Consider the following 115343-nt stretch of genomic DNA (forward strand, 5'->3'; position numbering starts at 1 on the left):
TTTTTGCCATCAACTCGATGATCGCATCAAGCGCCTCTTTCTTACTCTTTGGTGCTCCGGTAAGAGAAATGCTTCTTACGTCCAGCAAATCTGTAATCCTCATTGTTGCTCCTCCTTTTTCAATCATTTTACGTGGAACCTTATTAAAAAATTTCCCTTTCAAATCTATTTGCTTTATTCAGGAAATTTTTAAATCACATTTTCTATAAAATCAGGCTCTGGCCATTCCTGTGACCTGTTCATACACCGTCTGTATCTCCTCTTTCGTGGCAAGATTCTCTGAGAATGCACTGGCGCTTCCCGCAGCCACTCCCATATGGAAAGCATATTCATAATCCTGCTTCTTAAGCCAACCTGCCATAAATCCAGCTACCATGGAATCACCGGCCCCCACACCATTCACCAATTTCCCCTTCGGTGCAGGTGCATCATAGACCTTTCCGTCTGCCGCGATCAAAACCGCGCCCTCACCGGCCATGGAAATCAACACATTCTGCGTGCCCATCTCCTGAAGCTTTCTCCCGTAAGGTACGACCTCCTCCCGGCTTCTCAATTCCACATCAAAGATCTCACCCAACTCGTGATTATTCGGTTTGATCAAAAATGGCCGATACGGAAGCACATTCATAAGCAGCTCCCTCGTGGCATCTACCACGATCTGTATTTTCTTTCCTTCGAGCCGTTCCATAATTTTCTGATAAGCATCATCTGGCATCGATGCCGGGATACTTCCCGACAGAAACAGCACATCTCCCTCCCCCAGCCTGTCAAGCTGAGCCATCAGCATCTGCACCTTCTCCTCACCGATCACCGGTCCCTGCCCGTTGATCTCCGTCCCGTCAATCGACTTAAGCTTTAAGTTAATTCTCGTAAATCCATCCTCAATCCGGATAAATCCACTCTGCACTCCCATCTCTTCCAGCCGCCTTACCACTTCATCCCCGGTAAATCCAGCCACAAATCCAAGTGCCGTACTCTCGATCCCAAGATTCATAAGAACCGTAGAAACATTGATCCCCTTCCCTCCGGGAAGCAAAAGCTCCGAATCCGTCCGATTCGTAAGCCCCAGCTTAAAATCATTCACGGACACAATATAATCCAGCGACGGATTAAACGTTACCGTATAAATCATATCCCTTCCTCCTTCATTCATCTTTTTGCTCGTCTTTGACTTTATACCCATATTATAATTCCAAATTCGTTCAAAGTCAATCAAACTAATTCACAAATATACACCCTATTTTTCGTAACATTTGCACAATTTTGAATTTATTTGATTGTTTTTGACCGTTTTCATTATTTCCATACTCACTCACACCCATACCGTTCTCACTCTTTCACAAATCCCTAACCACCACTTCCCTATAAAATATACTCCCCAATTTCCCAAACACCATACTATTTATTTCCAAAATCCCTCATTATCACCACCAACATTTTGCGCAATAAAAAAAGCCCACCCGGGCCTCATTCCACACTACCTATCCTTGTTTATTTGTTTGCTCCATCTGCTTTTCTACATAATCAATAAATTCATTCAATAAAGTATTATCTATTGCGCCTCCATCATTTAACATATCCTGTAATAACTCCTTCTCCACCCAGTTCAATTAATCCAATCTGAAGGTGGTTTTCTAACATCCGAAAACCCAGCTGTCCTCACTGGTAAAGTCACCATGCTCCGGATTATAATACCTTGCCCGCAGATACTGAACTGCATATTCGTGGAAGGACTAAATTACTATATACACCACAAAATTTCTTGGTGCTCCACCCACACAATTCTTAATCACATCAGCCTTCCAATAAGGTAAAATTGAAATGCAAAGATTAGAAAAAATAATTTCTTTTGCATGGTAATCTCTTTTTAAAAACTGGTCAACGTTTTTAAAAATCAGCATAATACAATCTTGTTCAATCCATTCAAGATCACACATCCAATCATTGTAACTATCAAATCCTTCCGAGAAGATTGGAAACTTTAACTCTTTCGACATGAATGATAAATAATCTTGTCGATTTGCTATCTGTGCACCATCAATTTCTACCTCAAAGATATCACCACTCTCATTCTTTAGTTTCCTAATATACTCTAATTCGCCCTCGGTAACAAATTCTATCTTATTCACTACTTATCTCCTCCTTTTATTTTCACAAAGCTTGGTAAATCTGTAGGATTTTTGCTTGCTCCATAGTGGCTATCCGTATAATAAATTGAACCATCCGAACCGACAATAAAACGTTCTGTATCTCTTCCCATACCAGGCAATTTATTATTCACATCAAATTCTTTATAGTTTATTTGTTGCCCATTAGCATCTATTTGTGGCAATTTCCCGTCTATATTATAATATTTTCTAGCCCCCTCCCATTAAAATACTTTGCGTATAAACTCTACCGCACGCATGTCAGCAAAAGCAGATGTATACAGTTTAAATGCCGAACGACATCTCATTTCTTTCGCTGTGGGATATCGCCAGCAAAGTTGGGTGATATTTGGTAATTATCCCCCCTTTGCAAGCGAATAAAATTAATATCCTTGCTCCTTGTAAATACCGTCTGAAAACTTCCTTATAAATCCTTTTGCTGGAAAATCAGGATAATTAACCTCCCAAAGACAGCCACATTTTAAACATCTATACCATTTAGTTGCAAACCACTCTTTAACTCTATCTCTCTCTTTCCACACATAATAAGGCTTTTGAGGAATTTCTTCTACAAATATTCCTTGCTTTATCTGTTGGGAAAAAAACTCTTTGACCTTCTCTAACTCCTTGATGGAAGTAATATTTATTTCTATTCTTTCATCACAATCGCAATCTAATTTACAAACCATAAAGCATCTACCTCCGGAATATATACTTGATTTCCACCACCCATTAACATTCCAGCTCCACCATTTATGACTTGTGGTGCAGCTGTACCTTCATAAATCGTCGTTCCCTTTGGCACTATTACTTCTGTTACTTGTGTGGCAGTATTTCCCCAATCTGGATTTAATGCCAAATCCATCTGTGATTGCATTCCTCCATTTTGTGGTGTTCTTGTCATATAGCGTCCAACCTCTGTCGCATCAGCAGCTCCGATAACAGCCATTGTTGCCCCAATCAAAATGGGAACAAGTATTGTGCCTCCACTCGCAACCACTGCAAAAACTATGGAAGTTCCTGCCGCTGCTACTGACAATCCACGCGCAACTTTGATATTTCCATCGCTAATTCTCTCTGTATCCGGAGTACACAGTTCCCGCTTGACAAGACGCTGTGTTCTTGCTTTGGACTGTGCAATGTAGTTTTGATATGCAGTGTATGTGCTCTGGTTATTTCTTCCATTGCTCTGCGGTCCGCCTGTTGATGGCCCTCCCGTAGTCGACATTCGTGAGTACATTCGTTTCGTTGTCTGATTTTTGGTCACTACATTCCTTACGATCCTCGCCGTATTGGTTTTAGGTGATGGCATCGGCACACGGTGCCCTGACGGGTCCGTATAGTTCACCGGATTGTTCATCGTATAGGCATAGCGGTTCCGGCTCAGCGGCAGATCCAGATAGCCCGCCCAGCTGTCCTCACTGGTGAAGTTCCCATTCTCCGGATCATAATACCTCGCCCGCAGATACTGCAGGCCCGTGTTCGTATTCGTGGATTCTCCATTGTAGCCATAGTAGCTGATTCCATCCGGCTCGCCAAAAGTGAGCGCTCCATATGGGTCATACCGATAGCTGTTCTTCATGGTGCCGCCGGAATCCGTAAGTCCTGCCACGTTTCCCTGGCCGTCATGCAGATAGTAGAACGCTCTGTCCGCCGTATCTTTGCCGAGTCTCTGCTCCCCGTAGGTGTACGCTGCTTTCATCTTTCCGTCCACCTTCAGTTCCATCAGGACTTCCGCATTCTCCCGGTTGACATCGTTCACATACTGGGTGATGGTATAGTTCCGTTCCTGCCTTTTTTTCGGAACAAGAGCTGCAAGCTGTTCTACCGGGCTGTCTCCTTTCCCGGTCTTTGCACTCTCCGGGATCAGAACGCTGCATTTTTGTTTCTTCCTCCCATCTTCCACGTAATCCATCTGGAACAGCTTGCTGCCTTTCCTATCATACTGGTAGGTCGTAGTTTTGCTCTTCTTCGCTTTGTAATCTGTATACTACACTAAGATTGAATGATGTCCTACAAAATTATGTGAAACCCTTCACTCTAACTATACTCTAAATACATAAATATGATCAATGGGTGCCCTTAATTCATCCCATTCCTCCCATTCATCTACATCCTCTAATTCAAAACAGATTCCCTTATCTACCTCCATTTCATAAGTATCATATACCTCTACATAATTTCCTACTAAACCTTTTACATCTTTTAATGTTGATCCCAGACCTATAACACCTTTATACTTTCCTTCAAAATCCCCCTCTACACCAATTTGATCTACTTTCCCATCGCTCGCAATCCAAAATCTTGCATTTTCAACTTTAATTATTGAACCCATTTCTAGAAATTCCTCCTGATAATCCTCACCAGCGGCTCTCAGAAGTTCTTCTTTGTCAATCCCAAGCCTAATATTGCCAATTCTAACACCTGGAATTATTGGACCATCTTGAATTTTCATCTACTGCACCTTCCTTATATTAATAAAACCATTTAAACTAGTTCCTTCATAAAAATCAATAATCTGACCTGTTGATTTATTGATTATTGCCTGTTTTCCTCCCGCTCTGATTATAACTTGCGTCTGACGCCCTTGATCCCCTCTATTAGAATTCCATATACCTTCAAATATTTCAGCAGTTCCCTTGTTTTCTTCAATAAACGCTCTCGCGCCTGCATCATATTCTTTTTTGCTTCCAAATCCCATACTTCTACCATGCTTGTTAAAATGCTTTCCCAGCTGATACATCCTTTGGTCAGATATCTTTAGCTGTTCTCCATACCCAAGTACCGTAGCTTCTTCATTTTTCCACTTTGCCTTTTCACTTATATTGGTTGTATTATTACCCTTACTGGGATTTATCATTTCGGCAAATAATACTATCCATGGTGCTGTCAGCATCAACGCGTATGCGGTCGTATTATACAGTCCTTCATCACCGCCAAATAAATATTCTTTCACCAAATTCAGTAAGTCATTACTTGGGTCTGTTAATCCATACCATATATCAAATCCGCCCTCTGTTATATCAGAAGCACCAATCAATGCCATAGAAGAGCCTACAAAAAACGGTAGTAGAGCACCACCACTTAAAACTACAGCAGCGGCAAGAGCCGTCCCTGCCATGCCTACTATTGCTCCCCGGCAAAATTGTGCCCCGCCACTCAAGCTCCGCTCCAGGTCAACTTTTTCTGTATCCGGAGTACAAAGTTCCCGCTTGACAAGACGCTGTGTTCTTGCTTTGGCCTGTGCAATGTAGTTTTGATATGAAGTGTATGTGCTCTGGTTATTTCTCCCATTGCTCTGCGGTCCGCCTGTTGATGGCCCTCCCGTAGTCGACATTCGTGAGTACATTCGTTTCGTTGTCTGATTTTTGGTCACTACATTCCTTACGATGCTCGCTGTATTGGTTTTCGCAGCCGACACCTTACTGGTTCTATTTGGCGCATTTCCTCCCGCAGTTGGCCCCCCATTTGTCGCCCGCCGCGTTGTCGTACTCCTGCTTCCTGCAGGTGATGGCGTCGGCACACGGTGCCCTGACGGGTCCGTATAATTCACCGGATTGTTCATCGTATAGGCATAGCGGTTCCGGCTCAGCGGCAGATCCAGATAGCCTGCCCAGCTGTCCTCACTGGTGAAGTTCCCATTCTCCGGATCATAATACCTTGCCCGCAGATACTGCAGGCCCGTGTTCGTATTCGTGGATTCTCCATTGTAGCCATAGTAGTTGATTCCATCCGGCTCTCCAAAGGTGAGCGCTTCATATGGGTTATACCATAGATGGTCTTGTTCTTCTTCGCCTTGTCATCTGTTCTGGAGATGAACTGGTTCGCGTCATTATACTTATACGTAACAGACTCTACGGTCCTGCACGTCTTAGTCTTGATTTTAAAATTTATTTCCGGCCAGTAACATCTATTTGCGACAATTTTCAAACTGATTATACATATACCCTCAGGTAAAATATGCTTGTAGCGAAATGTGTATTAATTCAAGGCAGGGTGGTTTTATGCCACCCTGTCCCTATCTGTCGTCCAGCAAAACCGGGCAAATCAATGAACAAAATATTTTACATCTGATAAATTTCTAATATTTCCTGTTTAGACCACTTATTATTCAAAATATTTTTAATTTCATCGGATAATTTAATAATTTCATCCCATGACTCTGAATTTCTAAAAGATATAATATTCCATTGAGCCGTCCCATCCAATCCCAATGTAAGAGTTCTAAGATGTTCACTATCCTTATAAATTTGCTCATCAATTAGACCGTGATTTAGCAAACGATCTAAACTAACAGATGCCAAAAAAGAAGTTACACCAACCACAAATTCTTCAAATATCCTAGATGCTATTAGCTCATCTGATAATAGTTTTGTACCTTCGCTGCACATTTCTAAAGTATCCAAATATAATTCAAATAATTTACCCACTGTAATTTTATCCATATCAATCACCTTTAAAATAAATAACAGTAGCTTTGTCACCTGGTAAAGGAACATAATCCTCTCCTACAATCTTTACTTTTCCTGTAGTACCTGTTGAAAACCCATAGTATGCTCCATCATGCCTTCCCCAAGAATGCTAGCTATTTCCTCTTGAGTAGATCCATATAGCCTTCCTGGATTTTGTAAAATATCATCAAAAGAGGGTGGTTTCCAAGTTACATTTCCCTTCCCATATTTATCATTAAAATACTCATACTATTCATTTCCGGTTTTTAGCTAAAATACTTTCTCTAAACGCCCGTGCTTGAAAAAGAAAAATTTCTGGATAAAGTAGCAAATTTTACAGAATCGAAGTGTGTGCAGGCTAAAGGCTGATATGCTGATACCACCCCGGCCAGAATACATCACCAGGCAAAGCCGGGCAATGTACCCCTAAACCTAATAATATAAAAGAGCTTTTATTTCATCTGCCAAATTTAAAATTTTTTCCCATTTTCTTTCCTTTCGAACCGAATAAACATTCCACAGCTCTGGGTAATGTGGCTGAATATCAATAAATAAATCTCTTAAAAGTTTGCATTTTTCCAAAATACTATCATCAATCCATCCTTCCTCCAAGAACATTTCCAAAAGTTCATCACTCAAATAAGTTCTCGCTAAAATATCGAATTCTTCAAAAATGTGTCTTTCTATTTCTTCATTTGTAGCATTCACAAGAAATTTTCCGCACTGTTTTAGCGTAAACAAAAAACTTTGGTATCTATCCTTTTTAACTTTTTTATATTTGTCCATTATCAATGATCCTCACTATAAATTATATATGCCTTATCACCGGGTAAAGGCACATATGTATTAGTGTCTACAACTTTAACTGTACCATATTTGCCTGATGAAAATCCATAATATGAACCTTCGTGTATGCCACCACCTCCATGATAAAATACCATATTATCTGGGTGAGCATCTTCTATAAATTTCCACCCACTTCCGTTACTGCCATATGTACTCTTAGTCCAACCAGATCCAAGTATATCGGCAACCTCATCTGCGGTATAGCCATTAAGGCTTGTGGGATGTCTTACAATTTCTTCAAAAGAATTTGCTTCCCATTTGACATTCTCTGCGCCATAAGTATCTTGAAAATACCTGTACCATTCATCTCCCCTAATCAAGGTTTTATGAGATGCCGCCTCAGAATTTCCCTCGAGCGTTCCTACCTGAGCCCTATCACTCAAATTACTAACCGGACCACTTCTATCCGGATTAAGACCATTTACATATGTCCCTGACCATAACGTTGTCGCCATTAATGCATTTATTGTCGCCTCATACCAATCATCATTTCCATTAAATGCATATTCTTTTACCAAATTTGACGATTCTTTGCTCGGATTTGTCCTTCCATACCATATATCAAGTCCACCCTCTGTCGCATCAGCAGCTCCGATAACAGCCATTGTTGCTCCAATCAAAATGGGAACAAGCATTGTGCCTCCACTCGCAACCACTGCAAAAACTATGGAAGTTCCTGCCGCTGCTACTGACAATCCACGTGCAACTTTGATATTTCCATCGCTAATTCTCTCTGTATCCGGAGTACACAGTTCCCGCTTGACAAGACGCTGTGTTCTTGCTTTGGACTGTGCAATGTAGTTTTGATATGAAGTGTATGTACTCTGGTTATTTCTTCCATTGCTCTGCGGTCCGCCTGTTGATGGCCCTCCCGTAATCGACATTCGTGAGTACATTCGTTTCGTTGTCTGATTTTTGGTCACTACATTCCTTACGATGCTCGCCGTATTGGTTTTAGGTGCTGAAACCTTGCCGCCCTTTGTACTGCCCGCCGGTTTTGTCATTCCTCCCGCAGTCGGCCCCCCGTTTGTTGCCTGCCGCGTTGTCGTTCTACTGCTTCCTGCAGCCGACGGCGTCGGCACGCGGTGCCCTGACGGGTCCGTATAATTCACCGGATTGTTCATCGTATAGGCATAGCGGTTCCGGCTCAGCGGCAGATCCAGATAGCCCGCCCAGCTGTCCTCACTGGTGAAGTTCCCATTCTCCGGATCATAATACCTTGCCCGCAGATACTGCAGGCCCGTGTTCGTATTCGTGGATTCTCCATTGTAGCCATAGTAGTTGATGCCATCCGGCTCTCCAAAGGTGAGCGCTCCATATGGGTCATACCGATAGCTGTTCTTCATGGTGCCATCAGAGGACGTAAGTCCTGCCACGCTTCCCTGTCCGTCGTACAGATAATAGAATGCTCCACCCGCCGTATCTTTGCCGAGTCTCTGCTCCCCGTAGGTGTACGCCGCTTTCGTCGTTCCGTCCACCTTAAGTTCCATCAGGACTTCCGCATTCTCCCGGTTGACATCGTTCACATACTGGGTGATGGTATAGTTCCGTTCCTGCCTTTTTTTCGGAACAAGAGCTGCAAGCTGTTCTGCCGGGCTGTTTCCTTTCTCGGTCTTTGCACTCTCCGGAATCAGCACACTTCCTTTTTGTGTCTCCTTGCTATCTTCCACGTAATCCATCTGGAACAGTTTGTTGCCATCGCCATCATAGAGAGCTGCCAGCAGGACCTCCTTTGAGGTGGACACGGCTTTCAGGCGGTTCTCCGCGGTATACTCATAGGTGATCGTGTTCTTCTTTCCGGAGCTTTCAGAAACCAGATTGCCGTCCTTATCATACTGATAGGTCGTAGTCCTGTTCTTCTTCGCCTTGTCATCTGTTCTGGAGATGAGCTGGTTAGCGTCATTATACTTATACGTAACGGACTCTACTGTCTTGCCCGCTGTAGTCTTGATATAGCGTGTCCGGTTCCCGTCGGCATCGTACTGGTACTCATAGGTCGTTGTACCTTTATTTTCCTCCTTCTCCGTACACTTTGTCAACTGCCAGTTCTCATCATAGGTATAACTTCGGGTCGTAGTCACTACCCGGATTTTTCCTTCTCCGTCCTTGTCATGCTTCCCATTGTGCTTGTTGCCGTGCGGATACTTGCTGTCATGCTTCCCGTCTTCGTGCTTCCTGTCATGCTTGTCATCATAGGTATAGCCTGCAAGAGATTCCGTCGTAGTTTCTCCGGTGATAAATCCCTGCTCATTGTAAGTATACTCGTAGGTGGAAATGACTTCATCACAGCCTTTGCAGTATGTCACCAGCTTTGTGATATGATCCATCGCATCATAGGCCACATCGGTCACCAGTTCGTTGGGGCGCAGAGTCTGTACCATGCGGTTCAATGCATCGTACCGGTACTCTGTGACGCTGCCCTGCCGGTCCGTCACTTTGATCAGGTTGTCATTCAGATCATACGCATAAAGGACTTTGCTTCCGTCAGGATAGCCGATCTCCTGCAGGTTCCCGCTTTCATCGTAGGCGTAAGTCACAGTCTGGCCGGCGCTGTCGGTTGCCTTTGTGATCCTGCCCAGCGCGTCATATTCGTAAGCTGCATCTCCAATCGCATCCTTCATGGATATCCGCTGTCCCATCGCATCATAGCCAGACAGAACATCCGCTTCCGTCTTCTTTCCTTTGGCATCCTCGTAGGATTTCTTCACCAGGCTGTTCAGTTCATCGTAATCATACGCCGTCTTTTTGCCGCCCGCAGAAATGTGGCTGACAAGCCTTCCTGCCTCGTCGTACCGCATGTTCTCCACACGGCCGGACGCATCCTTGCGCGATGTCAGATTGCCTTCCAGGTCGTAGGTGTATTTGGTCACCTTTCCAAGCGCACTGGTATAAGAGGTCAGCCAGTTCATGGAATCATACCCGTATGTCGTTTTTCCGCCCGCCGCATCCGTTACGCTCTTCAGATTATCATTGGCGTCATAAGTGAAATGCGTGTTAAGCCCGGTCTTGTCGGTAATCATCTTCACATTCCCGTGGGGATCATAGGCATATGCCGTGCTCTTTCCTGCTTTATCCGTTTCTTTTGTAACTCTTCCGTCCTTGTCGTACTGATAGCTTTCCTTCTGGCCAAACGGGTCTGTTATGCCGGACAGCCGATTGCTCTTATCGTATTCATAGGAGGTTACATAACCCATCGGGTCCGTTACACCTGTCAGATTATAATTACTGTCATAGCCAAAGCTGGTCTTTCTGCCGCCGGGAGCTGTCGCTTCCGTCAGATTGCCCACCGGATCATAGAGCAGCGTAGTTGCCTGCCCTAACGGGTCTTTCATCTCCGTCATGCGTCCCGCCACATCATAAGTATAGGTGCTGGTCTGTCCCAGTGCGTTCGTCTCGCTGGTAAGATTATCCCGGATATCGTAGGTGTAAGAGCTTGCTCCGCCCTTTGCATCCACGCTTCCGGTCAGGCGGTGAAGCTTATCGTAGGTAAACGTCGTCGTCTGCTTCAGGCTGTTTGATTACATCCAAAATATATTGAATGATATAAGCTTTCGCCACCTCCGAAGCTGAGACGCCTATTATGGACACAACCGCTATACTCAGCCACAATTTATTCTTTAAAACAATACTTCGCACCGTTTTTTTCATCTTTTTCCCGCCTTTACACCGATTATTCGTATTTGCTTCCCTGCATAGGCTTATCTAACCACATCGCATTCTTTCTGTAAATAGTTTTTCAGTAAGTGGCCAATATAGTCCGCCAAGCGGTAGAATTAAGGCATAATCATGCATGCCCCTAAGAATCCACTTTTTTGCTACATTTCCTTAATCACACAAAAAAGTTTATGACGTTTTACGAAAAAAAAATTCACATAAAACGTCATAAACTTTTTCATTAACAGATTCACTACCCATTTTGTTCTGAGGACAGGCAGTATTTAACTTTTACCCTTCCCCTCTCTGCGCATTGGCAAACTTCGTATACTGCGGAAGCCAGGTCAGCGTCACCGTCCCAATCGGACCGTTCCTCTGCTTGGCAATAATAATCTCCGCCTCATTTACATGCTCAGTATCTTTATTATAATAATCATCACGATAAATAAACATGACTACATCGGCATCCTGCTCAATTGCCCCGGACTCACGCAGGTCTGAAAGCATCGGCCGGTGATCCGGCCTTTGTTCTACCGCCCGGCTGAGCTGGGACAATGCAATCACCGGAACATGCAGTTCCCTCGCCAGTGCCTTAAGAGATCTCGATATCTCAGAAATCTCCTGCTGTCTGGACTCATTTCTTCCGCCTACACTACCGCTCATAAGCTGAAGGTAGTCGATAATGATGAGTTCCAGATTATATTCCATCTTATATTTCCTGCACTTCGATCTCATCTCGGAAACCGAAATACCCGGGACGTCATCAATGATCAGGTTTGACCGTCCGATCGTTCCCGCGCCTTCAATCAGCTTCTCCCAGTCAGAATCCTTCAGATTTCCCGTTCTGAGGAGCTGGGCGTCCACATAGGACTCCAGCGAGAACAAACGATTCACCAACTGCTCTTTTGACATCTCCAGACTGAAGATTGCCACCGTCCGATTCTGCTTGAACGCCACATGCTGTGCTATATTCAGGACAAACGCCGTTTTCCCCATGGAAGGGCGGGCCGCCACAAGAATCAGGTCTGATGGCTGAAGTCCTGACATCTTATAATCCAGATCAATGAACCCTGTGGGAATTCCCGTTACAGTCCCCTTACTCTTGGAGGCTTTCTCGATCTTCTCAAGCGCATTCAGCACTACCTGCTTGATCGGCACAAAATCCCCGCTTCCCCGGTTCTGCACTAATTCAAACACCTGCTTCTCCGCGCGTTCCACGATTGCCTCCACCGGTTCATTGGCCAGATAGCAGGCATTTGCCAATTCCTCATTCATCTTGATCATCTTACGCAGAGTCGCTTTTTCAGCCACGATCTCCGCATAATATTTTACATTTGCTGAAGTAGGAACTACCGTCAGCAAATCTCTCGCAAATTCCAGATCGCTGATTTCTTCCGGCACCGCCTTCTCACGCAGACGATTCTGCAACGTAATCAGATCCACCGGTTTTCCTTCGTTAAAAAGTTCTACCACCGAATCAAAGACAACGCCATACGCCGTTTGATAAAAATCGCCTCCGCAGATAATCTCGGAGGCGGTTGTAATCGCATCTTTATCCATCAGCATGGCGCCGACCACCGACTGCTCAGCTTCTATGCTGTGGGGCGGTACCCGTTTTATGAGTGCCTCATCCATCTAAATGCTCCTCCTAAGCCTCTCCTACATGAACCTTAAGTTCAGCCGTTACTTTTGTATGCAGCTTCACCGGAACCAGATGCATTCCCGGAGTCTTGATGGCCTCTTTGATCTGAATCTTCTTCTTATCCACATCATATCCCATCTGATCCTTCACTGCCTGAGCAATCTCCTTGGAAGAAACAGATCCGAAGGTCCTTCCGCCTTCTCCTGTCTTGATCTTAAGCTCAACCTTTCCCTGCTCCAGCTTCGCAGCCAGATCCTTTGCCGCATCCAGGCTCTCCTGTGCCACCTTCTCCTGGTTCTGCTTCTGTAACTTCAGATCATTCATATTCTTGCTATTCGCTTCCACTCCCAGCTTCTTCGGCAGAATAAAATTCCTTGCATATCCGTCGTTTACCGATACAATCTCACCTTTTTTACCTAAGCTCTTTACATCCTGCAATAAAATTACCTTCATCTAAATATCTCCCTTTTCTATCATAGTATCAATTGTTTCTTTCAAAATCGCCACGGCTCTGTTAATGTCCGTAAATTCAAACTGTGCTCCGGCCATATTGATATGTCCGCCACCACCCAGACGCTCCATGATGATCTGCACGTTCACCTCATCGATCGAACGCGCGCTGACATAAATCTTATTATTATATTCGGTCAGTGCAAAAGAGGCCTTGATTCCCTCAATACTCAGCAACTCATTGGCTGCCTGGGCTCCCACGATCGTAGGACTCTCAATTCCTAAATTCCCGCCCTTCGCAATCGCATAGACCTTCCGGTATACCTCGGAATTACTTACCAGGGTCGCCTTTGCGCGGTAAGATGCCGGATCGTCACGAAGGAGCTTACGGACATAAGTAATGTCCGCACCACATCTTCTAAGGTAAGCCGCTGCCTCAAAGGTACGCACACCCGTCCGCATGGTAAAGTTGTTCGTATCCACCATGATTCCGGCATAGAGACTGTTCGCCTCCATCACATTCAGTTTCAGATCCTCCACAATATACTGAAGCACTTCTGCGACCATCTCACACGCCGAAGAAGCATAAGGCTCAATATAGGAAAGTACCGCGTTCTCGATCACTTCATCGCTCTGCCTGTGGTGATCCAGAACGGCAATCGTCTTCGTCACCCGCAAAAGCCGCTCACACTCTGTCATCTTCGGCTTATTGGTATCCACTACCACGACCATACAGCTATCATCTGCAAGCTCTTCCGCCTCTCTGGAATTCACAAACAGGTCCTCCGGACATACGGCACTGTTCTTAAATGCCTCATACAGCGGACGAAGGCTGGGCGTCACTTCATTCAATACAATATTGACCTTCTTCTCTAACGCCGAGGCCGCACAATAAATACCGACCGCTGCTCCCATCGAATCTGCATCTGCCATCTTATGTCCCATGACAATGATCCGCTCTTTAGCCATGATAAACTCTCGGAGCGCTTCTGCCTTGACACGCGCTTTCACGCGGGTGTTCTTGGAAGTCTGCTCACGTTTTCCACCGTAATAAGTAATGCCTTTGCAATCCTTTATTACCGCCTGGTCGCCTCCCCGGGCAAGTGCAAGGTCAATCGCCACACGGGCATAGTTATAACCCGCGGTATAGGTATCCGAACTCAGTCCCAGACCAATACTGAGCGTTGCCGGTACCTGATTACCAATATTCACATTCTTTACTTCCTCAAGAAGTGAAAAACGATCCTCCTCCATCTTTCGGAACCCCACCTTCTTCACGGCGATAAAGTATTTATCCTTTTCCAGCTTTTTGGCGATTCCGGCAAGGTTGGCCACATACTGGTTAATCTTCCTGTCAATCAGCGCCACAAGAAGCGACTGGCGCACCTCCTCGACACTTTCCATGACTTCATCATAATTATCTATATAGACCAGTCCCGCCACAAGACGCTGGTCCTCATTCTCCCGTATATAGTGATTGAGCTGCGTCACGTCCTGCAAATGAACCGCAATAAAATACTCCCTCTCTTCGGGCAGCTTAAGGAGCTTCTCCGCCTCGCTGAATCCTTCCACGGAAACGCACTGTACCTCCGCCTGATAATCCTTGTCACGATAGCTAAGCTCCAGACTTACAGTTTGTCCTTCCTCCTTCGGGAACATGCTTCGGTTCAGTTCCGGCATATATCTGCTCAGATACGAATCCTTACGCATCTTCTCGCCCAGAATCTCCTGAAACTGGTCGTTCGTCCAGAGAATCTTCCCGTCTGCCATCAGAATCGCATACGGCACCGTCAACTCCTTGAGCAACGTATTCTGCACAATGCCATACTGGGCTGCAAATTCGACCATATCCGCCAGGATCAGAGACTTATTATAAAAATACAGACTCCCTACGATCACTGCATAAATCAGCACGAATACCGCCATGATCGCTCCGGCCCGCTTATCCGTCTTAAAGATCCAGACCGTCATCAACACCAAAAGTACCGTCATGATGGCGGGCCATTGCATATACAATCTCAGTTGGCCTTTTAGCTTTACTTCTTTCTTCATTTAACTAACCCTCATTGCTTATCGCAGTTACTTTTTACAGTATACCACTCTTTTTCCGTTTAGAAAAGTGAAAATGCTCATCGGCGAATTTTTCTCACCGACGAGCATTCTATTGTTCTGTTAATTTTTCGAATTATTCACAGTTCCACAAAGAATTCGCTACAATTCTGACTATTTAGTGTTATATCCATCCGGATTCTGGTTCTGCCATCTCCAGGAATCCTCGCACATCTCTGCGATTCCCCGCTCAGCTACCCATCCAAGCTCCTCTTTTGCCTTCTTCGCATCAGAATAACAGGTCGCAATATCGCCCGCTCTTCTCGGCTTGATTTCATACGGAAGCTCTTTTCCACATGCCTTCTCAAACGCATGTAATACATCAAGAACGGAATATCCTACCCCTGTGCCCAGATTGTAAACACATACACCAGCTTTTTCCTCTATCTTCTTCAATGCCTTTACATGGCCGATTGCCAGGTCTACTACATGAATGTAGTCGCGCACTCCGGTGCCGTCATGCGTATCATAGTCATTTCCAAATACACCAAGTGCTTCTCTCTTCCCGATTGCAACCTGTGCAATGTAAGGAACCAGATTGTTCGGAATTCCCTTCGGATCCTCTCCCATCAGTCCGCTCTTATGTGCGCCGATCGGGTTAAAGTAACGAAGGAGCACCACGTTCCACTCCGGATCTGCGGTATGCAGGTCTGTAAGAATCTGCTCCAGCATCCATTTGGTCCAGCCATAAGGATTGGTGCAGGTTCCCTTCGGGCACTCTTCCGTAATCGGAATGAACGCCGGATCTCCATAGACCGTTGCGGAAGAGCTGAAAATAATGTTCTTCACGCCATGATTGCGCATCGCGTCGCACAGCGTAATCGTTCCGGCAATATTGTTCTGGTAATACTCAAGCGGTTTTGCAACTGATTCCCCGACTGCCTTCAGTCCTGCAAAATGGATAACCGAATCGATACTCTCTTTCTCAAAAATCCGATTCAGCGCTTCGATATCCCGAATGTCCTCCTGGTAGAATGTAACCGTTTTTCCGGTAATCTTTTCTACTCTCTTAAGTGCTTCCTCAGAAGCATTACAGAGATTGTCAACTACAACCACGTCATACCCTGCATCTAAAAGTTCTACACATGTGTGACTGCCGATAAATCCGGCACCGCCTGTAACTAAAATTGCCATGATTATTTTCCTCCTTCAATAGCTGACTCTTTTTTACCTGTAATCATCATAACACACTTTTTCCAAATAGGGAAGACATAATTTACTAAATTTTTAAATTATTTTTACTAAATTATTTTCATGATTTAGTAAAACCATTTAACAAAAGACAGGTCAAATACCTGTCTTTTGCTGACTATCTTTCATTTCTTATTCCCAAAGCTTCTCCGGATACAGACCTTCTTCCTTCATACGCTTAATAGCCTCAACGACTACGGGTTTATCCTCTTTATAAGTCACGCCATACCATTTATCTGCACAGGGAAGCACTGCGACCGTTGCCCGTCCTTCGCCCAGCAGGGTACTGACTACTGCCGGAAGGTAATACTCGCATTTCATCGGATTTTCCGCAAGTCCCTTCTTCAGGAACGCCGGAAAGCCTGCCTGGATCTCCTCCAGAATACTGCGCGTAAAGCCCCACATATTCATAGATACCAGGGTATCCGCTGCTACCGGAACCCAAGTTGCGCCGTCATCCTCGGTATATGCGATGCCACCATCCCGCTTCTCAATTCTGGTCCGTTCATGAATGGCAACAAGTTCGCCCATCTCATTGGTATCACAAAGTCCCCTGGATACATAACCATGATCCGTAACCGTATTCTCCAGACGGTAACCTACCATAGTATACCGATACTTCTCATCGTCCTCGTGTGTGGAAAGGTAATCATAAATTTGCTTAAATGCATCTTTTCCATAATAGTCATCTGCATTGATTACAGCAAACGGTCCATCCACTTCCTCGATCGCACTTAAAACCGCATGTGCCGTTCCCCACGGTTTTACACGTCCTTCCGGCACCACACAGCCCTCCGGAACGTTATTTACGTCCTGGAACACATAAGCCACTTCCATCTGCTCTGCGACCCGGTTCCCGATTGCCTCCCGGAATGCCTCCTCATTTTCCTCTTTAATGATGAAAACTACTTTTTCAAATCCAGCCCGCTTTGCATCATAGATAGAAAAATCCATGATAATATGCCCTTGGGCATCTATCGGGTCAATCTGCTTCAATCCGCCATAACGGCTTCCCATACCTGCCGCCATGATTACTAAAACGGGTTTCGTCATAACATACCACCTCTTCCCACTATTGATCTGCTTTGCCTCTCGTTTCTGAAACACCAGCAGCCTTATTACTCTGCCTGAATACAGTATATAAGACACAACCACTTCCGTCAAGAAAAGAAAGACCAATTCTACGGGAACCTCTGTCCCGCAAAATCGGTCTTTGTCTCTTAATTAGTCCTGTACGTACGGCATTAAAGCAATATGTCTTGCTCTCTTGATCGCTACAGTAAGAGCTCTCTGATGCTTTGCACAGTTTCCTGTGATTCTTCTCGGAAGGATCTTTCCTCTCTCAGAAACATATTTCTTTAATTTTGCTACATCTTTATAATCGATCTCGTTGTTCTCTTTTCCACAGAACACGCAAACTTTTTTTCTTCTGCGTCCGCCTCTTCTCTTCATCGGAGAATCCGGTCTGTTTCCCTTTTCGAATGCCATGGTAACATCTCCTTTCACTGCGCTTAAGTCCACTAAGTGCTTTCAGTTTAGTTAAACGGTAACTCTTCGTCAATTCCATCCGGAATGTTCATAAATCCGTCACCTGCGTCTGCCATAGGTGCCGGAGCCGGGGCTGACTGATATGGCTGATTGCCATAACTCGGTCCTCCATAAGACAGTCCACCGCCTGCATTACTTGCATTCTTGCTCTCTGCGAACTCCTGCTCCTCCACTACGACCTCAGTCGTGTAAACCTTCACGCCGTCCCTGTTGGTATAGCTTCCAGTCTGGATTCTTCCGCTGATGGTCACGCGCATTCCCTGACGGAAATAGCGTTCTGTGAACTCCGCGCTCTTTCCAAACACAACGCAGTTGATAAAATCTGCGGTCTGTTCTCCGTCGCGCTTGAATCTGCGGTCTACTGCCAATGTATATCTTGCAATAGCGAGTGCGTTCTCGCCCTGTGAATATCTTACTTCAGGATCTCTTGTCAAACGTCCCATTAAAATCACTTTATTCATACGTTGCCTCTTTCTAAGCTTCCTGTTTCACGCATAAATATCTGATCACACCGTCCATGATACGAATTCTCTGCTCGATCTCGCCCGGTGCGGTTGTATCAGATTCGAAGTGTACGAAGTAGTAATAAGCCTCTTTCATCTTCTGAATCTCGTAAGCTAATCTCTTCTTACCCCACTCATCAACGTCAGTGATGTTACCGCCGAAACGTGTTACAAGTGCTTTCACCTTTTCGATAACCTCTGCTCTGGCGTCGTCTTCGAGTTTTGCGCTGACAACAACTGCTAATTCATACTTGCTCATGTCTTTGCACCTCCTTATGGTCTCTGGCCCCCGGTCCTGCCGGGAACAAGGAATAAATAGTATATCACAATTTGGTATCTTATCATAATTTCAAGACCAAATCAAGCCTTTTTACGGATTTCCCTGGTATTTTTTTCTACGAGGCGCCTTGGCACCATGACCTGGTGCGCGCAGCCCATGCATTTCAGACGGAAATCCGCACCGACCCGCAGAATCTCCCATTCCTGGCTGCCGCAGGGGTGAGGCTTTTTCATTTTAATAATATCTCCCACTTCGAATTTCGTATCCATTGCCATATCCCGGACTCCTCTTTCTCTTTCTTCTCTAATGCTACTGTCTGACCCCTGTCTTTACCGCATGGATGACCATACGATCATTATTATTCGACTTTGTACATGTGGAAAGCGTCACTACCTGCGAACTTAGGTCCAGCTCCACTCCGGTATCATAATCTCCCGATGCCTTCGTCGTGTCAAGAAACGACTGAAATGCCGCATCATCTGCAAACTGGTAGGTATAACCTTCCGAAGTATCCTTCACCACACCTGCCGCGTAAATATGATATTTGATTTCCGCTCCGTCCGGCGTGTAGATATAAAAACACGGATATTTCTCCCAGAATTCCTTGTCCAGGTAGTCCTCCAAATCATTGAACATGGTCCCGTTGTACATATAATGTCCGTAAATAATTGTATTCCTGTCATTAAAATCCGGGTGATTGTCCACATTTACGAAAATAGTCCCCACCGTATTATCATATCCCTTGAACGTCTTATGCAGATATTCTTCATTATCTTTGCCCTGCACGACCGGATAATTGATCACCGATGGCTCATCGAAGCGAATCCAGGCCACCACATCCGGGTTCAGCTCCCGAAGCGTATCGAAATCCACCCGGTATCTATCCTCCTCCGTATCAATGCTGACCGCTTTTTCTTCTATCTCATCATATTCATTTTCTCCCTTTTTGTAGCCGCTTTGTATCTGGACCAGTTGAAACGCCGAATAGCAAAATACGCAGACCGCAACAATAAGTATAATCGTACTGATAATTCCGCCAATGCTGGCCTTCTTCCGTCTGCCGCGGTGATACTTCTTTTTGTGCTTTCTTCTTGTCCTGTCGTCTACTCTATCATCCTCTAATCTTCTCTTTCTATCCATAGCTTTCCTCCGTAGCCTCCCGTTAAAAATCATTTTCCCTGTCCTGAAGTGTGTCCATTAGTCAGGCCAGGCGCCCAAGCTCTTCACCAGGTGTACCCGGCAACCCCAAATTGCCGGTTCACAACAACGCTAACAGCAGTATAACACACTTTTTAGAGTTTTTTAATAAGAAGTTTATTGAATCCGGGAATAAAAAGCGTAAAATAACAAGTAAGATTTAACAAAGGCAGTGTAGCATCTTTTAATCGGGCCGCTATACCGCGCAAAACAATATTTTTATTATAAGGTGAGAAATATGAGAGAAAAATTCATGCGTTTTATGTACGGACGATACGGTGTAGATTCTTTTGGCAAGTTTTTGCTGGCAGCCTGCCTTGTCTGCTATCTGCTGTCCCATTTCAAATGGCTCGGAATACTTTATCCGATTGCATTTGCACTTTTGATCTATTCTTATTTCCGAATGTTTTCACGCAACGTTTACAAACGCGCAGCGGAGAATCAGAAATATCTGGGCTATACCGCCAAGATACGAGGATTTTGGTACAAAGAAAAGAATCTGATGCAGCAGAGAAAAACGCATCACATTTATAAATGTCCAAACTGCAAACAGAAAATCCGTATTCCAAAAGGCAAAGGAAAGATTGAGATCCGGTGCCCCAAATGCCAGAATACTTTTATAAAGAGAAGTTAGCACAATATATCGCTGGTATTCATCGGTGTGACCTAAGGCCCATCGATACCTTAATCGAATCAGAGGCGTGATTAACCCCCGTCTCTCACACCACCTGAAAAAGAGCGGTCCGGGAAGTATTTGCTCCCGGACCTGTCTTTTTTTCTAATTATCCGCACTTTTCTTCCGATACAGGCAGGCAAATGCGATAAAGGAGGCTATGATCCACACTGCGATCACGCCTGCGGCGAATACCATTTTCCCCGTAGGTATCCCGCCCTCACTCAGCCCGTAATATAACCGGAGCATCGCTCCATACGGAGTAATGTTTGCCAAAAATCGCATCACTTTTCCCGCACCCGCAAGCATCGGCGGAAGCAGGAACAACAGCATGACCGGAAGCTGAAGCGCATTGCTGCTTGCCTGATCACGGCTCACGATTCCAATGACAGCGCTAAATACCACCGCACATATATTTCCCAGAAAACTGCACACTATATATACCGGAAGCGCTCCTATGGCAGAACCGGAGAGAAGGAAGATCAGCACATTGCCCAGCATGACGATCACGGTCGTCACCACCATCTTTGACAGGAAGAATTCCATCGCGCTCACGTTAGAGAGAATCAACGTCCTGAGCGTAAATTTCTCCTTTTCCTCCGCGATAGAGGTAGCCGGAATAATCAGGGCGCACATACTGGAATTGATCGTAAGTCCCAGAGACAATATAAAATCACTCAGTTCTCCCACCAGATTCGGAATGTGAATAAACTTATACAGCACTACAAAAAGAAGCGGTATCATACTGCATACGATAAGCGATGGATTTTTAAAGTAATCTATGAAATCCTTTCTACATAATGTGTATACTTTCCTCGTTGAAATACTCATTAGAATTCCCTCCCTGTCAGTTTTAAAAAGATTTCCTCCAAATTCGGTTCCTTAGAATGGATCGTCAGACACTGTCCCGTCTCCAGAAGCCGCCCGATCTCGCCTGCGCTATCCGGGCCTTTCTGAAACACCAGTTTTTCCCGTTCTTTGGTAAGAACCTCAATCGCATCTTCCGAATGTGCAAGTTTAAGCTCCTCCGGCGATCCCTGGGCGATCAGATGCCCCTGGTTCAGGATTCCGATGCGTCCGCAGAGTTTATCCGCCTCTTCCATGTTATGAGTCGTCAGGAAAATCGTGGTGCCCCCGGCATTTAACCCGAGCAGCATCTTGTGTACCTCCTGAATCGTCGCCGGATCCAGGCCGCTGGTCGGCTCATCTAAAAAGAGAAGCGCCGGACGGTGGAGAACTGCCTGTGCGAGCAGCGCTCTCTGTCTCATGCCTTTGGAACATTTCTTAATCAAGGTTTTTCGTTTCTCATATAAATGAACCATTTTCAGGATCTGTTCCACCACTTTGGGGTCTGTACCGCGAAGAGCCGCAAAAAATTTCAGATTATCTTCTATACTCATTCTTTCGTAAAGTCCGTTGGTATCCGACAAAATTCCTATCTGTTCATACTCTTTGCGCTCCACCTTATCTATATTCTTTCCAAAGATCCTGATCTTCCCGCTCTTTCGATGTAATTGTTTCGTGAGCAGCTTCATCGTAGTCGTTTTTCCTGCTCCGCTTGGTCCTAAAAAACCGTAAATTTCTCCTGCCATCACCTGAAAACTTAGGTGATCTATGGAAAATGCATCTCCAAAACTCAAACAAACATCTTCCAAATAAAGCATTTCTTTCATCTTGTCTCCTCCTTGCTCCTATGCTTTTCTTTGCAGCTGGTCCGCACCTTTAAGTGAAGCGAAAACACTTGCACTCTTGCGCTGATATGTTTTTTGGTGCCTCGCTGCTTTCTGCTGCCAGCATATCACACCTCGGAGAAAATTCAATAGAATCCGTCTATACAGAACCTTTCTGTGATAAACGGATTCTATTTTTCGATGAATGGAGCCCCAGGGAGGACAAATGGAGACCTTTTTACCAGTGGAACGTCTCCTTCATATCCTCAATTCTGCCTTTCGACAGGGGAATCTGACTGTGCTCCGCATTATTCAGGATCAAAACATAACTGTTCTTTGTCCATTTTTCAAACCGTTCCACCTTCTGGACATTTACCAGATAGGAACGATGGCATCGGAAGAACCCTGATTTCTTAAGTGTCTCCTCCAATTCATACATTGTCTGCTGGGTCTGGAACAGAGTCCCCCTGACAGACAGATACGTGCATTTGTTCAGGCTTTCTATGTAATCAATATCCTTCGGTTCAAACAGGAGGGTGCTGTTTCCGGATTTGGCGGGAATCTTTAGTATTTCCATTTCCTGTTCCCCGGTATCCTCCTCTTCCTCCTCATGCTCCACCTCATGAAAACGATCGTCTTCTATATAAAAGGCTGTTCCCGGCATCAAAAGCGCATGTCTGAGGGACGAGTTGGTCGTAATAAAGTGAACGCCCTCTTCACTGCTTTGCTCCACCCAGGTCAGTACCCGTTTCATATCCGGCTCACTTAAATTAAGAAGCGGTTCTTCCAGGAAACATACCCCGGCGCGCTGCATACTGACTCTGGCGATTCCCACCTTCACATAGTCTCCCGGCTTTAACGCATTCATCTTCCTGCCTTTGATCTCACCTAATCCGAACTGTTCCATCACGGATTCCACGGATTCCTTTGCATCTAAAATGTCATGAAAAAATCTCACATACTCCCGTACGCTCATACGATCATAGCCCTTGTCTTTCAAAGTCACAAACGCCACTGAACCGGGAGAGGACTTTTCTATCACATAATTTAAAAACTCTTCCGACTTTTCCCGGTTACATTCCACATGAATGCTTCCATGTTCCGAAAGACTTTTTATAAGCTCCGAAGCAGAGCTGTAAACCTTCGTACTCAAAACCTAAATTACCTCTTTCCATGCTGCTTCTTTAAAACCCGGGATTGCAAAATCCTCCCCTACCAGAATCGGGCGCTTTACCAGCATACCGTCGGTGGTAAGCAGCTCATACTGCTCCTCCTCCGTCATATTCGGCAGCTTGTCCTTAAGCGCCAGTTCTTTATATTTCATACCGCTGGTATTAAAAAAACGTTTCAGCGGAAGCCCGCTCTTCTTATGCCAGGATTTTAATTCATCAATCGTCGGATTTTGCTCCACGATATGCCGGGACGTAAAATCCACCTCGTTTTCAACAAGCCATTTCTTTGCCTTCTGACAGGTACTGCACTTTGGGTATTCTACAAATAACATTTCTTTGTCCTCCTCTATTTTCATCACATATTATCCCCGAAGAGAGGCTATGATCCGGTTGGGATTAAGCAGAAGATCCAGGCCGTCCTGCATGGACCGCACACAAATATCTGCTTCTTTAAATAATTTTCCGTACATTCCCTCTCTGTCCATAATTCCTATAGATAGAGCCGCCTCTTTCAGCATTCCTTCGTCGTTGCGTCCGTTTCCGATTGCCACGCACCTTCGGCCGCCGGTCGATTTTACCAGCTCTTTCTTATATTCTTTTGCATTTCCCGTGGGAAATGTCTGGAGCACCACCGGAAGGCCTGCGCACTGTTCCTTCGCGTTGCCGTTGGTATCCGCCGTCAGAACATAGATTTGAAACAATTCCCCCAGGGCGGCAAGGCGCTCTCTGACGCTTGTGGGAATGATTCCGTCCACAGCTATGGTTCCGTTAAAATCCAAAAATAGTGTGTCAACCTCCAGGGTTTTATATTCCGGTATCTTTAGTATCATAGATGTACCTCTCAAATTCTACTATTTGCTATGTGATCGACTCCATAAACAGATTTTTCACATTACCTTCATTATAATACATACTGCCCAAAAACGCATCTGTTTTTCCCGTCCGTAATCTCAACTCTTCCTATAACCAATATTTTACTGAAACATTTTCCCTTCCTTCGGGCACACTAACCATCATAAAATAACATTATAGAAAGGACTTCAAACCATGAAACACGCAAAATATATTCTTCTCCCCATACTTTTCCTGCTTCCCGGCTTTCTGCTGAATGGATGCAGCCGCGCAAACACCTACGCGCCTGTCGCAAATGCCGAAGAAGCCTTCGACTACACCAAGGCGCGGCAGACTCTTACCTCCCACGTATCCGACACCGTGTCGCGGGTTGAGAACACCATGCCGTCTGGGACGCCTGCGGAGCAGCAGTCGCAATTCTTCGCGCTGAAGCATGAGATTGAAACCGTGGAGAAAGAGCTGGAGGAATACGACCATCAGCTTGAAAATGGCTTTTTGAACAACTCCCTCTCTCTCAAAGACTATCAAATCTACAATGCCCGGCTGGATAACCTGGAGGATCTGCTGGACAGCGCCGAGGAGCGGCTTGACTTTTCCTTCGGAATGGAGCTATAAATCCCCTGCGCCGCGAATCAGTTTCTCCAGTTCCTTTGCCGCCAGGCTCAGGGGCCTTCCGGAGTCCTTGATCAGGCAGATATACCGGGAAGGTATCGTTTCTTTCAGCTCGACCTGGAACACTTCCCCCTCTTCAAGGGCTTCTTTCGCGAGGCTGTCCGGCAGAAATCCCAGCCCCAGATCATACCTCACCATCGGCAGGATCTGGTCTGCGGTGGCCGCCTCAATATCAGGGTGCAGAATCGCACCGTACTGGGAAAATATCTGACTGTAGAACTCATAAGTCTTCGTTTCCCGCCCCAGACAGACCAAAGGGTATTCTGTCAGCTCCTTTATCGATATCCGCCTCTTTGCAAGCTCTTCAAAATGTTTTCCCGCGATCAGGATCTCCCGAATCTTTTTTAGACGGACCTCCCGCAGGGTACGGGCCGCTCCGGTGGGCGAGGTGACGACCGCAAGTTCCACCAGACCGCTCTTTACCGCGGCTACGGCCTGCGGGGTGGAGTGATTATGGATCTGTATACGAATTCCCGGCCAAACAAGATGAAATTGTTGCAGCACTGGGAGAAGAAGGCCGTGAAGTGCCGTCTCACTGGCACTGATCGCTACATTTCCCTCTTCCAGATTCCGTTTCCCCGATAATTCGTATTCCCCCGCCTGCAGTTGCTCCTGCGCAATCTGCACATGGTCAAACAGCTTCTTTCCCTCCGGAGTCAGGGTGACCCCCCGATTGGAACGAATGAACAGGCGGCAGGCGAGTTCCCGCTCCAAATTGTTCATAGCCCGGGTAATATTGGGCTGGTTGCTCATGAGTATCTTCGCTGCGCGCGTAAAACTCTGATATTTTGCTACATAATAAAAAATTCTGTAATAATCGTAAGTAACTGCCATCGTCTTCTCCTGCTATGCCTTGCAACAAAAACGCCAGGAAACATTTCCGGCCTCCTGACGTTCTTATTTTTCATAACATTACCGGGTCATTTAGCTGCGCATTGCACCGTCAACGGACAGAAGCTCTCCCGTCACGTAGCTTGCCAGGTCACTTGCCAGATACAGGAATGCGTTGGCAATATCCTCCGGTTCTCCGATTCTCCTAAGCGGAATCGCACCAATCAGCGGTTTTATCATCTGCTCCGGAAGCGCTGCAACCATGTCAGTCTTTGTGATGCCCGGTGCCACCGCATTCACACGGATATTGCTGGGGCCCAGTTCTCTTGCCAGAGACCAGGTCAGTCCGTTGACCGCATATTTACTTGCCGGATATGCAACGCCGCTGGGCTGTCCGCTGATACTTACCATGGAGCTGGTATTCAAAATACAGCCGCCGCCCTGTTCTTTCATAATCTTTACGGTTGGTATGATCGTATACATAAGCGCATTCACATTCAGATCCATGACCTTCTCAAACTGCTCACCCGTATATTTGTCGATAGGCGTGCTGTCTGAAACTCCGGCATTATTTACCAGAATATCAATTCTTCCGTACTGTTCTTTCACTTTCTCGATCGCTGCTTCCACTGATGCCGCGTCTTTCAGGTTCGGATAATCGCCACTTACTTCCCAGTCAGCGTTTTCCGCTTTCAATGAAGCAAGTGCTTTCTCGACCGTCTCAGCCCTGGAGCCGAATAATACAACCTTAGCGCCATTTTCCAGATACTTTTTCACGATCGCGTATCCGATTCCTCTTGTACCGCCTGTAACTACCGCTACTTTTCCTTTTAACATAGCCTGTTCCTCCTTGTCCGTTTCATTTCTCGCTACTGTTCACTTCCAATGCCGTCATGAGTTCCTTCATTATTATATGACAGAACTGCTATATGCAGATAACTCCACATATCGAAAACGTTGTACTGTTTTTATTATAATATAAGTATGTCTGATATGTCAAAAAATTATATCTACTATTTCATATATATATTTTACATTGCCAAAAAATAAAAGTATAATACTTGAGGAAGTCAAATCATGAATTTGGAGGCATACATATGAATAAAGATCTGACCGTAGGAAAACCGGAGACTGTGCTCTGGAGATTCTGTCTGCCCTTGTTTGGCAGTATCATTTTCCAGCAGCTCTACAACATCGCCGACAGTCTGGTCGCCGGAAAATTTATCGGTGAAAATGCGTTGGCCGCAGTGGGAAACAGCTATGAAATCACTTTAATTTTCATCGCCTTTGCCTTTGGATGCAACATCGGTTGTTCCGTCATCGTATCCCAGCTCTTCGGCGCTAAAAACTATACTTCTATGAAAACCGCAGTTTACACCACCATCATCGCGAGTGCAATCCTCTGCGCAGCCCTGATGCTTAGCGGTATTCTCGGCTGCGATGTCCTGCTTCGGCTGATTCATACGCCGCAGGAAATTCTGGCCGATTCAGAATTGTACCTGGATATTTATGTATGGGGGCTTCCCTTCATGTTCTTCTATAATATAGCCACCGGCATTTTCTCGGCCCTCGGCGACTCACGGACCCCGTTTCTCTTTCTGGCGCTTTCCTCCACCTCCAATATCGCAGTGGATATCCTGTTCGTCACTGCATTTGGCATGGGCGTGGACGGCGTCGCATGGGCGACCTTTCTCTGCCAGGGAGTGAGCTGTATTCTGGCCCTTATCGTTGTACTTAAAAGGCTGAGAACCATAGAAACCCCTGCGAAACCAGCGCTTTTCTCATGGAGTATCCTGAGAAAGATTGCGGTCATTGCTATCCCCAGCATTCTTCAGCAGAGTTTCATTTCCATCGGAAATATCATAATCCAAAGCGTCATCAACAGCTTTGGTGCCAGCGTGATCGCCGGATATTCCGCCGCTGTCAAGCTGAATAACCTGGTTATTACTTCCTTCACTACCCTGGGAAATGGTATTTCCAATTACACCGCGCAGAATCTGGGAGCAAAGAAGCTGCCGCGTATCAAAGACGGCTTTCGGGCGGGACTTAAAATGGTCTGGACTCTTAGCGTACCGCTGGTGCTGCTGTACTTCCTGGCAGGCCGTTTCCTTCTGTACCTGTTCATGGATAACGGAAGTACCGCCGCGATCCGCACGGGAATTCAGTTCCTGCGTATCCTGTCCCCATTCTATTTCGTAGTTTCCGCCAAGCTGGTAGCCGACGGAATCCTCAGAGGCGCAGGACTTATGAAGCGGTTCATGTCCTCCACCTTTACCGACCTGATTCTCCGTGTCGTGCTGGCGGCAGGCCTTTCCCGAATCCTCGGCTCCGTGGGAATTTGGTGTGCATGGCCGATTGGCTGGACGATTGCGACCACAATGTCCATACTGTTCTACCATACCGGGCCGTGGAACCGGGCGGCAAATGGAGAAATGCAAGAGAACATGAATTTGAGTGATTAGCCCGTCCAAAAATGCACAATAACTGCATAATTATCGAATATGCAATTGTTCTACATTTTACACATAACCGCTTCTTTTATCGTGAACTATGAGACGACAAAACAAACCTAAAGGAGAGTATAGCAATGCTTCAATATAGAGAACTGTGTGCAGAGGAAATCTGCCGCGAATTATTCCATTATTTTATCCGCCGCCAGAACGTCACCAAATGCTGGCGCAAAGAAAATGACTGCTGGGTCATCAAAGACGACCCGTTCATTGACGATTGGACGGAAAATGATTATTATTTTCTAGTCAAATGTCTCAAAAACACTGTCACTTCCGGTGGATTCGTCTATGCTGCTTTTGACGACGGCCGTCTGAAAGGATTTACCTCTGTTGAGCCTTCTTTATTCGGCGGCTCGCAGTGTTACCTCGATTTGTCTAGTCTTCATGTATCAGAGGATATGCGGGGCAGGGGAATCGGTAAATCCCTGTTTCTGGCCGCGAAAGAATGGGCCGGACAGCACGGTGCCCGTAAGCTCTACATTTCCGGCCATTCCGCCGTTGAGACCCAGGCATTTTACAAGGCGATGGGCTGCGTCCCCGCAGAGGTCCATCATATGGAGCATGTGGAGAGGGAGCCTTATGACTGCCAGCTTGAATGTGAGCTTTAACAGATCCTGCGCTTAAAACAGGGCATAGGTATTTTATTCTGACACCGGGCGGCCGTCCAAAGACAGCCGCCCGGTTTTCTACGATAATATTTACTTGATTCTTTATTTCTCGTTTTTCTTTTTCTGCCAGTCTACTTTTGCAAATTCGTTCATAAAATCCACGAGAAAATCCGCAGTGGTTTCCAGCATTTCTTTGCCCCACTCTGTGGTTGCCTCCCTCGGATGGTCCGGGCCGATCCAGCCACTGTCCGTAATCCGTCTGATGCTGCGGGGAATGGTAATCGGCACTCCCCTGTAATCGCAGACCTGATAACCCTTAGCTTTGATATTCTCTGTAAGATCGTACAGAACCAGGTTTCCCCCTATCTCATTTTTATCGACCAGATCGGGATTAATGCCTAATATAGCTGCAGTTTCTTCTGCCCCGCCATGACCGCCTTTCCATTTCGGATCCAGCTCTCCTGCAATGAGCCACCAGTTAAGAATCGCCGTAAGACAGCCCTTTTTCTCGTACTCTGTTCCAACTCGCTGAATCGTGGAAACATTTCCTCCATGTCCGTTCAGCATCACAAATTTTCTGGCGCCATGCAAATACAGGTTTTCCACTACCTGCTTTAGAAATTCGTAATAGACATCCGGCGCGATACTGATGCTTCCCGGATAATCCGTCAAATCCTGACATATTCCATAAGGAATCGAGGGTGCAATCAATATATCGCTTTTTTCCTCGATAAGTTTCGCTAAATGCTCCGGAATCAATGCGTCCGTTCCCAGCGGCATATGTCTCCCATGACTTTCAATGCTTCCAAGAGGCAGAAGCACCATATCATTTTCCTGAAAATACGTTTCTGCCTGAGGCCATGTTATGTTTTCCAAACGCATATCTGCTCCTCCCATCCTGCCCTATTTCAACGCTTTTTCGATAAATAACCGCATCTCTGCAATCGTCTTCCAGTAGGCCTCGCCGCTTCCCCTGTCATGAGCGCCTTCCGCGAGAACACGGAGCAATATCGGATTACAGCTTCTGTTTTTTTCCTGCATAAGCGCAGCAAATTTCTTTCCATGATAAGGCGGCACATTATTATCGCACTCACCCGTCTGTATATAGGTAGCCGGATATTCTACTTCCCGCACATTATGATACGGAGAATAACTCAGCATATACTCAAACATCTCTTTACTCTCCAAGGGATTTCCATATTCCTGGATATATCTCGGTCCATTATCATCTCTCGTAAACCGGATCATATCCGTGTGTGGAACCGAATCAATGACACAGCCGAACAGATCCGGGCGCATGGTCACGAGCACAGACATCAGAAGTCCTCCATTGGAACAGCCGTCAATCCCTATCTTTTCCGGCTTCGTCCACCCATCCTGTATCAGTTGCTCGGTAACGCCGATAAAATCATCATAACAATTCCGCTTTTTCATCTGCATTCCGTCTTTGTGCCACTTAGCGCCAAATTCATTGCCGCCGCGAATATTCGCCAGCACATAGATTCCGCCTTGTTCCACCCAGTCGCCGATCACGATTCCCGTCACCATATCACGATACCAGGGCGTCATGGAGGCATTATAACCGCCATATGCATAGATAATCGTCGGATTGCTACCGTCTCTTGGCACGTCTTTTCGGTGTACAAAGAAGTAGGGGATCATTTCCTCGTCTCCTTTGGAGGGCGCCCATTTCTGCTCCACGACAAGATCTTCATACCGTTTTTCTTCCGTTTCAAACAACATCTCAAAATTCTCTCCGTCAAATTTTAAAATACTTGCAGGGCGGGTAAATGATTCAAATGTCATCGTCGCCTCCTTTTGTGAGCACGACAGAAGAGAGGCTGTTCCGATCGCGTCCGGAAGTGCAATCTTGGTTTCCCGATCTCCTTCTATCTTTATAAGCACAGACGCAACATTTCGCTTTGCAAGCAGGAAAATGCTGTCGCCCAGAACAAAACCGCCCTCCAGCATATCAGCAGTTCCTTCCCGCACTATGCGCGCCTCTGCAAGTGTATTCTCCTTGTCAACGGCAATCAGAGCTCCCATTTCAAACTGACTCTTTGATATAAAATAGTGTGTTCCCGCCTTGGTTCCGATATAATGAATCTCTTCTGCGTCGCTATTGATCACATGAATCTTGCCTGTATTTTCCTCGATTGCCACATATCTCCAGTTAGAGAAATCGTCCCAGAGCTCTACTATTATATGCTCTTTATCCTGAGCACAGTAAAGCATCGCAATCCCTGCCGTACCGCACTCCTCATAAACGGTCGTCTCTTTCCCATTTAAAATGTCATAGCAGACCACTTTCAGAGTTGTTAATTTCGTCTCTTCATCGTAGTATGCATGTCCTATGTAGAAATTCAAATGGTTCGCCGACCATACGCCTGACCATGCGGAATCTCTCTGCTCTATTACCTGCTTTGTAATTCTGTCCATAACGAGATAGGTGCCTTTATTATCACCATCCTTCATGGCCTGAATGGCAATGTATCTGTCATTGCACTCTGACAAAGCCGCGCCAAAAGGAGTTATATGCTCGATATCGTAGCGTTTGAGAATCGGCTCTTCGTTTTCCATATTCTTGTCGAGGTGCACAATAGCATGGAAGCCGCCCTTTGATGTGACGGCAATATACCCATCTTCACACCGTTCCAGAGAAGTGAACGTCCGCGCCGGTTCCGCCGCCTTTAATTCTCCTATTTTTTTCTCAAGCATTTTCTCATCGAACCATTCGTCGGTTCTCTGGTTCTCATCTGCTACCCACTTCAGTACTTCCGGGTCTTTGGCATTCTCCAGCCATCTGTAGTTGTCGACTAATTCATGTCCAAAAATTTCTTCTACAACCGGTCTTTTTTGTGTCTTCATGTTTCTTTCCTCCTTGCTTCTCCACCCCATTCCGGTCGGTGTTAAACGGATGCCACTTGCACCCAACACCCCGCGGAGCATTTTCGTTTTATAGAAAATACTTTCCTGGAAAATAATAAAATCCTGTTTACTCCACGCATCACCGACAGGTAATTATATCTTTTTTCAACATCTGCATCACAATGCCAAGTATTGTAAACGCATTTACACTTATAAAGTATAGGGTAAACGCATTTATGTGTCAAGTAAAGGGCATTGCTTTTATGTGAGAAACGTGTATAATCCCATCTTTGACAGTAAAAATCCGTAGATTGCTGTAAAATCAAGCTTTCTACGGATTTTTTTGTTGTTCAAAATGTAGCTATATATTATTACTTTTTCTTCTTTGAGGCTCGTATTATTTTCCTCATATTTACATCAGTTATGATTTGATAATCGGTACGGAATCCGGCTGTTTCGTGTAGTCTGTCCGTCAGATCCGTCCTTGTATAAACGGGTGTGTACCCCAGTTTCTCACCGGGGCGGGCCATCATCATGTTCTTTAAAGTATCTATGATTTCCTCACATGTATAGGCTTCTTTGAGTTCCTTTTCCAGAATCCTGTAGATAACAAGTGCTATAAAACAAGTGATGAAATGGGCACGGATATGGTCTTCTGTCTGAAGGTATACGGGGCGGGCCCTGAATTCCGTTTTCATGACCCGGAAACATTCTTCAATCTCCCAGCGCTTCTTGTTGATTCTTACGATCTCTTCTACACTCATATCATCCAGGTTCGTGCATACAGCATAGAAACCATCATAACGTTCTTCTTCCCGGATTGCATCTGTATTAAGATACACGATCTCTTCTGAGCAGACTTCTCCATCTTTGGTTGCTTTCTCTCTGGAGATAAATCTGTGCGGGTCATTCTGGTTCTTGGGACGCTGTTTATACTTCCCATCATTAATAAGCTGCTGTGCACGCTCGACCTGCCCGTTCCGGATCTTCCTCTGATAAGCTTTATATTTTGGAGAAAAAGAAACGACCAGATGTTGTTCTAATGGCTGGGCTCCTTTTTTGATCTTCCGTTGGGAGAGGTCCTCTTTGATCCAGCGATCCTTATAAAAAATGTTTTTATAATTCTTTGCTTCATCGATCTCGTTGAGATTAAAGGTTTCATCAGAACCTGGCAGGTGCCATCCGTCTGGATCAAGTGCAAAATCCTTGAGATAGTCAGGCAGCTGTTTTATGGATTGTATGGTAATAAAACTACGGAGCTGTACACCATTAATCTTTCTGTCATTGAACTTCCGGTTTGTCTTGGAAGAAAGCCCTGCATCTGTACAGACGATGATCTGGTCAAGTCCGTAATCGCGGAGTACTTTTTGCTCCAGTGGTTTCAAAGTGGGCTGTTCATTTTTGTTTCCGGGATAAATATCGAAGGCCAGCGGAATGCCGTCGTGATCCATGAACAGTCCCATACCAACGATAGGGAGGGGCTGGTGCTGTTTGGATTTTCCATAGCGGCGCAGATCATCTGCCTCTTCAATCTCAAAGAAGTAATTCGTACAGTCATAATAAAGGACATCTTTCCTGCGTTCGCAGACCTTCTGGCTGTTTTTATAAAGCTGTGCCTGTATAAGATCATTTTCTTCCGAAAGGACAGAAAGGGTCCTGTAGATGTCATGCAGTTCGAATGTGGGCTGCTCAATAAATTTCGTGGCCTGTCTGTTGGAGGACAGTTTTGAAGATGGATAAAGAATTCTTGTATAAATAAGCTTCGAAAGGACATCATTCAAATCATAAGCAAAAGAATGACGGGAGGAAATATCCCTGCATATTTTGTCCAGCCCCAAACTATAATAAATGTTCTGCAGGAAGAGATAACCGCAGTTAAAAAGCTTCTGTTCATTTTTCTTCAGGAGCTTTGAAGGAGAATAGCTGATAAGGATTTCTTTGTTCTCATCATACTCTTTGCGATTTAATTCATTGACATACTCCTGTGCCCATACATAGGGATCCTTACCACCGGCTTTTGCGGTGACTTCTGTCAGGTTGCCAAGTTTTTCAACTGTGACAGTGGTCACACGGCCATCTGGTTTTCGGATTGTTTTCTGTACATAAAAGGATGCAGAATTTTTCGATTTGCTTACTGTAAGTTTCATGGCAAACACCTCCTAATCCTTATTATACCACATATAGCTACAAATAGCCACAACAAAACGAATAAGATTTGACAAAAAAATACAGGCTTTATGGGGCCTGCAAGTACTTTTTCCATTATTTAACTGTCAAACTCCCGGCATTCTCCAGCCATCTGTAGTTGTCGACTAATTCATGTCCAAAAATTTCTTCTACAACCGGTCTTTTTTGTGTCTTCATGTTTCTTTCCTCCTTGCTTCTCCACCCCATTCCGGTCGGTGTTAAACGGATGCCACTTGCACCCAACACCCCGCGGAGCATTTTCGTTTTATAGAAAATACTTTCCTGGAAAATAATAAAATCCTGTTTACTCCACGCATCACCGACAGGTAATTATATCTTTTTTCAACATCTGCATCACAATGCCAAGTATTGTAAACGCATTTACACTTATAAAGTATAGGGTAAACGCATTTATGTGTCAAGTAAAGGGCATTGCTTTTATGTGAGAAACGTGTATAATTAAGAAAAACAGTTAACAGGAGGTATATCATGCAGCCAAAGACAGCCTTCACAAGATTATCCGAAGAGCGGAAGCAAGAATTAATTGAAAAAGCAAAAGATATTTATCTGTCCCAGCCATATGAGAAGATCACTGCGCGCATGCTTCTTTCCTCCATGGGAATTAATTCTGCAACCTTTTACCGATACTTTAATTCAAAGGATGACTTATTCTTATATATATACGATTTGTTATCAAAACAAGCAGATTCACAGACAGATTATGACAAAGTCTATACCGAACTGCTTCGTGTCAGCGACTATTTAAATGAGCGGGATGCCAGGTTTTTAAAACTGATTTATACAGTGCCGGAATCGGTCGTACACCGCATATATTTTGATAATAAAGAAAACCTGGAATTGTATAAAAAAATGGTCCAGGCTGAAAAAACGGCAGGACTTCTCCAGGAAGACGCCGATGTTGACCTTTTAGCCTGGATGAACATGACCGGGAAATATAATGCGCTGCTCTATTACAGAAGAACCCATGATTCATTTGACGAAAATGATATTCACAATTTTTTCAATTATATCAGCATGGACCTTTTAAAACATGGATATTTTAAGAAATAACTTTAAATATTACTTGTAGAATTCCAGGACTGCCTCCGCAAAACGTTCCGCCATTCCTTCTCCATACTGCGCAACACTCCGTGAGGGTCAATAGGTATTTTCTATTTCTCTTCACCAGAAACTTGTATCTGAGTCCCCAAGAGAGTAAAATCATATAAATAAGGAGGCGATTTCCATATGTGGTTCGTATTCGCATTATTATCTGCAATATTTGCAGCACTCACCTCAATACTGGCAAAGGTCGGTATTGACGGCGTAAATTCCAACCTTGCCACCGCGATCCGTACCGTGGTCGTGGTCGTTATGGCCTGGGGAATGGTATTTCTCACGCATACGCAGAGCGGGATATCTGCGATCAGCCGAAAAAGCTGGATCTTTCTGATTCTATCCGGCCTTGCGACCGGGGCGTCGTGGCTTTGCTATTACCGGGCACTACAGCTCGGCGAGGCGTCAAAGGTCGTTCCCATCGACAAGCTCAGCGTCGTGATTACCCTGATTCTTGCTTTTGTATTTCTGCATGAAGAATTTACCACAAAATCACTCATTGGCTGTATTTTAATAGGGGCCGGAACTTTGGTGATGGTTCTGTAGTCCTGCTTCCCCGGCAATTTAGCTCCCTGACCCATTTGACAACCATCTACATAGGAGGAAAATCATGTCAAAAACACGTAACATTTCCTGGAAATTTCTTATAAAAGTTTTGTTTCTACTCATATGTTTAGGGGTACTGCTGATATTTGGAATAAATTTCTATGTCAAAACCTCCGTCAAATCGTGTATTATTTCTTTAGAGGATGCCTCTTCCCTTATGGACCGGGACTGCATTTTAGTTCTCGGTGCTGGAGTACGTGACGACGGAAGTCCTTCGCCGATGCTGAAGGACCGCCTGGATACCGGAATAGATCTTTATCTTAATGAGAGCGCTCCCAAGCTGCTCATGAGCGGAGATCACGGGCACAAGGACTATAATGAGGTACAGACTATGAAAGATCTGGCTATGGAAGCAGGAATCCCTTCCGAAGATATCTTCATGGATCACGCCGGATTTTCCACCTATGACAGTTTGTACCGGGCGCGGGATGTATTTCAGGCAGAGAAGATTATTATTGTATCCCAGGAATACCATCTGTATAGGGCTCTGTATATCGCCCGCGCTCTGGGGCTTGACGCCTACGGGGTTCCTGCCGATACCCAAAGATACGCCGGACAGACTGTGCGTGACCTGCGAGAAATCGCGGCGAGAGATAAGGATTTTCTTACCTCCCTCTTTAAGCCGGCTCCCAAATATCTGGGTGAAGCCATTCCGGTGAGCGGGGACGGTAATCTGACGAACGACTAGAAAATAATGCCCCTTTTCCTGTTCCTACAATATAACCGAAAAGGGGCGTGCAACATTCTGCTTTTCCAATACGCAAGACTTTTAACCAGAGGAGTGAAACTTTATGAATTCCCCAAAGATACCTGCTTTTTCCAAGAGACTGCTTTGTAGCCTGCTCTTTCTTCTCGTAAGTTTTGGCTTGCTCTTTGCTGCGCAGCATTCTGCCTCATTTGCGAACTGGTATACGGAACATATCTACGTTCTTCTGGTAAACGTGATCGGCCGTTTTTTTGGTATCTTTCCTTTTTCTTTTGTGGAGATGGCACTTTATGGTGCGATCTTATTCTGGTGCGGATATTTCCTCTTAGTTCTCGTGCCTTGTAAAACGGCCGAATGGCCATGCGGGATGCCCTTGGGTATACCTTGTAAAACGGCCGAATGGCCATGCGGGATGCCCTTGGGTATACTTTCCGGAAAAACAATCCTGGTAAAACAAAAAGACGCCTTAAAAGGCGACCGTTCCAATCAAGCCTCAACCTCGCTTTTTGTGCGTTGGAAGAATTTCGGTCTGAATTTTCTTATATTTGCTTCTTCCCTGTTTCTTAGCTACACGTTATGCTGTGGGATCAACTATGGGCATGATTCCTTTTCCGAGTCGGCCGATTTTCAGATTTCTTCTTATTCTGCGGAAGAGCTGGCTTCCCTCTGCGACTATCTGACCGGGGAGGTGAACCGCCTGGCTCCGCAAATGAAACGGGATTCCGACGGCGTGGCCATAATCAAGGGAGAAAAACATTCCGAAATTCCTTCCAAAGCCCGGGAAGCCATGACAAATCTGGGAACCATTTTCCCGGAGATGGCGGGCTATTACCCTCTGCCGAAACCACTTATGTTTTCCTACATATTATCCATTCAAAATCTCACCGGAGTCTATTCTCCCTTTACGATAGAAGCCAATTACAACAGTGATATGACTGACTATAATCAACCTTTTACTGCCTGTCACGAACTTTCCCATCTCCGGGGATTTATGCAGGAAGAAGAGGCTAATTTTCTTGCTTTCCTGGCGTGTATCTATGCCGAGGACGCTTCTTTTCAGTACAGCGGCTACTTAAGCGGATGGCTATATGCCTCCAACCAGCTCTATCACGCAGATCCAGATGCATATGAGACAATCCGCGGCAAACTGGATCAAAACGCCCTGGCCGACCTGCGTGCCAACGATGCGTTCTGGAGCGATTATGACGGGCAGGTAGCCGAGGTAGCCGGTCAGGTAAACGACAACTATTTAAAAGCGAACGGACAAAGTGACGGAGTGGCGAGCTACGACCGGATGGTAGACCTTATGATGGCTTACTACACACAAGGTTTAGAAGAATAACTCCTCATCACTTCTATTGTTTGCTATTGTATAAATCTCATTTTATAAGTTCCCGTCTTTAAATTTATTTTCAATTATTTTTCTAACTACCGATTGCATTTTCTCAATAGTCCTTTTATAATGAATAAGGGAACCAGAATATTCGTTCTGGTTTCTTCTGCCGATACACCATTCTATTACAAAAGTTGTATCGGCGCTTTTCAGCTATTGAAATTTTTTACATTTTTCAAAAGAGGAGCTATTCATGAAAACATTATCATTTATCTTGCAATACATTAAGAAATACCGGTTCCGGTACGCCGCCGGAATCCTTACACTATTTGTCGTGGATTTCGCCAACATCTTCATTCCAAAGGTGACCGGCACCATTACCGATGGCTTAAAGGCCGGCACCATGAACTGGGAAGGAGTAAAGTTCTGCCTGCTTCAGATCTTTCTTCTCGGACTTACCCTTGCGCTCGGCCGTTTTCTTTGGAGGTTCTTCCTGTTTGGCGCCTCCCGCAATATCGAGCGTGATATCCGGGACGACATGTTCGCGCACCTGGAGACGATGGATGTAGAGTATTTCAACGAGCACAAGACCGGCGATCTGATGACTCGTTTTACCAGCGACTTAAACGCCGTCCGTATGGCGATCGGCCCCGCGATCATCTGCGTGTTCGATGCCTGCGTCATGACGGTCATGGTCATTTTCCAGATGATACACTATGTCAATCTTAAGCTGACCCTTATCGTCCTGATTCCTATGGTCCTGATTTGCATCGGCGATTTCTTCTACGGGAAACTGATCCATGCCCGTTACATGGACCGCCAGAATGCGTTGTCAGACCTGACGGATTTCATACAGGAAAGTTTTTCCGGCGTGCGCGTCATCAAAGCCTTTGTTCAGGAGCGCGCGCAGTTCCGTGCATTTGCGCGGGCCAACAAGAACACCATGGACAAGAACCTGCGTGTTGTGAAGATGTTTGCCATAATGGAACCGCTTTTGGAGCTGGTCATCGGGCTTTCCTTTCTCGCCACCCTGCTTTATGGCGGGTATCTGGCGTTGACCGGAGAGATTACCCTTGGACGGTTCGTGGCGTTTAATCAGTACATCAACATGCTGGTGTGGCCTATGATCGCCTGCGGCGACGCGGTAAATCTGTTTTCCCAGGGCTCCGCTTCTATCCGCCGTCTGCGCCAGGTATTTGAGGACCAGCCGGAGGTTACTGATACCGCACATGCACAAGATGTAAATGCACTCACAGGTGAGATTACATTTTCCCATCTGACCTTTACGCACAAGGGGCATACTGAGCCCACACTCAAGGATATTAACTTACATGTACCCGCCGGGACGACACTGGCGGTGATCGGGCGCACCGGAAACGGCAAATCCACCCTGGTCAACCTCCTGCTTCGCCTTTACAACACGAAACCGGGCATGATTCTCCTGGACGGCCGGGACATAGGTGAGATCTCTCTGAAAGCTCTGAGGGAAAATATTGCCTACGTGCCCCAGGATAATTTCCTGTTCTCGGACACCTTAAAGTCCAATATTGCATTCGGCGCCGGGGACGAAGACATCGATGCCGTCGTAAATGCGGCCGCTCTGGCCTGTATCCATGACAATATTGTGGCGTTCCCGGACGGCTATGAGACCATCGTCGGGGAGCGGGGCGTTACCCTTTCGGGCGGGCAGAAGCAGCGCAGTTCCATCGCCCGGGCGCTTATGAAGGACTCGCCGATTCTGATTCTGGACGACGCTTTATCGGCGGTGGATACGGATACGGAGGAGCATATTCTGCGTAATCTGAAAAAGAACCGCCAGGGCAAGACCACGATCCTGATCGCCCACAGAATCTCCACGATCCAGAATGCAGACATCATTCTGGTGCTGGAAGACGGCGAAGCCAGGGAGATTGGAAATCATGCCGAACTTATGAAAATCAATGGTATTTATAAAGAAATGTTTGAGAAACAGCAGTTAGAGAGCCAGGAAGGAGGCAAGATGCAATGAAACGCTTAATGACATACTTAAAGCCTCACAAGTGGGTCATGACCGCAGCGACCATTCTGGTGCTGTTCATCATCGCCGTCTCCTTATACCGGCCGATCATCATCGGAAATGCAATCGATAACTATATCAACGTAAGCGAAACCACCTATTCCGTTTCCTATCGGTTCAACGGTCTTATAAAGGCCGCCGGGGTGTACCTTCTTATGCTGATCTTAGAATTTGTACTAAATTATCTGGACACCTGGATGCTGCAGAAAATGGGCCAGCAGATCATTTACCGCATGCGTGAGGAAGCATTTGCCCACATTCACAGTCTGTCCCTGAATTTCTTCAACACGACTCCGGTGGGGAAACTGGTGACCCGTGTCTCCAATGATACGGAGGCTGTGAACGAGCTGTTCTCGTCGATTCTGGTGAAGCTGTTCAAGAATGTGGTGAAGATTATCGGCTACGCCGTAGTCATGCTTTCCATCGACCCGAAAATGGCAGGTGTTTCCTTCCTGCTGCTTCCGCTTGTCACGGCTCTCACCTTCTTTTTCCGGTTCCTTTCAAGGAAAGCCTATCAGATTACCCGGACCCGGATCACGGAGCTTAATACCTTCCTCTCCGAGCACATTTCCGGCATGCGATTGATTCAGATTTTCGCCCGGGAGGAGATGAAATATCAGGAATTCGCCGAAAAATCCCGCCTGCTGTTTCGGGCGAACTGGCGCGAAGTCATGACTTTTGCCATCTTCCGTCCTTCCATCTACATGGTATCTATCATCGCCATGATCATCGTGATCGGAACCGGAAGCCACGCCGTACTGGAGGGCACCTTATCACTGGGCACCCTGTTTATCTTCATCACCTATATCAGTTCCTTCTTCGAACCGATTCAGGAGCTTGCAGAGCAGTTCGGAACCCTTCAGTCTTCTCTTGCTTCCGCCGAGAAGCTGTTCAGTATCATGGACGTGCAGCCTGAGATTGTAAATGCCGCTCACCCCGTTGATGTCAATATCCGGGGGCGGATCGAATTCAAACATGTATGGTTTGCTTACGAAAAGGACGATTACATATTAAAAGATGTGAGCTTTACGATTGAGCCTGGACAAAAGGTTGCTTTTGTCGGAGCGACCGGGGCAGGCAAGACCTCGATCTTGAACCTGATCGGCCGTTACTTCGATATTCAAAAAGGCGAGATCCTGATCGACGGCGTGAATATCCGCGATATTGACACCGACGTACTGCGCAGCGCCATCGGACAGGTTCAGCAGGATGTCTTTATTTTCACCGGAGATATCAAGGCAAATATCTCCCTGAACAATGACTCCCTTTCATTGGAAGAGATTCAGGAGGCCGCCCGTATTGTAAATGCGGACACCTTCATTCAGAAGCTGCCGGGCAAATACGACGAACCCGTGACGGAACGGGGCAGCACCCTCTCCGCCGGTCAGAGACAGCTCCTCTCTTTTGCCAGAACCCTGGCATACCGCCCGACGATTCTGGTGCTCGACGAGGCGACTGCCAATATTGACACGGAGACCGAGACCCTGATCACCGAGGCTCTGGAGCGCCTGATGGAAGGCCGGACGACTATTATGGTCGCTCACCGGCTCTCCACGATTCAACATGCAGATAAGATCATCGTGATGGACCACGGGCAGATTCAGGAATCCGGAACACATCAGGAACTGCTCTTGCGGGATGGAATTTATAAGAAGCTTTATGATTTGCAGTTGGTAGATCAATAAAATACCCCATAGCAAGCTACGGAGTATTTTACCCTCGCGGCAGTCGTTTGGCTCGTTGCCCGCGGGAATAAATGATGAAATGTGCGCCTTGTGGCGCACACATACGAAAACGCCCTAACCATGGGCGTTTTCTTGTTTGCAAAAAAGCCGTGTCCTCGTCAGTCCCCAATCAGCACTTCTTTTCCCCGAAATGCAAAACCATACTTTCGAATCCGTTCATCTGGAATTCCCCTCTCTTTCAGAACGCTGTCATATTTTTTCTTTTTGATCTGCTCTAGGGCTTCCTGCACCGTATCTTCGAGCGTAGTCTCCCTCCGCGGATTGAAAACTTTAAACTCCAGAATCACTGCATCTAAGCCTTCTTTTTTGGGCTCCAGTACCACATCATATCTTCCAAACCCGCTCTCCCTGTTTGACCAAATGGCATACTGATCTGTCATATCCACCATCAGTCCCAGTACAAATCCATGGTAAAAACGCTCCGGTTCCTGCTTTTGGGACGGGCGTTTCCCGGTATCAAAATAGCTGAACGTATTTTCCGCCACCCGGTTCATATATTCATTCATTGCATCGAGATCGCCTTGAAGAAGTGCCTGTATAAAATCGTTATAATCCGACTGGGTGGCTCCAAACCACCCACGCACCATGTTCCGGAACATCAGCCTCACTTCATAATTAGTAAATTCCAACTCATAAACCGGATTTTCTGCCGGCTGTTCTCCATAAGGCAGCTCTACATTCTTTACTTTTAAATAACCACAGGCCAGCAGAAGGCTCCAGAGGGCATTCTCATCCTGATTCAACTGACTATATACAATCTGCTCATCCAACTGTGTTTTTAAAGTCCCGCCGACAAGCAACGCTTCAAAAGACAGTTTTATATTTCTACTGCCCTCCCGAATCAGTTTTCCGACCAGGCTATTACTGCTCGTATTGGCCCAATAGGTCCCCAATCTGCCTTTGTCCAGGTAATTAATAATAGACCACGGATTATAGATATCCGGCTTTTCACCAAATATAAATCCGTCATACCATTCCTTTACTTCCTCTTTTTTCTCCGAAAATCCATATGCCTTTAGCGCTGAAAACACCTCGTCCTCAGTAAATCCAAAACAGTCTTCGTATTTTCGTGAGGTTGTAGTAACCACTTCCAGATTGTTTAAATCAGAAAAAATCGACTCCTTGCTGACTCTGGTAATTCCGGTCATAACCGCGCGTTCCAAATACTGATTTCCTTTAAAGGTCGCATTGAAAAAATTTCGCATAAAGGAAGAAAGTTCCTCCCAAAATCCATTTACATACGCTTCCTGTATCGGGGTATCATATTCATCCAGAAGAATCAGCACTTTTTTTCCATAATATCTGCTCAGATAGTTTGACAGCTGCTGTATGGACAGCGTTGCCGCATAATCCTCCATCTCCGGTCCTATTTTATGAAATTCCTGCTTTTCACTTTCACTCAGCAAATCTCCGTCCAGCAGAAAATGGTACCTGCGGTATAACAGCTGAATGATTTTACAGATTTTCTTCCTCGTCTCCGGAAATGTCGTTTCTTTTATATCGGCAAAGCTCAAAAAAATCACCGGATACGTTCCCTGCAGGCTGCGATATTCCTCTTTCTGCCAAATAGATAAACCCTCAAATAGGTCATCCCGTCCCTGATACGTGACGGAAAAGAACTGCTCCAGCATCCGCATCGTCAAAGTCTTTCCAAAACGTCTCGGGCGTGTGATTAGCGTCACATCATCCTGCGATTCCCACCATTCCTGTATAAACTTCGTTTTATCAACGTAAAAGACATCCCGCTCTCTGATTTTCGCAAAATCCTGCAAACCAATTCCTACTGTTTTCGCCACTTCTATTCACCAGCCCTTCGTTTCCCGCCTGTATTTACATCAAACACTACACCAATTATAGCAGAAAGTCTATGGATTGGGAGTCCTTTCATCAAAGCTTCTTCACAAACTCCAGCAATTCTCTCATACTTCCGGAATATTCTGTCTCTATCGGAAGGTTCTTCTTATTCTCCAAGGTGTCCGTCAGCAGATACGTCTTTACCCCAAGCTGCCGGATCGCCAGATCCTCCTCCACGTCATTTCCCACCATCAGGCATTCTTCCGGCTTCAAGCCGAACTGCTCCATTATACTGCTGAAATAGGCTGGATTCGGTTTGCAAAAACGGTTGTCCTCATAGGTCGTGATAATCCGAAAATCCTCCGCATCAAGTCCCGCCCAGCGAATCCGGTTCATCGTACAGCAGCGCGGAAATACCGGATTGGTTGCCAGATACACCTGGATTCCCTTCGCCTTTGCCGTCTTTACTACCTCATTTGCCAAGGGCGTAGGCTTCGTAACCGCAATCGTTTTGTTAAATTCACCCTCGTAAAACTCAAGCGAAATCTCCTCCGCCTCTTCCCTCGACATGGGAATGACCTCGTCCATAAAGTTCCAGAACGCATCCTGGTTCGTCCTGCTGCCATCATTTCCGACCATCGCCGCATATCCCTTCCACACTGCTCCGATAAAGGCCTTCGGGTCCACTTTTACCCCGTGGGAAATATAATGCTTTGCCAAAAGCGGCAGATAGAACTCTACATATTCGTCCTGCACCATCGGTAGTAATGTTCCATCAAGATCAAATAATATATGTTTTATCATCGTTTTCCTATGCACTCCATTCTTCCTGTTACACTTAACTACTCGTTATATCGGCATTTGCTGATTCAATTTCTATATCAACTTTTTCTCCAACACATTTTATCCTAAACCAGGTTAATCTCAATTTTATATCATTTTCTCCATTTTTCCAACTGTTTTTCTTTGATTTCATCTGTTTTGAAAAATGAAATTTTAAATTTAGTTTCATCTCACCCGTTTTTCATTTTCTATCTTATCCTCTCGTGACAGTAGATATGCTTGCCAAGACATGCTATAATCTTTTTATACTCAAATGACAACTATATTTATGGAGGTAGCAGTTGCTGCTAAGCAGAAAGAATTGAAAATAAATTGACGTCTAATGGAGATTTGGAGGTGTTTATGAAGAACAGAAAAAATCTACTGGTACATTTAGTATCCCTTTTAATCTTATGTGTTGGGTACGTTTTGACCAGATATATTTTCTTTGGCATTCACGGAATGAAGCAATGGCCACTTGTTCTATTTATATGCGGTGTGGTTGTGATTGTGATATCGTTTATTTGCCAGGCAAATCTAGTCCCTGTTTTTACGGCAGTTACGTATATCATTGGATTTATTGCAGGTGTGATTTTCCAGACAGATGGTATAGATGCTGGTGGCGGCAAAACAAATAATCTTTGGATTATCTGGACAGTTGTATTTGCTTGTTCTGTTATATCTGCCAGTATCAATGAGCTGATTGCTGCATGGAAGAAGCAATCTTCTACTACATAAGAAATAAAAATCCCGTTTTCATAAACTGGAAAAATCGGGAGTTGAAGAAAGGGAAAGGAGAAACTATATGTTCAGATATGTTCATACCAATATTATTGCTAAAGACTATCGGAAGCTGATTGCTTTTTATAAGGAGGTATTCCATTGTAAAAGTATAGGCGAAACAAGAGATTTGCGTGGGGAATGGCTTGACAGACTAACTGGCATTCCTAATGCACATATAGTCGGCGAACATCTTTGCCTGCCGGGATATCAGGAAGACCACCCTACACTTGAAATCTTCTCTTATGACACAATGGGAAATACCGACAGCGGTGTAAATAAGTGTGGAATAGCACATCTCGCATTTGAAGTAGATGACGTAGAAAAAACTTTACAACTCTTACTTCAAAATGGCGGTAGTCAAATCGGAGAAATTGTAAAGACAACATATGAGGATGGAAGAAAAGCCGTCTTTGTATATGCGACAGACTGTGAAGGAAATATTGTTGAGTTACAAAGCTGGTCATAGGTTATAAACAACCAAATTTGAAAGAGAGGGAATGATGAGTAAATTCAAAAAACTATTATTTTCAGAAAATGGAATGAAAATCGTAAATGTAATGTTTTTCTTGTCTTTACTGATTCGTAATGTAGGATTTATCTTTATTGCGTACATCCTCTGGATTATCTACCTGATATTTTGCATTAGGAATGCCTCCTCCCAATCAGGTAAGCTTATTTACAAAGCATTCCTTGGATTTGCTGTAATAATGGTTTTACTTAATATCTATTTTATGTTGAAAGCATAATGTAATTCCCGTTTATTGGATAAAGGAATCAAAAGTTAGCGAGGTAGACGAAAAATGGAAATCAGAACTTTCCGTAGTGATGATATATCAGGTGTTTGCAATTTAATAAATTCAGAGCTGGGATATGAGGTTTCTTGCGAAGATTTAAAAACGAGAATTTTACAAATACAAGAAGATAAGAATTACATGATTTTTACTGCTGTTGGCAATAAAGAAATAATCGGATTTATTGGATTGCAAATGTGTCTTACATTTGAAATCACAGGAAAAATTATGCGTGTTATTGCGTTAGCGGTGGCCCATGATTTTCAGGGCCAGGGAATAGGCAGTGCCTTGCTTCAAGAAGCGGAGAAGTACGCCAATAAAAATGATATTTCAACTATTTTAGTGAACAGCGGACTTAAAAGGGCACAAGCGCATCAATTTTACGAGAAACGATCTTTTTACAAAAAAGGATATAGCTTCTGTAAACGGCTAAAATGATAACTTCCGGTTTATCCGGCTGGAAAACAAAATTGGATTGGAGATAAAGAGTGATGAAATTAAAAAATATATTGATTGTTGTGAAAGATATAGAAAAATCAAAACAGTTTTACCATGATCTGTTTGGCCTTGAGATGGTACTTGATAATGACGGTAATATGATTTTAACGGAAGGCCTTGTTCTCCAGGATCAGAAAATCTGGGCAAAATTTCTTGAAAAAGATATTATTTCAGAGAGCAATTCCTGCGAACTGTATTTTGAAGAACATGATATAGAAGCGTTTGTTCAAAAGCTTGAAAAGCTATATCCTTCAATCAAATACGTCAACCGGCTTATGATGCATAGCTGGGGGCAGAAAGTCGTTCGTTTTTACGATCTGGATGGGAATTTGATTGAAGTGGGTACGCCAATGTAATGCGAGGATTCCCCTATTTCACGAGCATATATTGGACGCAGTAATCAAGCAGGGCTATGACAGTCCTGACAGCTTCACCAGAGCCCTTGTCGGTATATCGAAAAATAGTTTTCTATAAAAAGTGTGTAAAGGGGCTTTTTCACAGCCCCTTCTATCCCTCGCTAAGTGATTCATAATAAGAATAATCAACAAGCCCACTTATTTCATCCAATGCCCCTGACTCCAATTCTTTAACCATTAAGCATTCCGGATGCGGCAATTTAATAGCCTGGCCGGCTTCAATTCCATATTTGTAGCTCGCCTGAAAACCGCGGGGATTATAATTGCGGGGATTGCCCTCCACAAGGATTGCTTTATATCCCATACCTTTTGCTCTTTCAAACCCATATTCCAATAATTCTTTCGAAATATGCTGCCTTTGTAATTCCGTTTTTACAGCGACAGGCGTTAGCATCAACAATTCATTCTCATATTTCCCTTCGATATGAAATCGTGAAAACATTGCATATCCAATGACTTCATCATGCTCATCAACCATAATGAGTTCTAATTCGGGAAGGTAGTATTTCTTTGACCGTATTTCTTCAACTAATTGCCGTACCACCCTGCCTTCTTCAGGATTTTTATATTTTGCAAAAACGTCTTCCACTAATTCAAGAGATGGCAGAAGATATTTATTTTCCATAGACTTTATAATTCTTTCCATTATTTTCTAACCTCCCAAAAGCCACTTGTTATGTGCGTATTTTAAATGTCTTCGGCGCAAAGTGGTAGACCAGGATACTTGCCACGATGCAGTAAAGCACACAGAACAAAATAGTCATAATCTTTATCCCAGGATTCCTGTACAAAAACAGCTGTACTCCAATAACAAGTAAAACACAAACACAAGCAATCTTCCCGGTCGAGTTCCAAAGAATCTTTCGATAGCGTTTGACGAAAAGCTCATAGAGATATTCAAAGCCTATCCGACTGCAACAGCACCGAATGGAATGCACGCGAGGGAAACCGCCATTGATACTATTTCCGGGAAAATGTGATATATGTGTAATTATATTATACTGGAGGATTTCAAGATGAACAAGTATATTTATAATCACCTCAGCATATTAAGAGAGCTTCTATCAGTATGGTAGAAAATTGGAAGATTTTCATTACCGCCCATCATATTCTATATTATCCGGCATTACCTCAACAATCTATCCTTCACTATTTACATTTGTTTCGGGTACATGCAAATATCTTTTTAAGCTTATAGCTGAGATGACCGATAAGACAATTATGATTCCGCTAAAGACAGCTGCTATAGTTATAACAATAAAACCCAATACTTTCCATTTTGCGTTATTCATTTATACTTCCTCCTTCTAATATTCGTTTGCTTCTAATTATTTTTTTTACCACTTTATTCATATTAGTAACCACTACGTCACCAGTAATTCTTATTTTCTTATTTGCATCAAGCAAATTATTCTGCTCTATTTTGCGATAAATCGTTTCAAGATCATCTATTCCATTCGAAAAAATTTCAGAGAAGACTCGTCTTGTTCGGCTATACCCTTCATTTACCATATATTTAATTGCATTGTGATTAACATTAATTGAATTAGATATTATCTTGTCATCAGGAAACGTAAGTTTAATAATCCTGGTATCAGCAGAATCATCTTCAAATATATAATTAAAATCATCAAAATAAATACAAATAACATAATCCAAATTGTTTCTAATTACTGGAAATACAGGAATATTATCAACAACTGCACCATCATAAAGAGTTTTCCCGCCTATACTAATTCCTTTATTGTAAAAGGGCATTGCAACACTTGCGCGTAAATATGGATCTATTTCCATAGGTGCAATGTCCTTAAAGTTATAATAATTCAATTCTCTATTGGTCAAATCTAATAAAGGAACATAAAAATTATTAACGATAACCTCCGTCGAAATAATAGTGGTAATTGTATCTTGCAGAAAAGAACTCTTTAATATAGATGTAATAAAACGTTTTTCGCCTTTGAGATTTACGGATTCCCATATTTTTTTTGCTTCTGTCAGCTTATTAGTAAGATATGCATATGTATTGAGAACACCTATAGATGCCGCACTTACATACTCAAAATCTGACGGTCTAAAAAATTCATCTATGGCGGTAAGGGCACCCACCTGATACGCGCCTTTTCCCATACCCCCTGATAAAACTAATCCTATGTGCTTCATTTTCTTCTCCATTATTTTAGTTTAGAAGAATTCAAAGCTGAATATGATGAGTAGCGTAGTCTCCTCCAGCTTTTCTAATTATTTTTACGATATTCATATTCTCGTAAAGTCCAATTCTTATTCTCCCCTGGATTAATTTGTAGTGATTTCAAAAGCTTTCCCACATCCACATCCCCATTTTCCTTTCTGCATTTATTAACTGTCTCACCATTTGTGAAATATTCACTTGCTTCTCCTGCATTTGAGGGACGCAATTGATAAAATTTCTCTCCGCTTTTCAATTTTCGCGGATTAGACCATGCATCCGGATTAGTATTTGTCCCCCTGACTTCTTGGTTGGTTAAAGGGTGTTTCCAATATTCTTCTTCTTGTTCCTTCTTGTTATCCATTACTCTAGCTAATCCTCGTTCATCCATCGTATTTTTATCAAGTTGTTCCAGTTCAGCCTTTTCGGATTTTGAAAGAGGTGAATAATTCACAGATATTGTCGGCTTGACTTTCTGTTCTTCACTTTTACTTTCACTTTTATTTTCAGGCAGATACGGCGAGCCAAAATACTGCAAGTTCGTTTCCCCTGTTTTATTTAAAGAACCGTTTTTTAGTATCAAATTTCCATTAGCGTTCGGTTTCTGATGAGCCTCATGAATAAAATATTGTTTTCCACCACCAGTTCCATATCGGGGATTTTCAATGGCCGTTCCTGTTTGAACTAAGTCCCCTTGCCTTTCAGGCTGTCTACTTAAATCTCTATTATTTAAACGCCCCTTTTCTATAGAATTCTTTCCTCTATTGGAGTCCCCTCCTTCCTTTAATTCAGACGAATTATATTCCAACGTCCTTGATTTATTTATATGTTCAAGTTTCTTACGGTCATTTTCCGTTACAGAGGGTATCGTTTCTACTTTATTTCTTGGCTGTACTTCAAAACTATCAACACCGTCAAAATTGTTCAATTTGCCCATTATTATTCACGCTCTGCCACATGCCCACGCTCTAATTGACGCTGACCTTTTGCCGTGTCCCCTTCCGTAGACGTATTGCTTGGACGTTCTAGTTTCTGTCGATCTTTTGCTGCCCGAGACTGTTCATTAAGACTTTTCTTTTGGTCTTCCGGTGATTTATCCTGAAATCTATCCAGTTTCCCCTTAGCTTCAGAGGTTTCTTTTTCGGGGACCTGTAATATTTGATTTCTAGGTTTTATATCCGGTCTTTCCGCCTCACGTCCCTCTCTATTCCTGTTACCAAACCAACTCATACTTAATTCCCTCCTCAGTTTCTTCCTGTTTTAATTAACTCATTCACATAGACAGCCAGAACAGTAACGTCAAAATACTCCCGACAGTACAAACAATGTATCTTGTTTTATGATCTGGTTCCGGATCACACGCTATTCCATAAATTCCTACTATGCCAGATACTGGCAATAAAAATGGCATAATAATACCAAGCACCCAACACCATAATGCAATTCTTCCAACCGCACCTTGCTTTACCTTAGAAACCACCTCAATATTGCAGACAGCTCCAAGCCTTGTATTAGAATCATAGCAACGAACATTCCCTTTTCCCTCATAGCTTGATGATGCAATGACCTGACACCTGCGGCCATCTTTCGAAGGGTTAATTGATGCTATTGTTTTATTGTCTAATTCCCAATTCAAGTTCTCAGCAGGCGCCTCTGGAGGTGTGACCTCACAATCAATAATCACGGTTTCTCCTGATTTAATCCGAACTGATTGCTGCGTAAACCTAAGTCCCTGTAATGCAGGTTTAACCTCTATCCTAAGTGTAGCATGAGTTAAATATCCAGATACTGTTATCGTTGCCTGCCCATCACCAATTGCATAAATATTGCCATCTTCATCCACCCGGATTACATTTGGATTAGAATTATTCCAAATAAGTCGATTAGCATCTTCCGCATTAAGCGGCGTTATGATTACATCTATCTTATTTCTTTCATTTCGTTTTAAATATTCAAAATGCGGAATCAATCTGATTTCCTCAACATAATGGTGTCTGATTACTGAAACCTGCTTCTGTGCTACGACCTCCCCCTTCTGGTCTACAATAAGAATACTTGCTATTCCGCTTTCATTTGCCATGAGAATATTTTTGTCACATGAAAGGATCGCCGGATTCTCACTTTTTATCACAAAAAAATCCGATGGAAAGCTTACAAATTCTATTTTTGCTGATTCGCCCTGATCCAATGTTGTGGGAAAATCACCGATATAATATTCTGGTTTACCATTCTTTATTGATTCCAGTTCAACTTTCTGAAGCGGTGATAACGGTACATACCTCAATGCTGTCATATATTCAATAATTGACGGACGAACAACATATTCCAACTCGATATACTCCCAGAAATCATCGAAATCCTTTTCCGGGATAAACAAAACGGTTCGCCCCGCCAAATTCTGAGCGCGTATTGTCCCGGCAACAATAACCGGAATTCTAATCGTTGCTGGAATTTCTTTTGCAACATTAAAAATACCAATATCTGCAATTGGATTATCCACGCAAATGAATGCGTCACTTTGCGGAACAATAATATTAGAAAGATTATAAACCAACATAGTTGATGGCTTATCTTTAACGATTTTATTCTCATTACTAATAATTGAAAGTCGATTCAACAATGTTTCTTTTGGTATTAAAGACTCAATATCATTAAAGCGAATTTCTTTACAAAAATCTGATTTTTCAGAACCAGCCATTAGTAATTTGTATTGGAAAACAGTTCCATAAAAATCAATGTCGTAATCATCAAACACCTCGTTATCAAGTCCTGAAATTATCTTATTAACCGATTCTAAGAACGGACGATTCAACGTGGTTGATAATTCGCTATATGGGCTTGCGCTTTCTCCATTTATTATCACTTCAGCTTTACTGGAAAGATATGAATAGCGAATAACAACGTGATTCATTCTGCCTAACCTCCTATTTAATTTGTGTATAAATCTGGCGATATAGAATGCTATAACTGATGGCGTGCTGTTCAAATTTCTTCGAATGCAATATATATTGCCGCACTATTTCACGATACTCTTCTCCTATAGAGACATATTGCAATAATGCACTATCGATATAACTATTCCATTCCGAAAGAGATTTTTTTGTGTAACGCTCGATAAGGTTCCCTTCAGAATCTGTTTGATATTCGAGGTATTTTTCAGCCTTCCTAAAAGCATCATTGCAGCCGATTAAACGAAGCATAGTTCTACCGAACAATATACTGTCGTATCCCTTCGCCATAATTCTGTTAAATTGGACGAGCATTCTAACCATTTCTGTCTTTTTGGAAGGAGGAATGTCAAACTCCTCAACCTTACAAATAACCTTACTTATATCTTGCTCTTCTGTTATTTCAAACTGGTTAATGAGCTCACAAAGAATCATACTCCTAAACTCTTTGAGTTTTCCAAAAGTAATAGGCTGCTCATACCCTTCATAAGGGTGCTTTGCTTCATTTATTTTTGAGAGTACCGGCTCCGCCCAGTTGTTTTGCATAACAACTGCCACACCTGTTTCCAACTTGGCCAGTTCATCAATTTGCGCTTCGGATAACGAGACAGAATGTCCCGCAATTCTACAGTCTTCTTCTTCCGGTAATCTCATGATTATTTTTGTATTTGTATTTTTAATAGCTGCAATATCAACTGAAGTTGGCGACTGATCCACAATAACAAATCCTTCCCCATAGGTTCTCATTTCTGCAATACTATTCACAATCATCTCTACAGATTTTGTAACCACATTATTTCCTGCAGTATTTTGTACATTCTTTGAATTTTTTAATATGTTATGAGCCTCTTCTAATATTGTCAGATGCTTAAGGATGGAATTACCTCTATCTGCATTAGCCAAACGATATTCTGTCAGTTTCAAAACTAAAACACCCATAATTAAAGATTTTGTTTCAGATGAACCTATTCTGCTCAAATCGACTATGGTACTTTTATCAAATAAAGTTTTATTGTCTACTTCAAATTCATCGCAGAATATCTGACCGTATATACCATTGGTCATAGAATTAACTCGGGTTACAAGTGCACCAATATAATCACCTTTTGTATCAGCCGAGTATTCGGAGCTATTAATTATTCTGGGTAGTTCCTGAAGAACATCTATAAATGTTGGAAATACCGGTTCAGCTTCTCCGATAAAAACAGAATTAAGCAAATCCCAACCTTTATTCACATAAGCTTCTTCTATAGCTTCTTTTAAAATTGCAGGCATTGCAGCATACATTTCCCAACAACCATTGAATATCTCCACAATTCGGTCCAGATGTTCCAAAATATGAATACCTTTACAAAACGAAAATGGATTTAATTTCAGCATCTGATCAATTTGTGGGTTTGTACTAAATAAATTTATATTTTTAATTTTACGGAATTCATTCCGATACTCTCCTTTTGCTGGCTCAATGACTAAAAACGGAACATTATACGGCTCTTTGTTTATCTCTTCAATCAATTTGTAAATTGTATTAGATTTACCACTACCAGTTGATCCTGTAACAAAGCAATGAGATGTTAAACTGTCGATATTTAATGAAACAGGAGCAGCTTCTTTTTGACCCATATGGAAAATATGTCCCACTTCTATTTCCCGCTGTTTATGTAGGGAATTGGCAAACACATTTCTTCCAAATTCAGCCATTTCTGTCACCATAATTCCGTTAACTGATTTTCTTGGCAAGTTCATAAGTAATGCTAATTCTTTTCCATTGATATAGCTGGAAGGTGATAAATTCCGGACATGATTTTCACCGGTTGAAGCATCATAAAAAGGTATTAAGAACTCTGGATGTTCACAGTAACATAATGACTCTTGTATAATAGCGGTTTCATTATCCATACAATCGAACAAAGTAAAATTGGGCTTTTCAATCCCCGTTTCTTCACCCAACAGCAACGACCGATATGTACTTGCCGCAATAGCGGCCGTTTTTTTCTTTTTTGAAATAAAATAAGATGCTACTTCCCAAACGCCATAAGAGCTTCCCAACTTTAACCTTTTTATGTGTCTGTCAATCTTTTCCAGAAGATTTTCTATGCTCTTATCCCTAAATTCAATGGTTAAATTATCTGTCGTCCCACTGGTTTTAGACGTTGATTTCTGTCTGGCAGAAGAATCTGTTCGTGTATTTGTATCACTCTTTGTACTTGCTTCGTTTGTTCCGGTTGACCAGCCTTCATTGGTTCCGTTTGATACGCCAAAATTCAACAGCATGTGCATGCCCATATTAAAACCTGAATTTTTCCCATGCGTATGGCCATCTGAACGCCCTGTTGCCTTTGAAATACCCTTAGAAATCGAATCGGAAATGCTTTCCGTAATACCTTCTGTTAAAGTGCTGCCTTCATTATGTCCATGAGAACTGGTTTTTTTAGAAAAAGGAAACAAAGCTGAATACAATTCTTCAAATCCATTCAATCGAATTTCCATTTCCCTGTCCTGAATAGGAGAAGCTATTATTTCGCAAATATATTCACTCCCCCGCATCGTATCAATAAATTTTTCTAACCCCTGAATATAATCACCTTGTTTTGATGTTCTTTCGGAAGGAAGAATATTAACATAAGCTATATTCTTTGTAGTAGGCGTTGCTTCTTCATCACAAAACAATCCGGATAATTCAGATGATTTTACAGCACTAATTCTGCTTCCCGGAAAATTTCCAAGGAAAGAATCATGCAATACCTCACTTGCTGTTGCAGCATTACTGATTTGTGAAGAACGAATACCCAAATACAAATCTGCGGACTCCACATTGCCCTTTAATATCAAGAGAATATTTTTGCAAAAAGGCATTACTGAATGAAACACACTAACCAATTTTTCATTAATGTCTTCATCTTTGTCGTATATAATTTTATTAATGTGGTATAATCTTGTTAAGTTATGTTTTTTGAATCGGTCAGCCAAAGGATATACTGTATATTCCTTAAGACTTTCCAAATAGTTTTTATCAATAAATTGGTTTGCCACTTCAATTTGCGAGAGCATTTGAGACTCTGTTACCATGTTTACACCTACTTATAATAAAATAACGCACGGTAAAAGCCCCTTTCTCGAAAAAGAAAAGCAAAGCTTTTACCGTTCGTCGATTCAGAACATTAATCAATTTGATAACTATATCCTAAGCACAGCCTATTTCAACTTGCGTCCCTGAGCATCTCCTAAGCTGTTGCAAAGAATACGAACAAAATCGACTAAATCCCAAATAGCAACAAAAGCAATAAGACCCAAACCAACTATAATACCTGCTGTAAACCAACCAAGTATCGTACAAACAAGCATCACTGCTCCAGATCCAGCTCTTCCAAGGTAAAACCTATGTATCCCGAACATGCCAAGGAAGAAACTTAATAAAGCAGCCGCAGCCTTACTTTTGTCTGACATTGTAGATTGAGTTACTACCTCACCGGCAGCCCCACTGTTGCTAAATTCGTCACTCATGATTAAAATCCTCCATTTCTCAATTATTGGTGAAATAGAAGTCCGTGGCATGTTTTCGTAAAGTATCTTACTTTATGATATATTGTTATTAAATCCCAGAAGCGTGAGATTTTCTATAATATTTGACGACATTATTTGACGGCTAATAAATCCGAAAGACGATTCATATTTTGCCTTTTTAGTTCCATGGTCGGATGAATATAGCGATTCATAGTGATATTTACATTTGCATGTCCTAATATTTCGCTCAGGCTTTTAATATCAAATCCAACCTCTACACAACGGGTTGCAAAACTATGGCGCAAACAATGGAAATTCGCGTCATTGATAGAGCATTTTTTAATGGTTTTCTTAAAATGATTTTGCATAGACCTTGGTTCAACAAATTTGTCAGGTATACCAGTTAACACATAAGCTCTGGAATCCGCCTGTATATGGATTAGTATATCAATCAACTCGTCTGGAATCGGTATCGTTCTATGTGAACATTTACTTTTTGGGGAAGATAGTATTATCTTTGTTTTTTTATCGCTATCAATTTCAGATGACTTGATTCTTTGCAGTGTATTATGGATAGTAAGAACTTTTTCTGAGATAGAAATGTCCTCCCATCTCAAAGCACATAATTCGCCAATCCTAATTCCTGTATACAGACATATCAAAATACCGATATCCTTCAAATTATTAGAGTGGATTATATTCATCGTCAAAAGCTGCTGTTCCTTTCTGGAGAGGACCCGCATTTCTTTCATATTCTGTTTAATTGTAATAAAGTTTCCGGTATATACGGAAGAATACCTCCGATATACGGAAAATCGCAAAATACTTTTTACTAAACTAAGAATATCTGTTACTGTTTTAGGGGATAATCCTTGTTTACCCTTTCCTCCCTCTGCAAGCAACATACGACTCAAATTTTCTAAGTGCTTATCATTTATTAATGAAATATCATAATTCCCGATTACGTTATATATATAATTGTTTAATAAATAAGTATATCTCATATATGTGGATTCCTTTATATTTACATATTTGTATTTCAGCCATTCTTGTGAAACCTTTTTAAAAGTTAACATGGAATAACTCGAATTTGTATTGTATATACCGTATTTTGTAGTATTAGCACGAATATCATTTAGTTTGAGTTTTAAGTCCCTGTAACTTCGCGCATACACATAACCATAGCTGGCCTTTCCGGTAGAATCATGGCATTTTATATATCTGCCTTCCCATCGTCCATCCTTTCTCTTGTAAATATTTTCACCTTTTCTTGACATATAAACAATTTCCTGACATAAATAAACAGATAATTCTCTTTGAGAACAAATATTTATATCTTTTCCTTTCTTCCTGATAATTCGAAATCAGGACTTCTACAGTAATATATTTGAAAGAATTAAATATGGCGCTTCCGCAATGACGATAATTTTGACGGATAATGAAAAAAATCATAATGGATTTATCCCATTTTTCACACTCAAAATGTAAATATTTGCAGGTTTCTGTAAAATCTAGTCACACTCGCCATTCAAATCATGAAGGATTATATTGACAAAATGACATAAAAAATCTATAATATCTAATACGATGGTGCTGATAGTTGCCTGTGGTTGCAACATAAAGTAAGATACTTTACGAAAAATGAGACCTACTTCCCAATTAGGAAGTGGGTCTTTTTTCAGCCTGCATATACCCGTATACGGGTATATATGATAAAATATTTTTTCCGAAAAGTCAACCCGTGTACGGGTATACACAGTATTATTCCTTGATAACATAATACTAACCCGAATACGGGTAATATTGATAATGGGGAATACTTAACATGGAGTACTCAGATTTATACGTATTGCGAATAAAAACTCTTTGCAACCAACGAGGTATGAGCATTAATAAATTAGCTACGATGAGCGGAGTAAAACAATCTACTCTCGACAATATTGTTAGAGGGTTAACTCATAATCCAAAAGCCAAAACTCTTCACAAAATTGCTATAGCATTTAACATGACCTTAGCGGAATTTCTTGATTATCCTGAATTAAACGAGTATTGTTTTGAAGATGATAACGATGAATAAAGGGAGTATAAAATAAAGCGTGTCAGTTATCGATTCAGTAAATCTAACTGCACACTTTATTTTACACTCCCACGATTTCTCGTTTTGATATTATGTTAGGCTACTATCCACCTCTATTCAAGCCTCACTCTGATAAACTGGATTTATCACCTTACTTCGGTGTTCCAACCTCAATTAAATTTCTACCCAGATTGTAAAAACGAACTATGCGGACAAATCCCCTGCTCTTCTGTAGCGCGTAGATATATTTAGAAATCTTCTTATTAATCCAGGATATTTGAATAACCCAATTGTTCAGAAAAACTTAGATGCAATTGTAAACAAGAAACTCGGAGAATTATTTATTGAAGCCGAGTATATTGCTGAATTGGGGAGCAAATTAATGTTTTTTCGGTACGGAGTAGCATTAACTAGAGAGACTTCCGGAAAATATGTAATATCCTATGAGGAATTATCTTCCAAAAAAGCAACTTCTAAAAATGATTCTATGGAGACTATTTTTAAAGTAGTCAACGGAGAAATTATCTCTATCAAAGGAAGCAAAAATGATGAGCTTCTCAATATGGCCCTGAAAAAGACGATAAATTTGTTGTCAACTACTTCTATGTGCGCTTTGTTTTACGAAAAAAGCTTTACCGATGTAATAAATAATAAAAAGAAGCCGCTAAATAATTTTTTTGTTAGTTTAATCGTACTTTTGGTTTTGGGCTTGAAATTACATGTTTATTTAGATGAATCGGATGACCACAGAGATTACTTTATTCATAATTCGTTTGGTTATTTGGAATATTTAGAAAATAACAATTCTAACATTGACAAACTATTGGAGCATTTTCTTGAAATGGACAGTGATCTGATCAATATCATATCTGTTTCCAGAAATTTGTTCGGGAGAGGGGGATGATTAATGGGCCTCCAGTTAATGAAAGTTTCAGGGGAAAGCCGAAATCCTATAATCTCGGCTCTCCCCTTTCTCAAACACACCAATATCTTATCCAACCAGTTCCAGTATAAGCGCCGCATACACCTTGCATGCTGTAATAATATCCGCCGTATTTACAGTCTCATTATAATTATGGATTCCTTCCGTATTGGATGGTCCGTACTGAATCGTGGCAATCCCGGCCTCCCGGAAATATCTGGTGTCGCTGCTCGCCCACTGATAAGCCGTGATCAGATCGATTCCCAGCAATTCCCTGATACAATCTCCGGTCACTTGCACAATCGGGTCCTTCACAGATACATAATTGCCGCCCCTGGGATTATCGTAGGTGGCATATACCCCTTCTATTCCGGATTCTTTTATAATCTCGTCGACCTTACGTATAATCTCCTCATGGTCTACTCCAATAGGAACACGTACATCCAATTCTGCCATAGCCGTATCGGCAACCACATTTCGCTTTACGCCGCCCTGAATCGTGCCGATATTCACCGTCACGTGATCCATGATGGTCTCTACCCCTTCTTTTTTCTGTACCCTCTTGCATTTTTGGCGGGATACCTCCATCACCTCTGCGATCTCGCCCTCATAGGTTCCGTGGATTTCCCGAAGACGATACATCTGCGGGAGAATGCGTACCAGCTTGTCAATGGCATTTTCCCCCACGTAAGGGCTGAGGCTTCCGTGAGCAGTCGTACCTGTGGCATACAGATTCATGCCCATGGTTCCCTTCTGTCCTACCTCTATATTATCCATTCCCGTAGGCTCCGCAACGATTCCCCAATCGCCCTTCACGTATCCGTTTTCACACAGCCATTTCGTTCCATATTCCCCGCCGGTCTCCTCATCCGGGACCACCGTAAGGAGAACGTCGCCATTTAACGTAACTCCGGCTTTTGCCAGCATTGCCACAGCAAACATAGAAGCTCCCAGACCACACTTCATATCGGAGGTTCCACGCCCAAGCATCACGCCATCCCTGACTTCTCCGGAAAATGGTGGGAACGCCCATTTTTTCTCATCTCCTGCCGGAACTACGTCACAATGTCCGTTAAACACCACCGTCTTTCCTCCCGCCGTACCGTAGCGCGCCAGAATATTCGGTCGATCTTCCCGTGCTCCCACAATCTCATAGGAGATTCCTGCATTTTCCAAATAATTTCTGATATACCGCACGATTGCATCCACATTGCCCGGTGGATTGATAGAAGGAATCTGTATCATATCGCTGCACAATTTCAGCAATTCCTCTTTATGCTCATCAATCATATCCCATATTTCCTGTCTCGTCATTTTCCTGACCTCCTTTTTATAATAAAAGAACAGAGCGGGTTCTTCAGTTACCCTCCAAACACGCTCTGTAGGTTATCCCTCTACTGAATTTCTCCCTTCAAATACCGCACGCAGGCCACCTTGTGCCCCTCCCCGATATCCTGAAGTTCCATGGACGCCGCCCGGCACTCTTCCGTACAATACGGACAGCGATTCCCAAACGGGCAGCCCGGAGGCATATTTAAGGGGCTTGGAATCTCTCCCGAAAGTTCTACTTCTTCCTTGGTCTCAAAGGGGCTGACCGGCGGAATTGCCGAGAACAAAGCCCTGGTATAAGGATGGGCCGGATTTTTATAAATCTCCTCCGCCTCTCCCATCTCCATAATCTTTCCAAGATACATGATAATAATTCTGTCGCTGATATATTTTACAACGCTCAAATCATGTGAAATAAAAATGTAAGTAAGTCCCAGTGTATCCTTCAGTTCCTTCAGAAGATTCAGCACCTGAGCCTGCACGGAAACGTCAAGCGCGGATACCGGTTCGTCGCATACCAGAAGTTTTACGTTCATAGCCAGCGCTCTGGCAATATTGATACGCTGACGCTGTCCGCCGGAAAACTCATGAGGATAACGGATTGCATGATAGTAATCAAGCCCTACCAGCTTCAGAAGCTCCTGCACACGTTTCTTCCTCTCCTCCGGAGTTCCGATATTATGAATGATCATCGGCTCCTCGATCAGATCTCCCGTGGTCATTCGCGGGTCGAGAGAAGAATACGGGTCCTGGAAGACCATGTTGATTTCCTGTCTGAGCGCGTTCATTTCCTTTCTTTCCAGGCCCATCAGAGATTTGCCGTTATATACTACATCTCCCGAAGTGGGCTCGATAAGCCGCAGAATGCTCTTTCCCAACGTGGATTTTCCGCAGCCTGACTCGCCGATAATTCCGATAGTCTCCCCTCTATGAACCTCGAAAGACACATCATTTACAGCCTTCAGATACGCCGGTTTCCCGAAGAGCTGCGAACTTTTCACCTTGAATGTTTTGTTCAGGTGATCTACCTTTAAGATAACATCTTTATCATTCATCGTCGTTACCTCCCATCTGTTCCAGTTCTTCTTTCGTGAAATGACAGGCTACAAAATGCCCCGGCTCCACTTCTTTCATTTCAGGACACTGATTCCTGCAAATCTCCTGACAGTATTTGCAGCGATTATGGAAGTTGCAGCTTCCTCCCGTCAGTTTCAGATCCGGCGGCGTACCTGGTATGGATGCCAGCGGCACGTTCGGATCATCCGTTACCTTCGGCATGGATTTTAGAAGTCCCCACGTATACGGGTGCCTCGCGTCAGAATAAAGCGTCTTTACATCTGCATATTCCACAGTCTTTCCGGCATACATGACCATGACGGAATCACACATTTTCCATACGACTCCCAGGTTATGCGTTACCAGAATGATGGACGCGTTCGTCTCTTTTTGCAGATCCTTCATCAGTCCAAGCACCTGGGCCTGTACCGTCACGTCAAGCGCGGTGGTCGGCTCGTCTGCTATGATCAGCTTCGGATTGCAGGCAATGGCCATGGCGATGATGACCCTCTGGCGCATACCTCCCGAAAATTCGTGCGGGTAGGATTTCAGCCGTTTTTCCGGCTCGGGGATTCCTACCATTTTCAGTGCTTTTATTGCATATTTCTTCGCTTCCTCTTTGGAAAGCTTCTGATGTGCATTAATAACCTCCATGATCTGGGAACCGATCGTAAATACCGGGTCCAGTGCAGTCATGGGATCCTGAAAAATCATGGAAATATCATTTCCGCGGATTTTCAGCATATCCTTCTGTTTTAACCTGGCAATATCCTTGCCCTCAAATAAGATTTTTCCTCCGACAATGTTGCCGTTTTTCGGAAGCAGACGCATGATAGAGGAAGAAGTCACACTCTTACCGGAACCGGACTCTCCTACAATTCCCAGTGTCTCGCCGTACTCTAGCGAAAAGGTAACACCATCCACCGCTTTTGCCACTCCGCTTGCGGTATTAAAATAGGTCTTCAGATCTTCCACCTGTAATAATAAATCGTTCATAGTGTCTCTCCTTTCTGCTACTTCTTCATTTTCGGATCCAGGACATCACGGATACCGTCACCGAGAAGGTTGAATCCCAAAACGGTGATCAGGATGGCAATTCCGGAGAATGTAGCGATGTGGCTGGCTGTTCTCATACATTCCTGACCTTCTTTCAGAATAGAACCCCAGGAAACCTGTGGCGGGGTAATTCCCATCCCCAGGAAGCTAAGGGAGGCTTCTGTCAGAATCGCACCGGCTACATTCAGTGTCGCATAAACAATAAGAGAAGAGACAACATTGGGCAGAAGATGGCGGAATATGATTCTTCCATTTGTCGCCCCAAGTGCCTTCACAGCTTTGATATATTCCTCATTCTTTACTACAAGGACCTGGCCTCTGGTCATTCGGGCATATCCCGGCACACTGGCAATACCGATAGAAAGGATTACATTCTTCATACCTGCGCCCAAAGCCGTCATGAGCATCAGAGCCAGCAGAACAAACGGGAACGCCGACATACCGTCCATAATACGCATAAGAACGGCGTCCACCTTTCCCCCCGCATAGCCGGATACCAGACCGATCAGGATTCCGACCACGGCTCCTACCAGCATACCGCCCACTGCTACCAAGAGGGATACGCGGCCTCCGTAGATCAGACGCGACAGCATGTCACGGCCTATACTGTCCGCCCCGAGAATAAATCCCGGAGTTCCCGGTTTCGCATTCACATGCAGGAAATCCATAGCCGCCGGGTCCGCTTTAACGAAGAAAGGCCCGAATATAGAGAGCAGGGTTACAAATAGCACCATGGCAAGGCCAATCATGGCGGATTTATTCCGTCTTAATTTACGCCATGCACTGTTCGCTTTTCTTTCTTTTAACAGCATTTCCTGCTGACTGGCTTCACTTAATCCCTTTGCTGACATTAGCCCGCCCTCCTCTCTGATTCGTAACTTACTTTCGGATTGATGTATAGATATGCAATATCTACAATCAGGTTAACGCCTACATACAGAACTGCCATAAATAATACAGCGCCCTGTATCAGCTCAAAATCATTATTATTGATTGCTTCTACGATCAGCCTTCCTATTCCGGGCCACGAGAAGATCGTCTCGATCATAATCGCGCCGGTCATCAGAGATGCAATACGCATGCCAAGAACTGTAACGATCGGCGGAAGCGCATTTTTAAATCCGTGTTTCATAATCACTACACTCTCGCGAATACCTTTTGCCCGTACCGCTTTCATATAATCCTGATTCACAACTTCCAGCATACTGGATCGGCTGATTCTGGCAAAATTTGCCATACTTCCAAACGACAGGCAGAGCGCCGGAAGGAACAAATGTGATACCACCGCTCCAAATCCGTCTGCCAGGGTCGCCATTCCCATTGTCGGGAACCAGCCCAGATTTACACTGAACACCAGAACCAGCATAAGTCCAAGCCAGAAGGTCGGCATGGACACCCCGACCAGCGCAGTGATCATAGCGACGTAATCAAAAATGGAATACTGTTTGACCGCCGATAGGATTCCCACTGGTACTCCGATAAGGAGGGCAATCACAAGACTGGTCATCGCAAGCTGCAATGTGTTGGGCAGTTTTTCCAGTATCAGCCCCGCAACCGGGCGATGATACCGGTAAGAGGTCCCCAGATCCCCCGTCAGGAGTCCTCCAATATAATGAACATACTGCACCGGAAGCGGATCATGAAGCCCCATCTCCTCTTCCATCTTCTCAATGTCCTCCGCGCTGGCCTGCGGTCCCAGGATAGATACCGCAGGGTTACCCGGCAGAACACGGGTGATCACGAAGGTAATACTCATAGTAATCAACAGTACTGGAATCAACTGAAAGATACGCTTTAAAATCATCTTTAACATACTGTTGTTCTCCTTTCCTCTCTAAAACTCCCAGACCATTGCGAAATCCCAAAATTTCGCGGAATTTTAATCTTTCGCAATGGCCTGATTTGAAAAGCAAAGGGGCCCGCCTGCGCAAGCTCCTTTGCTTCTTTACACTCTGTCAACTATTATTTTGCAAGCCATGTATTATTTGTCACGCCGTCTGCAACTTCAATCGTTTTGTCCGGACGCACCGGGAAATCCATAACCTTGCTGCTCATACCTACGTTTACGTTAGCTACTGAATAGTCAATCTGTGCATACTGCTCTGTGATGAGCTTCAATGCCTGCTTGTAGAGTTCTGCTCTTTCATTCTGGTCGGAAACTGCAACTGCCTCGTCAAGAAGTTCATTTACTTCCGGAATGTTGAACTGCTGACCATTTCCTAATGTTCCGAGAGATTCCTCGTGGAACATCTTGTTCAGATAGAAGTACGGATCCGGATACCATGTCCAGCTCATAGAGATTACATCTGCATTTCCAGAAGCACCGATCTCACTGAAGGTTCCCCACGCTGCCTGATGAATGTTAACTGTTACGCCTATCTGTGCACAGAACTGCTGGAAAATCTCGCCGATCTTTTTGGAAGTAGCGGAATCACCTGTGTAGTATTCCAGCTCAAATCCGTCTGCATAGCCAGCCTCTGCCAATAATTTCTTCGCTTTTTCCACATCGTACTTCGGCACAATGTCGATCAGGCTCTCGTCATAGCCCCATGAGTTCGGCGGCAATGCAAGGTATCCAACCTGACCCTCGCCATACTGATAAAGTGCGGAAACCATAGCTTCACGATCTACTGCAGTCTGAAGTGCTTCACGTACCTTGATATCTGCTGTCGGGCCATTTGCCATATTGAAGTAGATGTAATTTACGCCCATGCCGGCTTCCTGAATCATCTTCAGATTAGAATCTGCTTTGATTTCTTCGATTCCTTCACCTGTAAGGTCGTATGCGATATCAACTTCGCCGTTCTTAAGAGCATTTACTCTCTGGTTTACTTCCGTAATATATACGAAATTCAGACCGTCGAGGTAAATATCCCCGCCCCAGAACTTGTCAAACTTCACAAGGTCAACGCCCTGGTCTGTCTTCCATCCGTTTTCAGCCATCATGAACGGGCCGGTTCCAACAAGGTGAGCGCCGAATTCATCGCCCCATCCTTCTACCTCTTCCTTCGGAACAATGACATTACCACTGTTCGTCAGAGCAGCAAGGAAGGATGCGTTCGGGGACTCCAGTACACATTTTACATGAGTATCATCAATTACCTCACAGTGATCCAGCATGGTAAGTCTCGCAAGAGCGGATTCGTTATGAGAACGCTCCAGAGAATATTTAACATCTTCTGCCGTCATCTTACGGCCTTCCTGATATTTACCTGGCTGGAAATACACATCATCGCGAAGGGTAAATGTATACTCATCACCTGCTTCATTTGCAGTCCATTCCGTTGCAAGGCTGGGCTCAAAATCTGTTACGGCATTGTCATACACGATCAACGTATCTGCAATGTTTTCAATGATCTGGCCTTCATATACACCGGTGTACATAATCGGGTCAATGTTGCTTGCGATAGATGCAAGCGCGATCGTAAGAGTTCCTCCGAATTTGTCTTCATCGCTGACATTGGAAGTATCCACTTCTTCCTGCTTCTCGGGTTCCTTCTTCGTCTCTTCCTTTTCCTTGCCGCCGCATCCTGCAACCAGGCCAACTACCATGCTAAGTGCGAGCGCCACAGCAAAAAGTCTTCTCTTCATAATAGGTTCCTCCCTTTCTTAAATATAAAATATAGAAAATCTATATTTAGCGTAAATTATTCGCCGAGGGTCTGAAAGCGTGTCATCTCTCCATACCTGGACAAGATTCTGCTAAATTCATCCTCGTCATAGAAACGGCACATTCCTCGTCCGTATGCTTTTGCTGTCTCCAGCACGAACCTTGCCGCCTCTTCCAGATCGACCACATGACTGCTTCCCGTCGCACATCCGGCCACCGGAGCTTCCGTGGTGATCGCCACTCCTACCACCGGCGCCTTTGTAGCGGTTGCCGGCTGAAGGATACTGTTCAAATGGAACAGTTCATTGCCATATGGCGTGATATCCTGAACGGACAGAGCAAACACGTAAGGCATTCTGCCTGTCGTGGATTGCATAATATCTAAAAGTTCCTCGCTGACCTTCAAAATATAGCCTTCTTTAACAGTGGGTGAAATGGCAAATCCTCTGGTATTGATGATACGATTGCCCTTCGTGGTATCCACGGAAAGGATTGCGTCCAAATCCCCGTTTACCTCATGCCTGTTTACAGTCGCCATATCTACCGGAGACCCCATGAAAGGAACCGGCTTATGTGGGCTGGTCGGTGCATCCGGACAAATGTGTGTACAAACGACCACATCCCCTTCCAGATCATCTCCCTTGCTCTTCATATCCAAAAGTTTGGCAGCAACCGCAAGGGAAACAAGTGCTCCATCTCCATCGGACACAAATCCGATCAGCTCGGGTCTTGCTCCAAGTCCGCCAAGCCGTCCAAGGACCCCAAGAGTCGGAGCCGTCCCGCCGACGCTCTTCCCGTTCTTACCAGGGATGGTAATACGGATCATATCGGTCTTACCCTTTGCCCCTTCAATGGTAGTTACTACTATATCTTCGCCCCCCAGGCTTCTCATGTACTCTTCCATCATCGCTCCGGATGCATCCGCCCGATCAAGCAGATCATAGACATCCAAAATCTGACGCATTAACATAACTTAAGTCTCCTTTTATTTCTCATTCGTTTTGTCAGCATCCGGCCAACTGGAGTTCATCCAATTGGTATACAATTCCGGTCTGAGCCACTGTAACCATCTCATCGTCTGATGACGTTTTTCCACCTCATCACGATAAAGGGTCTGAACGTAATATGTATCCGTCTTCTCCACCAGATTGGAAAGAATAAATCCATCCGGATCACATACCATCGAGCGTCCCACTTTGATCACTCCCGGCGATGACGGGCCGGTACGGTCACAGGAAACTACGTAAATGCCATTTTCAGAAGAACGTGCCTGATTGCAGATCACCCATAAGTCGTCATCAGGATATGCCCAACTGCTGGTGACTGCAAGTACATGACAGCCATTCACCGCATAAGTTCTTGCCAGTTCCGGGAAACCAAAATCTGCACAAATCATAATTCCGATCTTCATGCCGTTGAGTTCAAACATTCCAAGCTCTTTTCCCGGTTCAATCGTATCTCTTTCACTGTTGTAAAGATGAATTTTGGCATAGTCCGCGAGGATCTCCCCCTCCGGAGTAAACACCGTCGCCTTGTTATAGATCACGCCGTCTTTGCGTTCCAGTCTTCCGGCCAGGATATTCGTCCCCGTCTTTGCCGCAATGCCCTTCCAGAATTCTACAATTCGTTCGGTGAGCGCCTCATCAAATGTCTCGAGCGGTATTCCGCTTTCCAGACATGCTTCGTGGAAAAGAATCAAATCCACATCCTGTTCATTCTGGGCAACTTTCATCGCCATCCTCTCAACATTCTCCATGTTGGCCTCGATATTGTTCTGGTACACTGTGACCTGAACAGCCGAAACCTTCAATCTTCCATCCATCTTGTTACCTCCCATATGACTCACAGCAATCCCCTGATCCGATACATTTTGTTAATTATTTACAAAAAACCACCGTGATATTTAATTAATTGAGAAAATAATACTATATACGACTTTTATGAACAATATTCGCCGTGCACAAATTTAACGCGCTAAATTGTGCACGGCGAACAAAAGATTTTCATTACTTATTTTTTATTAATCTACATATGTCTCAATTTTTATCGCTAATTGCAACTGAAACAGCACCTGCGGGTCATTCAGATCCATACCTGTTAATTGTTCAATCTGTCTAATTCGGTACGCCAATGTATTTCTGTGTAGGTATAGAATATCCGCTGTTTCCTTTCTTGCGCCCATATTTTCAGTCAATACACGGAGCGTTTCCAAAAGAAAACTTCCTCGATTTCTGTCGTATTCCTTTATCACATAGAGGGTATCCCTGACAAATTTTTGGAAGATCGGCATCTTTGCCATCTCATAGAAGGCTTCCTCCAAATTCATCTCGTCGGTAAAGCATATTTTCATTCGTCCTTTTTTCTTACAGACGATAATTGCAGTTCTGATTTTCCGATAACAACTCTCAAACCCCAGATACCCGTTAATTTCCTTTGATATTCCGGTCGAAATGGTAAATCCGAGAGTTGCCAGGACTTTTTCATGAATCATCTCCAGCGATCTTTTGAGTTCCGCACGTCCCATATTTCCAAAAATAAGGCAATGGAAGCTATCACTCCTGTTTCCTATAAAGATCCGTATATTGTGCTGCTGAAAAATGTCTCTGTGTATCTGAATCACTTCATCTTTGATGGACTGGATCTCGTCCTCATCTTTTCCTCTGATGATCTCCTCAAACCCATCGATATCCGAGACTACCATAAAATGCGGAACAGAAGGCCAGTGGAGACCCTTAGCTCTTCTCTTAGCGTCCTCTTCTGTCAGAATATTATTTCCGATCAGGTCCAGAAAAAAGTTATTATCCTGATGGTATTCCTTTTGTTCATTGATTCCTTTTTTAGAGAATTCCAACGCCAGATGAACCTTGGCCTGTCCCATAGCAATCTCGCTCAACTCATTAAATTGTCCCGGCCGCCCGATTACGTACAGGCCGCCCTCACATTTAGTCTTGACATAAATCTGATGAAACCAAATTTCTTCATCCATGATTTTTACCATAGGCTGATCTTTTTTGCCATCCGACATGCACTGTCTGAGCCGCGAACTCACTGCTAATTCATCAAACTTTCCCCGCTCTATATAGTCGTTAGTCTCCTGCAAATCCTCTGGGAAGAAGCTAATCACATTGTGACGGTCATCTGCCACCACCACCTTGCATTTCAACAGCTCGCCCAGGGACTGCACAATTTCCCGAAATCCGCCGCCATCGATTTGCACAGCCAGGAATTTTTCATTGATTGCTTTATTGAATTCCAGTTTTTGATTCTGGTCATCTACAATTATTTTCATCAAAGGCTCTATAATGTCAATGAACGGGATATCTCCCGGCAATTCAATGATCGGCAGCTGCAGATTTTCCGCCTCTTTTTTTATGGATTCCGTGATACCTCCCAGGAATTTCGTTTTCAGAGCGATTCCCGCAGACTGCTGTTTTGCCAATGCCTGAATGATCTTAAGCAGCATTTCCTCGCTGTCTTTAATCGCGTAAGCCGTCGTCACCAGGAACTCATTTTTTCTGAGCCATGGAATAATGTTCGGCACTTCCATGGAATCCACATACTGAATCTCCCGGTCGAGTCCTGCCTCCCCCGCTATCACACGGCACTGCTGCCACTCTTTTATTTTAAGTACATCTCTGACTGTAATCGACATCTTATCTCTGCCTCCCGCAGCTAAATAAACAAATATGCTCCCGCATTAAACAAATACCCTACCAAAATGATTCCCGCCGAGACAATCGCAATAAATGTCACCAGCAATTTTTTCTTCACGGCTTTGCTGAGCATGATCATAGAGGGCAGGGACAACGTCGTGACCGCCATCATAAAAGAAAGAATGGTTCCAAGCCCGGCGCCCTTTGCCAGAAGGCTCTCCGCCACCGGAATCGTTCCGAAGATATCCGCGTACATCGGTATTCCCACGGCCGTCGCGAGCGGAACCGCATACCATCTGTTCCCCCCGAGAATGCTTTCCACGAACCGGGCCGGAATCAGGTTGTGAATCACCGCGCCGATTCCCACTCCGATGAAAACATAAAGCGCCACCTTTTTAATCGTATTCAGGACCTGATCTCTGCCATACTCCAGCCGGTCGCGCACGGTCAGTTCAGGAAGCGCAGTATCCACATTTGCCGCCTGCCGGATAAATTCCGCCACCTGGTCTTCCATATGCAGCCGTTCGATCAGGCTGCCGCCGGCCACCGCAACGACAAGTCCCACCACCACATAGGCTGCCGCTATTTTCCCTCCGAAAATACTCATGAGCAGCACCAGGGAACCCAGGTCCACCATCGGTGAAGAGATCAGGAAGGAGAAGGTCACGCCCAGAGGCAGGCCCGCACTCGTAAAGCCCATAAAAATCGGGATCGAGGAGCAGGAGCAAAATGGGGTTACCGTCCCAAGCAGCGCGCCGATCAGATTCGCGGTTATCCCGCGAAAACGTCCCAGTATTTTCTTGCTTCTCTCCGGTGGAAAATAACTCTGTATATAGGAAATCAGGAAAATCAGCACGGAAAGCAGTACAAAAATTTTAATAGTATCATAGATAAAAAACTGCAGTACCCCACCCAGTGTTTCGTTCGTGTCGAGCCCTGTACTATTTAACAGGCTGCCGATTCCCTCACGCAGCCAGTGCATTCCCAATATCTGATTTTGAAAAAAATCCCAACCCAGTCTGATTCGTTCCATCTAAACGCACTCCCCCATATGTTACTTTCTGTACATTTGCTTCCGCATATTTTTTCTATAAGTTACTTTCGGCACATCGCTTTCTACATGTTGCCTTCCGTATATTCCCTTGTGTATGTTACTTCCCAAGCAATTTCACCACATCTTTTTTCTTTAGTGTCTTCCCGGCAGAGACCACTTTCCCGTCTATCATGACTGCCGGCGCGCTCATAACGCCAAGTTTCACAATCTCGATCAGGTCTTCCACCTTCTCAATCTCTGCATCAAGCCCCAGCTCCTTCACAGCCTCACATACATAATCATATACCTTACCGCAGTTCTCACAACCTGCACCAATTACTTTAATGTTCATCTTCCTTCTCCTCCTGACATTCTCTGTACGGGCAAGAGGCCTCGTCATTGCCTCCGATTGTTTTCTTTATTTTCCAAATTCACAAGGCCTTAATTCCTCAGCTTCATCTCCAACCCTACTTGTTCTTCCCATGCGCCAAAAATCTTCCGGATAATCGCCGTACCAATTTTAGAAATAAATACGAGCTGGGATTTTTCAAATTCTTCCGCCGGCTTATAATCCACCCGGTTCCCTACCACATCGATCTGCCTCCAGCCTTCTCCTTTTACCCGGAAAAATCCCTTTATACGATAGGAATCCGGCATCAGCTCCGTCAAAAAGGCTTCCAGTTTTCCCTTCTCGATTTCCCCTTCAAAGTCCATGAACAGGGTCTTCGGCTTCGTTTCCACGGAATTCGTCGTCTCCTCACACTCCGCCCACTGATAAATCGTCAGATCTTCCTCCAAAAATCCATAATCCATGTCGCCCATCACACAATTCTTGATCTGGCACACCGGATTAATCGCCCGAATCTGACTGCGCACCCCCGCAATCTGGCTCTCGTTTGCAAGGTCTGTCTTAGTGACCACCGCCAGATTACAATGCTTTACCTGCCGGTAGACCGTCTCCTCTTCCTCCAGACGTTCCAGGAAATTCACGGCGTCCACCAGACAGATCACGCCGCGAAAATCATATCTCTTTCCGGAAACAATCTCCGCCGCCTGCAAAATCTCTTCCACATTCGACGGATCGCCAATCCCAGAGCTTTCCACGAAAAGATATTCAAAATTCTTCGCCGCCATCTCGCTCAGTGCGTTCACAAAATTCAGCTTAAGACAGGTACAGAAAATAGACCCCCGATTAAGCTCCACCATCTGAATTTCATCATTTTTCAGAATCGTTCCGTCAATACCCAATTTCCCGAATTCATTCTGAATAATCCCGATCCGATGCCCTTTAAGCTCCTCCAATACCCGAAGCAGCATCGTCGTTTTCCCGCAGCCGAGAAATCCTGTTAATACATAAAGTTTTGTCTGTTCGCTTCCGTTCATCATTTTCCCCTTTCCTGCGCGGCTCTCTCAAATCCCACATTTCTTCCTTAAGGTCAGGATTTCCCTTCCAAACGCATAAACATATTTAAATTTTTCTATTTTTAATCCTTTTTAATACCGGCAAGTTTCTGCCGGCTCCCTAACATCATTTCCGTTCCATTTTCTCCTGCCGCCCTGACATTCCGGTAATCCTTTGTTTTCCCATACTTCTACTGCCCTGACCCTTCCGGCAATCATTTGCTTTCTCACGCCTCTGCCGTCCTGGTATTCCGGCAATCATTTAAATTCCCACACTCCTGCCGAAATCGCGCACGCTCCGCCCCTACTTACAATCGCATATAATACTCTCATATTCCTTCGGCACAATCAAACGCCCCAACGTCTTATAGGTATCGTTCAATTTGTCCAGATTCAGCCGGTAATGCGTCCATTTTCCTTCTTTTCGGGCAAATACAAGTCCCGCATCGCATAAGAGCTTCATATCATGGGAAAGCGTGGGCTGGGTAACCTGGAATTCCGCCTGAATCTTGCAGGCACAAAGCTCTCCATCGGACAGCATGTCGATTATTTTCAGTCTCTTAGGATCGGAAAGTACTTTGAAGATCTTTGCATACTCTGTATAATCAATCTCTCTCATCTCCGCCTCCTTATATAGATTTTCTTCTATGTTTTACATTTTATCTCATACATAGAAATTTGTCAATGTGTTTTATCCAATCAACACTCGTTTTCCCTGAAATGCAAATCCATATGTTCTTATTTTTTCTCTTGGTACGCCCTTTGATTCCAGCATAGATGCATAGTTTTCCTTCTCAATCTGCACTAACGCTCTCTTAACCGTCTCCTCCAAAGTCTTCTCTTTCCTTGAATCAAATACTTTGAATTCCAAAATCATCGCATCCCTATTATCTTCCAGAGGCTCCAGCATAACATCATATCTTCCAAATCCACTTTCACGATTTGAAAGAATCCTATACTGATCTGCGAGTTCTACCAGGAGATCCAGTACAAATCCATGATAGAACCTTTCCGGATCAGACGCATCTGATGGTTTATTTCCCGTATCAAAATAGCTGAAAATCTCTAACGCCACCTGATTCATATAATGATTCATAGCATCCACATCATTTAGCAAAAGCGCTTTAATGAACCGGTTATATTCCTGTTCACTCTCCACAAACCAACTGCGCACCGTGTTTTCAAACATGATTTTGACTTCTTTATTTGTAAGCGTCAATGTATAATAATATCTTCCAGAAGCTTCCTCAAACACACAGCTTGCCACTTTTAAATATCCGCATGCCAGCAGCAGGCTCCACACTGCATTCTCCTGACGGGATAACTGGTTAAATACCACCTGTTCATCAATAACTTTTTTCAAAAAGCCACCTTTTAAAAGTTCTTCAAAATCAGTTTTAATCTCAATGCTGCCTTCCCTAAGCAATTTATTTACCAGTGTATTACTGCTGGAATTCGCCCAGTACGTGCCAAACTCCCGTTTTTCCAGAAAATTAATGATCGACCATGGATTGTAGATATCCGCATGATTTCCAAAGGTAAAGCCATCATACCATTCTTTCACCTTCACCTTATAATCCGCTAAGCCATACTCCTCGAGCGCACTAAAAACTTCCTCCTCTGTGAAACCAAAAGAAATTTCATATTTCTTTGAGGTCGTCGTAACCACTTCCAGGTTATTAAGATCCGAAAAAATCGACTCCTTACTAACCCGGGTAATCCCTGTCATAATAGCTCTTTCCAGATAAGAATTCGTTTTAAACGCAGCATTAAACATACTTCGCGTAAATGCCGCCAACTCGTCCCAAAATCCACTGACATAGGCTTCCTGCATCGGCGTGTCGTATTCGTCCAACAAAATAATGACCTTTTTCCCATAATACCTGGCCAAATATTTTGACATATTGTGAATTGCCATCGTAGCAGTCACTTCGTCCATATACGTTTTTACATTAAGAAAATATTCCTTTTCATTCGCCGTAAGAATATCCGTTTCCAAAAGAAAATGATTTTCATTATATAACGCTTCCAGAATCTGATTAATTCGCAATCGGGCTTTTTCATAAGTATCCTCTTTTACATTTGCAAAAGAAAGACTAATTACCGGATAAGTTCCCTGAAGCTCACGATATTTTTCACTCTGCCAAATAGACAGGTTTTCAAACAAGCTGCCTTTATCTTTATACTTTACAGAAAAGAACTGTTCCGTCATACTCATAGTCAGAGTTTTCCCAAAACGTCTTGGTCTTGTAATTAAGGTAACATCATCACCGCTTTCCCACCATTCCCGAATAAATGAGGTCTTATCTACATAAAAATAGTTTCCCAATATTACTTTTTCAAAATCCTGTTTTCCAATCGCCACAGTTCTTTCCACTTATTTTTACCTCCTATTACACGCCTACCTTCTTACAAATATCCTTCAGGCAGCATTTATCGCAATACGGTTTTGTCCGGGCGGTACACACATCCCGGCCATGATATACCAGACGGTGGCAGAAATCGCTTCCCTCTTCAGGCGGCACCAGTTTCCACAAGGCCATCTCCACCTTCTTGGGCTCCTTGATCCCATCTACCAGCCCCATACGATTGACCAAGCGGATACAATGCGTATCCGTCACAATAGCCGGCTTTCCAAACACGTCCCCCATGATGAGGTTCGCGCTTTTTCTCCCTACTCCCGGGAGTTTCAAAATCGCATCAAAATCCTCCGGTATCTTTCCATCATATTCGTCCCTCAGCATCTTCATACATGCACTGATATCCCGCGCCTTACTGTGTCCCAGCCCGCAGGGACGCACGATTGCTTCAATATCTTCCACATCAGCCTCAGCCAAAGCATTGACATCCGGATATTTTTCATACAATCCTTCCACCACCACATTGACCCGCGCATCCGTACACTGCGCCGCCAAACGCACACTGACCAGAAGTTTCCACGCCTGGTCATAGTCCAATGTACACCCCGCATCCGGGTACTCCTTTTTCAGCCTCTCAATAATTTCCAGAGTTAATTGTTTCTTTGTCATGATTCTTCTCCTATCGTTTTCCACTTATGCCATTTGCGCTTTGCTGACTTCATACGCCTCTGTCAGAATATCCATCGGGAATTCAAACTTCTGATATGCACGCCGCAGCACATCATAATACTCTGCACTTGGAACGCCAAATGTCTGGTCTGCTACCATGATATATGCCATGGTACTCTCCACCTTCCCATTTAGAGGGACCGGTATGTCCTCCTTGTAGTAAAGAACCGGATAATCTTCGTACTCGTCCAGGCTCTTCTCATCATTTTCCGAGATTTCCCACACAAGCACCGGGAGTCTTCCTCCTGTCTTTTGTTCTATGGTAGCATAGATTCCCCGCGCGGAGCCTTTGAACAATAGGCAATAATCTTCTACCACGGAAGCTCCCACTAATTTCGCCTCCGGACAGCGCTCTGCCATTTGTTCCTCGTCCATATTACTGCCATATGCAAGATATAATTTTCTCATCTCTTCTTCCCTTCTTATTTCGGCTTGTCCAGCCTATCTCAGCCTTCCTCTCCAAGTTCACATAGATAAATTATATTTCCTATCTGAATTGCCATGGGCACCATTCCTAACCTCAGACTCGCATACATAAATCATATTGACTTCATGGCAGCCTGGTTCATTCACCCTGTCCGTCTCCACAAACCCGATTTTCTCATATACATGCCTGGCCTTTTCATTTCCGCAAATATATGTTGTCGTCATAACCTGCATTTTCCATTGTGTCTGCAGCAGGCAAATTAATTCTTTCAAGGCCTTTGTACCACAATGCTGATTCTGATATCTGCTGTCTATAGCATAATTCCACAGGAAAAATCTGCCCTCCGCAAATTTTCTTAATGCCGCAAATCCAATCAACGTATCTTCCTCAAAAATGTCAAATGCGAGTACATCTGGCTCTCCTATTTCCTTTTGCAGTCTCTCTTTCGACGAAAGCTGGCTCTCCTGTTCTTTTAAAACAGCAATTTTCATAGAATCCGACTTGACAAATCCTATCATCTTCTCTCCACCTTCCTACGCGAGTAAAATCTCCTGCACTGCCAGCCTGGCCCGCTTCGGCATTTCCATACACTCCAGGGTAGATAACATCACAGAAACCGACGCATTTCTCTGCATTAATTCATAAATCTTCCACATATCGTCATATTTCACCATATCGACCTTCCCAAACAGTTCTTCCATCTGCTCCGGTATATGATTTTCCGCCATCTCAGTCTCTTTCGAAAGCCTGACAGTCAGTTCCGAAACACAAGGCACCTCCGAAATATGAACCGACAGCACATTCCGCTTCCCATCATAAGTCCACTTGGCCTCTATCTCATTTCCATCTATCGAAGCCTGCACTGTCTTTGATTCCGTGATTCCCACAAATTGCAGTTCCCAGCTTCGGCGCTCCGGAATCCCCTGCAAAGCTCCTTTTGCGCCGTGAATGGTCAGCTTCTTCCCGTTCCAGTCCCACGCAAGGCACGTATCAGTCCACCTTCCATTGTCATCGTTATCTTCATATAAATGGAAACTTCCATCATTTCCCGCAAAAATCTGCACTCGAAGCCCGGACGGATTTTCTACTCCATTTTCCTCCTCCGTAAGCACTGCATAAGGGACGATTCCACCGGCTTTCGAAAGAACCGGAATCTGTTCCACGTCACGTACCAGTGTCAGACAGCGATTTCCCTCGTAAATTCTTCCGTTAAAAATATCAATCCATTTTCCCTCAGGAAGCCACGCCTGAAAACATGCCAGCCCGGTCTCGTCGCTCTTTTGCGTGATCGGACACGCCAAAAGCTCCGTGCCAAAATAATACTCATTCGGCACTTCATAAGCCTCGCGCCTCCGGGGATTCTGATAATACATCGGCCTTACCAGAGGCTGCCCATCTCTGGATGCCAGTACATTCATACTGTATAAATATGGAATCAGCTCATGGCGGAGGCGCAGATACCGCCCCATCGTCTCACGATAAGTCGCGTGAAACAGCCACGGTTCCTTATGAATATAGACATTACAGGTGCTATGCAGCCGCAAAATCGGCGAGAATACGCCAAGCTGCACCCAGCGGGTCGTAAGCTCCTCATCCCGATACCCGAACATATGCCCACCGATATCGTGGCTCCACCAGCCATACCCCGCATTACTTGCCGTAGCCGTAAAATACGGCTGAAAATCCAATGATTCCCAGGACACCACCGTATCGCCCGAAAATCCGATTGGATATCTGTGGCTTCCAATCCCCGCATACCGGGAAAATGTCATGCCGCGCTTTCTCTTCCGGCAGCTATCCTGATAATACAGATGATTGAGCATCCACAACGGGTCGAGTCCTTCCATCTGCGTCAGCGTTCCCTGCTGCCAATCCAACCACCAAAAATCCACCCCGTCTTCTTCATACGGGTGACAAATAACATCAAAATGCGCTTTCATGAGTTCCCGATTCGTCAGATCAAACCCCACCGTCTCTTTTTTCCCGGGATCCATCCCCATCGCCCTTGCCATCTCGGGATACTGCTTTTCAAACGCCCGAACCCCGTCTGCCGGGTGCACATTCAAACTGACCTTCAAATGATGCCTATGTAACCATTTCAGAAATCCCCTGTAGTCCGGGAACAACTCTTCATTCCAGGTATATCCGGTCCAGCCGGAACCATATGCCGGATCAATGTCCACCAGATGCCAGTCCATATCGATTACCGCCACAGAAAGCGGTATCTCCTCCTCCTCAAACCGGCTGATCAGCTTCTGATACTCTTCCTGTGTATATTTATAATAACGGCTCCACCAATTTCCCAGAGCAAATCTTGGAATCAACGGGGTTTCCCCGCAGAGCCGATAAAAATCCTTCAAACATTTCTCGTACTCATGCCCATATCCGAAGAAATACAGATCCGGCCCTTCCTGCTCGCGGGCCGCCACCCAGCCGTCTTCCGTGAGCAAAATCGACTTGCTGTCGTCCAGTACCGTAAATCCTCCCCGCGAAATGAGTCCTGCTTCAAGCGGAATCGCACCGTCGGCCTGATCCAGCGTTCGAGCCGTTCCTTTTAAATCCTCTATCTCATCACCGTAATGCCAGGTCTGGACATACCCTTCTACTTTTACCGCTATGCTCAGCCCATTTGCGGCAAATTCCTGCTTGTTGTATTTTAAATGAAGATACTCTGTTTTGATCTCCAAACTATTTTCCAGATCGCGCACTTCATACTGCGGTACCGGAAACCGCCTGTTCTGCACCCGCTGAGACAATGCATCTACAAATTTACCATCTTTCTGATATTCCAATCGGATCATCTGCGGCGTCAGCACCGTGAAACGATATCGTTCTCCTTGAATCACTGCTCCTGTCTCTGCTATCCGCTGATTCATTCTTATCCTCCTGCTATAAAAATCTCAACATCTATACCTCATAGACCACAGTGCACCACTCAAGAGCGTTCCGCTCTTTTGTTCACGGGCTTTCGCCCTATCAAAGCGCAGGAACAACACTTCGTCTGCAAGCAGTCGATTGCTTTTTCTGCACTTTAGCACTGCTCATTGCTTTCGTGAACATTATAATTTTAGCGCCCACATTTCTGCGTTGAACGCAGAAATCTATGCGCAGACTAAGCCCGGATTGCCCAGCGCATCTTCGTGGACCGCGCCCGGCCATTTCTTGCGCATTCCTCCGCCGAGGGACGGATAACGTCCTCCGAAATCTCACTGTAAATTCCGGCCTTTTTCATCTGTTTGAATGATTTCTTCACCAGCCGGTCCTCTCCTGAGTGGAAGGTCAAAATCGCCACACGTCCTCCCGGAGCCAAAACATCCGGCAATTTCCCCAGAAATTCGTACAATACTTCAAACTCACTATTCACATCAATTCTAAGCGCCTGAAACGTTCTCTGGCAGGATTTTTTGACTGCCTCTTTTCGCTCCGCCTCCGGAACTATATGCAGGGCTTCTTCAATCACCTGTCTTAACTGCGTTGTCGTCTCGATCTTCTGCCCTCTCTTTAAATGCTTCGCCACCGCCCTTGCAATCTCATCCGCATAGGGCTCGTCTGCATTTTCAATCAACATTCCTTTCAGCTCTTCCTGACTGATATTCCGAAGACGCTGCGCGGCACTCTCCCCTTTCTCCGGATTCATCCTGAGATCTAGCGGGCCTTCTACTTTATAGGAAAATCCCCGGTCCGGATTGTCAATCTGCATAGAAGACACTCCCAAATCAGCCAGCACAAAATCAAACTTCTTTCCCGCCTGAGCAGCCACCTGATCAATATTGGCAAAATTCTGTAATTGAACCGTTAAAATTTCTTCCCCATATCCCTGTTTTTCCAAACGCTCCTTCGTCTTCGCCGATTCGATAGGGTCTACGTCTAACGCATAGATATGCCCTTTCCCTTCCAGGCACTGCAGCATTTCCCGCGTATGCCCGCCGTATCCCAAGGTCGCATCCAGCCCGGTCTGCCCCGGCCTGATCGCGAGAAAATCCAGGATTTCCTGCACCATGATAGAAATATGCATTCCCGCCGGCGTACTGCCTTTTTGAATCACTTTGGAAATGGTGTCCGCATATTTTTCGGGCTGCAATTCTTTATATTTTTCCTTGAACGTCTTCGGGTGTGTACCGGAATAGCGTACGCGGCGTTTATGAACTTTTTCTTGATTTTCCATTGGTCCTTCTCCCCTTTTGGCAACTTTTCTCCACTAATATTCCTTCGTTATCTCGTCCACCCCATACATTTCTTTAAATTTCCTCAAATCTTCATCATTACGTATCAACATAATATCCTGAAATTTCCCAGTATGCAAGTCCTTAAATCCTGCCACCTGCTCTCCTGTACAGATGCTGCAGTGAATGACCGGCTTCTGATTTTCTCTATCATAATCCTTTTTCACAATCTCTTTTTTCCTAAATATACGAAACATAATCCCATTTCCTCATTAAATCTTTTTATCGTTCCTCATGAAAACAGTTCTCTCTGATTTCTGTGCCATTTCCTTTTCTTCCAGAGCCCACACCAACATCTACTTCCTTTCCCACACAATCACACATTCGTAATGTTGGTTCTCCATTGCTATCATTTAGCCTTCCATTAACATTTCAACTAACCGCCGAAACGATTTTTCAAACTGCCTGTCATCTTCCTCCGTTCTCTTCTTCGGCCCTTTCAGATGATTCTTCGCTGACGCCTTCCTCGCTTTCTTTGCCAAATGTCTCTCCATTAACAACTGATCAATATTTTCATTCGTATACCACCGGCCTGATTGATGGATCCCATAGACTCCCTTTCCCAGAGCCATCGCCGCCACGCCATAATCCTGTGTCACCACAATATCACCTTTGCGGCAAATACTTATAAGCGCAAAATCCACTGCATCAGCTCCGGCACCAATGACTTTTACTGTACTATAATCAGAATGCAATACATGGTTGGTGTCACAAAGTAACGTGACTGAGAGTTGATGTTCCTTTGCGACTTTTTCAACTATTTTTACTACCGGACATGCATCGGCGTCTACGAAAACTTCCATATTCCTTATCTATCCCTTCTTCCGATTCCACTTATCATATTCTCTTCTTAGGATTGTTCCAGTCCCAGATCTACCAGCAACTCCCGTGCCTCACTATTTCCGTTGGTTGCCAGCCTTCTAAGTAAATCAGGCAAATTAAAATTCCCCATTAGCACATAACAATACATCTGTAGCCCTTCTGCCATTTCCTTCCCCAGATGCTTCCTGGCGCACTTCATCATCTTTCTTTCCGCGAAAATACTGCCTTCCTCCATAAACTGCTCACAATCGCGGTACAATTCCCACTGCACATCAAACGGCTTAGCCCAGATTTCATCTTCGCCAAATATCAAATATTCTTCCTGCTCATTTAAAACTTCAAAAGGATTTTCGATGTACTCTCTTTGTGCAAATTCTATTCGAGAATATCCCCCAAGCCCCGATACCGGAAACGAAAGATATATCTTACTCAACTGATACCAGAATGCCGCGTAGTCCATATCTCCACTGTCTATGAGCACTTCCGCCAAAATCTCCAAAAACTCCTCCCACTTCTCATTACCGGCAACGGAATTTACCAGCGCTTCCACGATTACCTCTATCATATCCTTATCAGCCACAAAATCTGTCAAAAGTATTGCCAACGCATTTAGCATTTCAGGAAATTTTTCCTCAAAACTTTCCAGAATCTCCCTGCTGATTGGTTTCGGCTGCACCTTTATTCCACTCTTCTGCCAGATTGCAAAAGCATATTCAATATCAACTCCAGCCAAAGCAACATATCTTTCCCCTGTTTTCGAATTTGTCGCCGTATAAACCTTCCCAGGCAAACGCATGTGAAGCATCAAATACCTCATAAATTCTTCCTGGCTAAATGAGTATTGATAACACTCTCTCAACTTTGTACACAAGTCTTCCGCATTCATAATCCCATAGTAAGTAAGCAGCCAGCTTACCCGCTCGTCCAACTTCTGATAGCCCTTTACTATCTTCTGCCAACCTCCTACCTTCAATTCCGGTGACAAATAAACCGCCGCTTCCGAGGCTCTGTCAAACTTCGTTGTCCCTCGAAACATTTCCATAAAACGCTTCTTAAAATCTCCCGGCAATTCAATAGCGAATGAAGGGCTCCCCGTTTGCAATACAATATCCATGATTCCCAAATATAGAAATAAACTCAAACTGGCCTCAACCTTATATAGATCCAGCGATATTTTCTGGTTCTCTCCAACCTTACACAGCCGGAAATACAGTTCAATCGCCTCCTCCGGAAGCAATACCATAGTAAGCCATATGTTTTCCTGAAGGTTAGTAGAAAAACTTTCCGCTATTTTCTTTTTCTTCCACGCCTTTTTTATGTGAAGACCCGCATAATTGCAGTAATCACATAAGCTATCCTTTTTTGTCGTACTCAAAATCTCCGCTTGAGAATACGTAGAATTTTTCACCGTAACACGGACAGATCCTGTATACTGTTTGCTTAAACCATATAGTACATCCTGCTTTTCCTGCATCGTTCTGAACCGGTACATTGCATCCGGATCTTCTTTTATCCTTCCGGTGTTCCTGCCGGTTTCTTTTACTGCTGCCTTACCGCATAAACTTTCTCCACTCTTTTTTCCCTGGTGTAAATTCATGTTACAGTATTTCCAGTCTTTCGCAAACATGCAATACTTTTTCAGCCATTCATTTATCTGCTTATCCTCTTTTGTTCCGCTTACGATAGGATACTTGGTTTTTCCTTCCTTCTCCGTTCTTTGCAGCTCCAGCAAATATATCCTGTCCCCCGGATAAGGATTAAGGTAACGAATAACGGAGTTCTGGCTAAATGCCGTCGATAATTTATACCGATCTGCCGTAACGTCCTCTATTGATTTCCGTTCACTCATTAGCATAAAGCAAAAATGTGCCCCTGGGACTACATCAAGTGCAATCTCCAGCACAGCATGAAACTGAAATAAAGATATATTCTCCGGAACTTCTATGGCAAATCTCTCATCTATTTTTGCGTTATTCGTTACTTTAATTTTCATAAGCTGTTTGTCCTTATATGGGTTTTTCTCATTCTGATTGAGTTTCCTACCTTTTATATTACTGATTTTAACTTTTTAATTAATCCAAAATCTGCCGGAAGCCATTCTACACTGTCAAGCATATCTGCCGTCAACCATTTTGCAGCTTCATGTTCCTTTAGTATCAGATTTCCAGACTTAACCTTACATAAATAGCAATACATTGTTAAATGAAAATTCGGATAATCATATTCAACTGTATCAAATAATTTTCCCACTTCAATTTCTGTATCTAATTCTTCCTTTATTTCACGCCTTAAAGCTTCTTCTGGACGTTCACCCGTTTCAATTTTTCCACCGGGAAATTCCCATCCATCCTTAAATTCTCCATAACCACGTTGGGTTGCAAAGATTTTGTCTTCAGATACAATAATAGCCGCCACAACTTCTATAGTCTTCATTTTTTATTCTCCCGTTATGTATTCATAAATATCTTCTCTTACTGGCACATCTAAATAATAATCAATCTCAAATGCATCATCTTTTGTAGATTCCATAAATATAGGTTCTGGATCTCCCACCGCATATATTTCACCCAAAAAATAAAATTCCTTTGCTTCTTTATCATCCTTATTTTTTCGCACAAACAAGTAAATCCTATTTTCATTATCCTCAGGACTTCTTTTATAAATATGCATTGCATCGCTCGAATTAATTTTTCTAGGATGCTTTGATAAAGCTATCAATTCGCTTGGTGAAATAAATCTGTCCTCATACGCAATTGCATCCTCAGCCTTCTCATAATTGATAAATACAGGTAATGTTTTCGTATCTGCATCATAAAAATATCCGCCTATATTTTGCGCATTCATATTACTTTTCCAATTCAACAATCTGCAAACATCCTCATAAGTGTATTTCTGATACAATTGAAAATTAGTTTTTTTATATCTATCCGAATAATTTATCTGACAATGCTCAATACCAAACGAAACTATTTCAGACACCATATTTGAAAACACTTCATTTTCTAATAGTTTTTCAAAGTGGCTTGCTGCCCTATATTCCCCATTTTCATCATTTTCAACAAAAACACAGCTTTTAAACTTCTTCTGGTCCTCTTTTTTAGGAAATTTATTCGTAAGATTTCTAATAACTGACTCTTTTTCTTTTTCGGAAATGTCAATCCCATATTCTATTTTCAACATTTTTTCAAAATAAATCATCATTCTTCGTTCATGTTTTAATAAATCATTAATAACTGCTAATTCATGGATGCGTTTTCCTCTTGCCATCTTTCGCGACAAATACTCAATAATAGTTGCCTCCTCCTCTGATAACCTTATAGTGTATTCTTTCTCATACTTCACTAAAAAAGCATAATAAGATCCACATTTATCAAATATTTTAGTTATATCAATCGCACCATAATCACTAAAATCTCGGATCTTAGGAATATGTCCCAATTTATGTTTTAAGTTTTGATAGGAATCTTTAATTAATTTCATATCGTTTGTTTTGGCCAAATCAATTGATTCATAAACACGCTTTCTAGCAATTTCATCAAAATGAATGCTAGAACTTCCCGGAATAATTCTTGTACCACCTGAAACATATTTGCGCATGTTATCTTTATTGTAGGAGCGATCTCCGGACAAAGCAACTGGTATCATAAAATTATTCATATAATTACCAATAAAGTCCAGAATAACTACATACTCTTTATCTTCAGTCTTTCTCAATCCTCTGCCCAATTGCTGAACAAATACTATCGGACTTTCAGTCGGCCGCAACATAATTACCTGATTCACTTCCGGAATATCTACGCCCTCATTAAAAATATCAATAGTAAAAATATAATCCAAATAGTCCTGTCTTTGATCATCAACTAGCCTTTCAACACAATCTTCCCTTTCCTCTTGAGAATTTTCTCCACACAAAAATACTGTCCGATAATTTTTTTGATTGAACTTTTTGGATAATTCAATGCCTTCCTCCTTCCTACTGCAGAAAATGAGTCCTTTCACTCTGGTTCCACAATATCCATAATATTCGGCCTTCTCTAAAATGTAATTTACTCGCTCTTCACACACTAAATTTGCAAAGTTCTTTACTCCACTACTATCATTAAAAGATTCTCCATTAATTTCTATATCCGTAATTCCAAAATAATGAAATGGGCATAGCAAATTTTCCTCTAATGCCTGTTCTAGCCTTATTTCATAAGCTATATTATGATCAAATAAACCATAAATATCATATCCATCTGTTCTATCGGGACTTGCTGTCATACCTAGCCAAAATTTCGGAGTAAAATATTCCATTATTTTCTGGTAGCTATTTGCTCCTGCCCGATGTACTTCATCAATGATAATTGTGTCAAACTCATTTCTTTGAAACCTAGAATATATTTCTGGTTTAGCCATCATCTGCATAGTCGAAAAAAGATAATCCGCATTGAAATCCTTAGCATTTCCAGAGAGTAGTCCAAAAGTCTTTGTATCTCCAAAAACTTTTTGATAACTGTTAATAGCCTGTTTTGCAATCTGCTCTCTATGTACTAAAAATAATATTTTATTTGGATTACTTTCTCTAATTGCAAATGCAGAAGCATATGTCTTACCTGTTCCCGATAATGTCAACCCCGTGACACAAACTTTTTGAAAAACTTTTTCCCGTAAATCAAGGCTTTTCCGTTAGTTCATCTCCGAAATCAGACGGAGCGTGTCCTGCAAGTGCCATAAAATGAGACTTTTAGTGTTAGAGAAATGATAACATTCTTTTCTTAATACTATCTAACTCAAAGGAATTTTTCAAGAAAAAAGGCTTGCCACCACAGTAGCAAGCCATTACTAATTATTTAATGGATGAGCCTAAGCGTTTTGCTTCTTCCGTTTTTCCCGATCCAAGCACCTCTCCCAGATTTGTCCAACCAAGATTTCTTTCAAATGTCTCATACCATTTGACCGCCTGGCTGTAGTCACTGCCGCCCGCTGTCATGAGCAGAACACTCTTCCTTGGAAAACCGCCGTATCCCAGATTACGAAGCTCTGCATACAATCTGTCCGTTGCCGTCTTTAGCGGTCCGCTGATTGTCCAGAAGTACACCGGAGAAGCAAATACTACAACCTCAGCTGTCATGAATGTTTTATTGATTTCCGACATGTCATCCTTCTGAATACAAGGATCCTCCGTTCCCTTTTTTGTCCTGCTGCATCCCTCACAGCCAAGGCAGCCGTGAATATCCATCGTCTGTAGATAGAACTCCTTCACCTGATTCCCGGCACTGAGAGCCCCTTCTGAAAATGCCTTGATGAGAGCAGCCGTATTCCTGTTCTTTCTTGAAGCTCCATTCAGGATAAGAATATTAGCCATTGTGCCACCTCCATGAGAACGCTTAGTGCATCATCTCACATTCACCACGTTCTACATACATCTTCCAAAAATCCGCTGCGAGCAGAGCCGGATCACATTTTCCGCCCGGAACAATGCTGTCAGTAACTGTCAGCGTGCCAACATAGATATCCTGCTCCTTCAGCTTGTTGTGAAGCGCAATGCACATTGCTCTGAGAGCAGCCTTATCTATGGAGAGAGGAAGAAATTCATCCATTGGATAAAGTCCAAAACCACCGCCGGTCACAAGGATTGTTCCCTTCTTTTTTCTGAATTCTTCTCCTACTACCTGCTGGATCGCATGATACGCTCCGGCAACATCCACCTGAAAACGTCTCATCAGAAGGTCTGCGTTCTTTTCTTCTTTCAGGTTTGCATCCGGCATAGTGATACCGACATTGTAAAACAGGACATCCGGCACCCCAAACTCAGATTTAACCTCGTCGAACGCTTTTGTTACAGTTTCTGTCCTGGCGGCATCTGCAACTTTGGTATGAACTTCAATTCCTTTGTCCGTAAATTCCTTTTCATACTCTTTCAGATGCTCTGCGTTTCTTGCCATCAGGATAACGCGAAAATCATTCTGCCCAAACTTCTCCGCTACTCTGTTGCCGCATCCGTTTCCTGCTCCTAATACCACAATTGTCTTCTTCATTAAAGTTAGCCTCCTTCTTTTATATGCTCCTGCCAAGCTGATAAGCTTCGCTCATGTATTTACTACGCCCGGTCATTTCCGGCGTGCCGCAGCCTTTTCCAATAACTGAACCCTGATCCTGAAAATCCATGTATTCACAGATTCGTTTATAATAAGCTCTTACAACGTCAAAAGCAGAGTCCGTATTGTCCCATGCCACCGTGATAAATGCTGTCTTCTTTTTCATTCTTGTTAGCTCACCGGTAAAGCTGTAGAACCTGTCAATAACTGCAACTGAGCTGGCCAGTTGTAATAATAGACCGGCATGACAAAGACCATCATATCCGTCTGTCTGATCAAATCCTTCAGCTCATTTTCAAAATCATCCTTTTGTACGCATGTCCCGCTCATGCCGCAACGGTTACATCCCAAACACGGTCTGATATCAGAATGGATCACATCATATTCTTTTATCTCATGTCCGTTCTCTGCCGCACCTTTGATGAATTCATCGGCAATCATATTGGATGAGCCGTGCCTGTTGCCGCTACTCTTTAATACCAGTATCTTCATAACTGCCTCCTTCTGCTTTTTTCTGATCTATTCCTTTTTGCCACTTCCCTCGAAGAAAATGCGTCCATGCAAGGGCAAAGCCAAATCCCCAGCCAAACAGCGTGTTCTGCCAGATCATATGATAACCTATGCCCGGTATTCCCTGGAGAAGATAGGTAACCGCCACGCGAACCGTCAGAGCACCCGTTGCAACAAGAGTAGAAAAAAGTGCATTGTTTGTTCCCTGGAATAGCCCCAGAAGTGGGAAGTACGATGCAAACACCGGAAGGCTGAGCGCCACGAACCGTACATGGTCGGTGCAATAACCTACGGCTTCCGGGCCTAATCCGAATGCCGTTACAATAGGTCTTGCAAACACATAAACCACAATCAGTATGCCTGCCGTAATGATCTCCGAGATCAGAACGGTATGTTTTGCCCCAGTCTTCACCCGATTCAGCCTCCCAGCCCCGATATTCTGCCCTGTAAAAGTACCCTGCGTCGTCATGAGGGCACTTGCAGGCAGAGTCATATAGGTTTCTACCTTCTGTGCAACCGAGAAGGATGCTGTCATGGCCTCCCCATAACTGTTAACGGCTCTTTGGATAAAGACAAAGCCAAATGACACAATAAACTGCTGTAATGCCATCGGAAAGCCTGCTTTCAGAGTCTTTTTCGCAAGATCCCGTTCAAATGTGAGTTCGCTTAACCTCCAGAGAAACACAGGGTACTTCTTCATCATATAAGCAAAGCCTACTACACAGGAAAGCGCCTGTGCGATATCTGTAGCGATTGCAGCCCCTGCCACACCCATGTTCAAGCTGTAAATAAAAAGAACATCCAGTATGACATTTACTGCACTGGCTACCAGCAGGAAATACAATGTCGCTTTGCTGTCACCAATCCCCCGAAGGATAGCTGATACAATGTTGTATCCAAATTGGAATATGAGCCCTGCCGCATAAATCTTGAAATAAGTATCCGCCATTGAGATCAGGCTGTCCGGCGTTGCCAGGATATATTTCAGGGCAAACCGGCTGATGACAATACCTGCCACTGTAGCTGCGATTCCCATAGCGATCATAACAATAAGAGAAGAAGATGCCTGTCTCCGCATATCCTCTTTTCTACCAGCCCCAAAAAGCTGAGCGATCAGGATGCAGGCTCCTGCTGAGAAACCATTTGCCAGCGCAAGAAATGCCATTGTGAGAACACCGCAGGCGCCAACTGCTGCCAGAGGGGACTCCCCTGCGAAATTCCCTACAATGATAGTATCCACCGTGTTATAAAGTTGTTGGAACAACAATCCCAAAAGCACTGGCATCATAAAGGATAAGATACCCTTCCAGGGCGCCCCTTCCGTCAAAGATTTATTATTCATCTGGTATCACCACCATCCAAACATGCTTCTGTCAAGATCAAGACAGGTAAGCAGATCCATCTCTTCCGCCGTCAGTTCAAAACCCAGAATGTCCAGGTTCTCTTTCATCCTCTCAATGTGTGTTGACTTCGGGATGATCACGATGCCCTGCTGATAAAGGAACCTGAGCCCCACCTGTGCGTTACTCTTTCCATATCTGCTGCCGATCTCCTTTACCACTGGATTCCGGAAGAATCCGTTTTGTCCGCAGGCAAGCGGCGACCAGGATTCATGTATGGTACCATTTTTCTTAAGGAGTTCTATCATGCTTTTCTGCTGACGAAATACATGTGTCTCAATCTGATCCACTGCAGGTATGATCTTGGCTGTTTCAAGCAAGCTCCTATAGTTTTTTTCCAAAAAGTTCGCAACTCCGATTGCGCGTAGCTTGCCGGCTCTGTAAGCATCCTCCATCGCTCTGTATATCTCATGGAAATCACCCGTAGGTTCGTGGATGAGCAGCAGATCGATATGATCCAGCCCCAATGCCTTAAGTGAGCCGTCTATAGAGGTCACAGTATCCTTATAACCTCTGCCACCCCAGAGTTTGGTTGTGACAAATATCTCATCCCTTGGAATGCCTGATGCTTTGATTGCCCTGCCAGTTGCGGCTTCATTTCCATAGCACTGTGCAGTATCCACCGATCTGTATCCCACTGACAGTGCATCGCTGACGCACTTTTCCGTGACCTGCGAAGGGATCTGGTATACTCCATACCCGATCCTGGGCATCTCCACTCCATTATTCAAAACCACTGTATCTTTCATCATGTCCACCATCCACTAAATTAATCCTGTTTGTGATTCCTATTTTAGTCGTTGCATGATATAATGTCTAATATGAATTTTATTAGGAGGTCATAACTATATGATTATGTTAAACAACAACCTGCGTATTTTCATTACCGCCGCAGAACTGGAGAGTCTCACGGAAGCCGCAAAAAAGCTTTATGTATCACAGCCTGCCATCAGCCAGGCAATCAAGAAGATGGAAGAAGAACTGAATGTGAGGCTCTTTATCCGAAATAAAAGAAGCACCCTACAGCTGACGGAAGCAGGAAAAGACATCCTGGCTCTTGCCTATAAAATGGCAGACCTTGAAAACAAGTTGTACCAACGTGCCTATGAAGAAAACCATCTCATGGGCGGCATGATCCGCATTGCATCGGTTCCCCTTGGTGTTTCACTGATCCTTTCCCATGTACTTCCCATATTTAAAAAGCAATTTCCGGACGTACAGATAGAATTACTCGAGGGAACGCCTTTTGAAGTCAAAAACATGGTTCTAAACTATCAGGCAGATATTGGAATCACTACCTCTCCCTATCTGGGACTATCCCATAAGCTTCTGATGATGGATCATATGATTTCAATAAACCGGGACAAAGCGGTCAGAATTGATTTAAGAAAAGAAAACCTGGATCTAATATTATGCCGTGTTGCCCGGGATTCTATCTCAGAACAGCTTGCGGGTCAGAACATCGACCTATCCCACAGTCAGGTAGTGGAAGCTGCCAGCACCCAGATCAACATGATTGAAAACGGAGGTGGCAGAGGGGTTATTTCAGAACTGATGCTCTCCACAATACCTAATGCGCTTGTACGTGGAACAGTTCTGCCTAAAATGGAAATAGAGATCAGCCTCATCGCCCATGATTTTGATGGGCTTCCTGCGGCGGCAAAAGAAATTTCCGAGATGATCATGCAGAGAGCAATATAAAAATGAGGCCTGCCATCTCTGACAAGCCCCTCACTCACAATATTTACTTCCAGCTGATCCTGACCTCATCTCCGGGATGAACCTCGATACTCTCCACATATTCATCCAGAAGTTCCTCTGTCAGTCTCGTCACCGCAAAGCTCTCATGCACCTTCACCCGGTTCAGCTGCCTGACCTTGTCCTCCGCCTCTGACAGCTGCTCCATCAGCTCCTCATGCTTCTTCCTGAGCGTTTCCACCTCATCGATGGATGCGTCATAACTTTTCTTCTGTCCCAGGGCATAGGCTTCAAACTCCGCCATCCTCTGATCCTTGGCTTTTTCAATCGCCTTCTCTGCTGCCTGGCATTTCTTTCTCAAAGCCTCCGCCTCTGCTGCCGCTGTTTCCTTCTCTGTCTGCAGAAGCTTATCCGACTCTCCCAGATCCATGATATGCTGCTGAATCTGGAACAGGATGTTTTCTTCCAGATAAAAATCATCAATCCGCTTCACGCATCCGTGCATATGATAGATGTTCAGACCTGGACACCAATAGTAATGATGCCCTGAAACACTGTGCCGCAGATTATGACCGCAGCATCCGCACTTCACTCTTCCTACCAGAACATGATGGTCTTTCCGTTTCCACTTCCTGCCGCTCTTTTGGAAGCGTGCCTGCACTTTATCGAAAATCTCCCTGTCGATGATCGGCTCATGGTGATTCTCTGTTACAATCCATTTCTCCGGATCTGTCACCCGCCGGTCGTCCCTGATCTTCCTGCACTCATAAACGCCTTGTACCAAATCGCCGACATATGCCCGGTTCTTAAGCATCCGGAGCATCCCGCTGTGCTGCCAGACAAAGGCTCCGCCCTTAGGGGCAGCCACGCGGATTCCCTTCTCCATCCAGACCTGGGAAGGCGGCTTGACCCCTTCCTCATTGAAGATCCTCGCTATCTCTACCGTGGACATGCCATCCGCATACATCCGAAACAGCCGCCTTACGACCACCGCTTCATCCTCAGATATCACAAACTTGTGCCTGTCCTCCGGATCCTTTGTATATCCGAACGGCGGAGTGGAACATACCGCTTTTCCCTGCTCTTTTACAGCCCTCACGGATGCCTTGATCTTTATGGACAGATCCTTGCTGTACAGGTCGTAGAGCAGATTCTTGAAGTTTACATCAATATCCGCCACATTGCCGGAATACTGATCACTGTCATATTTATCATTGATAGAGATGAACCGCACGCCCATGAACGGAAATATCTGTTCCAGATAAGATCCTAGTTCAATATAATCCCTGGCAAAACGCGAGAAGTCCTTCACGATGATACAGTTGATCTCCGCATTCTTCACTGCGTCCAGAAGAGCCTGCACTCCCGGACGGTCAAAGTTCGTCCCAGAATACCCGTCATCCGAAAACTCGGAAATCTTTGCCTGCGGAAAATGCTCCCGGACATAGTCCCGGAGCAAAAGCCGCTGCATGGTTATACTGTTGCTTTCCTCATGACTGAACTCATCTTCTTTGGAAAGCCTCATGTAAATCGCTATATTCATGACTTGCCACCACCTTCCAGTTCGCGGATTTCTTTGCCGGAATAGGTAAAATGTATCACAACCCGCCTTCCCTTGAACACCTCGATCTTGTCTATCAGGACATGGAGTACTTCCGCTGTCAGCGGTGTACCCTTCTTACACTTCATCAGCGTCCGCAGATAGTGATTCCTCTTCTCCGTCTTGCCGTCAGTCTCTGCCAGCCTTCTCTCCAGAACCTTCTGCCTGTCCTGCAGCCTTCGTATATCTTTCTTCCTTTTTTCCGCCGATTCCGTCATGGCCTGCTCGTCTATCTCTCCGGAACGGTACCGGATATAATCTTCGCTGCCGGTCTTCTTCATTTCCTCGACCTTATAGGCGATATCCGTAATCTCCTTCTCCATTTTTTTCTTCTCATTCTCAGCCTGCCTTTTGCTTGCAGCGACCAGATCCTTCTGCTTTGTGGATGCCAGGGAAAACTCTTTCTCCAGTGCTTCCTCTACCAGCCGGTTCAATATGATCAGGGAAATCCTGTCATTATCACATCTGCGGTCATCAATCGTTTCTTTGTTCACGCACCTGTACTGATAATTCCTGACCTTGCCGCCGGAACGGTTGGTAAGACCGCATTCCCTTGTGAACTTACTGCCACACAGACCGCAATAGATCAGATCCTTATAGATGTCCTCTCCCATCGGCAGATTCCTGGATGAACCGGAAGAGAACCTCTGAGACCTCGCTTCAAACTGTCTGGCCACTTCCTGGAACACCTCTTCGGAAATGATCGGCTCATGGTTATTCTCACGGACCTTAAGCTCCCCGGTCAGAACCTTCGTGCTTGTCCTTCCGCTGACTCGCTCACCGTCCTTCTGCTCGCAGATCAGCCACCCGATATACGCGCAGTTATTCAGAATCTGGTTCAGCGTTGCCTTGTGCCAGTTATGCAGTTCCTCTCCGTCCTGCTGATGCACATGGCCGTATTTCCTGTAATCGCTCGGCCTGTGGATCTTCTCAGTATAAAGCCATTCAATCATCTCCACATAACCTTCGCCGCGCAGAAACCGGTCAAACAATTCCCTGACGATCACCGCAGCTTCCTCATTGATGACAAGCACCCTACGGTTGCCTTCTTTCACTACATCATATCCATAGACCGGATGGCACCCCGAGAAGCTTCCCCTCTCAAACTGCTTCACCCTGGAGCTCCGGATCTTCACTGCGATATCCTTTGCATACAGTTCATTGACCAAATTCTTCAGCTGTACTCCCAAAGTCTCCGGATCCCCGTCCATGTTATCGAAATTATCATTGACGGCGATAAACCTGACTCCCAGAAACGGAAATATCTTTCCCAGATAATTTCCCATTTCCAGATGGTTCCTGCCGAATCGGGACAGATCCTTTACCACGATGCAGTCCACCTTCCGCATCCTGACATCCGCCATCAGCCTCTCAAAATCATCCCTCTGGAAGTTCATGCCGGTCTTTCCCAGGTCGCTGTAGCAATCGAATATCTCCATATCCTCATGCGACCGGACATATTCCCGGCACAACTCCAGCTGATTGTCTATGGATTCATTCTTCCTGTCCGTGCCGTCCACCGACAGTCTGGCGTAAATGCCGACAGAATAAACCTTATCCTTCTTCACAGGCGCCGCTGCCTGCTTCTTCTTTGACGTTCTTGCCATTTATACCACCTTGCCTTCCGCTTCGCTGTGCTTCAGGAAGTCGCAGAGCATCGCCACCTTGATGAACTGGTTCTGATGACGGAGCACGACCTGAACCCTCTTGTCATCATACACGTAGATTTTCTCTACCAGATGCACCAGTGTTGTGCGGTTCAGAAACTCCACCTGCAGGACATCCTTGTACTGTTCCAGCTTCATCCCGGCTTCCAGCCCGTTCTTGAAGAGTTCCTTCAGATTCTGCATCTGCTTTTCCAGATCGGACTCGATAGCCGCGTACTTCTCTTCATAGATAGCTGAAAAGGTCTTAAAGTCTTCTTCTCCTATGATTCCCTTCTTATAATCCTCATACAGAGCGGCACGGAGCTTCTTATACTTCTCCTGCTCTGCTTTCAGGTCAACGATCTCCTTGTCAAACGCCACGATATCGTCATAACGCATTTCCAGATCCTTCACCCTTGCGATCACCTCCATCTGGTCAAGGATCAGTTCCACACGGTTCTTGATACCGTAAAGCACCAACCTGTCCAGATCATCCTGCAGGATGCTGTGCCTGCTGCACTTTTTGTTCTTGTTATAGTTGGAGCAGATAAAATAAACCTTCGTCTGCCCTTTATACCGGTTGACCCGCCTCGTCATCTGCTCACCGCAGTCTCCGCAGAACAGAAGTCCGGAATACAGATGGGAAGTATTCTTTCCGCTTGCGGACCGGCAATCCGTTTTCAGAAGCTGTTGCACCACTTCAAACAGGTCTCTGTATATGATCGCCTCATGGGCGTTCGGCACCCTCACCCATTCATCTGCAGGCTTCACGACCGACTTCTTCACTTTGTAATTCACACGCTCAGACTTGCCCTGTACCAGCGTGCCGATATATGTCTCATCCATCAGGATCCTTCTTACAGCCTGTGCCGACCATTTGCTCCGTTTTTTCGTGCGGAATCCCGTAGTGAACTTCTCGCCGTTTGACCTCTTATACTCCATCGGTGAAAGAACGCCCATACCGTTCAGCCTGTCAGCGATTGCTTCAAAGCTGTATCCGTCCACCTTCCACTCAAAAATACTTTCGATGATACCGGCAGCATACCTGTCAACGATCAGGTGGTTCTTATCATCCGGATCCTTCCTGTACCCGTACATGGCAAAAGCGCCGATATACTGGCCGCTCTCACGTTTCATCTTCTGCTGACTCTTCACCTTCACGGAAATATCCCGGCAGTATGCGTCATTGATAAAATTCTTCACCGGCAGCACAAGTGATTCCTCGTTAAAATCAGCTGTCAGCGAATCATAGTTGTCATTGATCGCTATGAACCGGACTTCATGCTCCGGGAACGTCTTCTGTATCAGCCTGCCGGAACCGATATAATCCCTTCCAAGTCTCGACAGGTCTTTTACGATTACGCAGTCGATATGACCTGCTTCAATGTCAGCCATCATCCTCTTGAATGATGGTCTGTCAAAGTTCGCGCCGGACCATCCGTCATCCACATAGAAATCAAAGATCTCCATGTTGTCCTGCTTCCTGATAAAGTTGCGGATGATATCCCTCTGCGATGTAATACTATTGCTCTCCGCCTTCCCGGCTTCCCCGTCATCCTTGGAAAGCCTGAGATAGACAGCCACGTTATAAAAATCTTTCTCCTTCATGGCTTCAGCCTCCTTCTGATATTAGCCAGTTATCCGTCCTACGGGATACGACCGCCATCAGAGCTTTCAGCTGATTCAGCCCTACCGCCACAGAATACCGTGCTTCAAACTGGAAAAACATATACCAAAATCTCAGAGCGGGATTCTCGTCATCCTCTTCGCAAGCTGGACCATCTTATCCTCCAGCGTTTCCTCCGAAGTCTTGGAATAGGTGACCTGCAGAATATAGTCCCCGACATTTTCCGCATATGGATTCTTCGTCTTTTCCAGGAACTCTCTCATACGCTGATTGGCAGGCTTCTGTCTGTCGATCAATATATCTCCCGCATTGTCCAGATCCTCACGTCTCAGATCCCGGATATCCTTATCTTCCAGTCTTCTTAATTCTTCTACCGTTACGACCATTTCATCGCCCGTCCTTTCTGAGAAACCTTTCCTCAAGTCACAGGCAACGAAATGATGCGGAATTTTACCCTCCCACGAAAAAAATCCTGCGAACATCAGGATTCTTCCCAATGCCCACAGGCGGGGTAACAATTCGCTATTCAGTTAAACTTCTGTAGGAAATCCAACAAGATAAAACCAATCCCGTTCTTCAATCTTCCCCAACCATTCGATTTCCTCCAACACCTCTTTTCCATACTTTTCAATCATTTCAACAAGGAAATTTGCGCAGCGTTCCATATTGGCTTTTTCCTTCGGACTCAGCTTCTCAGGTTTCGCTCCATCCTTATATCCCAGAATATACATCACTCAGACCTCCTTCAGCTTTTCTGAAGGTCTAGGTATAAGTTGAGGGCATTTTCCGATTTTTGAGCAAAAAAATAGTGGCTGACAGAGAAAACATCTCACATCAGCCACAATGGTTCTTTTTTATTTCTTCTCCGGAAGTTCTTCCCACATGTTCTCAATCAACTCACATAGGAACTCCCAATTATCTACATCATTCACCAGAATCATTAATCAAGTTCTTGAGCGGTATGATCAGAGAATCCAACTGGCTCTTCCTACCACATCCCAGTCAAAGAAAACCCGATTTTTTAAACCCTGAAAAACAAAAAAAGACTGCAGCTATCCATAAGACAGCCGCAGCTTGAATAATCGTCAGTAATTACCAGTTTTCATATCGCTTCTGTCGATCCAGATTATAAATCTGCTGCATTTCATCTTCGGTCAATTCAAAATTAAAGATATCATAATTCTCCGCAATGTGATCCGGATTGCTTGAACCGGGAATTGCAATATAACCCGCCTGCACCTGCCATCTCAGGATTACCTGGGCTGGTGTCTTCCCATACTTTTCCGCGATATTTACTATTGTTCCATCAGAAAAATGCTCCTCCGTATGACCTCTTCCGCCGAAGGGATACCACGATTCAATTACGATGCCATACTGCGACACATATTCCTGCAGTTCACTGTTCTGATAATACAGGTGATTCTCATTCTGAATAACAGCCGGAACAATCTCGGCATAGGAAAGCACCTCATCCACCTGTGCCTTCGTGTAATAATTTGAAATGCCGATAGACCGTACTTTGCCGTCCCTGACAGCCTGCTCCATCGCTTTATAGACCTCTTCGTCATTAGAACCGGGCTGATGGATCAGCATCAAATCCACATATGATAGATTCAAATCACTTAAGGAATCATCTATGCCCTGTGCTGCCCTGTCATAGTCGCTCGGCATGACCTTGCTTGTGACAAAGATTTCGTCTCTGCTTACTATTCCTTCATTGATTGCTCTTTGGATGCCTCTTCCCACGCCAACCTCGCAGCGATAATATCTTGCCGTATCGATCAGCCTCATCCCGCTTTTCAGTGCATGATAAACGGAATTCTCAGCCTCTTCATTGGACAACGTCCACGTCCCAAGTCCGATCACAGGCATGGTATATCCGCTGTTCAGAGTGATATCCTCTATAGGGTATGCATCCGTTTTTTCTCCATTGGAATCTCTGAAAAACAGAGACAGGACTACATCTCCATTTCCAAGAAGCTCTGTCAGTTCTTGCTGCGTCATCCCTTCAATCCTGCCAAGTCTTGTATAGCTCCATGAATTGGAACCGTAAAAGACAACGATCTGATTACCGGAATACAACACAATATCCCCGGCTTTTGTCACCAGCTGCACATCGTTTTTCGGAAGGCTACTGCCGATTGCTCCCACCTGCTCAAACCCGCCATACATGGACAGTTCAATCTGAAGCGGCGAAGCCTTTGCCAGATCCATCAGCGCCGATACGCTCTCATTATCTTCCCAGGATACGGCTATTTCCCTGTCGCCTATTTTCATCACAAAATCATTCATCCCATTTTCTCCCTGCTCACCTGCATAATCCGGCTGCATCTCTGATTCTGCATCCTTATTTGTCACATCTGTCTGCGTATTCTGCGTAACGACATCTTCAGATGAGAGATTATTTGAATCATGTTCCGCTCCACACGCTGACAGGGAAAAAAGCAGGGCCAACAGGCAAATGAAACACATCCATCTTTTCATATCATCACGACCTCGTCTGAAATTTAACGGGAGAGATGTCCCTCCCGTTAATCATTTTTACTGAAGTTTTTTTCCGAACTCGTATGCTTCCGCCAGTTCTTCCTGATGGTTGTCTGCCTCTCCTGCATCTGAAATGCCGCCGCAGAAAAGTGAATCGACAAGCTCTGCCTTTTCAAAGCAATCCACCCATCCCTGCAGGCCGGATATTGCTTTTTCAGGAACATACTCTTCATCTTCTGTTGCAGTTGAAAGCATATAGACATTACGAAACTTATAATCCGTTGTATAAAGCGGATTGCAACGGTCAAGCAGCGTCTTCATCTGCCCGCTCATCTCATAATAATAGATTGGCGTTGCAAAGACCAGTGTATCTGCATTTTTGACCTTCTCTGCAATTTTCACGGCATCATCTTTAATGACGCACTTCTGCGTCTTCTGGCAGGCAAGACAGCCTTTACAGAAACGGATGTCCTTATCCTTGAGGCTGATATGCTCTACATCGTGCCCGGCATCATCAGCACCCTTTATCAATTCCTCTGCCAGCCTATCGGAATTACTGTTTATACGCAGGCTGGTCGTTATCACAAGTACCTTACTCATCGCACCTACCTCTTACATTTTTTATAGTACTCAACTTAGAACGAATCCTCATTATTTCAGATTCTCTTCAAAGAACCTCTGCATCTTGTCAAACGGGATGATATCCGTTCTGTCATACAGATCCGTATGAACCGCACCCGGAATGATCATCAGTTCTTTGTTCTCCGTATACTTACTGTTCTTCGTCATTGCTGCATAAGCATCCTTACTGAAGTAGCAGGAATGAGCCTTCTCCCCGTGGATCAACAGAACCGCACTGCGGATCTCATTACTATATTTTAAGATCGGCTGATTCATAAAGGACTCGCATCCGATCACATTCCATCCGCCATTAGAGTTAAGGGAACGAACATGATAGCCACGGTCAGTCTTGTAGTAGTCGTGATAGTCTGCAACAAAGAACGGTGCATCCTCCGGAAGTGGATCTACGACACCGCCGCCCAGTTTGTACTCCCCGGTCTTCAAATCCTCCAATCTCTGTGCGCACATAGCTTTCTTCTTCTCATAACGCGCTTCTTCGCTGTCCTCGGAGTCAAAGTAACCGTTCGCGTTTACTCTGGTCATGTCATACATCGTGGAGGCCACGGTAGCTTTAATTCTGGTATCAAGCGCCGCCGTATTAATCGCCAGACCGCCCCATCCGCAGATGCCGATGATCCCGATACGATCTGGATCTACCTTATCATTCAGCGAAAGGAAATCTACCGCCGCCATAAAATCCTCTGTATTGATATCCGGCGATGCCATGTATCGGACATTGCCGCCGCTTTCTCCTGTAAAGGAAGGATCAAAAGCAATTGTCAGGAATCCTCTTTCTGCCATCGTCTGTGCATACAGTCCGGAACACTGCTCCTTTACTGCTCCAAAAGGGCCGGAAACGGCAATCGCGGGGAGCTTGCCTTCTACATCCTTCGGCACATACATATCCGCTGCCAGTGTGATGCCGTATCGATTCACAAAAGTAACCTTGCTATGATCTACCTTGTCGCTCTTCGGGAAAGTCTTATCCCACTCTGCCACCAGCTTTAATTCTTCGTTCTTCATCATGATTGATACCTCCGTATGGTTTAATGGTTTGCCTGCAGCTCTTTTTCCATCTGACGGATCAGAAAGTCCAGGCAATCGACCTTCCTTCCGCTTTCATGCAGCTCATCCATGAGTCTGCACCTGTCTTTCTTCATCTTCTGCAGGGCTTCTGCGATCCTTCCGTTTTCACTTAGGGTGATGATCTCTTTTATAACGGCATCACAACATCCCGCATCAGATAGATTTTGTTTCATTCGCTCATGATCCATAGCATTCCTCTTAATCCTTATGCAGTTCTCTTTGACAATTCCAAGTTTAACATCTTGCCATTCGCCTCGCTAATGGTTATAATGAATATCGTGATATTCCTATTCGGCATATCGCAACAATGATGAATTGGAGTTAGATGCTTATGGAAATACGAACCCTCAGATACTTTCTTGCCGTAGCAAGAGAGGAAAACATGACCAGAGCCGCCGAACTGCTGCATATCACACAGCCTACCCTTTCAAAACAGCTGAAGTCCCTGGAGGATGAACTTGGAAAAAAGCTCTTTACCCGTCATTCTTTCAGCATAAGTCTTACTGACGAAGGCATCCTGCTCAGAAATCGCGCGGAAGACCTTGTCGGTATGGCAGATAAGATAGAAAAAGAATTTATATCCCTCAATGATGTTACCGGCGGAGATCTTTATTTCGGACTGGCAGAATCCTATCAGATCAGAATTCTTGCCAGGGAGATCAATGAATTTAAGAAAAGATACCCCGGACTCAGATACCATATCACAAGCGGAGATACAGAGCAGGTAGCTGAAAAATTGGATAAAGGTCTCCTTGACTTCGCAGTTCTTGCAGAGATTCCGGATGCATCAAAATATGAATCCCTGGTATTTCCTGAAGCTGACATCTGGGGAGTTGTTATGCCATCCGATTCACTGCTTGCGAAGAAAAAGGCTATTCGTGTGGATGACCTTATTGGATTACCCTTATTCTGTTCCGGGCAGGGATGGGAAAAGGATGTTCCCAGTTGGGCTAAAGACAAGATGGACCAGCTGCATTTGGAAGGCTCCTTCCGCCTTTCATACAACGCATCACTTTTTGCCAAAGAACATCTCGGGTATCTCCTGACCTTTGATAAACTTGTGGATACTTCTGCGGACAGCGGACTTGTATTCCGCCCGCTGACACCGAAACTTGAAACCAATCTGTATCTCATCTGGAAAAGATACCAGACCTTCTCGCCGATAGCAGAAAGATTTATGAATCAAATCAGGCAGACTCTATTGCAGCAATAAAAAAAGGCTGGCAGAGCCACCAAAAGCTCCACCAGCCGTCATTCCTATATCTTACGGACGAAATCCAGCGATATCCATCCGATCCCGCTCTTCAGCCGTCCCCAACCTGCAGAGCTGCCTTTACCGCTCCGGACTTCCACGATTGTATAGACACCGACCGGGCAGAACTGCACTCTTCCGTAATCCGTTCCCGGTCCCGACCTGATATTCAGATCCTTAATGCTGACCTTCACCAAGAACGGTACCTTCACCGCCGGCTCTGCTGCCTTCGGCTCATAAACAACCTTACCGTCCGCATCAAACACACTATACCCCGGATTCTGATCAGCACACTTCTTCGCATTATCCAGAATCTTATAAGCCCCCTTCTGGCTCTTTGCATCCGCCCAGTTCTTCCTTACACGGAACCACCGGATCACTTCGCCACCGCCGGAATCCTTTACATCATACTCCGTCAGCTTCCACTTCTCAATAATGGAGCAAAGCTTCTCCACATAGGTCAGACTTGTGGCATACCCGCCATCCTTGATGATCTGCACAGCCTTCTTATAATCAGTACAGCCCTTCAGCCCTCCATATCTCTGCTTCTTCCCATTCATCGCACCAAGCAGATAAGCGGAATGGTCAGCAATCGAATCCTCAAAGCAAGGATATTTCCTAAAGTCAGCCGTAATCGTAACCATGCTGCCGTCAGGATTCTGTTCCTGCGTCTTCTTCGTGTACTTGTTCTTGCCGTCCCAGCTGGATCCGCTCCATGTATTCCCGGACAGGCCGCACTTCATCCCGAAGAGATTATTGGCATTCTGTGCAAGCTCACTCTTTCCATACCCGGATTCCAGAATGAACTGAGCTAGTGATACCGATGCCAGAATGCCGCTCTTCTTCTGGTCAGCCGTAAACAAAGCACCGACCTTCTTGATTGCATCCGCCTCAGACAGATCCTTCAGGACAGATGCCTGCATCCCCTTGGAAGCAGATCCAACATCAGAATCAGAAAATTCCTGCAGTGCCTTCGTCACCTTCTCAGCCAGATCGCCCATCCTCGCATACATCCAGTTCCCCGGACAGGATTTATTAGCAAACCACCTGTGAACCGTCAGAATCATCTCCCCGCTCTTCGGAGAATAATTCAGCGTCTTATCCTTATCCCCGAACCAGATCAGCTTATTCTTACCATTCCTCTTGCAGATATCGATGCAGAGCTCGATCAGGCTCTTGTACACCACATCCCGGAAAGCATAAGGCTCCGTGGTATCGGAAGCACACTCGATTGTGATCGCCCTCTGATCATTGGCATTGCTGGAAGAGCACCATGACCGGTTCTTCTCTTCCACATACATCCCGACACGCCCATCCCTGTCGATACCGTAATTGCTGGATGCCTGTGTGCCGGTCTTTTCAAACCATTCCCCAAGCCCCTCAGCCGTACACTGCCCCACCACACAGTGAGGCGTGATCCGGTCAATCGCATGTGTCCTCTGCCCGGAATGATTCGGGCTGAGCTTCGTATAAACCACCATAGAACTGTTTGTATATGCCATTATTCCTCACCTTCCTTTTTATCCTCTTCCTCCTCGCTCCGGTCATGAAGCTGCTCCAGAACCTTATGAAGCTTACTCGGAATTGGAAGTCCTAAGTACGCCGCATTCTCCACCAGCGACAATCCCTCATTGGAGATATAAAAGAAGATCACCGCCGTCCTCAGCACGCTTCCGCTGCCGATCACCTGTGTGTCCAGCAGATGCCCGATGCCTACCAGCGCAAAGATCAACACCTTCCTGCAGATACCCTTGAAGCCCACGGCAGACGAAAGCTTCTTATCCACCACCGCACACATGATGCCGGTGATATAATCCAGTACCACGAAAGCCAGAAGCGCATACAAAAGCCCGTCACAGCCTCCAAGGAAATACCCAAGCCATCCTCCGACCGCGGCAAAAACCGCCTGAATCACATTCCAAAACTCTTTCATCACAAATCCCTCCTTCATTGCATTAAAATAGGGACAGCCAAAGCCATCCCTTGAGAACAATTATTAAGCTGCAAAAAGCCTTTATGTTGCCGTCTCTTCTGTCAGTTCATACGTGATCTTCATCGTCATCTCCGTGGTCTTTACAACCGCCGAAGAGAGATTGTTGATACTGACCATATAAGGCATCAGCATATAGCACATCATATACTCATTTCCGTAGCTGCTTGCCCATGCGAACAGGAACTCCCTGTACTGGAATAGCGGCGTGCCGATTTCTTCGAATCTCGTACTTCCGGATGTCTTTATGACCTCATCGTTGATCGTCACCTGGAAATCACTGCCTATGATCAGGTCTCCAACTATTACCAGATAATTCTCCGATGACCCGGAACCACCCAACGGTTTTAATCCCGAAGTGAAGCCGAAAGCGATCAAAGTCACATCCGTAGAATTGCTGAGATTAATCTTGTAAATTCCCTTTTTGTCATACGCCGGCAAATACAGATACCCGTTACGGATAACGCCCCTCGTCTTCCGCTCAGGATAATTATCCGCCCCAAAACTTCCTATCGGCTGCAGTTTTGCATTTGCCAGTGTCCAAGAGCCTTCCGTAAAGCTATAATCAGACTTTTTTATCTTGATCCACAACATGGTGGCACTTCCCGATGAGTTTCCTTCATTTGAGAATCCGTACCAGTATCCGTCATGCCCGTCCAGGAAGTCCCCATACAATGTGTAACTCCCCAGAAATTTAAAAGTTAAACAGGCCAGCGCTGTCTCTTCCAACACCGTATAGTCGGCTCCATTCAGCCTCTCGTTTAATCCAACAGAGAAAATCGGAAACCTCATCTTCTTAACGATCGCGGAAGAAGTATCAAATGAAATGGAATACATGATCTCATTTTCAAAATCAATCTCCACGGCCTGAAACAGAGGAAGCTGCTTTGCCAGTGAAACATTTCCCAGATCAAGCTTACCGATCTCCAGAAATGGAGTGTTATCCCCCACGCTGCTTCCATAAACATTCAGTCCGCCCTTTGCGGAAGTCAGGGCTACTGCAGCGATTGCGCCGTTTCCCTGTGAAGGCGTAAACTCCCAGACGAAACGATAGCCGTTATCCAACGCCTTGCTTTCCGTCAGGTTCAGACTCCCCCTTGCGGCATTTGCGGTTGAATTGACATTATTGGATGCATACGCACCCGGAAGGTTATCTGACATCGGATAAATATTTGCCGCATCCTCTGTCAAAGTTTTCGGAAACAGGAGAAGCCCTCCGATCATATTAGGGCAGATGGGAAGCAGGTTATCGTTCCAGATGAAGCCGGGATATTCCGTAAATGTGTTATAGAAGATTCCCATCGGGTTGGTACCCAGAATCTCATTCGCCGCATTCGTGATCATATTTTCTTCCGTAAGGCTCTCCACCACCTCACCACTGGCAGCATCCGTCAGAACCAGCGTCATGGTACCTTTTAATCTCTTGCTCATATCATCCCTCCAATATAAAAGGACGGGCAAAGGCTCCAATGCCAGTCCGTCCGGCTAATACTTCCGAAAGTGCTTCATTATGCACAATCCGGTATTCCATGTTCATCACATCCGTCAATGCTTTTGTTCTTAAATTTCCACCGAACTTAAGCCTTGTAATGCTGTCTGAAAGATTGATCGTTCCATCCCATGCGTCGCCTGCTGCCATCGACTGGCCGCTGATAGAAGCAATGATCCCGCCCACATCAATGGAAGCGGACCCGCTATCCATCCTGAGATACACATTAAAGGTATTCGTGTAATTCGGGATGATCCGCTCAATCGGGTAATACAAAAGCATCGTATGCTTCCCGGAATGCCAGGTCTCCATCGGATGATGGATCTCCACGATTTCATCATTCAGCTCAAAGGTCACATACGCAATTGCCTGTCCATCCTCTGTCCAGGACACCGGCAGCTCCACCTCCACTGCCTGTTCTGCTGTTATTCCTATAACCGTACTCTCAGCTTCCGGATCCGCTTCAGCAGAATTGACCTTCACCGATGGAATCACCACATTTCCGTATACCGTTGCAGACCGATTCACTGCAGCCGCCACGGCGTCGATGATAATCTGTCCAAAGAACTGGGCATGATTCTCTTCTGAAGAGGCAAACTGGATGCTGATAATCTTCACATCCGTATCATTCACCGTAAAGACTGATGCATTGGTAAAGGTATGGATTCCTATCTTTCCTGCCTCAATCTGATTCAGGAGCCCGGAGATGTTCTTATCGTTCTTACTCTTCGCCCTAGCAAGCCTTGGATTCTTACCAACGCCCTTCAGGCTCATCCTGCCGCCGATCTTACAGCTCATGGAAGTGACCACAGACATCTTTGCAGAATCTGCCTGACCACCCGTGAACTGAAGCACGTCTCCCAGATCAAGCGCCGGATTTCCTATTGTATCCGATTCGAAGGGCACATAATTCACAATCGCAATGTCATTCAGGATATTCGTGATCAGCTCATGCCTTGTCTCATCCAGACCAAACTGCAGAAGCGGGTTCACCCCTAAATTCATGGTCAGCCCGTTATCCGGATCCAGTGCATAATACTCTGCAATCTGCGTTCTCAGGTTCGTGGAGCTCACCGCTGTATATCTGGTGATGAAATCCGAAAAACTGGATGTGAACCTATGCCTTCTCTCCACCATCAGCACTGGCGTATTCCCATACTTGCGAAGCTCCAGCTGTCCTGCCCTGTTTATCACAAAGAAACCTCCCAGCACCTGCCCCACATAATAGAGCACATCCCTGTAGGTCTCGATATCATTATCCGAATAGATGGACAGGTTCTCCGCACCGTTCGGAAGCGATTCATAAAACGCCTGATCCTGCGCCATTTCCACATGACACGCCGTGCAGCATAGATTTACAAAATCAAAGCCTGTGCCTATGGTCTCAAAACCATTGAAGTTCTTTTCAAACCGAAGCATATAGTCATATGCCTTGATTTCCAGACACTTCGCCCTCCTGTTTGCCTCCGACACCTCGAAGACTCCCATTGGAACCTCTTCATAGCTTCCGCCCTCGACCTGGAGATGATAAGTCAATGTAATGATCGCATCTTCCAGCGTGTACCGGTCGATCTCAGAGAAAAGGGAAATCCCCAGCTCCGCAGCATACACAGTCCCCAGCTCGATCTCCGTGGAACCGCAGCACTGACTAGTGATATATCCACTCCCCTTGACGATGTCATTCCGGTCAAAGTCATAGACATTCCCGGCTTTTGTCGTGATCCTGCCCGTCCAGTAATATTTTCTTGTATTTGCCTTCACAGCATTAAGGAAGGCATTGCTCACTGGATACATAAACGTCCTCCTTAAAACTCCTTCAACGTAAACGACACCTCCCACAGCCCTCCATAGGAAGTATCCGCCGCCAGCTTGCTTTTGAAACCGTCAATATACATCTCCGTATTCACGGTGTTCATGGTCTCCGTGTCCAGGTATCCTACCGTGATCTTCGCCAGCTTCTTGTATGCGGACAGCTTCATCAACCACATCTTCGACACATGGAAACTCACGCTGATTTCCACGATGCCCTCCCGGACGACATCCCGCTGGGTAGTCCCTGCCTCCGTCACGCCACCGCTGTCCGCCTCCACATCGGAAAGCCCGATGGAATAAGAGGCAGGCATCGGAATATTCTCATTATTGAAAATAAGGTACTGCAAATGTGCCATTTTACCTGCCTCCACTTCTTAGATTCATTCTCTGCTGAGCCGTTACCACAATCTCATCGATCATGTCACCACCGATATAAACCGGTATCACGATATCCCCGGCAGAACCACCACCAGCCAGAGCCGTATTCAGTGCCGTATTGATACCGGAGATCAGATCCGTATTGGACGCACCGCCTCCGGAATAACCACCCTGAGCTGCCATCACCCTTGGAGTAATGGTCAAATCAGAAGTCACGCCATTCATAGCATTCTCAATCATGCCACGGCTTTTCTCAATACCCTTGGCCAGACCGCCGATAAAGTCCGGCATCCAGCTTTCATAATCCGTCAGGGGACCTTCATCCGGTACGGAGAAATGCAGGAACGACCTGATTTTATCAGCCACCGATGATACTGCATCCCCGACCTTCCCGATCATGGACTTAATACCGTTCACGATACCGCCTATGAAATCAGCACCCCACTTAAAGGCCTCTGATGCCAGGTTCTTCACGAAATTGATTGCCTTATCAAACCCACTCTTCACAGCCCCATAGATGTTTCCGCAGACATTCTTGATGCCGTTCAGCATCGCATTGAACGCATTGGAAACCGCATTCTTTATGGCATTGGCCGCATTCGATACCGCTGACTTGATATTATTCCAAGCCGTTGTGACTGCATTCTTTATGGCATTCACGATCGTGGTAATGGTCGATTTGATCCCATTCCAAACCGTTGTCACCACAGATTTGATTGCATTCAGCACCGTAGTGATCGCGGTCTTAATCCCATTCCAAGCCGTACTCAGGAAGGTAGAAATTGCGTTCACTACAGTCATGATAACCGACTTGATGCCGTTCCAGATCGTGGTGAAAAACGTCTTTATTGCATTCCACACGGTCATCACGGTATTCTTGATCGTGTTCCATGCTGTAGTCAAGAACGTACTGATTGCATTGACCAATGTTGTGAAGATACTCTTGATTCCCTCCCACAACCCGGTAAAGAAATCCTTTATTGCATTCCAAACCGTTGTGGCCGTGGTCTTGATTGCTTCCCACGCCGCCTTAAAGAATACCTTCAATGCTTCCCATACGGCAATGGCAATCTCCTTGATGCCTTCCCACAGATCAATCCAGAACTGCCGGAACTCTTCACAGTTATTCCAAAGATAAATGAAAGCCGCAACCAGCGCCGCAATCGCAGCAATAATAAGCACAATGGGATTGGCAAGCATCGTGGCATTCAGTGCTGCAAACGCTCCCTGGACAACCTTAATTACCCCTGCCAGCTTCGGAATAATCGTCATGATTGTACCGACTGCAGAGATTACTTTTCCCACAATGATCAGCACCGGACCGATCGCAGCCGCCACCAGGGCAACCGTCACGATCACTTTTCTGGTACCCTCATCCATCGAATTAAGCCAGTCCACAAACTTCTGGATCCATCCGACAATGCTTCTGATCGCAGGCATCAGAAGGTCACCAAAGGAAATCGCCAGCTCTTCCAGCTGTGACTTCAATATCTGAAGCTGACCGGCAAGGTTATCCTGCATGGTGTCCGCCATGCCCTCAGCCTTACCGTCACAGTTTGCAATCGCACTTGAAAGCTTATTGATATCCCCTTCCCCGGCATTCATCAGTGCCAGGAATCCGGACATCGCATTCTTTCCTACCAGAGATTCAGCCGCTGCCGCCTTCTCCGATTCAGACAAGCCCGAAAATGCCGTTCTGCAGTCAGCCAGGATACCCGACAGTTCCCTCATGGAACCATCCGCATTAGTAGTGGCTACCGTAACCTCTCCGATATTGGCACCGCAGATCTTCACATCCCCGGACAGGTTCGTCATGATGGTTCTTAACGAAGTACCTGCCTGGGTGCTCTTGATACCGGCATTTGCCATCAAGCCGATAGCCTCAGCCGTATCCTCCACAGAGAATCCCAAGGAACCGGCAATAGGCGCACAGTACTTGAAGGTCTCACCCATCATGGAGACATTCGTGTTTGCATTACTCGATGCCGCCGCAAGCACATCCGCGAAATGCCCGGAATCCGCAGCCGTCAGGCCAAACGCTGTCAAGGCATCCGTCACGATATCGGAAGTAGTCGCCAGATCCTCACCGGAAGCAGCCGCCAGGTTCATAACTCCCTCAATGCCGGAAAGCATATCCTCCGTCTTCCAGCCTGCCATCGCCATATAGTTCATGGCTTCCGCTGCCTCAGAAGCAGAAAACTTTGTCTTTGCCCCCATCTCACGGGCTTTCTCTCTCAGGGCATCAAAATCAGAGCCCGTTGCCCCTGATACCGCCGCCACCTTACTCATGGCAGAGTCAAAATCAGCGGCAGTTTTCACCGCCGCCGTGCCCAAGGCTGTCACACCTCCTGTCACTGGAAGGAACTTCTTTCCGACATTCGTAACATTATCTCCGACTGCCTTCAGCTTCTCACCCTTTGCGGCAATACTCTGAAGAGCCGTCGCAGACTGGTTCGCCTGTTCCTCCAAAGATTTAAGCTTTGCTTCCGTCTCTGCAATCTCGCGCTGCAGGCCGTCATACTGATCCTGTGTGATCGCACCTTCCTTCAGTGCCTGCTCTGCCTGTTCCGCCGCTGTCTTTAAGGTCTCCAGCTTTTCCTTCGTTTCCTTGACGGCATCTCCCAGAAGCCTGTGCTTCTGTGCAAGCAGTTCCGTATTACCCGGATCAAGTTTCAGGAGTTTATCTACATCACGCAGCTGGCTCTGGGTATTTCTGATCTCTGTATTTACGCCCTTTAAGGCAGTCTGTAGTTTAGTAGTATCACCGCCGATCTCAACGGTAATCCCCTGAATCCGTCCAGCCATTCGTTAAGTCTCCTTCCCTTTAGAATCGATCCATATCCTCCTGAGATGCCAGAGTGCTGTAAGCCTCCCTGTTCTCATCATTATTCATTTCCGTGTACATGTCGTTGACCGTCCCAATGGTCAGCTGCTCCAGCTCACTGATATGAATGCCTAATTGCACACATCTCAGGAGCAGGAGCGGCGTTGTCATTTCCCGGTCAGTCGGTCGAAGTTTTTTTACTCTCCACCTGCGTCTGCACATTCAGACCCCAGAGCTCAATGATCTCCGGAAGCACCTGATAAATGGAAAATGTCCCGAACTGGTCAAGCCACTCATCCGGCGTATCAGGAACGCTCTGAGGATTAGCATGCTTCGCCATGATATAGCTGATATCCTCAAATAGCTCCAGCGAAAAAGTATCCAGTGCTGAAGCCTCCGGATCTTCCTGGTCGATACTCTTCTGCAGATCATGGAGATCCTTATAGATATCCCTGTGGAATCTGTTTCTGTATATTCTTGGAATGGCTGCCGATGCCCTGAATGTCACATCCTTGCCATCAATATTCACTGTCTTTGTAAGTGCCATTTCACTTTCCTCCAATCATAGAAATGGGCAAAGCATAGCGGAATGCGAAGCACTCCGCTTTAGCCCATGTCCCAAACCTTAACCCTGTCCTTCCCCGCTGCTCTCAGGAGCCGGAGACTCATACACGCTCTGATACCATCCGTTATAAACCTCATCCTTGGTACTTGCTCCGGTCTTCACCTTCACAACGCCGCCCGGAAGCGGGGAAGCCGTGATCTCCAGGGATTCCGTCTGTACTTCCTTGGAATCCTCCGTAGTCTTGCCTTCGATGGTCGGTCTTGCCGCACTGCAGTAATACAGGCAGTGTCTGATCTTTTTCTTGTCCCCGGAGAACTCGAAAAGCAGGGCAAAACGCTCCGTCTCCACCGTTGCATCCTCTACCAGAACACCGTTTGCATCCTCTGTCTCCTTCAGAATATCCTTACGAAAGCTGTCCGGAAGCAGCGCAATCTCCAGATCACCGGAATAACCGTTATTCGCAGAAGTCATGTAATAAACCATGTCATCCGCATAGAACGGCTCATTGTCACCCTCCGGATCCATCGACAGATTGACAGCTCCGGGAATCGCTACAGGCGTACCAAAGGTCACGGTATTGGTATCCGGATCAAGGGTAGCCTTCGCGTAATGGCAGTTCTTAAGGCCGAACTTCACCTTGTTTGTCGTACTCGGCATAATAAACCTCTCTTTCCGCTATACGCTCATTGTGTACAGCACTTCGTATAATTTTTCAGTTTCAATCCATACCTCCGATTTGTTCCAGAAAAGCTCATGGGCATTCAGGACTGCCTCCAGCCTGTCCTCCAGCTCCGGATCCTTCTCATCAGTATAAAGTTCAATGCTCAGGTTGGAAAACTCAGCGTACACAACATTGTCCGCCGAAAAATTCTCCGAACCCGGAAATAAAAAGCAGATGAACGGCGGATCAGGACTCTCCCCCTCTGCGAAATGGTCATACGCAAAAGGAATCCCCGTCTCCGACAGCATCTGCATCACCTCTTCATGTGTCATGCTAACCGCCTTTCTGCAGGTCACGCTCGATATCCCTCGTCAGCTGCTCGATGCCTGCCTGCTCTGCCGGTGCGATATGCGGAAAAGCCCTTGTCCTTCCGCCACCTCGCTTCGCATGGCCAAACTCCAAAAGGTGTGTCAGCTGATACCGCTTGGAATGCACCACGATCTGAATGGAATCGGACGTTTCCCTGGTCTTCTTCACCGCCCAGCTCTTGGAATACTTCCCTGTCTTCTTCGGAGCCGTGCTTTCAATCTGCTGCTTCACCATCTTCCCGGCTTTCTGGACATCCTTCTTCAGGTCATCTGCCGCAAGCTTCGCGTAATCCTCCATGCCCTTCATCACAGTATCCGCCAGCTGTTCGATCCTAATTGTCTGTGCCATCAGCGCCGCTCCTTCCTGCAGGTGAACTTCAATGACTTCTTCTTAAAATTCATATGGTCAATGTTCACAATGTTGTAGATCTCACCCATGAACATCACTCGGTAATGCGTGGAATCAATCGCGGCTGACTTCCGGCAATACCGGACCGATACCGTCATGGAGAAATCCTCAACCGTAGTACCGGCAGCCTGTTCTTCCTTGGAACTCGCCTTTCCCTCGCCGCCAATGGTGGCAAAGCAGGTATAGTAATCAGTCCATGCATTCTTGTGGTTTCCGTACTTATCCGTCACGGTCTCATTCTTCTGGAATGTTACCTTCGATCTCAAAGCCGCCATATCCATCAGAATCCCTCCTTCCGGCTGCCAAACAGCAAAGCCCGGAGCGTCAGATCCATTGCATGATGGTCAGCCTCTTCCCTATGCTCATACAGATAAGCCACTGTAAACATCACAGCAATCTTTCCGTTCTGAGCCGCAGTCAGATCCGACTCATCGTCCGTCCGCAGGATATCCATGCACTGCTTTTTAGCAGCTGTTATAAGATTCTCAATCAGTGAATCATCATCCTCGAAATCAACCCTCAGGTAATTCTTCATCTCTTCCACAGTTACGATCATCTGAAATCACCTCACTCGTCCTCACAAGCTCCATATCGCTCGCTTCTTCGCAAGCTCAAAAGCTCGTTCATTCCGCTGCTCGTCCTCTCCCCACGAAGCAGGCTTCGTGGGGATCCTATTACGGCGACAGTACAATCATCTGCACTGCCGCCGTTTTCATTACTTCCTATGATCAGGATCCGGACTTCATCTTCAGAAGCTGGATACCCTCAGGAAGGATCACCTTGCCGTCCACACGCTCAGTCGCAACAAAGCCAACCTGGCCATTGGTGCTGTAGAGCTCATTCAGTCTCTGTACGGTTCTGCCCGCCCTGTCAGCGATCCAGTAATTCTTGAAATCACCGAATGCAACCGTGAGCGCCCCTGCCGCCATCGTAGGAACATAAGGACTGGTATGGAGCTCATATCCAAGCAGTCTGTCAGGCTGTCCTGCCTGAAGGGAAGGCTGCCAGAGATAAGCACCGTTATTATCCTTCAGCTTACGGATCGCAGAGATCGTTGCATCGTTCATGAGGAACCTGGCATTCCTGCGATAAGGGCTCTTAAGCGCATAGACAAGGCTGATCAGCTCATCCGCCGTAATTGCAGCCGCCGCAGCCGCAGTCACACCAACAGTACCGCCGTTTGCTGTAAAGATACCGGCAGGCTGATTGGTGCCGGTACCGACACAGAAAGCCTGCTCTTCCGCAATACCGAAAGCCCTTGCAAACTCACCGGCGATATAGGATTCAAGGTCAAATGCAGAATCCTGTAGAAGCTCGATGGAAACCTTCACAAGGTCAGTCAGCTTGAAAGCATCAATGGTCTTCTGGTCGAAGGTCGGATTGCTCTCGGTATAAGCCGCATTCTCAGCCGTCCACTGGGCAGCGGAATGAGCAGCCGCAACCGGGATCTTTCTCTCAGCGCTGGTGGTGATCACCTTTGCAAGGGAACGCACCACGTTCGCCTCATCCAGACCGGTCACAATCTGACGCTCGAACTCTTCCGGCACAAGATAACCGCCGTCTGCCTGCACGCCCTCGGAAAGCACGTTGTGGACAAGTCTCCTGCCGCGCAGATGCGCCCCAAAATCCTCCCTGTAGGCATTGGATGCCCTGCCGGTCTTTTCCTCGACCTTCTGGACCGGTCTTCCGGTCAGCGGCTGATTCACTGCCCTGCTAAGCTCAGCCTCACGCGCTTCCGCCCTCTGCTCTCTGTCGATAGCCGCAGTAAGGTCTTCAATCTCCTGCTCCATTCGGCTGTAAGTCGCGTTATCCTCCGCAGACAGAATGCCGTTCTCATTCTCGTGGGTATCCACAAAGTTCTTCGCGGTCTCCCACACCTTCGCTCTCTTCTGAATCATTTCATTGATAGTCATAGGTCATATCCTCCATTAAATGAATTTCTTGATAAAATTTAAGCGCTCCCTGATCTCATCAGCGGAACGCCCGTCACCAGAATTGTTTTCAGTTACCTCAGCTGCACCGGTGCAGCCGTCTTCCAGACCACCGCCGCTTGGAGCCTTGATCCTGCACTTCGCAGAAATCTTATCCATCAGCGAATTGGTCACCGCCGCCCTGGAATAGAGCATCGACACCTCCGGCGCATCCAGATCATCTGCCTCAGATGCATCTGCCCTCTGCAGTACATCATCTGCAAACCCCAGCTCCACCGCCTTGTGCGCATCCATCCAGGTCTCCGCATCCATCAGATGTGAGATCTTCGTCCTGCTCATGCCGGTCTTGATCTCATAGGCATTCATGATGGATTCCTTCACCTCAGCCAGCATGTTGATCGCCTTCTGCATCTTGGCCGTATCGCCAAAAGCGATAGTCGCCGGATTATGGATCATCATCATACTCACAGGACTCATCAGAACCTTCGTCCCTGCCATAGCAATCACGCTTGCCGCCGATGCCGCAATGCCATCAATCTTCACCGTGACATCGCCCTTATAATCCATCAGCATGTTGTAGATCTGAGCAGCAGCCACACAGTCGCCGCCCGGACTGTTGATCCAGACCGTGATATCTCCCTTCCCGGCATTCAGCTCATCTCTAAAAAGAGCCGGTGTGACATCATCGTCAAACCAGCTCTCTTCCGCTATCGTTCCATTCAGGAAAAGCACCCTCTCAGTTCCCTCTTCGTTTGAAGCCTGGTCTCTGATCTTTCTGCTCTTCCAGTTCCAAAACTTCTTCATAAGACGTTTATCCTCCTTCCCATCTTCGCCTTCTCAGCAGCTGCTCCGATTCACCTTCCTGTCCGGGCTCACTGCCTGCACTCTCCGTTTCATCAGCACCGCCGTCCGCCGCAAATATCCCGGCATCCTTCAGCTTCGTCATATTTCCATTGATCAGGTACAGATCGCCGCCTTCCTCCGCCGGTATCCTGTCCAGATTCTCCAGTTCCCTGATATCATTTGCAGACATCCAGCCGTTCTGTCTGGCTGTCGCATAACCGTTCATCCTGCTCTGGTAGTCACCACGCAGAAGCCCGTCCACATTGAACTTGAAGAAAAACTTCCTTTTTTCCTCCTTGGTCAGCAAGGCTCTCACCATTGCCTGCTCCCACCGGCTCACCCAGGGATCCAGCGTATACTTCACAAATTCCAGCGACTGCTGCTCAATGTTATTGAAGCTGGACTTCTCCAAATCCCCGATCATATGAGGCGGCACACGGAAAATCCTCGCAATCTCATCAATCTGGAATTTCCTTGTCTCCAGGAACTGAGCCTGCTCCGGACTGATGCTGATAGGCGTGTACTTCATCCCCTCTTCCAAAACAGCGATCTTGTTTGCATTGCCGGAACCTCCAAATGTCGCCTGCCAGCTCTCACGAACCCTGGAAGGATCCTTGATCGTACCCGGATGTTCCAGCACCCCAGATGGAGCCGCGCCGTTTGCAAAGAACTTACTTCCGTATTCCTCTGTAGCAATCGCAAGCCCTATTGCATTCTTCGCCATCGCAATCGGTGAATATCCAACCAAACCGTCAAAGCCTAACCCTGGAATGTGCAACACATCATGAGGCTGAAGCCTTACGGTTCTTCCAACTCTGTCCGTGCCCTTCCTTCCGTCAACATCGTCCGCATCATAAACGGTGTATTCGTAATAGAGCCTTCCGGGATCATCTCGGTCCACCTTCATCCGATCCGGCATCAGCGGATACAGAGCCACAACTTCGCCCTTGCCGTTCCTGATGATCTGACTGTATGCATTGCCCCATAGGAGCAAATGCGTCATCAAAGTCTCCCGGAAGATAAAGGAAGTCATTTCCGGATTCGGCTCATCGTGGAGCAAAAAATAAAGCGGATGTTCCACCGCCTTTTCCTTACCGCCATCGTCGGTATATCTGTAAAATTGTAATGGCAGGCTCGCCACCGCCTCCGACAGGATCCTCACGCAGCAGTACACCGCCGTCATCTGCATCGCAGACCGCTCTGTCACATACTTGCCGGATGAACTCGCCCCTAAAAAGAAGCTGTAGCTGCTCCCCGCCGTCCTGTCCGTGGGCTTATCCCTGCTCCGAAATAAACCGCTCAGTATTCCCATCACCGTTACCTCCTATCTCAAAAGACCAATAATCCTCTTGTATCATAAACCGATTCTTCCTTTTCATTGCCGCACCGGATCGCCCTGTCCAGCGCCATGATCATTGCGATAGCCCCGTCAATCTTCTCCGTGGACTTCGCTTTATCCGCCTTGATGTTTCCTGCCGGATCCGTCCGGATGAAAATATTGTCCATGTTCCATCTGAGAACCGGATGACCGCCATGGGCTATTCTTTGCTCCAGAACCAACCTCATCAATTCCTTCGTAGGAGGCGACATGGAAGCAAAACCCTGCCCAAACGGAACCACTGTAAATCCCATACCTTCCAAATCCTGCGATAATTGCGTTGCTCCCCATCTGTCGTATGCGATCTCCCGGATGTAAAACCTCTCTCCAAGCCGCTCAATGAACTTCTCAATATATCCGTAATGTACCACATTCCCTTCCGTTGTTTCCAGAAAGCCCTTCCGCTCCCACACATCATAAGGAACATGGTCTCGCTTCACCCTTAAATCCAACGTTTCCTCCGGAACCCAGAAATACGGAAGCACGATATACCTATCATCTTCATCCACCGGTGGAAATACCAGGGCAAAAGCTGTCAGGTCAGTCGTACTCGACAAATCCAGGCCTCCATAACAGACACGCCCTTCCAGCTCATCCACATCCACCGGAAAACTGCAAGCATCCCATTT

General features: G+C 45.1%; 116 protein-coding genes and 2 pseudogenes (2 of these 118 only partly in view). 18 read left to right on the plus strand and 100 right to left on the minus strand.

All coding sequences use genetic code 11. The features are described from left to right. From ABXS75_18450 to srtB, 22 genes and pseudogenes are all read right to left on the minus strand, one after another. Positions 1-103, minus strand: partial view of a fructose-specific PTS transporter subunit EIIC gene (locus tag ABXS75_18450; GenBank protein ID XCP84982.1) — the beginning only. 1811 nt of this gene lie to the left of the window's left edge; 103 of the gene's 1914 nt are visible here — the first part of the coding sequence; the start codon lies at positions 101-103; its stop codon lies off the left edge, out of view. Positions 104-211: 108 nt separating this feature from the next. Continuing rightward, complete coding sequence (pfkB, locus tag ABXS75_18455) at positions 212-1132, minus strand: 1-phosphofructokinase (protein ID XCP84983.1); 921 nt, start codon at positions 1130-1132, stop codon at positions 212-214. Positions 1133-1733: 601 nt separating this feature from the next. Then, complete coding sequence (locus tag ABXS75_18460; GenBank protein XCP84984.1) at positions 1734-2129, minus strand: barstar family protein; 396 nt, start codon at positions 2127-2129, stop codon at positions 1734-1736. Continuing rightward, positions 2129-2353, minus strand: a pseudogene (locus tag ABXS75_18465) (ribonuclease domain-containing protein). Before ABXS75_18465 ends, ABXS75_18460 begins: the two are co-directional and overlap by 1 nt. Positions 2354-2530: 177 nt before the next feature. Continuing rightward, entirely contained in the window at positions 2531-2836 is a 306-nt protein-coding gene (locus tag ABXS75_18470) for a hypothetical protein (protein ID XCP84985.1), read from the minus strand. Continuing rightward, entirely contained in the window at positions 2821-4062 is a 1242-nt protein-coding gene (locus tag ABXS75_18475; GenBank protein XCP84986.1) for an RHS repeat-associated core domain-containing protein, read from the minus strand. Before ABXS75_18475 ends, ABXS75_18470 begins: the two co-directional genes overlap by 16 nt. Positions 4063-4191: 129 nt before the next feature. Continuing rightward, positions 4192-4602, minus strand: coding sequence for a hypothetical protein (locus ABXS75_18480; protein XCP84987.1), 411 nt, complete (start codon positions 4600-4602; stop codon positions 4192-4194). Continuing rightward, complete coding sequence (locus ABXS75_18485) at positions 4603-5268, minus strand: hypothetical protein (protein XCP84988.1); 666 nt, start codon at positions 5266-5268, stop codon at positions 4603-4605. Between the two features lie 417 nt (positions 5269-5685). After that, positions 5686-5874 (minus strand): annotated as a pseudogene (locus tag ABXS75_18490) (RHS repeat-associated core domain-containing protein). Between the two features lie 337 nt (positions 5875-6211). Next, complete coding sequence (locus ABXS75_18495) at positions 6212-6592, minus strand: hypothetical protein (GenBank protein XCP84989.1); 381 nt, start codon at positions 6590-6592, stop codon at positions 6212-6214. A 438-nt stretch (positions 6593-7030) separates the two neighbouring features. Beyond that, a complete protein-coding gene (locus ABXS75_18500) occupies positions 7031-7384 on the minus strand; it encodes a hypothetical protein (protein XCP84990.1) in 354 nt (117 codons plus the stop codon). Between the two features lie 2 nt (positions 7385-7386). Continuing rightward, positions 7387-10953: an RHS repeat-associated core domain-containing protein gene (locus ABXS75_18505; GenBank protein XCP87195.1), complete on the minus strand. Its 3567-nt coding sequence runs from the start codon at positions 10951-10953 to the stop codon at positions 7387-7389. A gap of 436 nt (positions 10954-11389) precedes the next feature. Then, entirely contained in the window at positions 11390-12733 is a 1344-nt protein-coding gene (gene dnaB / locus ABXS75_18510; GenBank protein XCP84991.1) for a replicative DNA helicase, read from the minus strand. Between the two features lie 13 nt (positions 12734-12746). Further along, positions 12747-13193, minus strand: a complete 447-nt coding sequence (gene rplI, locus ABXS75_18515) for a 50S ribosomal protein L9 (protein ID XCP84992.1) — start codon at positions 13191-13193, stop codon at positions 12747-12749. After that, a complete protein-coding gene (locus tag ABXS75_18520) occupies positions 13194-15242 on the minus strand; it encodes a DHH family phosphoesterase (GenBank protein XCP84993.1) in 2049 nt (682 codons plus the stop codon). Between the two features lie 171 nt (positions 15243-15413). Next, the gene (galE, locus tag ABXS75_18525) at positions 15414-16433 is read right to left on the minus strand and encodes a UDP-glucose 4-epimerase GalE (GenBank protein ID XCP84994.1); all 1020 of its coding nucleotides are present in this window, start codon (positions 16431-16433) and stop codon (positions 15414-15416) included. 189 nt (positions 16434-16622) lie between these two features. After that, complete coding sequence (locus ABXS75_18530; GenBank protein XCP87196.1) at positions 16623-17543, minus strand: sugar phosphate nucleotidyltransferase; 921 nt, start codon at positions 17541-17543, stop codon at positions 16623-16625. 171 nt (positions 17544-17714) lie between these two features. Further along, positions 17715-17978: a 30S ribosomal protein S18 gene (gene rpsR / locus ABXS75_18535; GenBank protein ID XCP84995.1), complete on the minus strand. Its 264-nt coding sequence runs from the start codon at positions 17976-17978 to the stop codon at positions 17715-17717. A gap of 47 nt (positions 17979-18025) precedes the next feature. Further along, positions 18026-18499, minus strand: a complete 474-nt coding sequence (gene ssb, locus ABXS75_18540; GenBank protein ID XCP84996.1) for a single-stranded DNA-binding protein — start codon at positions 18497-18499, stop codon at positions 18026-18028. Positions 18500-18512: 13 nt separating this feature from the next. Next, positions 18513-18800 carry a 30S ribosomal protein S6 gene (gene rpsF, locus ABXS75_18545; GenBank protein ID XCP84997.1) on the minus strand — a complete coding sequence of 96 codons (288 nt, stop codon included), beginning with the start codon at positions 18798-18800 and terminating at the stop codon, positions 18513-18515. A 101-nt stretch (positions 18801-18901) separates the two neighbouring features. After that, positions 18902-19090 (minus strand): DUF951 domain-containing protein, encoded by a 189-nt coding sequence (locus ABXS75_18550; protein XCP87197.1) that lies wholly within the window; start codon positions 19088-19090, stop codon positions 18902-18904. A gap of 40 nt (positions 19091-19130) precedes the next feature. After that, the gene (srtB, locus tag ABXS75_18555; GenBank protein XCP84998.1) at positions 19131-19961 is read right to left on the minus strand and encodes a class B sortase; all 831 of its coding nucleotides are present in this window, start codon (positions 19959-19961) and stop codon (positions 19131-19133) included. A 295-nt stretch (positions 19962-20256) separates the two neighbouring features. Between srtB and ABXS75_18560 the strand changes: the two genes are divergently transcribed. Continuing rightward, the gene (locus ABXS75_18560; GenBank protein ID XCP84999.1) at positions 20257-20652 is read left to right on the plus strand and encodes a hypothetical protein; all 396 of its coding nucleotides are present in this window, start codon (positions 20257-20259) and stop codon (positions 20650-20652) included. A 144-nt stretch (positions 20653-20796) separates the two neighbouring features. On the opposite strand, the gene ABXS75_18565 is transcribed toward ABXS75_18560, so the two are convergent. From ABXS75_18565 to ABXS75_18585, 5 genes are all read right to left on the minus strand, one after another. After that, positions 20797-21522, minus strand: coding sequence for a hypothetical protein (locus tag ABXS75_18565; protein ID XCP85000.1), 726 nt, complete (start codon positions 21520-21522; stop codon positions 20797-20799). Beyond that, the gene (locus ABXS75_18570) at positions 21522-22364 is read right to left on the minus strand and encodes an ABC transporter ATP-binding protein (GenBank protein ID XCP85001.1); all 843 of its coding nucleotides are present in this window, start codon (positions 22362-22364) and stop codon (positions 21522-21524) included. Before ABXS75_18570 ends, ABXS75_18565 begins: the two co-directional genes overlap by 1 nt. A gap of 235 nt (positions 22365-22599) precedes the next feature. Then, positions 22600-23514 (minus strand): LytTR family transcriptional regulator DNA-binding domain-containing protein, encoded by a 915-nt coding sequence (locus ABXS75_18575; GenBank protein XCP85002.1) that lies wholly within the window; start codon positions 23512-23514, stop codon positions 22600-22602. A 3-nt stretch (positions 23515-23517) separates the two neighbouring features. Next, on the minus strand, positions 23518-23865 hold the full coding sequence (locus tag ABXS75_18580) for an arsenate reductase family protein (protein ID XCP85003.1): 348 nt from the start codon (positions 23863-23865) through the stop codon (positions 23518-23520). 30 nt (positions 23866-23895) lie between these two features. Next, complete coding sequence (locus tag ABXS75_18585) at positions 23896-24363, minus strand: ATPase P (protein XCP85004.1); 468 nt, start codon at positions 24361-24363, stop codon at positions 23896-23898. 217 nt (positions 24364-24580) lie between these two features. Here ABXS75_18585 and ABXS75_18590 point away from each other — a divergent pair, with 217 nt between their 5' ends. Then, positions 24581-25000, plus strand: coding sequence for a hypothetical protein (locus ABXS75_18590; protein ID XCP85005.1), 420 nt, complete (start codon positions 24581-24583; stop codon positions 24998-25000). On the opposite strand, the gene ABXS75_18595 is transcribed toward ABXS75_18590, so the two are convergent. Both ABXS75_18595 and ABXS75_18600 read right to left on the minus strand, forming a co-directional pair. Beyond that, positions 24995-25891 (minus strand): LysR family transcriptional regulator, encoded by an 897-nt coding sequence (locus ABXS75_18595; protein ID XCP85006.1) that lies wholly within the window; start codon positions 25889-25891, stop codon positions 24995-24997. The genes ABXS75_18590 and ABXS75_18595 overlap by 6 nt on opposite strands. 90 nt (positions 25892-25981) lie before the next feature. Beyond that, positions 25982-26725 (minus strand): SDR family NAD(P)-dependent oxidoreductase, encoded by a 744-nt coding sequence (locus ABXS75_18600; protein ID XCP85007.1) that lies wholly within the window; start codon positions 26723-26725, stop codon positions 25982-25984. A 260-nt stretch (positions 26726-26985) separates the two neighbouring features. Between ABXS75_18600 and ABXS75_18605 the strand changes: the two genes are divergently transcribed. Both ABXS75_18605 and ABXS75_18610 read left to right on the plus strand, forming a co-directional pair. Continuing rightward, positions 26986-28350, plus strand: coding sequence for an MATE family efflux transporter (locus tag ABXS75_18605; GenBank protein XCP85008.1), 1365 nt, complete (start codon positions 26986-26988; stop codon positions 28348-28350). A 125-nt stretch (positions 28351-28475) separates the two neighbouring features. After that, positions 28476-29006: a GNAT family N-acetyltransferase gene (locus ABXS75_18610; GenBank protein ID XCP85009.1), complete on the plus strand. Its 531-nt coding sequence runs from the start codon at positions 28476-28478 to the stop codon at positions 29004-29006. A 102-nt stretch (positions 29007-29108) separates the two neighbouring features. Here ABXS75_18610 and ABXS75_18615 read toward each other — a convergent pair whose 3' ends face one another. The 3 genes from ABXS75_18615 to ABXS75_18625 all read right to left on the minus strand — a co-directional run bounded on the left by ABXS75_18615 (position 29109) and on the right by ABXS75_18625 (position 34021). Beyond that, entirely contained in the window at positions 29109-29888 is a 780-nt protein-coding gene (locus ABXS75_18615) for a creatininase family protein (protein ID XCP85010.1), read from the minus strand. Between the two features lie 21 nt (positions 29889-29909). Further along, complete coding sequence (locus ABXS75_18620; GenBank protein XCP85011.1) at positions 29910-31874, minus strand: prolyl oligopeptidase family serine peptidase; 1965 nt, start codon at positions 31872-31874, stop codon at positions 29910-29912. A 371-nt stretch (positions 31875-32245) separates the two neighbouring features. Continuing rightward, positions 32246-34021, minus strand: a complete 1776-nt coding sequence (locus ABXS75_18625) for an IS1634 family transposase (GenBank protein ID XCP85012.1) — start codon at positions 34019-34021, stop codon at positions 32246-32248. Positions 34022-34550: 529 nt separating this feature from the next. On the opposite strand from ABXS75_18625, the gene ABXS75_18630 reads away from it, so the two are divergent. From ABXS75_18630 to ABXS75_18655, 6 genes are all read left to right on the plus strand, one after another. Continuing rightward, positions 34551-35132: a TetR/AcrR family transcriptional regulator gene (locus ABXS75_18630; protein XCP85013.1), complete on the plus strand. Its 582-nt coding sequence runs from the start codon at positions 34551-34553 to the stop codon at positions 35130-35132. A gap of 177 nt (positions 35133-35309) precedes the next feature. Then, positions 35310-35723: an EamA family transporter gene (locus tag ABXS75_18635; protein XCP85014.1), complete on the plus strand. Its 414-nt coding sequence runs from the start codon at positions 35310-35312 to the stop codon at positions 35721-35723. A 64-nt stretch (positions 35724-35787) separates the two neighbouring features. Next, positions 35788-36471: an ElyC/SanA/YdcF family protein gene (locus ABXS75_18640; GenBank protein XCP85015.1), complete on the plus strand. Its 684-nt coding sequence runs from the start codon at positions 35788-35790 to the stop codon at positions 36469-36471. Between the two features lie 436 nt (positions 36472-36907). Further along, positions 36908-37831, plus strand: a complete 924-nt coding sequence (locus tag ABXS75_18645; protein XCP85016.1) for a DUF3810 domain-containing protein — start codon at positions 36908-36910, stop codon at positions 37829-37831. 244 nt (positions 37832-38075) lie between these two features. After that, positions 38076-39830 (plus strand): ABC transporter ATP-binding protein, encoded by a 1755-nt coding sequence (locus ABXS75_18650; GenBank protein ID XCP85017.1) that lies wholly within the window; start codon positions 38076-38078, stop codon positions 39828-39830. Beyond that, a complete protein-coding gene (locus ABXS75_18655) occupies positions 39827-41563 on the plus strand; it encodes an ABC transporter ATP-binding protein (protein ID XCP85018.1) in 1737 nt (578 codons plus the stop codon). The genes ABXS75_18650 and ABXS75_18655 overlap by 4 nt, the downstream gene beginning before the upstream one ends. 158 nt (positions 41564-41721) lie before the next feature. Here ABXS75_18655 and ABXS75_18660 read toward each other — a convergent pair whose 3' ends face one another. Continuing rightward, positions 41722-43419: an AAA family ATPase gene (locus ABXS75_18660; protein ID XCP85019.1), complete on the minus strand. Its 1698-nt coding sequence runs from the start codon at positions 43417-43419 to the stop codon at positions 41722-41724. 91 nt (positions 43420-43510) lie between these two features. Further along, complete coding sequence (locus ABXS75_18665; GenBank protein ID XCP85020.1) at positions 43511-44221, minus strand: HAD family hydrolase; 711 nt, start codon at positions 44219-44221, stop codon at positions 43511-43513. A 381-nt stretch (positions 44222-44602) separates the two neighbouring features. Here ABXS75_18665 and ABXS75_18670 point away from each other — a divergent pair, with 381 nt between their 5' ends. The 4 genes from ABXS75_18670 to ABXS75_18685 all read left to right on the plus strand — a co-directional run bounded on the left by ABXS75_18670 (position 44603) and on the right by ABXS75_18685 (position 46667). Beyond that, on the plus strand, positions 44603-44977 hold the full coding sequence (locus tag ABXS75_18670; GenBank protein ID XCP85021.1) for a hypothetical protein: 375 nt from the start codon (positions 44603-44605) through the stop codon (positions 44975-44977). A gap of 67 nt (positions 44978-45044) precedes the next feature. Further along, positions 45045-45488: a VOC family protein gene (locus tag ABXS75_18675; GenBank protein ID XCP85022.1), complete on the plus strand. Its 444-nt coding sequence runs from the start codon at positions 45045-45047 to the stop codon at positions 45486-45488. A 334-nt stretch (positions 45489-45822) separates the two neighbouring features. Continuing rightward, entirely contained in the window at positions 45823-46251 is a 429-nt protein-coding gene (locus ABXS75_18680) for a GNAT family N-acetyltransferase (GenBank protein XCP85023.1), read from the plus strand. A 53-nt stretch (positions 46252-46304) separates the two neighbouring features. Beyond that, positions 46305-46667, plus strand: coding sequence for a VOC family protein (locus ABXS75_18685; GenBank protein XCP85024.1), 363 nt, complete (start codon positions 46305-46307; stop codon positions 46665-46667). Between the two features lie 151 nt (positions 46668-46818). On the opposite strand, the gene ABXS75_18690 is transcribed toward ABXS75_18685, so the two are convergent. The 9 genes from ABXS75_18690 to ABXS75_18730 all read right to left on the minus strand — a co-directional run bounded on the left by ABXS75_18690 (position 46819) and on the right by ABXS75_18730 (position 56641). Further along, entirely contained in the window at positions 46819-47373 is a 555-nt protein-coding gene (locus ABXS75_18690) for an N-acetyltransferase (protein ID XCP85025.1), read from the minus strand. 493 nt (positions 47374-47866) lie between these two features. Continuing rightward, on the minus strand, positions 47867-48019 hold the full coding sequence (locus ABXS75_18695) for a hypothetical protein (protein XCP85026.1): 153 nt from the start codon (positions 48017-48019) through the stop codon (positions 47867-47869). Beyond that, positions 48012-48887 carry a patatin-like phospholipase family protein gene (locus tag ABXS75_18700; protein ID XCP85027.1) on the minus strand — a complete coding sequence of 292 codons (876 nt, stop codon included), beginning with the start codon at positions 48885-48887 and terminating at the stop codon, positions 48012-48014. The genes ABXS75_18695 and ABXS75_18700 overlap by 8 nt, the downstream gene beginning before the upstream one ends. Positions 48888-48961: 74 nt before the next feature. Continuing rightward, positions 48962-49849 (minus strand): hypothetical protein, encoded by an 888-nt coding sequence (locus tag ABXS75_18705; GenBank protein XCP85028.1) that lies wholly within the window; start codon positions 49847-49849, stop codon positions 48962-48964. Positions 49850-49851: 2 nt separating this feature from the next. Beyond that, the gene (locus ABXS75_18710; protein XCP85029.1) at positions 49852-50142 is read right to left on the minus strand and encodes a hypothetical protein; all 291 of its coding nucleotides are present in this window, start codon (positions 50140-50142) and stop codon (positions 49852-49854) included. Positions 50143-50185: 43 nt separating this feature from the next. After that, positions 50186-51823 carry a hypothetical protein gene (locus ABXS75_18715; protein XCP85030.1) on the minus strand — a complete coding sequence of 546 codons (1638 nt, stop codon included), beginning with the start codon at positions 51821-51823 and terminating at the stop codon, positions 50186-50188. A 13-nt stretch (positions 51824-51836) separates the two neighbouring features. Beyond that, positions 51837-54929 (minus strand): ATP-binding protein, encoded by a 3093-nt coding sequence (locus ABXS75_18720; protein ID XCP85031.1) that lies wholly within the window; start codon positions 54927-54929, stop codon positions 51837-51839. Positions 54930-55055: 126 nt separating this feature from the next. Beyond that, the gene (locus ABXS75_18725) at positions 55056-55364 is read right to left on the minus strand and encodes a TM2 domain-containing protein (GenBank protein XCP85032.1); all 309 of its coding nucleotides are present in this window, start codon (positions 55362-55364) and stop codon (positions 55056-55058) included. Between the two features lie 131 nt (positions 55365-55495). Next, positions 55496-56641 carry a site-specific integrase gene (locus ABXS75_18730; GenBank protein XCP85033.1) on the minus strand — a complete coding sequence of 382 codons (1146 nt, stop codon included), beginning with the start codon at positions 56639-56641 and terminating at the stop codon, positions 55496-55498. A gap of 548 nt (positions 56642-57189) precedes the next feature. Between ABXS75_18730 and ABXS75_18735 the strand changes: the two genes are divergently transcribed. Both ABXS75_18735 and ABXS75_18740 read left to right on the plus strand, forming a co-directional pair. After that, positions 57190-57441, plus strand: a complete 252-nt coding sequence (locus ABXS75_18735; GenBank protein XCP85034.1) for a helix-turn-helix transcriptional regulator — start codon at positions 57190-57192, stop codon at positions 57439-57441. Between the two features lie 277 nt (positions 57442-57718). After that, positions 57719-58345 (plus strand): hypothetical protein, encoded by a 627-nt coding sequence (locus ABXS75_18740; protein ID XCP85035.1) that lies wholly within the window; start codon positions 57719-57721, stop codon positions 58343-58345. A gap of 87 nt (positions 58346-58432) precedes the next feature. Here the strand turns inward: ABXS75_18740 and ABXS75_18745 are convergent, their stop codons facing one another. From ABXS75_18745 to ABXS75_18895, 31 genes are all read right to left on the minus strand, one after another. Continuing rightward, the gene (locus tag ABXS75_18745) at positions 58433-59677 is read right to left on the minus strand and encodes an ArgE/DapE family deacylase (protein XCP85036.1); all 1245 of its coding nucleotides are present in this window, start codon (positions 59675-59677) and stop codon (positions 58433-58435) included. Between the two features lie 80 nt (positions 59678-59757). Continuing rightward, positions 59758-60747: an oligopeptide/dipeptide ABC transporter ATP-binding protein gene (locus ABXS75_18750; GenBank protein XCP85037.1), complete on the minus strand. Its 990-nt coding sequence runs from the start codon at positions 60745-60747 to the stop codon at positions 59758-59760. Next, positions 60740-61744 carry an ABC transporter ATP-binding protein gene (locus tag ABXS75_18755; protein XCP85038.1) on the minus strand — a complete coding sequence of 335 codons (1005 nt, stop codon included), beginning with the start codon at positions 61742-61744 and terminating at the stop codon, positions 60740-60742. Before ABXS75_18755 ends, ABXS75_18750 begins: the two co-directional genes overlap by 8 nt. A 17-nt stretch (positions 61745-61761) precedes the next feature. Then, positions 61762-62655, minus strand: coding sequence for an ABC transporter permease (locus ABXS75_18760; GenBank protein ID XCP85039.1), 894 nt, complete (start codon positions 62653-62655; stop codon positions 61762-61764). Then, complete coding sequence (locus ABXS75_18765) at positions 62655-63617, minus strand: ABC transporter permease (GenBank protein ID XCP85040.1); 963 nt, start codon at positions 63615-63617, stop codon at positions 62655-62657. The genes ABXS75_18760 and ABXS75_18765 overlap by 1 nt, the downstream gene beginning before the upstream one ends. A gap of 149 nt (positions 63618-63766) precedes the next feature. Beyond that, on the minus strand, positions 63767-65395 hold the full coding sequence (locus ABXS75_18770) for an ABC transporter substrate-binding protein (GenBank protein ID XCP85041.1): 1629 nt from the start codon (positions 65393-65395) through the stop codon (positions 63767-63769). A gap of 56 nt (positions 65396-65451) precedes the next feature. Continuing rightward, entirely contained in the window at positions 65452-66384 is a 933-nt protein-coding gene (locus ABXS75_18775) for a DUF1177 domain-containing protein (GenBank protein ID XCP85042.1), read from the minus strand. A 15-nt stretch (positions 66385-66399) separates the two neighbouring features. Continuing rightward, the gene (locus ABXS75_18780) at positions 66400-67236 is read right to left on the minus strand and encodes a carbon-nitrogen hydrolase family protein (GenBank protein XCP85043.1); all 837 of its coding nucleotides are present in this window, start codon (positions 67234-67236) and stop codon (positions 66400-66402) included. A 198-nt stretch (positions 67237-67434) separates the two neighbouring features. Beyond that, a complete protein-coding gene (locus ABXS75_18785) occupies positions 67435-69066 on the minus strand; it encodes a PucR family transcriptional regulator ligand-binding domain-containing protein (GenBank protein XCP85044.1) in 1632 nt (543 codons plus the stop codon). A 20-nt stretch (positions 69067-69086) separates the two neighbouring features. Continuing rightward, the gene (locus ABXS75_18790) at positions 69087-70100 is read right to left on the minus strand and encodes a permease (protein ID XCP85045.1); all 1014 of its coding nucleotides are present in this window, start codon (positions 70098-70100) and stop codon (positions 69087-69089) included. Between the two features lie 118 nt (positions 70101-70218). Continuing rightward, complete coding sequence (locus tag ABXS75_18795) at positions 70219-70452, minus strand: thioredoxin family protein (GenBank protein ID XCP85046.1); 234 nt, start codon at positions 70450-70452, stop codon at positions 70219-70221. Positions 70453-70541: 89 nt separating this feature from the next. Continuing rightward, positions 70542-71483: a CobW family GTP-binding protein gene (locus ABXS75_18800; GenBank protein ID XCP87198.1), complete on the minus strand. Its 942-nt coding sequence runs from the start codon at positions 71481-71483 to the stop codon at positions 70542-70544. Between the two features lie 111 nt (positions 71484-71594). Next, positions 71595-71732, minus strand: a complete 138-nt coding sequence (locus tag ABXS75_18805) for a hypothetical protein (GenBank protein ID XCP85047.1) — start codon at positions 71730-71732, stop codon at positions 71595-71597. Positions 71733-71805: 73 nt separating this feature from the next. Further along, a complete protein-coding gene (locus tag ABXS75_18810; protein XCP85048.1) occupies positions 71806-72120 on the minus strand; it encodes a metalloregulator ArsR/SmtB family transcription factor in 315 nt (104 codons plus the stop codon). A 72-nt stretch (positions 72121-72192) separates the two neighbouring features. Next, positions 72193-73878, minus strand: a complete 1686-nt coding sequence (locus ABXS75_18815) for an AAA family ATPase (GenBank protein XCP85049.1) — start codon at positions 73876-73878, stop codon at positions 72193-72195. Between the two features lie 16 nt (positions 73879-73894). Further along, positions 73895-74530 (minus strand): endonuclease III, encoded by a 636-nt coding sequence (gene nth / locus ABXS75_18820; protein XCP85050.1) that lies wholly within the window; start codon positions 74528-74530, stop codon positions 73895-73897. A gap of 24 nt (positions 74531-74554) precedes the next feature. After that, positions 74555-74998: a gamma-glutamylcyclotransferase family protein gene (locus ABXS75_18825; GenBank protein XCP85051.1), complete on the minus strand. Its 444-nt coding sequence runs from the start codon at positions 74996-74998 to the stop codon at positions 74555-74557. A 57-nt stretch (positions 74999-75055) separates the two neighbouring features. After that, positions 75056-75535: a GNAT family protein gene (locus ABXS75_18830; GenBank protein XCP85052.1), complete on the minus strand. Its 480-nt coding sequence runs from the start codon at positions 75533-75535 to the stop codon at positions 75056-75058. Between the two features lie 15 nt (positions 75536-75550). Next, on the minus strand, positions 75551-77893 hold the full coding sequence (locus ABXS75_18835) for a TIM-barrel domain-containing protein (protein XCP85053.1): 2343 nt from the start codon (positions 77891-77893) through the stop codon (positions 75551-75553). A gap of 236 nt (positions 77894-78129) precedes the next feature. After that, positions 78130-79182: a 16S rRNA (cytosine(1402)-N(4))-methyltransferase RsmH gene (gene rsmH, locus ABXS75_18840; GenBank protein XCP85054.1), complete on the minus strand. Its 1053-nt coding sequence runs from the start codon at positions 79180-79182 to the stop codon at positions 78130-78132. Positions 79183-79215: 33 nt separating this feature from the next. Then, positions 79216-79437 carry an aspartate dehydrogenase gene (locus ABXS75_18845; GenBank protein XCP85055.1) on the minus strand — a complete coding sequence of 74 codons (222 nt, stop codon included), beginning with the start codon at positions 79435-79437 and terminating at the stop codon, positions 79216-79218. A gap of 156 nt (positions 79438-79593) precedes the next feature. Further along, positions 79594-80043: a YaiI/YqxD family protein gene (locus ABXS75_18850; GenBank protein ID XCP85056.1), complete on the minus strand. Its 450-nt coding sequence runs from the start codon at positions 80041-80043 to the stop codon at positions 79594-79596. A 47-nt stretch (positions 80044-80090) separates the two neighbouring features. Continuing rightward, positions 80091-82055: a hypothetical protein gene (locus ABXS75_18855; protein ID XCP85057.1), complete on the minus strand. Its 1965-nt coding sequence runs from the start codon at positions 82053-82055 to the stop codon at positions 80091-80093. 53 nt (positions 82056-82108) lie between these two features. Next, entirely contained in the window at positions 82109-82495 is a 387-nt protein-coding gene (gene mutT, locus ABXS75_18860) for an 8-oxo-dGTP diphosphatase MutT (protein XCP85058.1), read from the minus strand. A 3-nt stretch (positions 82496-82498) separates the two neighbouring features. Next, positions 82499-84676 carry a DUF3427 domain-containing protein gene (locus ABXS75_18865; protein XCP85059.1) on the minus strand — a complete coding sequence of 726 codons (2178 nt, stop codon included), beginning with the start codon at positions 84674-84676 and terminating at the stop codon, positions 82499-82501. Between the two features lie 214 nt (positions 84677-84890). Beyond that, positions 84891-85409 (minus strand): flavodoxin family protein, encoded by a 519-nt coding sequence (locus ABXS75_18870; GenBank protein ID XCP85060.1) that lies wholly within the window; start codon positions 85407-85409, stop codon positions 84891-84893. Between the two features lie 22 nt (positions 85410-85431). Further along, complete coding sequence (locus ABXS75_18875; protein ID XCP85061.1) at positions 85432-86082, minus strand: SDR family NAD(P)-dependent oxidoreductase; 651 nt, start codon at positions 86080-86082, stop codon at positions 85432-85434. A 19-nt stretch (positions 86083-86101) separates the two neighbouring features. Beyond that, positions 86102-86308, minus strand: coding sequence for a hypothetical protein (locus ABXS75_18880; GenBank protein XCP85062.1), 207 nt, complete (start codon positions 86306-86308; stop codon positions 86102-86104). 5 nt (positions 86309-86313) lie between these two features. Then, positions 86314-86634: a flavodoxin family protein gene (locus tag ABXS75_18885; protein XCP85063.1), complete on the minus strand. Its 321-nt coding sequence runs from the start codon at positions 86632-86634 to the stop codon at positions 86314-86316. Next, complete coding sequence (locus ABXS75_18890) at positions 86609-87994, minus strand: MATE family efflux transporter (protein ID XCP85064.1); 1386 nt, start codon at positions 87992-87994, stop codon at positions 86609-86611. The genes ABXS75_18885 and ABXS75_18890 overlap by 26 nt, the downstream gene beginning before the upstream one ends. Positions 87995-88000: 6 nt before the next feature. Then, positions 88001-88804 (minus strand): aldo/keto reductase, encoded by an 804-nt coding sequence (locus ABXS75_18895; protein ID XCP85065.1) that lies wholly within the window; start codon positions 88802-88804, stop codon positions 88001-88003. Positions 88805-88901: 97 nt separating this feature from the next. On the opposite strand from ABXS75_18895, the gene ABXS75_18900 reads away from it, so the two are divergent. Beyond that, positions 88902-89753 carry a LysR family transcriptional regulator gene (locus tag ABXS75_18900; protein XCP85066.1) on the plus strand — a complete coding sequence of 284 codons (852 nt, stop codon included), beginning with the start codon at positions 88902-88904 and terminating at the stop codon, positions 89751-89753. Positions 89754-89796: 43 nt separating this feature from the next. Here ABXS75_18900 and ABXS75_18905 read toward each other — a convergent pair whose 3' ends face one another. The 9 genes from ABXS75_18905 to ABXS75_18945 form a co-directional block, all read right to left on the minus strand. Then, positions 89797-91293, minus strand: a complete 1497-nt coding sequence (locus tag ABXS75_18905) for a recombinase family protein (protein ID XCP85067.1) — start codon at positions 91291-91293, stop codon at positions 89797-89799. Further along, a complete protein-coding gene (locus tag ABXS75_18910) occupies positions 91290-92957 on the minus strand; it encodes a recombinase family protein (GenBank protein ID XCP85068.1) in 1668 nt (555 codons plus the stop codon). The genes ABXS75_18905 and ABXS75_18910 overlap by 4 nt, the downstream gene beginning before the upstream one ends. Beyond that, entirely contained in the window at positions 92958-94604 is a 1647-nt protein-coding gene (locus ABXS75_18915; protein XCP85069.1) for a recombinase family protein, read from the minus strand. 132 nt (positions 94605-94736) lie between these two features. Continuing rightward, positions 94737-95105, minus strand: a complete 369-nt coding sequence (locus ABXS75_18920; protein ID XCP85070.1) for a DUF6870 family protein — start codon at positions 95103-95105, stop codon at positions 94737-94739. A 48-nt stretch (positions 95106-95153) separates the two neighbouring features. Further along, positions 95154-95354 carry a hypothetical protein gene (locus tag ABXS75_18925; protein XCP85071.1) on the minus strand — a complete coding sequence of 67 codons (201 nt, stop codon included), beginning with the start codon at positions 95352-95354 and terminating at the stop codon, positions 95154-95156. Between the two features lie 361 nt (positions 95355-95715). After that, the gene (locus ABXS75_18930) at positions 95716-97107 is read right to left on the minus strand and encodes an aldo/keto reductase (GenBank protein XCP85072.1); all 1392 of its coding nucleotides are present in this window, start codon (positions 97105-97107) and stop codon (positions 95716-95718) included. 57 nt (positions 97108-97164) lie between these two features. After that, on the minus strand, positions 97165-97707 hold the full coding sequence (locus ABXS75_18935) for a flavodoxin family protein (protein XCP85073.1): 543 nt from the start codon (positions 97705-97707) through the stop codon (positions 97165-97167). A 51-nt stretch (positions 97708-97758) separates the two neighbouring features. Continuing rightward, positions 97759-98754 (minus strand): alpha/beta hydrolase, encoded by a 996-nt coding sequence (locus ABXS75_18940; GenBank protein XCP85074.1) that lies wholly within the window; start codon positions 98752-98754, stop codon positions 97759-97761. A gap of 20 nt (positions 98755-98774) precedes the next feature. Beyond that, entirely contained in the window at positions 98775-99002 is a 228-nt protein-coding gene (locus ABXS75_18945; protein XCP85075.1) for a hypothetical protein, read from the minus strand. A gap of 143 nt (positions 99003-99145) precedes the next feature. Between ABXS75_18945 and ABXS75_18950 the strand changes: the two genes are divergently transcribed. Continuing rightward, on the plus strand, positions 99146-100027 hold the full coding sequence (locus tag ABXS75_18950) for a LysR family transcriptional regulator (GenBank protein XCP85076.1): 882 nt from the start codon (positions 99146-99148) through the stop codon (positions 100025-100027). Between the two features lie 44 nt (positions 100028-100071). On the opposite strand, the gene ABXS75_18955 is transcribed toward ABXS75_18950, so the two are convergent. The 17 genes from ABXS75_18955 to ABXS75_19035 form a co-directional block, all read right to left on the minus strand. Then, the gene (locus ABXS75_18955) at positions 100072-101568 is read right to left on the minus strand and encodes a glucosaminidase domain-containing protein (GenBank protein ID XCP85077.1); all 1497 of its coding nucleotides are present in this window, start codon (positions 101566-101568) and stop codon (positions 100072-100074) included. Beyond that, the gene (locus ABXS75_18960) at positions 101568-101999 is read right to left on the minus strand and encodes a phage holin family protein (GenBank protein XCP85078.1); all 432 of its coding nucleotides are present in this window, start codon (positions 101997-101999) and stop codon (positions 101568-101570) included. Before ABXS75_18960 ends, ABXS75_18955 begins: the two co-directional genes overlap by 1 nt. An 81-nt stretch (positions 102000-102080) precedes the next feature. Further along, on the minus strand, positions 102081-103487 hold the full coding sequence (locus tag ABXS75_18965; protein ID XCP85079.1) for a hypothetical protein: 1407 nt from the start codon (positions 103485-103487) through the stop codon (positions 102081-102083). Between the two features lies 1 nt (position 103488). Continuing rightward, on the minus strand, positions 103489-105339 hold the full coding sequence (locus ABXS75_18970) for a hypothetical protein (GenBank protein XCP85080.1): 1851 nt from the start codon (positions 105337-105339) through the stop codon (positions 103489-103491). Between the two features lie 11 nt (positions 105340-105350). Continuing rightward, positions 105351-105713, minus strand: coding sequence for a hypothetical protein (locus ABXS75_18975; protein ID XCP85081.1), 363 nt, complete (start codon positions 105711-105713; stop codon positions 105351-105353). Between the two features lies 1 nt (position 105714). Then, positions 105715-108540 (minus strand): phage tail tape measure protein, encoded by a 2826-nt coding sequence (locus tag ABXS75_18980; protein ID XCP85082.1) that lies wholly within the window; start codon positions 108538-108540, stop codon positions 105715-105717. A 19-nt stretch (positions 108541-108559) separates the two neighbouring features. Beyond that, the gene (locus tag ABXS75_18985) at positions 108560-108781 is read right to left on the minus strand and encodes a hypothetical protein (GenBank protein XCP87215.1); all 222 of its coding nucleotides are present in this window, start codon (positions 108779-108781) and stop codon (positions 108560-108562) included. Beyond that, entirely contained in the window at positions 108738-109106 is a 369-nt protein-coding gene (locus tag ABXS75_18990; protein XCP85083.1) for a hypothetical protein, read from the minus strand. Before ABXS75_18990 ends, ABXS75_18985 begins: the two co-directional genes overlap by 44 nt. Before the next feature lie 78 nt (positions 109107-109184). Next, the gene (locus tag ABXS75_18995; GenBank protein XCP85084.1) at positions 109185-109781 is read right to left on the minus strand and encodes a major tail protein; all 597 of its coding nucleotides are present in this window, start codon (positions 109779-109781) and stop codon (positions 109185-109187) included. An 18-nt stretch (positions 109782-109799) separates the two neighbouring features. Continuing rightward, on the minus strand, positions 109800-110117 hold the full coding sequence (locus tag ABXS75_19000; protein XCP85085.1) for a hypothetical protein: 318 nt from the start codon (positions 110115-110117) through the stop codon (positions 109800-109802). Position 110118: 1 nt separating this feature from the next. Then, entirely contained in the window at positions 110119-110502 is a 384-nt protein-coding gene (locus tag ABXS75_19005) for an HK97 gp10 family phage protein (GenBank protein ID XCP85086.1), read from the minus strand. Further along, positions 110502-110843, minus strand: coding sequence for a phage head closure protein (locus ABXS75_19010; GenBank protein XCP85087.1), 342 nt, complete (start codon positions 110841-110843; stop codon positions 110502-110504). Before ABXS75_19010 ends, ABXS75_19005 begins: the two co-directional genes overlap by 1 nt. After that, positions 110843-111118: a head-tail connector protein gene (locus ABXS75_19015; protein ID XCP85088.1), complete on the minus strand. Its 276-nt coding sequence runs from the start codon at positions 111116-111118 to the stop codon at positions 110843-110845. Before ABXS75_19015 ends, ABXS75_19010 begins: the two co-directional genes overlap by 1 nt. 172 nt (positions 111119-111290) lie before the next feature. Next, complete coding sequence (locus ABXS75_19020) at positions 111291-112475, minus strand: phage major capsid protein (GenBank protein ID XCP85089.1); 1185 nt, start codon at positions 112473-112475, stop codon at positions 111291-111293. Between the two features lie 15 nt (positions 112476-112490). After that, a complete protein-coding gene (locus ABXS75_19025) occupies positions 112491-113297 on the minus strand; it encodes a head maturation protease, ClpP-related (GenBank protein XCP85090.1) in 807 nt (268 codons plus the stop codon). Between the two features lie 7 nt (positions 113298-113304). Next, complete coding sequence (locus ABXS75_19030; protein XCP85091.1) at positions 113305-114648, minus strand: phage portal protein; 1344 nt, start codon at positions 114646-114648, stop codon at positions 113305-113307. A gap of 17 nt (positions 114649-114665) precedes the next feature. Then, on the minus strand, positions 114666-115343 hold the end of the coding sequence (locus ABXS75_19035; GenBank protein ID XCP87199.1) for a terminase TerL endonuclease subunit. 924 nt of this gene lie beyond the right edge of the window; the window shows 678 of its 1602 coding nt (coding positions 925-1602); the start codon falls outside the window, past its right edge — the gene reads right to left on this strand; it ends in the stop codon at positions 114666-114668.

Origin of the sequence: Roseburia hominis (assembly GCA_040702975.1) — a bacterium.
GTDB classification, from domain to species: Bacteria; Bacillota; Clostridia; order Lachnospirales; family Lachnospiraceae; genus Allocoprococcus; species Allocoprococcus hominis_A.

Excerpts from the sequence above, each read along its gene's own strand:
- ABXS75_18690 (XCP85025.1), bottom strand. The coding sequence starts at position 47,373 with ATGGAAAGAATTATAAAGTCTATGGAAAATAAATATCTTCTGCCATCT.
- ABXS75_18700 (XCP85027.1), bottom strand. The coding sequence starts at position 48,887 with ATGAAGCACATAGGATTAGTTTTATCAGGGGGTATGGGAAAAGGCGCG.
- ABXS75_18775 (XCP85042.1), bottom strand. The coding sequence starts at position 66,384 with ATGTTAATGCGTCAGATTTTGGATGTCTATGATCTGCTTGATCGGGCG.
- mutT (XCP85058.1), bottom strand. The coding sequence starts at position 82,495 with ATGAAGACTATAGAAGTTGTGGCGGCTATTATTGTATCTGAAGACAAA.
- ABXS75_18725 (XCP85032.1), bottom strand. The coding sequence starts at position 55,364 with ATGAGTGACGAATTTAGCAACAGTGGGGCTGCCGGTGAGGTAGTAACT.
- ABXS75_18755 (XCP85038.1), bottom strand. The coding sequence starts at position 61,744 with ATGAACGATTTATTATTACAGGTGGAAGATCTGAAGACCTATTTTAAT.
- ABXS75_18620 (XCP85011.1), bottom strand. The coding sequence starts at position 31,874 with ATGAAGACACAAAAAAGACCGGTTGTAGAAGAAATTTTTGGACATGAA.
- ABXS75_18560 (XCP84999.1), top strand. The coding sequence starts at position 20,257 with ATGAGAGAAAAATTCATGCGTTTTATGTACGGACGATACGGTGTAGAT.
- ABXS75_18600 (XCP85007.1), bottom strand. The coding sequence starts at position 26,725 with ATGTTAAAAGGAAAAGTAGCGGTAGTTACAGGCGGTACAAGAGGAATC.
- ABXS75_18855 (XCP85057.1), bottom strand. The coding sequence starts at position 82,055 with ATGAAAATTAAAGTAACGAATAACGCAAAAATAGATGAGAGATTTGCC.
- ABXS75_18880 (XCP85062.1), bottom strand. The coding sequence starts at position 86,308 with ATGAAAAAGAAGACAGCATTTATCACGGTGGCATGGGACAATACGGAC.
- ABXS75_18910 (XCP85068.1), bottom strand. The coding sequence starts at position 92,957 with ATGGCAAGAACGTCAAAGAAGAAGCAGGCAGCGGCGCCTGTGAAGAAG.
- ABXS75_18800 (XCP87198.1), bottom strand. The coding sequence starts at position 71,483 with ATGAACGGAAGCGAACAGACAAAACTTTATGTATTAACAGGATTTCTC.
- ABXS75_18905 (XCP85067.1), bottom strand. The coding sequence starts at position 91,293 with ATGAATATAGCGATTTACATGAGGCTTTCCAAAGAAGATGAGTTCAGT.
- ABXS75_18695 (XCP85026.1), bottom strand. The coding sequence starts at position 48,019 with ATGAATAACGCAAAATGGAAAGTATTGGGTTTTATTGTTATAACTATA.
- rpsF (XCP84997.1), bottom strand. The coding sequence starts at position 18,800 with ATGAGCAAGTATGAATTAGCAGTTGTTGTCAGCGCAAAACTCGAAGAC.
- ABXS75_18945 (XCP85075.1), bottom strand. The coding sequence starts at position 99,002 with ATGGATCATGAGCGAATGAAACAAAATCTATCTGATGCGGGATGTTGT.
- ABXS75_18795 (XCP85046.1), bottom strand. The coding sequence starts at position 70,452 with ATGAACATTAAAGTAATTGGTGCAGGTTGTGAGAACTGCGGTAAGGTA.
- ABXS75_18870 (XCP85060.1), bottom strand. The coding sequence starts at position 85,409 with ATGGCTAATATTCTTATCCTGAATGGAGCTTCAAGAAAGAACAGGAAT.
- ABXS75_18890 (XCP85064.1), bottom strand. The coding sequence starts at position 87,994 with ATGAATAATAAATCTTTGACGGAAGGGGCGCCCTGGAAGGGTATCTTA.
- galE (XCP84994.1), bottom strand. The coding sequence starts at position 16,433 with ATGGCAATTTTAGTTACAGGCGGTGCCGGATTTATCGGCAGTCACACA.
- ABXS75_18765 (XCP85040.1), bottom strand. The coding sequence starts at position 63,617 with ATGTTAAAGATGATTTTAAAGCGTATCTTTCAGTTGATTCCAGTACTG.
- ABXS75_18830 (XCP85052.1), bottom strand. The coding sequence starts at position 75,535 with ATGATAGGATTTGTCAAGTCGGATTCTATGAAAATTGCTGTTTTAAAA.
- pfkB (XCP84983.1), bottom strand. The coding sequence starts at position 1,132 with ATGATTTATACGGTAACGTTTAATCCGTCGCTGGATTATATTGTGTCC.
- ABXS75_18770 (XCP85041.1), bottom strand. The coding sequence starts at position 65,395 with ATGAAGAGAAGACTTTTTGCTGTGGCGCTCGCACTTAGCATGGTAGTT.
- ABXS75_18980 (XCP85082.1), bottom strand. The coding sequence starts at position 108,540 with ATGGCTGGACGGATTCAGGGGATTACCGTTGAGATCGGCGGTGATACT.
- ABXS75_18970 (XCP85080.1), bottom strand. The coding sequence starts at position 105,339 with ATGTATCCAGTGAGCAATGCCTTCCTTAATGCTGTGAAGGCAAATACA.
- rsmH (XCP85054.1), bottom strand. The coding sequence starts at position 79,182 with ATGGAAAATCAAGAAAAAGTTCATAAACGCCGCGTACGCTATTCCGGT.
- ABXS75_18570 (XCP85001.1), bottom strand. The coding sequence starts at position 22,364 with ATGAAAGAAATGCTTTATTTGGAAGATGTTTGTTTGAGTTTTGGAGAT.
- ABXS75_18965 (XCP85079.1), bottom strand. The coding sequence starts at position 103,487 with ATGAGCAAGAGATTAAAAGGTACCATGACGCTGGTTCTGACGGATGCT.
- ssb (XCP84996.1), bottom strand. The coding sequence starts at position 18,499 with ATGAATAAAGTGATTTTAATGGGACGTTTGACAAGAGATCCTGAAGTA.
- ABXS75_18710 (XCP85029.1), bottom strand. The coding sequence starts at position 50,142 with ATGAGTTGGTTTGGTAACAGGAATAGAGAGGGACGTGAGGCGGAAAGA.
- ABXS75_18915 (XCP85069.1), bottom strand. The coding sequence starts at position 94,604 with ATGAAGGAGAAAGATTTTTATAACGTGGCTGTCTATCTCAGGCTTTCC.
- ABXS75_18635 (XCP85014.1), top strand. The coding sequence starts at position 35,310 with ATGTGGTTCGTATTCGCATTATTATCTGCAATATTTGCAGCACTCACC.
- ABXS75_18715 (XCP85030.1), bottom strand. The coding sequence starts at position 51,823 with ATGAATCACGTTGTTATTCGCTATTCATATCTTTCCAGTAAAGCTGAA.
- ABXS75_18685 (XCP85024.1), top strand. The coding sequence starts at position 46,305 with ATGAAATTAAAAAATATATTGATTGTTGTGAAAGATATAGAAAAATCA.
- ABXS75_18720 (XCP85031.1), bottom strand. The coding sequence starts at position 54,929 with ATGGTAACAGAGTCTCAAATGCTCTCGCAAATTGAAGTGGCAAACCAA.
- ABXS75_18960 (XCP85078.1), bottom strand. The coding sequence starts at position 101,999 with ATGAAAGAGTTTTGGAATGTGATTCAGGCGGTTTTTGCCGCGGTCGGA.
- ABXS75_19000 (XCP85085.1), bottom strand. The coding sequence starts at position 110,117 with ATGACACATGAAGAGGTGATGCAGATGCTGTCGGAGACGGGGATTCCT.
- ABXS75_18875 (XCP85061.1), bottom strand. The coding sequence starts at position 86,082 with ATGAAGAAGACAATTGTGGTATTAGGAGCAGGAAACGGATGCGGCAAC.
- ABXS75_18630 (XCP85013.1), top strand. The coding sequence starts at position 34,551 with ATGCAGCCAAAGACAGCCTTCACAAGATTATCCGAAGAGCGGAAGCAA.
- ABXS75_18625 (XCP85012.1), bottom strand. The coding sequence starts at position 34,021 with ATGAAACTTACAGTAAGCAAATCGAAAAATTCTGCATCCTTTTATGTA.
- ABXS75_18745 (XCP85036.1), bottom strand. The coding sequence starts at position 59,677 with ATGACGAGACAGGAAATATGGGATATGATTGATGAGCATAAAGAGGAA.
- ABXS75_18955 (XCP85077.1), bottom strand. The coding sequence starts at position 101,568 with ATGGCATATACAAACAGTTCTATGGTGGTTTATACGAAGCTCAGCCCG.
- ABXS75_18580 (XCP85003.1), bottom strand. The coding sequence starts at position 23,865 with ATGTTATTTGTAGAATACCCAAAGTGCAGTACCTGTCAGAAGGCAAAG.
- ABXS75_18665 (XCP85020.1), bottom strand. The coding sequence starts at position 44,221 with ATGATAAAACATATATTATTTGATCTTGATGGAACATTACTACCGATG.
- ABXS75_18935 (XCP85073.1), bottom strand. The coding sequence starts at position 97,707 with ATGAGTAAGGTACTTGTGATAACGACCAGCCTGCGTATAAACAGTAAT.
- ABXS75_18590 (XCP85005.1), top strand. The coding sequence starts at position 24,581 with ATGAAACACGCAAAATATATTCTTCTCCCCATACTTTTCCTGCTTCCC.
- ABXS75_18990 (XCP85083.1), bottom strand. The coding sequence starts at position 109,106 with ATGGCACTTACAAAGACAGTGAATATTGATGGCAAGGATGTGACATTC.
- nth (XCP85050.1), bottom strand. The coding sequence starts at position 74,530 with ATGACAAAGAAACAATTAACTCTGGAAATTATTGAGAGGCTGAAAAAG.
- ABXS75_18785 (XCP85044.1), bottom strand. The coding sequence starts at position 69,066 with ATGTCGATTACAGTCAGAGATGTACTTAAAATAAAAGAGTGGCAGCAG.
- ABXS75_18565 (XCP85000.1), bottom strand. The coding sequence starts at position 21,522 with ATGAGTATTTCAACGAGGAAAGTATACACATTATGTAGAAAGGATTTC.
- ABXS75_18610 (XCP85009.1), top strand. The coding sequence starts at position 28,476 with ATGCTTCAATATAGAGAACTGTGTGCAGAGGAAATCTGCCGCGAATTA.
- ABXS75_19005 (XCP85086.1), bottom strand. The coding sequence starts at position 110,502 with ATGGCACAGACAATTAGGATCGAACAGCTGGCGGATACTGTGATGAAG.
- ABXS75_18835 (XCP85053.1), bottom strand. The coding sequence starts at position 77,893 with ATGAATCAGCGGATAGCAGAGACAGGAGCAGTGATTCAAGGAGAACGA.
- dnaB (XCP84991.1), bottom strand. The coding sequence starts at position 12,733 with ATGGATGAGGCACTCATAAAACGGGTACCGCCCCACAGCATAGAAGCT.
- ABXS75_18500 (XCP84990.1), bottom strand. The coding sequence starts at position 7,384 with ATGGACAAATATAAAAAAGTTAAAAAGGATAGATACCAAAGTTTTTTG.
- ABXS75_18530 (XCP87196.1), bottom strand. The coding sequence starts at position 17,543 with ATGACGAAACCCGTTTTAGTAATCATGGCGGCAGGTATGGGAAGCCGT.
- ABXS75_18470 (XCP84985.1), bottom strand. The coding sequence starts at position 2,836 with ATGGTTTGTAAATTAGATTGCGATTGTGATGAAAGAATAGAAATAAAT.
- ABXS75_19010 (XCP85087.1), bottom strand. The coding sequence starts at position 110,843 with ATGGATATGGCGGCTTTGAGATCGAAGGTAACATTCCAGAAGAATGAG.
- ABXS75_18810 (XCP85048.1), bottom strand. The coding sequence starts at position 72,120 with ATGAGAGAGATTGATTATACAGAGTATGCAAAGATCTTCAAAGTACTT.
- ABXS75_18550 (XCP87197.1), bottom strand. The coding sequence starts at position 19,090 with ATGGATACGAAATTCGAAGTGGGAGATATTATTAAAATGAAAAAGCCT.
- ABXS75_18485 (XCP84988.1), bottom strand. The coding sequence starts at position 5,268 with ATGGCAGGGACGGCTCTTGCCGCTGCTGTAGTTTTAAGTGGTGGTGCT.
- ABXS75_18885 (XCP85063.1), bottom strand. The coding sequence starts at position 86,634 with ATGAAGATACTGGTATTAAAGAGTAGCGGCAACAGGCACGGCTCATCC.
- ABXS75_18900 (XCP85066.1), top strand. The coding sequence starts at position 88,902 with ATGATTATGTTAAACAACAACCTGCGTATTTTCATTACCGCCGCAGAA.
- ABXS75_18730 (XCP85033.1), bottom strand. The coding sequence starts at position 56,641 with ATGTCAAGAAAAGGTGAAAATATTTACAAGAGAAAGGATGGACGATGG.
- ABXS75_18735 (XCP85034.1), top strand. The coding sequence starts at position 57,190 with ATGGAGTACTCAGATTTATACGTATTGCGAATAAAAACTCTTTGCAAC.
- ABXS75_18925 (XCP85071.1), bottom strand. The coding sequence starts at position 95,354 with ATGTATATTCTGGGATATAAGGATGGAGCGAAACCTGAGAAGCTGAGT.
- ABXS75_18790 (XCP85045.1), bottom strand. The coding sequence starts at position 70,100 with ATGGAACGAATCAGACTGGGTTGGGATTTTTTTCAAAATCAGATATTG.
- rplI (XCP84992.1), bottom strand. The coding sequence starts at position 13,193 with ATGAAGGTAATTTTATTGCAGGATGTAAAGAGCTTAGGTAAAAAAGGT.
- ABXS75_18680 (XCP85023.1), top strand. The coding sequence starts at position 45,823 with ATGGAAATCAGAACTTTCCGTAGTGATGATATATCAGGTGTTTGCAAT.
- ABXS75_18480 (XCP84987.1), bottom strand. The coding sequence starts at position 4,602 with ATGAAAATTCAAGATGGTCCAATAATTCCAGGTGTTAGAATTGGCAAT.
- ABXS75_18845 (XCP85055.1), bottom strand. The coding sequence starts at position 79,437 with ATGTTTCGTATATTTAGGAAAAAAGAGATTGTGAAAAAGGATTATGAT.
- ABXS75_18595 (XCP85006.1), bottom strand. The coding sequence starts at position 25,891 with ATGGCAGTTACTTACGATTATTACAGAATTTTTTATTATGTAGCAAAA.
- ABXS75_18520 (XCP84993.1), bottom strand. The coding sequence starts at position 15,242 with ATGAAGAAAGAAGTAAAGCTAAAAGGCCAACTGAGATTGTATATGCAA.
- ABXS75_18670 (XCP85021.1), top strand. The coding sequence starts at position 44,603 with ATGAAGAACAGAAAAAATCTACTGGTACATTTAGTATCCCTTTTAATC.
- ABXS75_18950 (XCP85076.1), top strand. The coding sequence starts at position 99,146 with ATGGAAATACGAACCCTCAGATACTTTCTTGCCGTAGCAAGAGAGGAA.
- ABXS75_18780 (XCP85043.1), bottom strand. The coding sequence starts at position 67,236 with ATGGATGGAAGATTGAAGGTTTCGGCTGTTCAGGTCACAGTGTACCAG.
- ABXS75_18705 (XCP85028.1), bottom strand. The coding sequence starts at position 49,849 with ATGGGCAAATTGAACAATTTTGACGGTGTTGATAGTTTTGAAGTACAG.
- ABXS75_18650 (XCP85017.1), top strand. The coding sequence starts at position 38,076 with ATGAAAACATTATCATTTATCTTGCAATACATTAAGAAATACCGGTTC.
- ABXS75_18655 (XCP85018.1), top strand. The coding sequence starts at position 39,827 with ATGAAACGCTTAATGACATACTTAAAGCCTCACAAGTGGGTCATGACC.
- ABXS75_18920 (XCP85070.1), bottom strand. The coding sequence starts at position 95,105 with ATGTTCGCAGGATTTTTTTCGTGGGAGGGTAAAATTCCGCATCATTTC.
- ABXS75_18760 (XCP85039.1), bottom strand. The coding sequence starts at position 62,655 with ATGTCAGCAAAGGGATTAAGTGAAGCCAGTCAGCAGGAAATGCTGTTA.
- ABXS75_18825 (XCP85051.1), bottom strand. The coding sequence starts at position 74,998 with ATGAGAAAATTATATCTTGCATATGGCAGTAATATGGACGAGGAACAA.
- ABXS75_18975 (XCP85081.1), bottom strand. The coding sequence starts at position 105,713 with ATGGCACATTTGCAGTACCTTATTTTCAATAATGAGAATATTCCGATG.
- ABXS75_18985 (XCP87215.1), bottom strand. The coding sequence starts at position 108,781 with ATGTGCAGACGCAGGTGGAGAGTAAAAAAACTTCGACCGACTGACCGG.
- ABXS75_18850 (XCP85056.1), bottom strand. The coding sequence starts at position 80,043 with ATGGAAGTTTTCGTAGACGCCGATGCATGTCCGGTAGTAAAAATAGTT.
- ABXS75_18750 (XCP85037.1), bottom strand. The coding sequence starts at position 60,747 with ATGAATGATAAAGATGTTATCTTAAAGGTAGATCACCTGAACAAAACA.
- ABXS75_19030 (XCP85091.1), bottom strand. The coding sequence starts at position 114,648 with ATGGGAATACTGAGCGGTTTATTTCGGAGCAGGGATAAGCCCACGGAC.
- ABXS75_18605 (XCP85008.1), top strand. The coding sequence starts at position 26,986 with ATGAATAAAGATCTGACCGTAGGAAAACCGGAGACTGTGCTCTGGAGA.
- srtB (XCP84998.1), bottom strand. The coding sequence starts at position 19,961 with ATGGATAGAAAGAGAAGATTAGAGGATGATAGAGTAGACGACAGGACA.
- ABXS75_18675 (XCP85022.1), top strand. The coding sequence starts at position 45,045 with ATGTTCAGATATGTTCATACCAATATTATTGCTAAAGACTATCGGAAG.
- ABXS75_19025 (XCP85090.1), bottom strand. The coding sequence starts at position 113,297 with ATGAAGAAGTTTTGGAACTGGAAGAGCAGAAAGATCAGAGACCAGGCT.
- ABXS75_18995 (XCP85084.1), bottom strand. The coding sequence starts at position 109,781 with ATGCCGAGTACGACAAACAAGGTGAAGTTCGGCCTTAAGAACTGCCAT.
- ABXS75_18495 (XCP84989.1), bottom strand. The coding sequence starts at position 6,592 with ATGGATAAAATTACAGTGGGTAAATTATTTGAATTATATTTGGATACT.
- ABXS75_19015 (XCP85088.1), bottom strand. The coding sequence starts at position 111,118 with ATGATCGTAACTGTGGAAGAGATGAAGAATTACCTGAGGGTTGATTTC.
- ABXS75_18615 (XCP85010.1), bottom strand. The coding sequence starts at position 29,888 with ATGCGTTTGGAAAACATAACATGGCCTCAGGCAGAAACGTATTTTCAG.
- ABXS75_19020 (XCP85089.1), bottom strand. The coding sequence starts at position 112,475 with ATGACTATCAATGAAATGATTCAGAAGAGAGCGAAGGTGTGGGAGACC.
- ABXS75_18940 (XCP85074.1), bottom strand. The coding sequence starts at position 98,754 with ATGATGAAGAACGAAGAATTAAAGCTGGTGGCAGAGTGGGATAAGACT.
- ABXS75_18585 (XCP85004.1), bottom strand. The coding sequence starts at position 24,363 with ATGATACTAAAGATACCGGAATATAAAACCCTGGAGGTTGACACACTA.
- ABXS75_18895 (XCP85065.1), bottom strand. The coding sequence starts at position 88,804 with ATGATGAAAGATACAGTGGTTTTGAATAATGGAGTGGAGATGCCCAGG.
- rpsR (XCP84995.1), bottom strand. The coding sequence starts at position 17,978 with ATGGCATTCGAAAAGGGAAACAGACCGGATTCTCCGATGAAGAGAAGA.
- ABXS75_18475 (XCP84986.1), bottom strand. The coding sequence starts at position 4,062 with ATGGATTACGTGGAAGATGGGAGGAAGAAACAAAAATGCAGCGTTCTG.
- ABXS75_18930 (XCP85072.1), bottom strand. The coding sequence starts at position 97,107 with ATGAAAAGATGGATGTGTTTCATTTGCCTGTTGGCCCTGCTTTTTTCC.
- ABXS75_18640 (XCP85015.1), top strand. The coding sequence starts at position 35,788 with ATGTCAAAAACACGTAACATTTCCTGGAAATTTCTTATAAAAGTTTTG.